Origin of the sequence: Janthinobacterium aestuarii, from assembly GCF_046113285.1 — a bacterium.
Lineage (GTDB): Bacteria > Pseudomonadota > Gammaproteobacteria > Burkholderiales > Burkholderiaceae_D > Janthinobacterium.
The window spans coordinates 5612661-5726984 of the sequence record NZ_CP142524.1; the positions used below are offsets into that span (position 1 = coordinate 5612661).

The 114324-nt window shown below is 63.8% G+C and carries 104 protein-coding genes and 1 pseudogene (2 of these 105 running past the window's edge); 25 read left to right on the top strand and 80 right to left on the bottom strand.

Annotation, left to right across the window (positions count from 1 at the left end; all coding sequences use genetic code 11):
- Together OX462_RS25250 and OX462_RS25255 are read right to left on the bottom strand one after the other, a co-directional pair.
- Positions 1 to 368, bottom strand: partial view of a dienelactone hydrolase family protein gene (locus tag OX462_RS25250; protein WP_070292419.1) — the 5' portion only. Its footprint begins 331 nt before the window's first position; the window shows 368 of its 699 coding nt (coding positions 1-368); its start codon is at positions 366 to 368; the stop codon falls past the left edge of the window.
- An 89-nt stretch (positions 369 to 457) separates the two neighbouring features.
- A complete protein-coding gene (locus OX462_RS25255) occupies positions 458 to 3400 on the bottom strand; it encodes a DUF6701 domain-containing protein (protein ID WP_409027327.1) in 2943 nt (980 codons plus the stop codon).
- A gap of 115 nt (positions 3401 to 3515) precedes the next feature.
- Here OX462_RS25255 and OX462_RS25260 point away from each other — a divergent pair, with 115 nt between their 5' ends.
- The gene (locus OX462_RS25260) at positions 3516 to 4520 is read left to right on the top strand and encodes a GlxA family transcriptional regulator (RefSeq protein WP_070312576.1); all 1005 of its coding nucleotides are present in this window, start codon (positions 3516 to 3518) and stop codon (positions 4518 to 4520) included.
- Positions 4521 to 4532: 12 nt separating this feature from the next.
- Here the strand turns inward: OX462_RS25260 and OX462_RS25265 are convergent, their stop codons facing one another.
- Complete coding sequence (locus OX462_RS25265) at positions 4533 to 4766, bottom strand: hypothetical protein (protein ID WP_070312575.1); 234 nt, start codon at positions 4764 to 4766, stop codon at positions 4533 to 4535.
- Positions 4767 to 4882: 116 nt separating this feature from the next.
- Positions 4883 to 5989: an S-(hydroxymethyl)glutathione dehydrogenase/class III alcohol dehydrogenase gene (locus tag OX462_RS25270; protein WP_070312574.1), complete on the bottom strand. Its 1107-nt coding sequence runs from the start codon at positions 5987 to 5989 to the stop codon at positions 4883 to 4885.
- Positions 5990 to 6205: 216 nt separating this feature from the next.
- Between OX462_RS25270 and OX462_RS25275 the strand changes: the two genes are divergently transcribed.
- The 3 genes from OX462_RS25275 (at position 6206) to OX462_RS25285 (ending at position 9090) form a co-directional block, all read left to right on the top strand.
- A complete protein-coding gene (locus OX462_RS25275; protein WP_070312573.1) occupies positions 6206 to 7657 on the top strand; it encodes a PQQ-dependent sugar dehydrogenase in 1452 nt (483 codons plus the stop codon).
- A gap of 132 nt (positions 7658 to 7789) precedes the next feature.
- Positions 7790 to 8233, top strand: coding sequence for a thioesterase family protein (locus OX462_RS25280; RefSeq protein ID WP_070217768.1), 444 nt, complete (start codon positions 7790 to 7792; stop codon positions 8231 to 8233).
- 71 nt (positions 8234 to 8304) lie between these two features.
- Positions 8305 to 9090, top strand: coding sequence for a substrate-binding periplasmic protein (locus tag OX462_RS25285; protein ID WP_083293640.1), 786 nt, complete (start codon positions 8305 to 8307; stop codon positions 9088 to 9090).
- Here OX462_RS25285 and OX462_RS25290 read toward each other — a convergent pair whose 3' ends face one another.
- Together OX462_RS25290 and OX462_RS25295 are read right to left on the bottom strand one after the other, a co-directional pair.
- Entirely contained in the window at positions 9091 to 9633 is a 543-nt protein-coding gene (locus OX462_RS25290; protein ID WP_070217739.1) for a DUF3016 domain-containing protein, read from the bottom strand.
- A gap of 138 nt (positions 9634 to 9771) precedes the next feature.
- Positions 9772 to 10275: a DUF3016 domain-containing protein gene (locus tag OX462_RS25295; RefSeq protein WP_070217741.1), complete on the bottom strand. Its 504-nt coding sequence runs from the start codon at positions 10273 to 10275 to the stop codon at positions 9772 to 9774.
- Between the two features lie 434 nt (positions 10276 to 10709).
- Here OX462_RS25295 and OX462_RS25300 point away from each other — a divergent pair, with 434 nt between their 5' ends.
- Positions 10710 to 12221 carry a DUF3369 domain-containing protein gene (locus tag OX462_RS25300; RefSeq protein ID WP_070292411.1) on the top strand — a complete coding sequence of 504 codons (1512 nt, stop codon included), beginning with the start codon at positions 10710 to 10712 and terminating at the stop codon, positions 12219 to 12221.
- Positions 12222 to 12604: 383 nt separating this feature from the next.
- Here the strand turns inward: OX462_RS25300 and OX462_RS25305 are convergent, their stop codons facing one another.
- Positions 12605 to 14551: a GAF domain-containing sensor histidine kinase gene (locus OX462_RS25305; protein WP_409027328.1), complete on the bottom strand. Its 1947-nt coding sequence runs from the start codon at positions 14549 to 14551 to the stop codon at positions 12605 to 12607.
- 185 nt (positions 14552 to 14736) lie between these two features.
- On the opposite strand from OX462_RS25305, the gene OX462_RS25310 reads away from it, so the two are divergent.
- From OX462_RS25310 to OX462_RS25330, 5 genes are all read left to right on the top strand, one after another.
- Positions 14737 to 16284, top strand: coding sequence for a C13 family peptidase (locus tag OX462_RS25310; protein WP_409027329.1), 1548 nt, complete (start codon positions 14737 to 14739; stop codon positions 16282 to 16284).
- 42 nt (positions 16285 to 16326) lie between these two features.
- A complete protein-coding gene (gene czcI, locus OX462_RS25315) occupies positions 16327 to 16689 on the top strand; it encodes a cation efflux protein, CzcI family (RefSeq protein ID WP_409027330.1) in 363 nt (120 codons plus the stop codon).
- A gap of 105 nt (positions 16690 to 16794) precedes the next feature.
- Entirely contained in the window at positions 16795 to 18027 is a 1233-nt protein-coding gene (locus tag OX462_RS25320; protein WP_409027331.1) for a TolC family protein, read from the top strand.
- Positions 18028 to 18039: 12 nt separating this feature from the next.
- The gene (locus OX462_RS25325) at positions 18040 to 19257 is read left to right on the top strand and encodes an efflux RND transporter periplasmic adaptor subunit (RefSeq protein ID WP_409027332.1); all 1218 of its coding nucleotides are present in this window, start codon (positions 18040 to 18042) and stop codon (positions 19255 to 19257) included.
- Positions 19258 to 19282: 25 nt separating this feature from the next.
- Positions 19283 to 22423: an efflux RND transporter permease subunit gene (locus OX462_RS25330; protein WP_409027333.1), complete on the top strand. Its 3141-nt coding sequence runs from the start codon at positions 19283 to 19285 to the stop codon at positions 22421 to 22423.
- Positions 22424 to 23086: 663 nt separating this feature from the next.
- Here OX462_RS25330 and OX462_RS25335 read toward each other — a convergent pair.
- Both OX462_RS25335 and OX462_RS25340 read right to left on the bottom strand, forming a co-directional pair.
- On the bottom strand, positions 23087 to 23596 hold the full coding sequence (locus tag OX462_RS25335) for a hypothetical protein (RefSeq protein WP_086140372.1): 510 nt from the start codon (positions 23594 to 23596) through the stop codon (positions 23087 to 23089).
- Positions 23597 to 23717: 121 nt separating this feature from the next.
- Positions 23718 to 23954 (bottom strand): hypothetical protein, encoded by a 237-nt coding sequence (locus OX462_RS25340; RefSeq protein WP_143449926.1) that lies wholly within the window; start codon positions 23952 to 23954, stop codon positions 23718 to 23720.
- A gap of 211 nt (positions 23955 to 24165) precedes the next feature.
- Here OX462_RS25340 and OX462_RS25345 point away from each other — a divergent pair, with 211 nt between their 5' ends.
- Positions 24166 to 24540 (top strand): hypothetical protein, encoded by a 375-nt coding sequence (locus OX462_RS25345; protein ID WP_083287436.1) that lies wholly within the window; start codon positions 24166 to 24168, stop codon positions 24538 to 24540.
- On the opposite strand, the gene OX462_RS25350 is transcribed toward OX462_RS25345, so the two are convergent.
- On the bottom strand, positions 24541 to 27579 hold the full coding sequence (locus tag OX462_RS25350; protein ID WP_409027334.1) for a sensor domain-containing diguanylate cyclase: 3039 nt from the start codon (positions 27577 to 27579) through the stop codon (positions 24541 to 24543).
- Positions 27580 to 27838: 259 nt separating this feature from the next.
- On the opposite strand from OX462_RS25350, the gene OX462_RS25355 reads away from it, so the two are divergent.
- Complete coding sequence (locus OX462_RS25355) at positions 27839 to 28522, top strand: helix-turn-helix domain-containing protein (protein ID WP_409027335.1); 684 nt, start codon at positions 27839 to 27841, stop codon at positions 28520 to 28522.
- Between the two features lie 8 nt (positions 28523 to 28530).
- On the opposite strand, the gene OX462_RS25360 is transcribed toward OX462_RS25355, so the two are convergent.
- Entirely contained in the window at positions 28531 to 29424 is an 894-nt protein-coding gene (locus OX462_RS25360; RefSeq protein WP_409027336.1) for a sterol desaturase family protein, read from the bottom strand.
- A gap of 89 nt (positions 29425 to 29513) precedes the next feature.
- Positions 29514 to 30227, bottom strand: a complete 714-nt coding sequence (queC, locus tag OX462_RS25365) for a 7-cyano-7-deazaguanine synthase QueC (protein WP_409027337.1) — start codon at positions 30225 to 30227, stop codon at positions 29514 to 29516.
- Between the two features lie 223 nt (positions 30228 to 30450).
- Here queC and OX462_RS25370 point away from each other — a divergent pair, with 223 nt between their 5' ends.
- Together OX462_RS25370 and OX462_RS25375 are read left to right on the top strand one after the other, a co-directional pair.
- Positions 30451 to 32358 (top strand): autotransporter assembly complex protein TamA, encoded by a 1908-nt coding sequence (locus tag OX462_RS25370; RefSeq protein WP_409027338.1) that lies wholly within the window; start codon positions 30451 to 30453, stop codon positions 32356 to 32358.
- Positions 32358 to 36785: a translocation/assembly module TamB domain-containing protein gene (locus OX462_RS25375; RefSeq protein WP_409027339.1), complete on the top strand. Its 4428-nt coding sequence runs from the start codon at positions 32358 to 32360 to the stop codon at positions 36783 to 36785. Before OX462_RS25370 ends, OX462_RS25375 begins: the two co-directional genes overlap by 1 nt.
- A 215-nt stretch (positions 36786 to 37000) precedes the next feature.
- Here the strand turns inward: OX462_RS25375 and OX462_RS25380 are convergent, their stop codons facing one another.
- From OX462_RS25380 to OX462_RS25390, 3 genes are read right to left on the bottom strand one after another with little or no spacing between them, the layout of a single operon-like run.
- The gene (locus OX462_RS25380) at positions 37001 to 37240 is read right to left on the bottom strand and encodes a hypothetical protein (RefSeq protein ID WP_034753464.1); all 240 of its coding nucleotides are present in this window, start codon (positions 37238 to 37240) and stop codon (positions 37001 to 37003) included.
- A gap of 24 nt (positions 37241 to 37264) precedes the next feature.
- Positions 37265 to 37417, bottom strand: coding sequence for a hypothetical protein (locus OX462_RS25385; protein WP_219887385.1), 153 nt, complete (start codon positions 37415 to 37417; stop codon positions 37265 to 37267).
- Positions 37418 to 37473: 56 nt separating this feature from the next.
- Positions 37474 to 39969 carry an alpha/beta hydrolase family protein gene (locus tag OX462_RS25390; protein ID WP_409027340.1) on the bottom strand — a complete coding sequence of 832 codons (2496 nt, stop codon included), beginning with the start codon at positions 39967 to 39969 and terminating at the stop codon, positions 37474 to 37476.
- 189 nt (positions 39970 to 40158) lie between these two features.
- On the opposite strand from OX462_RS25390, the gene OX462_RS25395 reads away from it, so the two are divergent.
- The gene (locus OX462_RS25395) at positions 40159 to 40677 is read left to right on the top strand and encodes a CcdC protein domain-containing protein (RefSeq protein WP_409027341.1); all 519 of its coding nucleotides are present in this window, start codon (positions 40159 to 40161) and stop codon (positions 40675 to 40677) included.
- 1 nt (position 40678) lies between these two features.
- Here OX462_RS25395 and OX462_RS25400 read toward each other — a convergent pair whose 3' ends face one another.
- From OX462_RS25400 to OX462_RS25435, 8 genes are all read right to left on the bottom strand, one after another.
- Positions 40679 to 41488, bottom strand: a complete 810-nt coding sequence (locus OX462_RS25400) for a hypothetical protein (protein WP_409027342.1) — start codon at positions 41486 to 41488, stop codon at positions 40679 to 40681.
- 65 nt (positions 41489 to 41553) lie between these two features.
- A complete protein-coding gene (locus OX462_RS25405) occupies positions 41554 to 42132 on the bottom strand; it encodes a nucleotidyltransferase family protein (RefSeq protein ID WP_139143744.1) in 579 nt (192 codons plus the stop codon).
- Between the two features lie 2 nt (positions 42133 to 42134).
- Positions 42135 to 43139, bottom strand: coding sequence for a DUF4424 family protein (locus OX462_RS25410; protein WP_162995532.1), 1005 nt, complete (start codon positions 43137 to 43139; stop codon positions 42135 to 42137).
- Positions 43139 to 45970 carry an ATP-binding protein gene (locus OX462_RS25415; RefSeq protein WP_070221591.1) on the bottom strand — a complete coding sequence of 944 codons (2832 nt, stop codon included), beginning with the start codon at positions 45968 to 45970 and terminating at the stop codon, positions 43139 to 43141. The genes OX462_RS25410 and OX462_RS25415 overlap by 1 nt, the downstream gene beginning before the upstream one ends.
- An 8-nt stretch (positions 45971 to 45978) precedes the next feature.
- Positions 45979 to 46713 carry a hypothetical protein gene (locus tag OX462_RS25420; RefSeq protein ID WP_409027343.1) on the bottom strand — a complete coding sequence of 245 codons (735 nt, stop codon included), beginning with the start codon at positions 46711 to 46713 and terminating at the stop codon, positions 45979 to 45981.
- Complete coding sequence (locus tag OX462_RS25425; protein WP_139143209.1) at positions 46706 to 48076, bottom strand: hypothetical protein; 1371 nt, start codon at positions 48074 to 48076, stop codon at positions 46706 to 46708. Before OX462_RS25425 ends, OX462_RS25420 begins: the two co-directional genes overlap by 8 nt.
- 224 nt (positions 48077 to 48300) lie before the next feature.
- On the bottom strand, positions 48301 to 49068 hold the full coding sequence (locus tag OX462_RS25430; RefSeq protein WP_099409229.1) for a DUF3108 domain-containing protein: 768 nt from the start codon (positions 49066 to 49068) through the stop codon (positions 48301 to 48303).
- A complete protein-coding gene (locus tag OX462_RS25435; protein WP_240453520.1) occupies positions 49069 to 50187 on the bottom strand; it encodes a DUF3108 domain-containing protein in 1119 nt (372 codons plus the stop codon).
- 149 nt (positions 50188 to 50336) lie between these two features.
- Between OX462_RS25435 and OX462_RS25440 the strand changes: the two genes are divergently transcribed.
- Positions 50337 to 51047, top strand: a complete 711-nt coding sequence (locus OX462_RS25440; RefSeq protein ID WP_409027344.1) for a PhaM family polyhydroxyalkanoate granule multifunctional regulatory protein — start codon at positions 50337 to 50339, stop codon at positions 51045 to 51047.
- A 21-nt stretch (positions 51048 to 51068) separates the two neighbouring features.
- Here OX462_RS25440 and OX462_RS25445 read toward each other — a convergent pair whose 3' ends face one another.
- The 11 genes from OX462_RS25445 to OX462_RS25495 all read right to left on the bottom strand — a co-directional run bounded on the left by OX462_RS25445 (position 51069) and on the right by OX462_RS25495 (position 62437).
- A complete protein-coding gene (locus tag OX462_RS25445) occupies positions 51069 to 51332 on the bottom strand; it encodes a hypothetical protein (RefSeq protein WP_230492232.1) in 264 nt (87 codons plus the stop codon).
- Positions 51333 to 51348: 16 nt separating this feature from the next.
- Entirely contained in the window at positions 51349 to 53079 is a 1731-nt protein-coding gene (locus OX462_RS25450) for a response regulator (protein ID WP_409027345.1), read from the bottom strand.
- Positions 53080 to 53090: 11 nt separating this feature from the next.
- Positions 53091 to 53810, bottom strand: coding sequence for a sensor histidine kinase (locus tag OX462_RS25455; protein ID WP_070221596.1), 720 nt, complete (start codon positions 53808 to 53810; stop codon positions 53091 to 53093).
- A gap of 155 nt (positions 53811 to 53965) precedes the next feature.
- Positions 53966 to 55756: a family 2A encapsulin nanocompartment cargo protein cysteine desulfurase gene (locus tag OX462_RS25460; protein ID WP_409027346.1), complete on the bottom strand. Its 1791-nt coding sequence runs from the start codon at positions 55754 to 55756 to the stop codon at positions 53966 to 53968.
- Entirely contained in the window at positions 55731 to 56660 is a 930-nt protein-coding gene (locus OX462_RS25465) for a family 2A encapsulin nanocompartment shell protein (protein ID WP_070221598.1), read from the bottom strand. Before OX462_RS25465 ends, OX462_RS25460 begins: the two co-directional genes overlap by 26 nt.
- Positions 56661 to 56762: 102 nt before the next feature.
- Positions 56763 to 56987, bottom strand: coding sequence for a helix-turn-helix domain-containing protein (locus OX462_RS25470; RefSeq protein ID WP_070312556.1), 225 nt, complete (start codon positions 56985 to 56987; stop codon positions 56763 to 56765).
- 7 nt (positions 56988 to 56994) lie between these two features.
- Positions 56995 to 57981 (bottom strand): serine O-acetyltransferase EpsC, encoded by a 987-nt coding sequence (gene epsC / locus OX462_RS25475; protein ID WP_409027347.1) that lies wholly within the window; start codon positions 57979 to 57981, stop codon positions 56995 to 56997.
- A gap of 19 nt (positions 57982 to 58000) precedes the next feature.
- Entirely contained in the window at positions 58001 to 58498 is a 498-nt protein-coding gene (locus OX462_RS25480; RefSeq protein ID WP_083287967.1) for a rhodanese-like domain-containing protein, read from the bottom strand.
- A gap of 227 nt (positions 58499 to 58725) precedes the next feature.
- Positions 58726 to 60357 carry an FAD-dependent 5-carboxymethylaminomethyl-2-thiouridine(34) oxidoreductase MnmC1 gene (gene mnmC, locus OX462_RS25485; RefSeq protein WP_409027348.1) on the bottom strand — a complete coding sequence of 544 codons (1632 nt, stop codon included), beginning with the start codon at positions 60355 to 60357 and terminating at the stop codon, positions 58726 to 58728.
- Entirely contained in the window at positions 60357 to 60920 is a 564-nt protein-coding gene (locus tag OX462_RS25490; protein WP_409027349.1) for a DNA-3-methyladenine glycosylase I, read from the bottom strand. The genes mnmC and OX462_RS25490 overlap by 1 nt, the downstream gene beginning before the upstream one ends.
- A gap of 38 nt (positions 60921 to 60958) precedes the next feature.
- Positions 60959 to 62437: a MocR-like pyridoxine biosynthesis transcription factor PdxR gene (locus OX462_RS25495; RefSeq protein ID WP_409027350.1), complete on the bottom strand. Its 1479-nt coding sequence runs from the start codon at positions 62435 to 62437 to the stop codon at positions 60959 to 60961.
- A 105-nt stretch (positions 62438 to 62542) separates the two neighbouring features.
- Here OX462_RS25495 and OX462_RS25500 point away from each other — a divergent pair, with 105 nt between their 5' ends.
- Together OX462_RS25500 and OX462_RS25505 are read left to right on the top strand one after the other, a co-directional pair.
- Positions 62543 to 63001 (top strand): OsmC family protein, encoded by a 459-nt coding sequence (locus tag OX462_RS25500; RefSeq protein WP_409027351.1) that lies wholly within the window; start codon positions 62543 to 62545, stop codon positions 62999 to 63001.
- Positions 63002 to 63004: 3 nt separating this feature from the next.
- The gene (locus OX462_RS25505; protein WP_409027352.1) at positions 63005 to 63658 is read left to right on the top strand and encodes an FMN-binding negative transcriptional regulator; all 654 of its coding nucleotides are present in this window, start codon (positions 63005 to 63007) and stop codon (positions 63656 to 63658) included.
- Between the two features lie 126 nt (positions 63659 to 63784).
- On the opposite strand, the gene OX462_RS25510 is transcribed toward OX462_RS25505, so the two are convergent.
- From OX462_RS25510 to OX462_RS25520, 3 genes are all read right to left on the bottom strand, one after another.
- The gene (locus tag OX462_RS25510; protein ID WP_409027353.1) at positions 63785 to 64738 is read right to left on the bottom strand and encodes an AEC family transporter; all 954 of its coding nucleotides are present in this window, start codon (positions 64736 to 64738) and stop codon (positions 63785 to 63787) included.
- Between the two features lie 99 nt (positions 64739 to 64837).
- Entirely contained in the window at positions 64838 to 65275 is a 438-nt protein-coding gene (locus OX462_RS25515; protein WP_409027354.1) for a CHRD domain-containing protein, read from the bottom strand.
- Positions 65276 to 65430: 155 nt separating this feature from the next.
- Positions 65431 to 65988, bottom strand: coding sequence for a winged helix-turn-helix transcriptional regulator (locus OX462_RS25520; RefSeq protein WP_070312550.1), 558 nt, complete (start codon positions 65986 to 65988; stop codon positions 65431 to 65433).
- Positions 65989 to 66232: 244 nt separating this feature from the next.
- On the opposite strand from OX462_RS25520, the gene OX462_RS25525 reads away from it, so the two are divergent.
- Positions 66233 to 66469 carry a hypothetical protein gene (locus tag OX462_RS25525; RefSeq protein WP_139143745.1) on the top strand — a complete coding sequence of 79 codons (237 nt, stop codon included), beginning with the start codon at positions 66233 to 66235 and terminating at the stop codon, positions 66467 to 66469.
- On the opposite strand, the gene OX462_RS25530 is transcribed toward OX462_RS25525, so the two are convergent.
- The 5 genes from OX462_RS25530 to OX462_RS25550 are packed head-to-tail and all read right to left on the bottom strand — an operon-like array spanning position 66466 to position 71129.
- Positions 66466 to 67473 (bottom strand): Csu type fimbrial protein, encoded by a 1008-nt coding sequence (locus OX462_RS25530; protein ID WP_070292382.1) that lies wholly within the window; start codon positions 67471 to 67473, stop codon positions 66466 to 66468. The two genes, OX462_RS25525 and OX462_RS25530, sit on opposite strands and share 4 nt — an antisense overlap.
- The gene (locus OX462_RS25535) at positions 67473 to 69113 is read right to left on the bottom strand and encodes a fimbria/pilus outer membrane usher protein (RefSeq protein WP_409028783.1); all 1641 of its coding nucleotides are present in this window, start codon (positions 69111 to 69113) and stop codon (positions 67473 to 67475) included. The genes OX462_RS25530 and OX462_RS25535 overlap by 1 nt, the downstream gene beginning before the upstream one ends.
- A gap of 15 nt (positions 69114 to 69128) precedes the next feature.
- The gene (locus OX462_RS25540) at positions 69129 to 69821 is read right to left on the bottom strand and encodes a fimbria/pilus outer membrane usher protein (protein WP_409027355.1); all 693 of its coding nucleotides are present in this window, start codon (positions 69819 to 69821) and stop codon (positions 69129 to 69131) included.
- A 36-nt stretch (positions 69822 to 69857) separates the two neighbouring features.
- Entirely contained in the window at positions 69858 to 70586 is a 729-nt protein-coding gene (locus tag OX462_RS25545; RefSeq protein WP_227742093.1) for a fimbrial biogenesis chaperone, read from the bottom strand.
- 12 nt (positions 70587 to 70598) lie between these two features.
- Positions 70599 to 71129, bottom strand: a complete 531-nt coding sequence (locus OX462_RS25550; RefSeq protein ID WP_070221609.1) for a Csu type fimbrial protein — start codon at positions 71127 to 71129, stop codon at positions 70599 to 70601.
- Between the two features lie 348 nt (positions 71130 to 71477).
- Between OX462_RS25550 and OX462_RS25555 the strand changes: the two genes are divergently transcribed.
- Complete coding sequence (locus OX462_RS25555) at positions 71478 to 72284, top strand: response regulator transcription factor (protein ID WP_070292380.1); 807 nt, start codon at positions 71478 to 71480, stop codon at positions 72282 to 72284.
- A gap of 23 nt (positions 72285 to 72307) precedes the next feature.
- Here OX462_RS25555 and OX462_RS25560 read toward each other — a convergent pair whose 3' ends face one another.
- From OX462_RS25560 to OX462_RS25570, 3 genes and pseudogenes are all read right to left on the bottom strand, one after another.
- A complete protein-coding gene (locus OX462_RS25560) occupies positions 72308 to 74875 on the bottom strand; it encodes a TonB-dependent receptor (protein ID WP_121668370.1) in 2568 nt (855 codons plus the stop codon).
- Between the two features lie 331 nt (positions 74876 to 75206).
- The gene (pnuC, locus tag OX462_RS25565; protein ID WP_121668369.1) at positions 75207 to 75797 is read right to left on the bottom strand and encodes a nicotinamide riboside transporter PnuC; all 591 of its coding nucleotides are present in this window, start codon (positions 75795 to 75797) and stop codon (positions 75207 to 75209) included.
- A 77-nt stretch (positions 75798 to 75874) separates the two neighbouring features.
- A pseudogene (locus OX462_RS25570) lies at positions 75875 to 75964 on the bottom strand (PEP-CTERM sorting domain-containing protein); the annotation flags it as partial.
- Between the two features lie 919 nt (positions 75965 to 76883).
- Between OX462_RS25570 and OX462_RS25575 the strand changes: the two are divergent.
- On the top strand, positions 76884 to 77639 hold the full coding sequence (locus OX462_RS25575) for a substrate-binding periplasmic protein (protein WP_409027356.1): 756 nt from the start codon (positions 76884 to 76886) through the stop codon (positions 77637 to 77639).
- A 5-nt stretch (positions 77640 to 77644) separates the two neighbouring features.
- On the opposite strand, the gene OX462_RS25580 is transcribed toward OX462_RS25575, so the two are convergent.
- Positions 77645 to 78346 carry an isochorismatase family protein gene (locus OX462_RS25580; RefSeq protein WP_409027357.1) on the bottom strand — a complete coding sequence of 234 codons (702 nt, stop codon included), beginning with the start codon at positions 78344 to 78346 and terminating at the stop codon, positions 77645 to 77647.
- A 65-nt stretch (positions 78347 to 78411) separates the two neighbouring features.
- On the bottom strand, positions 78412 to 79278 hold the full coding sequence (locus OX462_RS25585; protein ID WP_409027358.1) for a pirin family protein: 867 nt from the start codon (positions 79276 to 79278) through the stop codon (positions 78412 to 78414).
- 117 nt (positions 79279 to 79395) lie between these two features.
- Here OX462_RS25585 and OX462_RS25590 point away from each other — a divergent pair, with 117 nt between their 5' ends.
- Positions 79396 to 80301 carry a LysR family transcriptional regulator gene (locus tag OX462_RS25590; RefSeq protein WP_409027359.1) on the top strand — a complete coding sequence of 302 codons (906 nt, stop codon included), beginning with the start codon at positions 79396 to 79398 and terminating at the stop codon, positions 80299 to 80301.
- Positions 80302 to 80347: 46 nt separating this feature from the next.
- A complete protein-coding gene (locus OX462_RS25595) occupies positions 80348 to 81151 on the top strand; it encodes a metallophosphoesterase (RefSeq protein ID WP_409027360.1) in 804 nt (267 codons plus the stop codon).
- A gap of 9 nt (positions 81152 to 81160) precedes the next feature.
- Here the strand turns inward: OX462_RS25595 and OX462_RS25600 are convergent, their stop codons facing one another.
- The 3 genes from OX462_RS25600 to bla form a co-directional block, all read right to left on the bottom strand.
- Positions 81161 to 81334, bottom strand: coding sequence for a hypothetical protein (locus tag OX462_RS25600; RefSeq protein WP_176741220.1), 174 nt, complete (start codon positions 81332 to 81334; stop codon positions 81161 to 81163).
- 11 nt (positions 81335 to 81345) lie between these two features.
- On the bottom strand, positions 81346 to 82554 hold the full coding sequence (locus OX462_RS25605; RefSeq protein ID WP_070312543.1) for an RtcB family protein: 1209 nt from the start codon (positions 82552 to 82554) through the stop codon (positions 81346 to 81348).
- A gap of 289 nt (positions 82555 to 82843) precedes the next feature.
- Positions 82844 to 83788, bottom strand: a complete 945-nt coding sequence (gene bla, locus OX462_RS25610) for a subclass B3 metallo-beta-lactamase (RefSeq protein WP_121668362.1) — start codon at positions 83786 to 83788, stop codon at positions 82844 to 82846.
- A 138-nt stretch (positions 83789 to 83926) separates the two neighbouring features.
- Here bla and OX462_RS25615 point away from each other — a divergent pair, with 138 nt between their 5' ends.
- Positions 83927 to 84730 (top strand): metallophosphoesterase family protein, encoded by an 804-nt coding sequence (locus OX462_RS25615; RefSeq protein ID WP_121668361.1) that lies wholly within the window; start codon positions 83927 to 83929, stop codon positions 84728 to 84730.
- Here OX462_RS25615 and OX462_RS25620 read toward each other — a convergent pair.
- Positions 84727 to 85254, bottom strand: coding sequence for a dihydrofolate reductase family protein (locus OX462_RS25620; protein WP_121668360.1), 528 nt, complete (start codon positions 85252 to 85254; stop codon positions 84727 to 84729). The two genes, OX462_RS25615 and OX462_RS25620, sit on opposite strands and share 4 nt — an antisense overlap.
- A gap of 41 nt (positions 85255 to 85295) precedes the next feature.
- Here OX462_RS25620 and OX462_RS25625 point away from each other — a divergent pair, with 41 nt between their 5' ends.
- Positions 85296 to 85892, top strand: a complete 597-nt coding sequence (locus OX462_RS25625; protein ID WP_162995531.1) for a TetR/AcrR family transcriptional regulator — start codon at positions 85296 to 85298, stop codon at positions 85890 to 85892.
- A 30-nt stretch (positions 85893 to 85922) separates the two neighbouring features.
- Here OX462_RS25625 and OX462_RS25630 read toward each other — a convergent pair whose 3' ends face one another.
- The 29 genes from OX462_RS25630 to OX462_RS25770 all read right to left on the bottom strand — a co-directional run.
- Positions 85923 to 86600 (bottom strand): type 1 glutamine amidotransferase domain-containing protein, encoded by a 678-nt coding sequence (locus tag OX462_RS25630; RefSeq protein WP_070312539.1) that lies wholly within the window; start codon positions 86598 to 86600, stop codon positions 85923 to 85925.
- Positions 86601 to 86622: 22 nt separating this feature from the next.
- Positions 86623 to 87786 carry an iron-containing alcohol dehydrogenase gene (locus tag OX462_RS25635; protein WP_121668358.1) on the bottom strand — a complete coding sequence of 388 codons (1164 nt, stop codon included), beginning with the start codon at positions 87784 to 87786 and terminating at the stop codon, positions 86623 to 86625.
- Positions 87787 to 87867: 81 nt separating this feature from the next.
- A complete protein-coding gene (locus OX462_RS25640) occupies positions 87868 to 88470 on the bottom strand; it encodes a TetR/AcrR family transcriptional regulator (RefSeq protein ID WP_070312626.1) in 603 nt (200 codons plus the stop codon).
- Positions 88471 to 88536: 66 nt separating this feature from the next.
- Positions 88537 to 89946, bottom strand: a complete 1410-nt coding sequence (locus tag OX462_RS25645; RefSeq protein WP_121668357.1) for an HdeD family acid-resistance protein — start codon at positions 89944 to 89946, stop codon at positions 88537 to 88539.
- Positions 89947 to 90207: 261 nt separating this feature from the next.
- A complete protein-coding gene (locus tag OX462_RS25650) occupies positions 90208 to 90336 on the bottom strand; it encodes a hypothetical protein (RefSeq protein WP_265334702.1) in 129 nt (42 codons plus the stop codon).
- A 45-nt stretch (positions 90337 to 90381) separates the two neighbouring features.
- Entirely contained in the window at positions 90382 to 91161 is a 780-nt protein-coding gene (locus tag OX462_RS25655; protein WP_070221627.1) for an enoyl-CoA hydratase, read from the bottom strand.
- A gap of 204 nt (positions 91162 to 91365) precedes the next feature.
- Positions 91366 to 92562, bottom strand: a complete 1197-nt coding sequence (locus tag OX462_RS25660) for an acetyl-CoA C-acyltransferase (RefSeq protein ID WP_035824191.1) — start codon at positions 92560 to 92562, stop codon at positions 91366 to 91368.
- A gap of 68 nt (positions 92563 to 92630) precedes the next feature.
- Entirely contained in the window at positions 92631 to 93128 is a 498-nt protein-coding gene (locus tag OX462_RS25665) for a PaaI family thioesterase (RefSeq protein WP_230506575.1), read from the bottom strand.
- Between the two features lie 11 nt (positions 93129 to 93139).
- Positions 93140 to 95539: a 3-hydroxyacyl-CoA dehydrogenase/enoyl-CoA hydratase family protein gene (locus OX462_RS25670; protein WP_121668356.1), complete on the bottom strand. Its 2400-nt coding sequence runs from the start codon at positions 95537 to 95539 to the stop codon at positions 93140 to 93142.
- A 14-nt stretch (positions 95540 to 95553) separates the two neighbouring features.
- Entirely contained in the window at positions 95554 to 97344 is a 1791-nt protein-coding gene (locus tag OX462_RS25675; RefSeq protein ID WP_034753387.1) for an acyl-CoA dehydrogenase C-terminal domain-containing protein, read from the bottom strand.
- A gap of 77 nt (positions 97345 to 97421) precedes the next feature.
- On the bottom strand, positions 97422 to 98024 hold the full coding sequence (locus OX462_RS25680) for a TetR/AcrR family transcriptional regulator (protein ID WP_070292367.1): 603 nt from the start codon (positions 98022 to 98024) through the stop codon (positions 97422 to 97424).
- A gap of 257 nt (positions 98025 to 98281) precedes the next feature.
- The gene (locus tag OX462_RS25685) at positions 98282 to 98671 is read right to left on the bottom strand and encodes an Hsp15 family ribosome-associated heat shock protein (RefSeq protein WP_070312529.1); all 390 of its coding nucleotides are present in this window, start codon (positions 98669 to 98671) and stop codon (positions 98282 to 98284) included.
- A complete protein-coding gene (gene clsB / locus OX462_RS25690) occupies positions 98668 to 99831 on the bottom strand; it encodes a cardiolipin synthase ClsB (RefSeq protein ID WP_070221631.1) in 1164 nt (387 codons plus the stop codon). The genes OX462_RS25685 and clsB overlap by 4 nt, the downstream gene beginning before the upstream one ends.
- A 9-nt stretch (positions 99832 to 99840) precedes the next feature.
- A complete protein-coding gene (locus OX462_RS25695) occupies positions 99841 to 100662 on the bottom strand; it encodes an endonuclease/exonuclease/phosphatase family protein (RefSeq protein WP_070221632.1) in 822 nt (273 codons plus the stop codon).
- Positions 100663 to 100759: 97 nt separating this feature from the next.
- Positions 100760 to 101053, bottom strand: coding sequence for a hypothetical protein (locus OX462_RS25700; RefSeq protein WP_099409257.1), 294 nt, complete (start codon positions 101051 to 101053; stop codon positions 100760 to 100762).
- A gap of 19 nt (positions 101054 to 101072) precedes the next feature.
- Positions 101073 to 101537, bottom strand: coding sequence for a dihydroneopterin triphosphate diphosphatase (nudB, locus tag OX462_RS25705; RefSeq protein ID WP_070221634.1), 465 nt, complete (start codon positions 101535 to 101537; stop codon positions 101073 to 101075).
- Positions 101538 to 101621: 84 nt separating this feature from the next.
- Positions 101622 to 103418 carry an aspartate--tRNA ligase gene (gene aspS / locus OX462_RS25710; protein WP_070221635.1) on the bottom strand — a complete coding sequence of 599 codons (1797 nt, stop codon included), beginning with the start codon at positions 103416 to 103418 and terminating at the stop codon, positions 101622 to 101624.
- A gap of 69 nt (positions 103419 to 103487) precedes the next feature.
- Positions 103488 to 104129: a DUF502 domain-containing protein gene (locus OX462_RS25715; RefSeq protein WP_034778417.1), complete on the bottom strand. Its 642-nt coding sequence runs from the start codon at positions 104127 to 104129 to the stop codon at positions 103488 to 103490.
- A 40-nt stretch (positions 104130 to 104169) separates the two neighbouring features.
- Positions 104170 to 104478 (bottom strand): FmdB family zinc ribbon protein, encoded by a 309-nt coding sequence (locus OX462_RS25720; protein ID WP_070221636.1) that lies wholly within the window; start codon positions 104476 to 104478, stop codon positions 104170 to 104172.
- An 80-nt stretch (positions 104479 to 104558) separates the two neighbouring features.
- Entirely contained in the window at positions 104559 to 105161 is a 603-nt protein-coding gene (locus OX462_RS25725) for a methyltransferase (protein WP_070221637.1), read from the bottom strand.
- A gap of 19 nt (positions 105162 to 105180) precedes the next feature.
- Positions 105181 to 106752, bottom strand: coding sequence for a ubiquinone biosynthesis regulatory protein kinase UbiB (gene ubiB / locus OX462_RS25730; protein WP_070221638.1), 1572 nt, complete (start codon positions 106750 to 106752; stop codon positions 105181 to 105183).
- Positions 106749 to 107387 (bottom strand): ubiquinone biosynthesis accessory factor UbiJ, encoded by a 639-nt coding sequence (locus tag OX462_RS25735; protein WP_070292362.1) that lies wholly within the window; start codon positions 107385 to 107387, stop codon positions 106749 to 106751. The genes ubiB and OX462_RS25735 overlap by 4 nt, the downstream gene beginning before the upstream one ends.
- Before the next feature lie 152 nt (positions 107388 to 107539).
- Positions 107540 to 108478, bottom strand: a complete 939-nt coding sequence (locus OX462_RS25740; protein ID WP_070312526.1) for a Tim44 domain-containing protein — start codon at positions 108476 to 108478, stop codon at positions 107540 to 107542.
- Between the two features lie 31 nt (positions 108479 to 108509).
- Positions 108510 to 109244, bottom strand: a complete 735-nt coding sequence (ubiE, locus tag OX462_RS25745) for a bifunctional demethylmenaquinone methyltransferase/2-methoxy-6-polyprenyl-1,4-benzoquinol methylase UbiE (RefSeq protein ID WP_070312525.1) — start codon at positions 109242 to 109244, stop codon at positions 108510 to 108512.
- A gap of 29 nt (positions 109245 to 109273) precedes the next feature.
- The gene (locus OX462_RS25750) at positions 109274 to 110515 is read right to left on the bottom strand and encodes an RNA polymerase sigma factor (protein ID WP_070312524.1); all 1242 of its coding nucleotides are present in this window, start codon (positions 110513 to 110515) and stop codon (positions 109274 to 109276) included.
- A gap of 2 nt (positions 110516 to 110517) precedes the next feature.
- A complete protein-coding gene (locus OX462_RS25755; protein ID WP_070221642.1) occupies positions 110518 to 110862 on the bottom strand; it encodes a YciI family protein in 345 nt (114 codons plus the stop codon).
- Positions 110863 to 110956: 94 nt separating this feature from the next.
- A complete protein-coding gene (locus tag OX462_RS25760; protein WP_070221643.1) occupies positions 110957 to 111409 on the bottom strand; it encodes a gamma-butyrobetaine hydroxylase family protein in 453 nt (150 codons plus the stop codon).
- Positions 111410 to 111418: 9 nt separating this feature from the next.
- Positions 111419 to 111868, bottom strand: coding sequence for an HIT family protein (locus OX462_RS25765; protein ID WP_070312523.1), 450 nt, complete (start codon positions 111866 to 111868; stop codon positions 111419 to 111421).
- Positions 111868 to 114324: the 3' portion of a DUF3683 domain-containing protein gene (locus OX462_RS25770; RefSeq protein ID WP_409027361.1), read on the bottom strand. Its footprint extends 1584 nt past the window's final position; only the last 2457 of its 4041 coding nucleotides appear in the window; its start codon lies off the right edge, out of view — the gene reads right to left on this strand; the stop codon is at positions 111868 to 111870. Before OX462_RS25770 ends, OX462_RS25765 begins: the two co-directional genes overlap by 1 nt.

Genomic DNA, 114324 nt, shown 5'->3' on the forward strand with positions numbered 1-114324 from the left:
CAGTAGCCGACCGAAGCGAGCTTTCCCGTCACTTCCGGACGCGCGCGCAGGACGGCGACGGTGGCGGCGATATCGGCGTCGGCGTGCGGATTGTCGGTGGCCTGCATCAGTTCGACGGCACGCTTCCAGCCGTCCGCGTCATAGCCGAGTTCAATGTGCGCGCCGGCGCGCCAGAACAGGTCCGGCACCAGCACCACATAGCCATCGGCCGCGTACTGGTCGGCCACGGCGCGGATGTGCTCGTTGACGCCGAAAATTTCCTGCAACAGGATGATGGCGGGGCCCTTGCCCACGTGCGGCACGGCCAGGTAAGCCTGGAAGCTGCCGTCCGGGCCGGCGATATCGATCCACTGCGAAGTTGTGCTCATAGAAACTCCAGTCTGAGGTTGGGGGAGGATGCCACAAGCAGGCATGTTACTGGTTTTTCGCCGTGTCTGCGCCCGCCCTTGGTCCAGGCTCAATACATCTCGCGCAGGTAAATCACGGGACCCGATCTGAGGATGCCAAAGACGACGTGCCCCAGGGTGCTGGGCAGGTAATGCAAGCCGCTGACAGACACGTCGACGCTACCCGCCACGCCGGGTGCCAGCAAGACCAGTTGCCCATTGGGTGGAGGCAAGGCGCCTTGCTTGAATGCATAGGTGCCGCCCTGCACTTTCAGAACGCCATTGCACGCGCCAGCGCCCGAGGTAAATCCCTTGCCGCAGTTGGCTAGCGTGACCCCGGCACTCCCGAACTGCGTGACGCTATCGGACACATTGCCGAGCCAGCCGCTATTCCAGTATTGCACCTGTACGGGCAGGCGTATCGGCAGGCGCTCGGAACCGTAGCTATGGGGCACCATGATGCGGCCCGTAAGTATGGTCAGCTTCGCTTCCGTGCCGGCATCGGACGGCGCCGACGTCACGACGGTGCCGCCGGCATAGGTAGTGGTGGCGCGGAACAGCACGTCGGTCGGCGGCGCCAGCGCGACCGTACCGGCCGGTACCGCAAATGCGCCGGGAAAGCGGTAGGCGATCTGGCTGCTGGCCACGCCCGCCGTGAAGCTGGCCGGCGCGATGCCCGTCACGCTGGTTTGCGCGGCAGTCCCGTCGCTCAGCCGGCTGCCCGACGGCGCCGCCGGCGGAAAGGCCGTCAGGCCCGTGGCGGCATCGTAGGCGCGCAAGGCCACCTGGGCCGTCAAGGCCGTGTCGCGCCCGTCGAAGTTGAGCGTCGTCCCGTTCGCGGCATTCTGCGCCGTGACGCGCAGCGTGAACGGCTGCTGCGCATAGATGAAACTGCCCGCCGCGCAGGACAATGGCGCCTTGCAAGGCATGGGCTCAGTGCCAGGCACCTCCGTGACGAAGTGGTGCGGGATGAATTGCACGCTGTTGCTGGCGCCCGTGGTGAACGGCGGGATGACGCCGTTGACGGCGGGCGGCGGGGCCCCGAGGTAGGTGGCCATCGTCGCCGTAAATTGGACGGTGCCCGCTTCCGCCCAGCTCAGGTTGCTGGCGGTGCCGATGCCGTTGTTAAAAGCCAGGCTGCCCGCGACTGCGGGGTTGGCGGCGCCGGAAAAGGTGGGCGCGACGAGACTACTGCCCAGCAGCACCGTCTGCGCCGTCGTTTCCCTGCCAAAATTGGCCGTCACGGCGTCGGCGACATTCACGGCCGATACGCTGATGCGGGTGGCGGGCGCCACGGGCAACGCGGCCAGGCCCGCCCGCTGCGGCGTGGCGATGGCGCTGAACACGAAACGCAGGGGCCCCACGATGACAGTGCCGCTGCCCGTCATGGTCAGGCCGCTGTCGCTGCCGCTGGCCGAGGCATACGTGGCCGTCAGGCCCAGCGCGCCCGCATCGGCGTACAGCATGTTCGGCGTGGCCAGGCCGTTGGCATCGAAGGCCAGCTGCACGGCGGTACCGTTCGCGCTGCAGGCGCTGCCCGCGTTGGCGGCCAGGGGTTTATACGTGCCATCCTTGTCCTGTATGCGCGCGGGCAAGGTGCCCGTGCCGGGATTGGCGTAGTTGCAGCGCAGCTGCAAGGTCTTGTTCTGGTTGGAAAACAGGGGCACGCAGGCGCGCGGGTTCGATGCCGACGCCTGCAGCGCGCTGATGGCGATGGGGCCCTCGGCCTCGGCATAACGGGGGAGGCCGCTCACCTGCAGCGCGCTGCTGACAAATGCCATCTGACAATTGGTCACGCTGCCGTCGATGCTGCTCTTGCAGACCAGCGCCCCCGTCGTCGCCGGCGTGCTGCTCAGGCCCAAGGGAACGTTGCTGGCCGGCGTGGTCTGCGCCACGCTGGACGCGGCCGTGCCTGTCGCCGGTAGGGTCGCGTTGAGTTGTGCCACGGCGCCGCCCGGCGTCAGCGTGACCTGGGCCGCGCCCGTGTAGACGGTGCTGCAGGCCGCGTCGGCGCAGGCCGTCACGGTCACGGGCGCGGGCGCACAGCTGAGCGCCGAGGGCGGATGCGTGATCTGGAAGTGATCCGGCCCGGCCTGGGTGCCCGGGCCGCACTTCGGCCCCATCGGCTCATTGAAAGCCCAGCCGCTGTTGTTCGTCACGCAACTGCACGGGTTCGACGGCGTGTAGGCCTTGCAGGTGATCGTCTGCTGCACGCGGCCCTGCCAGCCCAGGGTGATGTGGTCGACCTTGGCGTTGCCCGTGATATAGGCGTTGGACGAGTCGAGCGTCACCTCGCCGGCGTCCACATTACCCTTGATGCCATTGCCGGAAGCGATCGACAAGGAATTGCTGGCGTCCACGTCGCCCGTGACGAGCAGGCCCGATGCCTTCAAGTCGATCGTCGGCGATTTCAGATTGCCCGTCACCTGGCTGCCGGAACCGATGGTCAGCGAGGTGGTCGCCGTGATATCGCCCTGGATGCGGGTACTGGAGGCCAGGATATTGACGACGGTGCCGCTGATGGGACCGTTGATGACGGAACCCGAGGCGATTTCCACCGGGCCCTTGGCGCTGATCTTGCCAGTCACCTTGACGTTGTTCGAGCCCATCTTGATGGTGGTGGCGGAAATATTTGCCGTAATGGTCTGTTCCTGCGCGCCCATGAGGAAAGTGCCGCCCTCGGCGCTCAAGCTGCCCCCCGTCACTTTCAGGTTCGACGGATTGATGTCCTTGATGTCGAGATTGCCCTTGACCGTCAGCGCGGCATTGCCGCTCATCGTCAAGCCCTGGTTGTAGCTCATCGCCAGGGAACTGTTGACCGTCACGCCATACGCGCTGCCGATGACGATGACGTCGGTGGAGCCCGGCGCCAGCGAGGCGCACGTGTATTGCAAGCCGTCCGTGCTCAGGCTGCAGCCGCTGACGGTGCCGCCATTGAAGTTGAGCGTGGCCGCGTGGGCAAGCGAGGAGCCCAGCAGCAATGTCAGGGCGGCAAAAAAGTGAAGTAAGCGCACGATATCGAGGAATCCGGTGGGTGGGGAGCCAGCGGGCACGCGGATTATTCCATGCTAATCTACGCCATCGCTGTTATTGCATTATGGCAGTATTTATCTCCTTCACGCATATCGCATGATCAAGCAAAGCCCCAAAGAATTCCCCCTGCGCACCGTCGACATCATCGTCTATCCCGGCTTCAAGGCGCTCGAAGCCATCGGCGCCATGAAAGTGTTTGACTACGCCAACACCCATTTGCGCCTGCGCAATCTGCCCGGCGGCTACGACGTGCGCATCGCCTCGACGGCCATCGGTCCCGTCGAGTCCGACACCCTGATGTCGCTGCACGCCAGCAAGGCGCTCGACGCCAGCCGCCTGCCCGACCTGGCCGTCATCGTCGGCTGCCACCACGTCGAGCAAGTCTTGCAGGACATTCCCGCCCTCGCCGCCTGGGTGGCCGAGGCGGCGCCCCGCATCGATACGCTGGCGGCGCTGTGCACGGGCTGCTTCTTCCTGGCCGAGGCCGGTGTACTCGACGGCAAGAGCGCCGCCACGCACTGGAGCGCCGTGGACAGCCTGCGCCAGCGCTACCCCCAGATACAGGTCAATGCCGATGCGATTTTCGTGCGGGAAGGGAAATTCTGGACGTCGGCCGGCGTGACGGCCGGCATCGACCTGGCGCTGGCCCTGGTGGAAGACGATTTCAGCCGCGATATCGCGCTCGAAGTGGCGCGCGACCTGGTCGTGTATCTGAAGCGGCCCGGCGGCCAGTCGCAGTTTTCCGTGCACCTGTCGAGCCAGATGACGACGCATCCCACCATCCGGCAATTGCAGGGCTGGATCATGGAGCACCTGGCCGACGAGCTCACGGTGCCGCTGCTGGCAGCCAGGCTGGCCATGAGCGAGCGCAATTTTACGCGCGTCTTCCAGCGCGAAACGGGCACCAGTCCCACGGAATTCATCGACACGGCCCGCTTCGAAGTGGCGCGCCGTTTGCTGGAAGACAATGTATCTTCCTTAAAACAGGTGGCCGTGCAGGCGGGCTTGCACAGCGAGGACAGGCTGCGGCGCCTGTTTCAAAAGAAACTCGCCATCACGCCGCGCGACTACCGCGAACGCTTTTCCAGCACGGCGCGCTAGGCGCAGCGAAGGTCAGCGCGGCTTGCCGTGCCGCACGTGGCGCGTGGCCACTTGGCGGCTTTGCCGGGCCAGCGGCGTAAACAGCAGTGCGCATAGCAGATAGGTGGCCAGCAGCGCCAGCCAGATGGCGGGCGTGGCGAGGATGGCGACATTGCTCCACCACAAGGCCAGCAGGGAAGACAGGGCCGCGCCGAGGAAGACGGGCAGCATGCGGCGCAAGGTCGCGAGATAGGCAGTGGCAAACATGGACGGCTCCCAAAGCAAGACATGATGTCTTCACACTAGCAGGGGCAGGCAGCGAAGTACAGCCTGCCGCCCAGCCCCGTCCGTCAAGTGTTGCGCAATGAGGACATCCGATAAGATTAGTACAACACGACGGAACGGATCGATTCGCCGCTCTTCATCAGGTCGAAGCCTTCGTTGATGCGTTCGAGCGGCAAGCGGTGCGTGATCAGGTCGTCAATGTTGAGCTTGCCTTCCATATACCAGTCGACGATCTTCGGCACGTCCGTGCGCCCGCGCGCGCCGCCGAAGGCCGAACCGCGCCATTCGCGTCCCGTCACCAGCTGGAACGGACGGGTGGAAATTTCCTGGCCGGCCGCCGCCACGCCGATGATGAACGATTTGCCCCAGCCTTTATGCGTGCATTCGAGCGCCTGGCGCATCAAGTTGGTGTTGCCCACGCATTCGAAACTGTAGTCGGCGCCGCCGTCCGTCAGCTGCACGATGGCGTCGACGACGTTTTCCACCTCGTTCGGGTTGATAAAATGCGTCATGCCGAACTTGCGCGCGATGGCCTGGCGCGCCGGGTTGATGTCGATGCCGATGATCTTGTCGGCGCCGACCATCTTCGCCGCCTGGATCACGTTCAGGCCGATGCCGCCCAGGCCGAACACGGCCACGTTGGCGCCCGCCTCGACCTTGGCCGAGAACAGCACGGCGCCCACGCCCGTCGTCACGCCGCAGCCGATGTAGCAGACCTTGTCGAACGGCGCGTCTTCGCGGATTTTTGCGAGAGCGATTTCCGGCACGACGATGTAATTGGAAAAGGTGGACGTGCCCATGTAATGGAACAGCGGCTGGCCATTCAGCGAAAAGCGGCTGGTGGCGTCCGGCATCAGGCCGCGGCCCTGGGTCGAACGGATGGCCTGGCACAGATTCGTCTTTTGCGACAGGCAGAATTTGCACTGGCGGCATTCCGGCGTGTACAGGGGAATGACGTGGTCGTCCTTTTTCAGGGTCGTCACGCCCGGGCCCACGTCGACGACGACGCCGGCGCCTTCATGGCCGAGAATGGCAGGGAAGATGCCTTCCGGATCGGCGCCGGACAAGGTGTAGTAATCGGTATGGCAAATGCCCGTGGCTTTCAGCTCGACCAGTACTTCGCCGGCGCGCGGGCCGGCCAGGTCGACTTCTTCGATGGTCAGCGGGGCACCCGCCTTCCAGGCAATCGCGGCTTTGGTTTTCATGGGGTGTCTTCCTGCTCGGTTTCAGATGCGCCATTATCGGACGCCGGTGAGCGGGGCGGCGCAAGGGACCCCGCGCTTGTCTGAAAACGCGGCGCATTTGTCCGATGGCGCCGCACGTTTGTGCCAGCTCAATCTTCCCGCCCTACAGACGCGCATTCTTGGCACAAGCCCAGCACCGATCGAGCAGCCATTGCCGCGTTCCCGCAGGAGACTGACATGCGCCCTTTCCTTCACCGCTCTGCCCGCCCCTGGCTGGCCCTGCTGCTGGCATGCTGCCTGGCCCTGCTGGCCGCCTGTGGCGGCGGCCATCACCACCCTGTGCCCGGCGCGACCACGGGCGATCTGACCGTCACCATCGGCGGCTTGCCGGCCGGCGTGGCGGGCGCCGTCACGGTCACGGGGCCTGCGTCGTACAGCAAGACATTGACGGCCACCACCACGCTCACCAGCCTGGCGCCCGGCGCCTACACCATCAATGCCACCAGCGTGGCGCAAGGCACGGGAAGCCTGGCGCCCACGCCCGTCACGCAACAGGTGCAAGTCAATGCGGGCACCACGGCCAGCGCCAGCGTCCTGTATGCGGCGGCCGCGCCGCTGGCCCTGCGCCTGCAGGAAGTGGCCAGCGGCTTGAGCTCCCCCCTCTTCCTCACGGCGCCGCCCGGCGACAGCCGCCTTTTCATCGTGGAGCGTCCCGGCCGCATCCGCGTGGTGCAGAACGGCAACCTGCTGGCCACGCCCTTCCTCGACATCAGCACGCTCACCACCACCAGCGGCGAACGGGGCTTGCTGTCGATGGCCTTCCATCCGCAGTACGCCAGCAATGGCTATTTTTTCATCTACTACACCAACCTGGCCGGCGATATCGTCATCGAGCGCAGGCAAGTGTCGGCCGGCAACGCCAACGTGGCCGATCCCCTGTCCGCGCTGACCATCCTCACGATTGCCCACCCCACGTTCAGCAACCACTATGGCGGCTTGCTCAGTTTTGGGCCGGAAGGCTATCTGTATGCGGGCACAGGCGACGGCGGCGGTGGCGGCGACCCGCCCCGCAATGCGCAAAACACGAATGTGCTGCTGGGCAAGCTGCTGCGCCTGGATGTCAACGCCAGCACGGTAGCCCAGCCTTACGCCATTCCGCCCGGCAACCCATTTGCCGGCACGGCGGACGGGCGCGGGGAAATCTGGGCCTACGGCTTGCGCAATCCGTGGCGCTACGCCTTCGACGTACCGGCCCAGCTGCTGTACATCGCCGACGTGGGCCAGGCCAACTGGGAGGAAGTCGATGTGCGTCCCGTGGGCCAGGCGGGCAACAACTATGGCTGGAACATCATGGAAGGCGCGCACTGTTACAACAGCGCCAGTTGCAATCAGGCGGGTCTGGTATTGCCCGTTATCGAATACGACACCGGCAGTGCGGGCAACTGCTCCATCACGGGCGGCTATGTGTACCGGGGCATGGCCTTGCCGGAACTGGCGGGACAATACCTGTATTCCGACTACTGCGGCGGCTGGCTGAAAAGTTTCAGCTACAGCAATGGCGCCGCCTCCGCTGTGACAGACTGGGGCATCACGAACGTGGGCAACATCCTGTCGTTTGGCCAGGATGCGCAAAACGAGCTGTACATGCTGAGCGGCACGGGCAAGGTGTACCGGATTGTCCGTAAATAAGCATAGGCCAGTCAGCGTGCGCAAGCAGTCATGGCAGCGCACGCCTGAGGCGGCGTTTTTCGACGGGGCACGGCGAACCGGCTAGAATTGGATTTTTTCGCCGCGCCCTGCGCACCAGCCCAAGAGAACACCATGGCCCGTTTGAAACTTGAATTCCCTGAAGACCAGTACTGCTATTCCTCGCAACTGACGGTACGCACGACGGACATCAACGCTGGCAACCATCTCGGCAACGATTCCATGATTTCCATGATTTCCGAGGCGCGCGCCCGCTTCCTGTTCGAATATGGCGTGCGCGACATCGAAGCGGACGGCACCGGCATCATCGTCACCGACCTGGCCACCACCTACCGCGCCGAAGCCCATGCGCGCGACCAGCTGCTGTTCGAAGTGGGCGTCATGGATTTCAACAAGTATGGCGGCGACATCACCTTCCGCATCACGCGTCCGCGCGACAACACCCTGATCGCGATGGCCAAGTCCGGCTTTGTCTTCTTCAACTACAAGCGCAGCCAGGTCGTGCCCATGGCGGAAGAGTTCGCAAGCAAGTTTCCACTGGTGAACTGGATCGATTGAAGGATCGATTAAACGGGCCGTCATGCCGCCATGCTGTATGCTTATCAGGAAGACATTAAATCTGGAGCGGCATGCAATCAGCAATCACGGCAAGACTGTGCCTGACCCTGGCCCTGCTGGGCATGTTGCCGCCCGCCCTGGCCGCGCCGCAAACCGTGATCCTGTACGGCGACGATGACTATGCGCCGTACAGCTATGTGGAAAACGGCGCTTTCAAGGGCATGTACATCGATATCCTGCGCCAGGCGGCCAGCCGGATGCCCGGGTACCGGCTGGAACTGCAGCCGCGCCCCTGGAAACGGGGGCTCGATGCGCTGGAAAAAGGCAAGGTTTTCGGCTTGTTCCCGCCCGGACGCAAGACGGAACGGCCATACGTGCAGCCGTACTCGGCCATGCTGCACCGCGAATCGGTGGTGCTGTTTTGCCATGACGCCGTCATGCGCACGCCGCGCACGCACTTCCCGGCCGACTTTGCGGGCCTGACCATCGGCGTCAACACAGGATTTTTACTGTCGGAAAAATTGATGGCGCCCGCCCGCCAGGGGCTGCTGCGCCTGGATGCGGCCAAGGGCAATGAGGCGAATCTGAAGAAACTGGCCCTGCGGCGCATCGATTGCTACGCCAGCGACCGCGGCGCGGCACGCCATACGGCGCGCCGGCTGCAAGGCGAACTGGCCAGCTACGGTTTTCACTTGCGCGAAGTGCTGGAACTGTCGTCCGAAGCCACCTACATCGCCTACAGCGCGCGCAACACGCCTTCCTACAAGACCGATTTCATCGAGAAAATGAATGCCGCCCTGCTTGCCATGCGGCAGAACGGCCAGCTGGCGCACATCGAAGACGCTTATTTGCGTTGATTACCTGCGCTGAACGGCGCGCGGCTGCAAGGTCAGGACGGGACTGCTGCGGCCCTGGGGCTTGACGCCGAAGGTATTCTTGAACCACTCGTCGATCATGCGCTTTTCATAGCGCAAGGCATCGTTGCTGGAATAACGGTTGATATGTTGCAAATAGGACATATCCGACAGATAAGCGTTGCCGCTGGCAATGACTTTGCCATGCTGCTCGAGCGTATAGCGCAAACGCAGGCGCGGCCAGTCAGCACGGCCCGTCATCACGCGCACATCGAAGGCGCCGCGGCGGGCCGGGTCTTCGCGTCCCGCCAGGTCGACATCGGTGATTTCGATCCTGAGGTCCTGACCGGGGGGCAAGCTCTTGCCCAACCAGCTGAAGTGATCCGCCAGGCCCGCCAGCACCTGCTCCCTGTCGCGCGAGCTGAACGGCACGTCAGAATAGTCGTCGGGTTTTTCGAACGTCACCTGGACGCCCGCCCAGGCACTGCTGCCCGCAGCCAGCGCCAAGGCGGCTATCCATGTTTTCGCCATCGTGGAAATACGCATATGCCTTCCCTCCAGAAAGTTCACGGCCCGGCGGCAGCTCCATGCCGGCCTCTGCCTACCCTGCCTGACTATAGCCTGAAGTGAACATTTCCGTAGCGCAATACGTTTCGCGTGGCGCCACGCGGCTGACCGGGCCGCTTACTTGCGCGCGTGGCGCTTTACCTTGATGCCAAAGGTATCGGCATACCAGTCATCGATCATCAACTTTTCATAGCGCAACTTTTCATTGCTGAAGTAAGGATTGAGACGGGTCAGGTACGACATGTCGGACAGGGCAGCATCGCCGCTGCTGATGACCTTGCCATCCTGTTCCAGCACATAGTGCAGGCGCATGCGCGGCCAGTCGACCCGGCCGTTCATGACGCGGATATCCTGGCCGGCACGCAGCGATGGATTTTCACGTCCCGCCAGGTCCACGTCCGTGACGTCGATTTTCAAGGTTTGCCCGGGCGGCAGCGAGGCGCCCAGTTTCTCGAAATGCCGGCTCAGTTCCTTCAATACCTCGTCACGGTCCTGCGGGTTGAACGGAACGTCCGTGTATTGATCCGGTTTGCTGAACCGCACTTCAGTTCCTGCCCAGGCCGCGCTGCTGGCCAGCAAGGCCAGGCCGGCGATCAGGGCGCGCGTCGTTTGCTTTTGCATGATGTACCCTTTCAGGAAATGTGAGTGGCATGGAGCCACTTCTTATGCCTGTCCAATATAGCGCGCTCCAGTCCCTTCTGGCGCGTAATTCATACCTTGTTACTTTTCCGGTTTTTCGCCAAGAAGGAAAGACGCCGTATTTTTTTGCAGATTCATTGGCAATATTAATTAAAACAAAGTATTGTCTTGAAAATATAGTTGCCTAAGCGATAAAGTATAGATAGTGTAGACAGCATGGATTTAAAGTGCTTTTTTAGCACGTGTGTTGCATGATTTTAGTCAATTGTTCTTGCTTATTGTTAATACTTAGCGGTCGGTCTACAATCGACAGAATGCGCCCGAAAAACGCGCAACGCCGGTCATGGCGCACAGGAATTCCTGGCGCGGGCGTCTCAGCATTGCGTCAGTTATGCCTTTTAGCGGAACTCGCCCTTATGTCATTTTTGTCATCTGCATCGCCCAAGTTACCTCCCTGGAAAGTCCTGCTCGTCGATGATGAACCCGACATCCACGACATCACCGAACTCACGCTGAGCCGTTTCCGTCTCGAGGGCCGCGCCCTGAGCTTTGTGCATGCGTACAGCGGCGCCGAGGCCAAGCAGGTGCTGGCGCGCGAAGAAGGCATCGCGCTCGTCTTCCTCGACGTGGTGATGGAACGCGAAGACAGCGGCCTGGAGGTGGCGCGCTGGATGCGCGAAGACCTGGGCAACCAGTTTACGCGCATCGTGCTGCGCACGGGGCAGCCGGGACAGGCGCCGGAAGAACGGGTGATCGTCAACTACGACATCAACGACTACAAGGAAAAAACCGAGCTCGACCGCACCAAGCTGTTTACCACCACCTTTGCCGCCCTGCGCGCCTACCGCGACATCATGAAGGTGGAAGAGGCGCGCCAGGCCCAGCTGCACTACCGCGAAGGCCTCGAGCGCGTCATCGCCGCCTCGGCGCACATTTTCAAGCAGCGCAACCTGCGCGACTTCGCCAGCGGCCTGCTGCAGCAAGTCGTCGCCCTGCTGCGCCTGGAAACGAGCATGCTGCTGCGCCTGCGCGGCGCCAGCGCCATCACGGGCGAGCAGGACTATGAAATCCTCGCGCAGATCGGCGACCATGAAGCCGATGGCGGCATCCTCAGCCCGTCCCTGCTGTCGCAGCTGGACGACGCCAAGAGCAATAAAATTTCGCGCCTGCATGGCGACACCTATGTCGGCTATTTCCCCAACAGCAGCGGCAAGGCCTCCCTGCTGGTGCTCAAGGGCGTGGAAGAGATTTCCGACCTCGACGCGCAATTGCTGGAAGTATTTTGTTCCGGCGTGGCGATCGCTTTCGACAACATCCTGCTGACGCAGGAAATCACCGACACCCAGGCCGAGCTGATCCTGCGCCTGGGCGACGTGGTCGAATCGCGCTCGCACGAAGGCGGCAACCACGTGCGCCGCATGGCCGAAGTGTGCCAGCTGCTGGCGCAGGCCTCCGGCATGTCGGAAGAGGAAACCATGGTGCTGCGCCACGCGGCGCCCATGCACGACATCGGCAAGATTTCCACGCCCGATGCCGTGCTGCTGAAACCTGGCAAGCTCGACGCGGCCGAGTGGGAAATCATGAAGCAGCATCCGACGGTGGGCATGTCCATCCTCGACGGCTCGCAGCGCCCGCTCTTGAAGGCGGCCGCCGTGATCGCCCACCAGCACCATGAAAAATTCGACGGCAGCGGCTACCCGCAAGGGCTGGTGGGCGAAAACATCCACAAATACGCGCGCATCGCCGCCGTCGCCGACGTCTTCGACGCCCTCATGCACAAGCGCTGCTACAAGGACGCCTGGCCCCTCGAGCGCGTGGTCAGCTACCTGCGCGAAGTGAGCGGCAGCCATTTGGACCCGCAGTATGTGGAGTTGCTGATTGCGAATCTCGATGAAGCGCTTGCGCTGAATCAACGTTTCCCCGATTAAAAGCTGGCGGTGGTGTCGGATTACGCGGCCTTGCCGCTAATCCGACCTACCTGGCATGCCTTGAACCAACGCTTCCCCGATTAAAAGCCGGCGGAGGTCGGATTAGGCCGCAGGCCGTAATCCGACACCACCACCGGCCACGCCAACGGTGTTGTCGGATTACCCGATACGCACACCAACAAACCACGCGTCGGCCCAAGCCCCCAACACAGGTATTCCGGGCCAAGCGGGCCTGAAAAATGTCGAGGGCAAGGCGCAGCGACGCAGACAGTACGCACGTACGGCAAGGAGCTGCAACGCCGCCATCGGCATTTTCTCAGGCCCGCATCTCCGGCCCGCCGTTTTTAACCTAGCCGCCGGCGTCGGATTACGCGGCCTTGCCGCTAATCCGACCTACGTGGCTCCGGCGGGAAGCGGATCTTGTAGTGCAACCCCATCCCCGGCGCGCTGACCACCTTCACCGTGCCGCCCAGCGGCCCCGTCACCAGGTTGTACAGGATGTGCGCACCGAGGCCGCTGCCGCCCGAGCCCCGCTTGGTCGTGAAGAAGGGATCGAACAGCTGGCCCAGGGTAGCGCTGTCCATGCCCATGCCGTCGTCGCTGTAGTCGAGTTCCAGCATGTCGCCGGCCGTCCTGGCGGACAACTTGATCCTGCCCGGCTCGCCTTCCGCAAAGCCGTGCACCAGTGAATTGACCACCATGTTCGTGACGATCTGCGAGACGGCGCCCGGATAGCTGCGTAGCTGCACCTCGGGCGCGCAGTCGATCTCCACCTTGACCGGCTTGCCCTTGAGCTTGGGTTGCAAGGACAGCAGGATTTCATCGAGGTATTTGCGCAAGTTAAAGCTGCGCAGCTCATCCGAGGACTGGTCGACGGCCACCTGCTTGAAGCTGCGCACCAGCGCCGCGGCGCGCTGCGTGTTCGTCGTCATGATGCGTAAGGTCTGGTCGATGATGTCGAAAAATTGCCGCAAGCCGTCTTCATCGAGCTGGCCGCCGTCCAGGTCTTCGCGCGTGAGCTTCAATTCCTGCACCAGGTGGCTGGTGGCCGTCACGCAAATGCCCAGCGGCGTATTGATTTCATGCGCCACCCCCGCCACCAGGCGTCCCAGGGACGCCAGCTTTTCCTGGCGCACCAGCTCCGACTGCGCTTCCTGCAAGGCGTTCAAGGCGCTGTTCAGGGCCGCATTCTGCTCTTCCAGCGCTTCCTTGGCCTGGCGCATGGCGCTGTCGGCCTGGATGCGGGCCATCGCCACGGCCACGTGGCTGGCCATGAAGGCCAGCACGTCCAGTTCCGCCTGGCCATACACGACGGATTCGTCGTAGCTTTGCACGATGATCACGCCATACTTTCTCTCGCCCAGCAGCATGGGCGCGCCCATCCAGCTGGCGATGCCCACATTGCCCAGCGGCTCGTCCATCTCGCCGCTGGCCACCAGCGCCGCATAGCTGTCCGCATCGAGCAGGCACGCCTTGCGCCGCGCCAGCACATAGGAACTCATGCCGATGCCGTAATGAAAGCGTTTTACGGGCGCCTGCGCATCTTTCTCGTCGACGAAATACGGGATCGTGATGTCCTTGTTGTCCGGGTGGTACAGGGCGATGAGGAAATTCTTTGCCGTCACCAGTTCGCTGATGATGGCGTGCAGGCGCGCATACAGGGTCGTCGCGTCGGCCGCCTGCGCCGACAGGTTGGCGATTTCATACAGCGCATGCTGCAGGTTTTCCGCGCGCCGGCGCTCGGCCACCTCGTGCGCCAGCAGGGCCGTGCGCTCCTGCACCGCCTTTTCCAGCCGGTCCATGCTTTGCATGCCTTGCAGGGCGCTCGACACGTGCGTGGCGATCAGCGCGAACAGGGCCTGGTCTTCCAGGCTGAAACGGTGCTGCGCGTCATAGCTCTGGATGACGATGGCACCGAGCACCTGGTGCTGCTGGTCCAGCAGCGGGCAGCCGATCCAGTGCTCGGCCGCCGTGCCGCCACCCCAGGCGCCGCCGCCGATGGCGCGCATGGCGTCGTCGTCGGCCGTCATCACCAGCTGCTTGCGGTTGACGATGACCCAGGCCGTGGGCGACTGCGCGGCGCTGGCCAGGCGCACGCCCTCGTCCGGATCGGGCGCGGCGTCGAATTCGTCGACAAAATACGGGAAGCGCACGAGGCCGTCGTCGCGATCGCTGAGCGCCACGTAAAAGTTCGCCGCATACATGATGCGCCCCAGCGCCGCATGCACCGCCTGCAGGAATTCGCTGATATCGCTGCAGGTGCTCGAGCGCTGCCCGATTTCCAGCAACACGGTTTGAACGGCTTCCAGGCGGCTGAGACGGCTTTCCATGGGTGACTATGTACCTTGTGCAAGTATATGTTCTGAAAATCAATATTATCAGTTCAGCCCAGCCTTGGCACGGCCTAAAACGCAGAATCTTGCCTTGAGCGATAGCAACACTCGCCACGCGCGCATTTGCCACCTGGCCGATACAGTGGCAGACTAGGCCCCTTCCTACAGACCAGACCGTCCTCATGACTGCCACGCTACGCGCCTCGCTTCGCCCCTACACCCTCGCCGGCCTGCTGGCCTTTGCCGCGCTGGGCATGCCGCCATTGTGCGCCGCGCCAGCCAAGGCGCCGGCGGCGGAAACGGCCGATGGCGGACGCTATTTCGGTCCCCTCGTCGCGGGCAAGATGCACGGCCAGGGCCGGCTCGAATACGCGAGCGGCGCGTTTTACGAAGGGGGCTTCGCGCGCGGCGTGTTTTCCGGCCAGGGCAAGCTGCGCCAGGCGTCCGGCGTCGAATACACGGGCGCCTTCCGCCAGGGCGCCTTCGACGGCATCGGCCGCTACACCTCGCCCAAGGGCGAAATCTATGCGGGCAGCTTCGTCAACGGCAGCTTCGAGGGACAAGGCCGCTTCCAGGGCGCCGACGGCGCCACCTTCGAGGGCCATTTCAAGCACTGGCGCCCGCACGGCGCCGGCAAGCTGACCGACACGGACGGCACCGTCTTCGAAGGCGAATTCGTCCAGGGACAGGTGCAGGGCAAGGCGAAGGTCACCACCAGCGACGGCATCCACTATGAAGGCGAGCTGAAAGACTGGAAATTCGAGGGCGAAGGCGTGCTGCGCACGGTCGACGGCGACGAATACCGGGGCGGCTTCAAGAATGGCCAGTTCGACGGCAAGGGCGTGCTGCGCTACGCCGTGGCGCAGGCGGACGGCCGGCGCGAAGACAGCGGCAACTGGACGGAAGGCCAGCTGGACGACCCGGCCGCAGACAAGCTCACGCGCGACAATATCGAGCTGGCCCTGTACAACCAGCGCAGCCTGCTCGACGGCGCCCTGGCCCGGATCGCGCCGCGCGATGCGGCGAAAAAGATCAATCTCTACCTGCTGGGCGTGGCCGGCGATGGCGCGCAGGAAGTGTTTCACCGCGAAACAGCCTTCGTGCAGCGCCAGTTCGACCGCGATTACGGCACCGTGGGCCGCTCCTTGATGCTCGTCAATAGCCGCAACACGGTGGCGCAGCAGCCGATGGCCACGCGCACCAGCATCGCCGCCAGCCTCGACGCCCTGGGCGCGAAGATGGACAAGGCCAACGACATCCTGTTTTTATTCCTCACCAGCCACGGCTCGCCCGAGCACGAACTGGCGCTGGCGCAAAACGGCATGGATTTGCACAGCCTGCCCGCGCAAGAGCTGGCGGGCATGCTCAAGCACAGCGGCATCCGCTGGAAAGTCATCGTGATCTCGGCCTGCTACGCGGGCGGCTTCATTGCGCCATTAAAAGATGACAACACCCTCATCATCACGGCCGCGCGCAGCGACCGCACCTCGTTCGGCTGCGACGACCAGAACGATTTTACTTACTTCAGCGAAGCGTATTTCAAGGAAGCCTTGCCCAAGAGCGCAGGCTTTGCCGAGGCCTTCGACAAGGCCAAGGTGCTGGTGCAGGCGCGCGAGGCGGCCGATTTCCTCGAAGGCGGCATGGAGGCGGAAGAGCATTCCGAGCCGCAGCTATTCCAGGGCAAGGCGATTGCCGCGCAGCTGAAGGCGTGGCGCGCCCAGCCACGCTAAGCACGGCACGGCCGCCCGCCTTTCTGTACAATAGCCGTCACCATGCGACAATTCTTCCTCATTTTGCTGCTGTTCGTGCTTCCGCTCCAGATGTCCTGGGCCGCGGCGAGCGCGTATTGCCTGCACGAGGAAGGCAAGGCGGCGCAGCACCTGGGCCACCACAGCCACCAGCACAAGGCCGATGCGGATAAACAACCCGCCGGCGATAAAGCTGAGCAGCAGAAAAAAGGCCAGCCGCACAGCGATTGCAATGTCTGCCATGGCATCGGCCACGCATGGCTGCCAGCCGGCTCCAGCCTGCCCGTCGGCGACATGGCGTCCGTCAACGCGGACACGTCCCCTTTCTTTTACGCTTCCCACATCCCGGACGCTCCCAAGCGCCCTGACTGGTCGTCGGCCATCTAGGCCGACGGGACGTTTCTTTCACTGATCGCAATATGCGGACCTGACTAAAGCAGGCGCCAGCCTGCGCGTCCCGTCGAATTCTTTTTCCATTCCCTGGAGAATTCGATGTACCGAATCATCTTGTTACTTTCCGCTGGCCTGCTGGCCAGCAACTTTGCCCATGCGCAAACACCTGCGGAACCCGCCGCTCCCCTGACCCTGCCCGCCGCGCTGCTGCTGGCCGAAGGCGGCAACGCCACCCTGTCGGCCGCCCGCCATGAACTGGCGGCCCAGGGCGGCGCCATGCAACAGGCGCGCGCCCTTCCCAACCCGGAATTGCAAACCGTGCTGGAAGACACGCGGCGCGCCACGCGCAGCACCACCGTGCAGCTGAACCAACTCATAGAACTGGGCGGCAAACGCGGTGCGCGCGCCGCCGTCGCGCAGCAGGGCCAGGAACTGGCGCAGGCCGGCCTGTCACTGCAGCAAGCCGACACGCGCGCGCTAGTGACCACCGCCTTTGTCGACGTGCTGGCGGCGCAGGAAGGCTTGCGCCTGGCCGACAGCGCGCAAGCCCTGGCCGCGCGCGCCAGCGACATCACGGCGCGCCGGGTGACGGCCGGCAAGGCCTCGCCTGTCGAGGAAACCCGCGCCAGGGTCGCCGAAGCGAGCGTGCGGCTGGAACTGAACCTGGCCCGCAGCACCCTGGCCAGCGCCCGCAAGCGCCTGGCCGCCCTGTGGGGCAATGCCGCGCCCCGCTTTACCGTGGCCGAGGGCCGGCTGGAAACCTTGCCGCAGCTGCCGCCAGGCAGCGAACTGGCGGCGCGCCTGGAGCAGGCGCCGGCCGTGCGCCAGGCGCGCAGCGCGCTGGCGCAACGGCAAGCCATGCTGGACATGGAACAGCGGCGCGCCACGCCCGACGTCACGCTCAGCATCGGCATGAAGCGCTCGGAAGAACTGGGCCGCAACCAGGCCATCATCGGTCTGGCCCTGCCGCTGCCGTTGTTCGACCGCAATGCGGGCAACAAGCTCGACGCCCTGCGCCGCAGCGACAAGGCCAGCGACGAGCTGGCCGCCGCCCGCATCGCCGTGCAGACGGACGTGGCCGCCGCCAGCGAACGCCTGGCCACGGCCCGGCTCGACGTGGAAAGCTTGCGCCTGGACATCTTGCCCGGCGCGCAAAGCGCCTACGACGCGGCCAGCAAGGGCTTTGAGTTCGGCAAGTTCGCCTTCCTCGACGTGCTCGATGCCCAGCGCACCTTGCTGCAAGCCAAAAACCAATACCTGCGCGCGCTGACGGAAGCGCAGCACGCCGCCGCCGAGATCGAGCGCCTGCTGGGCACACCAGCTCCCCTGTAAGGAATACCCTCCATGAACATCACACTGAACAAAAAACAGGCGATCGCCATCGCCTCCATCGCGGCCGCCGGCATCGTGCTGGCCATCCTCATCCTCGGCACGGGCAATTCCAGGACCGCGCCGTCCACCGCCGTCAAGGTGGAAGCCCACGCTGAAAAGAAAGACGAACACGGCCACGAGGAAGTGGAAGGCAAGCTGGAATTGACGGCGGCGCAAAGCCGCGCGGCCGGCGTCGTCATCGCCACGGCCGCGCCCGGCCGCATCAAGACGACGGTCGCCCTGCCCGGCGAAATCCGTTTCAACGAAGACCGCACGGCCCACGTCGTGCCCCGTCTGGCCGGCGTGGTGGAAGCCGTGCAGGCGGACCTGGGCCAGCTGGTGAAAAAGGGGCAGGTACTGGCCGTCATCGCCAGCACGGAACTGTCGGAACAGCGTAGCGCGCTGCTGTCGGCGCAGCGGCGGCTCTCCCTGGCCCGCTCCACCCATGAGCGCGAGGAAAAACTGTGGCGCGAGAAAATTTCGGCCGAACAGGATTACCTGCAGGCGCAGCAGGCGTGGCGCGAGGCGGAAATCGCCGTGCAGAATGCGCAGCAAAAACTCAGCGCGCTGGGCGCCAGCGGCGCCGGGACCGGGGCCAGCAAAGGGCCGCTGAACCGCTACGAGATCCGCGCGCCGTTCGACGGCATGGTGCTGGAAAAACACATCACCCTGGGCGAAGCCGTCAAGGAAGACGCGAACATCTTCGTCATTTCCGACCTGTCGACCGTGTGGGCGGAAATCGCCGTGCCGGCGAAAGACCTGGCCACCGTGCGCATGGGTGGCAAGGCGGAGGTGAAAGCCAGCGCTTTCGATGCCAGCGCGCAAGGCACGATCACCTACGTGGGCGCACTGCTGGGCGAGCAGACGCGCACGGCCAAGGCACGCATCAGCTTGCAGAACCCGGACATGGCCTGGCGCCCGGGCCTGTTCGTCACGGTGGAAGTGGTGTCCGGTGAAGCGGACGCGCCCGTTACCGTGCACAGCACGGCCATCCAGACGGTGGAAGACAAGCCCGTCGTCTTCGTGCAGGTCAAGGATGGCTACCAGGCCACGCCCGTGGTGCTGGGCCGCAGCGATGGCAATCTGACGCACATCAAGCAGGGCCTGGCCGCCGGCACGCCGTACGCGGCGCAAGGCAGTTTTGTCCTGAAGTCCGAGCTGGGCAAGGACTCCGCCGGCCACGAACATTGATCACGTCAAAGCTAAGGAAACCATCATGTTTGAACGCTTGATCCGCTTCGCCATCGACCAGCGCTGGCTGGTGATGCTGGCCGTGGCTGCCATGGCCGGCCTGGGCATCTACAGTTATCAAAAGCTGCCCATCGACGCCGTGCCCGACATCACCAACGTGCAGGTGCAAATCAATACCCAGTCCGCCGGCTATTCGCCGCTGGAAACGGAACAGCGCGTGACGTTTCCCATCGAGACGGCCATGGCCGGCTTGCCCAACCTGGAGCAGACGCGTTCGCTGTCGCGCTATGGTTTGTCGCAAGTGACCGTGATCTTCAAGGATGGCACGGACATCTATTTTGCCCGCCAGATGATCAACGAGCGCTTGCAGGAAGCGAAGGAAAGCTTGCCGGCCGGCATCACGCCGAAGATGGGGCCCGTCTCCACGGGCCTCGGTGAAATCTATTTGTGGACGGTGGAAACGCAGGAGGGCGCGAAAAAGCCCGACGGCACGCCGTACACGCCGACGGACTTGCGCGAAATCCAGGACTGGATCATCAAGCCGCAGTTGCGCAATGTCACGGGCGTCACGGAAATCAATGCCATCGGCGGCTACGCCAAGCAATACCAGGTGGCGCCGTACCCGGAAAAACTGGCCGCCTACGGCATCAGCCTGCAAGACGTGGTGACGGCGCTCGAGCGCAACAACAGCAACGTGGGCGCCGGCTACATCGAAAAGCAGGGCGAGCAGCTGCTGATACGCGCGCCGGGCCAGGTGGCGTCCAAGGACGACATCGGCAACATCGTCGTCGCCAATGTGCAGGGCGTGGCGATCCGCATCCGCGACGTGGCCGACGTGGTGCTGGGGCGCGAGCTGCGCACGGGCGCGGCCACGGAAAACGGCCGCGAAGTGGTGCTCGGTACCGTCTTCATGCTGATCGGGCAAAACAGCCGCGCCGTGTCGCAAGCCGTCGACAAGAAGATGATCGAGATCAACCGCAGCCTGCCGAAAGGCGTGCACGCCGTCACCGTGTATGACCGCACGGTGCTCGTCGACAAGGCCATCAATACGGTGAAGAAAAACCTGCTGGAAGGGGCGGTATTGGTGATCGCCATTTTGTTTTTGTTCCTCGGCAATATCCGCGCGGCCGTCATCACGGCCATGGTGATTCCGCTGGCCATGCTGTTCACGTTTACGGGCATGGTGCAATACCATGTGAGCGCCAACCTGATGAGTCTGGGGGCGCTCGACTTCGGCATCATCATCGATGGCGCCGTGGTGATCGTGGAAAACTGCGTGCGCCGCCTGGCCCATGCACAGCAAAAACTGGGGCGGCCCTTGACCTTGCAGGAACGTTTTCATGAAGTGTTTGCGGCATCGCAAGAAGCGCGCCGGCCCCTGCTGTACGGGCAGCTGATCATCATGGTCGTGTACCTGCCCATCTTCGCGCTGACGGGCGTGGAGGGCCGCATGTTTACGCCGATGGCCCTGACGGTAGTGATCGCCCTGCTGGGCGCCATGCTGCTGTCGATCACCTTCATTCCGGCCGCCGTGGCGCTGTTTATCGGCGACAAGGTGGCGGAGAAGGAAAACGCCATCATGCGCGCCGCCAAGCGCTGGTACGCGCCGCTGCTGGACAAGGTGATGCGCAACACGCCCGTCGTGTTGACGGGCGCGGCGGTAGCCGTCGTGCTGTCGGGCTTGCTGGCCACGCGCATGGGCAGCGAATTCGTGCCCAGCCTGAACGAGGGCGACATCGCCATCCAGGCCCTGCGCATCCCCGGCACCAGCTTGACGCAATCACTGGCCATGCAGCAGCAGCTGGAAAGCAAGCTGATGGCAAACCACAAGGAAATCGCGCGCGTGTTCGCCCGTACGGGAACGGCCGAGATCGCGTCCGACCCCATGCCGCCGAATATTTCCGATGGCTACATCATGCTGAAACCCCGCGACGCATGGCCGGAACCGAAGAAGTCGCGCGAGCAATTGCTGGCGGAAATCGAAGCGACGGCCACGAGCTTGCCGGGCAATAACTATGAGTTTTCGCAACCGATCCAGCTGCGCTTCAATGAACTGATTTCCGGCGTGCGCAGCGACGTGGCCGTGAAACTGTTCGGCGACGATATGAGCGTGCTCGACAGCACGGCGGCGAAGATCGCCGGCGTGCTGGGCAAGATTCCCGGCGCAACAGAGGTAAAAGTCGAGCAGACGACGGGGCTGCCCATGCTGACGGTGCAGATCGACCGCGAGCAGACGGCCCGCTATGGCCTCAATATTGCCGACGTGCAAGCGGCGATCGCCACGGCCATCGGCGGGCAAGAGGCGGGTACCCTGTTCCAGGGCGACCGCCGCTTCGACATCGTCGTGCGCCTGCCCGACAGCCTGCGCAGCGACCTGGAGCAGTTGAAACGCCTGCCGATCGCCCTGCCCCTGGGCGCGGCGGCGGAAGGCCGCGCGCGCTTCATCCCGCTCGGCGAAGTGGCCAGCCTGCAAGTGGCGCCGGGGCCGAACCAGATCAGCCGCGAAGACGGCAAGCGCCGCATCGTCATCAGCGCCAACGTGCGCGGACGCGATATCGGCTCGTTTGTTGCCGACGCCACCCAGCAGTTGCAAGCGCAGGTGGCCATTCCCGCTGGCTACTGGACCAGCTGGGGCGGCCAGTTCGAGCAATTGCAGTCGGCCACGAAACGCCTGGAACTGGTGGTGCCCGTGGCCTTGGCCCTCGTGTTTGTGTTGCTGTTCGCCATGTTCGGCAACGTGAAGGATGGACTATTGGTCTTCAGCGGCATCCCGTTCGCCTTGACGGGCGGCATCGTCGCCCTGTGGCTGCGCGACATTCCCATGTCGATTTCGGCCGCAGTCGGCTTCATCGCCCTGTCCGGCGTGGCCGTGCTGAACGGCCTGGTGATGATCGCCTACATCCGCCAGCTGCGCGAACAAGGCATGCCCTTGCAGGATGCGATACGCGAGGGGGCCATCACGCGTTTGCGGCCCGTCTTGATGACGGCGTTGGTGGCGTCGCTCGGTTTCGTGCCGATGGCCATTGCCACGGGCACGGGCGCCGAAGTGCAGCGTCCGCTGGCCACCGTGGTGATCGGCGGCATTTTATCGTCGACGGCATTGACGCTGCTGGTGCTGCCGCTGTTGTACCGGCTGGCGTATGCCGTAAGAGGCAGGTCGGATTAGCGGGGGCCGCCGAGGTCGCAAGCGCGTCATCCGACACATTGTTGACGCTGCTGGTGACGTCGGATGACGGCCTTGCAGGCCTGATCCGACCTACCTGTCCATGCGTCGGTTCCGCGGACGCAGGTCGGATTAGCTCCGAAGGAGCGTCATCCGACACATTGTTGACGCTGGCGGTAACGTCGGATGACGGCCTTGCAGGCCTGATCCGACCTACCTGTCCATGCGTCGGTTCCGCGGACGCAGGTCGGATTAGCTCCGAAGGAGCGTCATCCGACACATTGTTGACGCTGGCGGTAACGTCGGATGACGGCCTTTCAGGCCTGATCCGACCCACCTGGCCATGCGTCGATTCCGCGGACGCAGGTCGGATTAGCTCCGAAGGAGCGTCATCCGACACATTGTTGACGCTGGCGGTAACGTCGGATGACGGCCTTGCAGGCCTGATCCGACCTACCTGGCCATGCGCCGGTTCCGCGGACGCAGGTCGGATTAGCTCCGAAGGAGCGTCATCCGACACATTGTTGACGCTGGCGGTAACGTCGGATGACGGCCTTGCAGGCCTGATCCGACCCGCCTGGCCATGCTTCGGTTCCGCGGACGCAGGTCGGATTAGCTCCGAAGGAGCGTCATCCGACACCAGCATCGGCGCCAACAATATGCAGCTTAGGGCCGGCGGTAGCCGCCTTCGATCCAGTTCGCGGCGGACGTGGCGTTGAACTTGAACGCGGCCGAGGTGCGCACCTTGGCGATCTGTTCGCCGTCGGCGTCGTAGGCGCTCAGTTCCGCGTACGGGTGGTCTTCGTCGGGCACGATGTCGAACATCACCTTGATCTGCCCCTCGTCGGTGGCGACGAATACATTCTTGTGCAGTTGCGCATGCAGCTGCTGCTCGTGGCGGCGCAGCACCTCGGACGCCGTCTTGACCAGGGTGTTGAAGGCGTTGACGTCGAGCGGCTTCGGGTTTTTCTTGTCGCGGCCCATGGTCCACGGGCCCACGAGGGCCGGCTCCGGTTCGCCATCCTTGATCATGGCCACGGCCCAGCCTTCATCTTCCTCGTTCTTGATCACGCGCGCCGTCCAGCCATTGCCTACCCACAGGCGCGGCTCCTGGATCGGGGCGTCATTGTCCTGCTCGGCGGATTCGTCGGAAAAGTCGGGAAAATCGGTACTCATGGCGGTGCTCGTGATGGAAGGTCGGGGCTAGCATGATAGTCGAAAACGCCCGCCCGTGCCGCCTTGCCGGCGGCATGGGTGAACCTTCAACGCTTCCTTCCGGCACCTTCCCGGGCAACTGTCAGCACATGGACATGGCAGGCCGGTTGGGCCAGGTCAGCGGCGGACCGGGCGGTATCCAGCGCGGGTCGATGGCCGGCAGCGGCGCATGATAATTAAAAGGATTGATGATGATCGGCGGGATCGCCGATGGCGCGCCGACGGGCTCGGCGCAGGACTGCGTGGCGCTACGCTGGCGCGTGGTTCGATGGTGAAAAAGGGATAGCGATTGATCCCCGGTATCTGCAAACAAAAGCATGTTGCCCTCCTTGCGAGACTGAGGTGTTCAGTATAGGACGGCTTGCGTACATTACAAGAAAAGAAATCTTGTTCCAGATCAGTGTTTTCTGGGCGCCAGCGCCTTCCATACCGTGAAAATGACGGCCTGTCGCACGCCGCTGGCGGCAAGCGGGGCGCGCGCCTACAGTGTGACCATGCAATACCCGATCACCCACACAGCGAGGCTTACCATGAAAAAATTGCTCACCTTCGTCCTCATCGTCATGCTCGCCTGCCTGTTCCTCGACAAGATCGGCGCCACGGACATGCACATGCAGCTCAACGGCGACGAGATCGACGGACCGCTGGAGTGGCTGTTCGGCCTGGTGTTTGCCGGCGGCGGCTTGCTGATCGCCGCCATTGCGCTGGTATGCGGCGCCGTCGTCACGGGCGTGGTGCTGGCCGGCGTGGGCGTGGTGCTGATCGCCGTCGTGGCCCTGTGCGTGGCGCTGGCGCTGGCCTTGAGCACGCCCGTGCTGCTGCCGCTCTTGATTCCCGTCGCCATCGTCTGGCTGATCGTCAGCCGCAACCGCAAGCAGGCACAGACTCGTCAGCACAGCCTGTAATCACTGCGCCATGAACTTGCTGAGCACGCCGTCGCCGCCGCCGTCATTCTGTTCGATGCGGTTGCGCCCGCCCCGCTTGGCCCGGTACAGCGCCTCGTCGGCGCGCGCCAGCACGGCGTCGCAATCGGCATCGGTACCGACCATGGCGGCCATGCCGATGCTCACCGTGATGGTGAGCACAATGCCGCCATCGATGGTCAGCGAACTTTCCGCCACGCGCCGGCGCAGCCGTTCGGCAAACACGGCGGCGGCGCTCAGATCCGTGCCCGGCAGCAAGATGGCGAATTCCTCGCCGCCCACGCGGCCCGGCACGTCGACCTTGCGCAGCGCCTGGCACATCAGCGCGCCCAGGTGACGCAGCACCGCATCGCCCACGGCGTGGCCATGCTCGTCGTTGACGCGCTTGAAGTGATCGATGTCGAGCATCAGCACGCTGGCGCAGCTGGCCAGCTCGCGCTGCAAGCGGGCATGCTCGTTTTCCAGCGACGCCATGAAGTGACGGCGGTTCGGCAAGCCGGTGAGGAAATCCGTGGTGGCCAGCTGCAGCAGTTCCGCGTTCATGCGCTTGCGCTCGGTGATATCGAGCGAAGACACCATGACGAAATCGAGGCTGTCCGCATGCCCGGGCATCACCAGCAGGCTCAATTCATTTTGCCGCGCCGCGCCGTCGAGACGCACGAAGCTGCTTTCGCACTCGTACAGGTGGGCGCCGCCAGCCAGCGCCAGCAACGCATCGCCGAAACGGGGCAAGGCGCTGTCATCGAAATTCTGTGCCAGGCTCAGCGCGCCGCGGCGCTGGTCGTCCTCGTTGGCGCGCACCTGCGCCAGCGCGGCGCCGTTCGCATCGATGATGCGCACCAGGCCCGCCAGCTTCCGCAGCGCATCCGGATTGGCCTGGAAATGGGCGCCCAGGTCGCGCACGCCCGCCTGCTCGAGCGCGTCGAGCGCGGCGCGCACGGCCGACCAGTCCTGTTCCCACAGGGCCACGGGCGCATGGTCGTACAGGCTGCGGAAACGCGCTTCGCCGGCGCGCAGGGCCAGCGCCACCTGCGCCTGTTCGATGGCCATGCCGGCCAGGTGCGCCGCCTCGCTGAGCCGCGCCAGATGCGCCGCGCCCGGCAAGGTCGGCTGGCGGTGATACGCCATCAGCACCCCGAGCAGCTTGCCCGAGCCGCCACGCACGGGCTCGGCCCAGCATGATTGCAGCTGGGCCCGGTACGCCAGTTCCATCGTTTCCTGCACATTGGCATGCAGGTCGCCCACGATCACGCGCTGGCCGTCGCGCACGGCTTGCGCGGCGATGCCATGCACGCCCTGCAGGGTGTCGAGGTCGTGGCCATGGCTGGACAGGTTGAAAAACGCGGGCAAGCTCGGCGCCGCGCCCAGCACCAGGCGGTGGCGGCTTTCATCGAGCAGCAAGATGCTGCACAGCATGGCGGGATGGTCGGCTTGCACGCTGAGCACCACGCTTTCCAGCACCCGTTCCAGCGGCGCGCCCGTGGCCAGCATTTCCAGCACTTGCCGCCGCGTATGCTCGCGCCGCTCCATCTGGCTGCGCTCGCTGATATCGCGGAAGGTCCACAGGCGCGCCTGCTCATTGCCCAGCTGCATGCTGCGCACATATTGTTCGACCACCCGTCCATCGCGCAGGTGCAGCACGTCGCGCCGCTCGCGATGGCCGTGCGGCGCATGGGCGCGTGCTCCCAGGAAAGGTGCAGCCTGCTCCAGCTGGCTTTCCACATGGCGCACCAGCGCCGCGCCATCGGCTTGCCAGTCGAGCGCGTCGGGCACTTGCCACAGGTCGCGGAAACGCCGGTTCGAGGTAAAGATACGGCCATTGATGTTGTCGACCAGAATGCCGTCGATGGTCGAATCGAGGATGCTGCGCAGCATGGCCTGGCTCCGTTGCGCCGCCTCGGCCATCGCCAGCACGCTCGCCTGCCCCTGCTCGAGCTGGCCGGTCAGCTCGCTCGAGCGCGCCAGCGCCGCCTGGGCGCGGGCGCGGCCCGCCGCCAGCAGCCAGGCCGCCAGCGCCAGCACGATGCTGGCCAGCAAACCGGTCCAGGCCACCAGACGGGGCCGCGCCAGCAACTCGCCATCGAAGCCCGGCATGGCGCGCACGCGCAAGGTCCAGGCGCGCCCGGCGATGGTGATCGCCTGCAGCGACACCAGGCTGTCCGAGGCGGCAGAGGACAAGCCGCCCGGCAGGCTGTCATACATCAGGGCCGCCTCGGCCAGTTGCGCGCCGTCATAGATTTCCAGGTCCAGCTGGCGCGCCGCCTCGCCGCCCACGCCCGCCATCAGATCGCCCATGCGGAACGGCGCAAACACCCAGGCGCGCAAGGCGGCGCGCCGCTGCTCCACGCTGGCATGCGGCAAGCCGTTGTCATACACGGGCAGCACAACCAGGAAACCATGCGCCTGGTCGCTGCCGCCATCTTGCACCAGGTGGATCTTGCCCGTCATGGCGGCCTGGCCCGTGTCGCGCGCCTGCTCGAGCGCGGTGCGACGCACGGATTCGGACCAGATGTCATAGCCGAATGCCAGCAGGTTGCTGTCGCTTAAAGGTTCCAGATACGTGATGGGCGCATGCCAGACACGCTGGCCGAACGGACGCACGGCATAGCCGGGATAGCCTTCCGCGCGTACGCTGGCCTCGTGCCGCGCCAGGGCGGCGCCGGGCACCAGCGGCAGGTAGCCGATGCCGTGAATGCCGGGAAAGTTTCGGTCGACCTGCTGCACCGCCAGATAGGCATGGAATTCGCGGCGCGTGACTTCCTGCGAACTGGCATACAGTCCCTGCACCCCGTGCAGCACCTGGATATAGGTCCGCATGCGGCCGGCGATGTTGTTCACCAGTTCGCGCACGCGGAAATCGAAATCGGCCTGCACCTGCTGTTCGCTGGCGTCGTGGGCATTGCGCCAGGCGCCATACGTCAATCCCAGGCACAGCGCCAGCACCAGCGTGGCCAAGGCACGCGGCCCCACCCAGTGCGACACTGGCCGGGCAAACCACGACGAAGACGCGCGTGTAGACATGGCAGGCTGACAGGCAGGACGACATCAAACCGCGACACTGCCGGCAACATGGCTGGCAGCGGGCTGCACGATTACCATCGGTAGTCGATGAGAATGATAGTACGTTACAGCGGGCGCCCTTGCAATGCCGAATATTGTATTAAAAAGACCACATATTTCATCGATGCAATGATGTGTACTCCAGGAAAATTCAATGCCATGAAAACCATTCCCGCCGGCTGCTATGATCGCCCCGTCATCCATCATCAGGGAGCCGCGTTTGCAGCACGATAGCTGGCAGGGAACACTATGGCTGGCGCCGGATTTTGCCATCTTGCATGGCGCAGCGGGCGCCACGGACAATCACGCCCATTATGCGCACCAGCTGATGCTGAGCACGGGCGCGCCCTTCACGGTCGAGCTCGACGGCATCGTCCACACGGCGCGGCACTTGCTGGTCGAGAGCCTGCGCCCGCACGCCATCGTCGCCGCGCCCGCGCCCATGCTGACCATCTATGCGGAACCGCAGCGCCTGGGCAGTGCAGCCTTGCTGGCGGCCGCCGCCCATGCTGGCGCGCCCACGCTGGACAATGTCGCCGCCGCCCTGCAGGCCCAGCCCCGGGAAATCCTGTCCGACGCACGCGTGCAGCGCGCGCTGGAACAGGTCGACATATTGTTGTCGGGCAAGGTCAGCGCGGCGGCCGTGGCAGGGGCCGCGCATTTGTCGCTGAGCCAGCTGGAACGCCTGTTCAGCGCCCAGCTGGGCTTGCCCGTGCGACGGCTGGTGCTGTGGCGCCGCTTGCGCCTGGCCATCCGTTTTATCTTGCTCGGCAATACCTTGACGGACGCGGCCCACGGCGCCGGCTTTGCCGATGCCGCGCATTTTTCGCGCACCATGCGCAGCCTGTTCGGCGTGCGCGCCGACCGCAGCTTGCGCCAGCTCGACGTCAAGCTGCTCGATTGACCTGCCGGCTACGACCCGTGACGCAAGCCGGCCGGCAGCTCGGGCGCGCGCACGCCCTCTTCCGCGCGGAACGGCTCGAGCAACTGCGGCAGGTAGGCCACGGGATAGTCGGGACGGCTGCCGATGCCCAGGTCCTCGCCCCGCATGCGGTACTCCGGTGCATCGAAGGCCGTGCCCAGCAGGCGGTCCCAGCAGGTAAAGAACAGGCCGAAATTCACGTCGCCGGCCGTGCCGTATTTCATGTGATGAAAACGGTGCAGCGGCGCCCAGGCAAACACGTGGCGCAGCGGCCCCATGCGCATGTCGACATTCGCGTGCTGCAGCAACAGCTGGATCGCTACGGCAAACGCCAGCACGGCCATGACACGCTCAGGTATGCCCAGCAGCAATAAGGGCAGCATGCCGCCCGCCGCTTCCAGCAGCAGATGCAGCGGGTGTTTCATCCAGCCATTGAAACCATACAGGCGCTGCACGCTGTGGTGCACGGCATGCAGTTTCCACAGAAAGTAATAATGATGACTCAGGTAATGCACCAGGGTAATGCCGCAGTCGGCGATGAGGATGGCCAGCAGCAGTTGCGCCCAGAACGGCAGCTGGCCCGGCCAGAATGCGCCCAGCGCCAGGTGCCCTGCCAGCAGGGGAAAGGCAGCCAGGCCCAGCAGGTACAGCGCCTCGTTGACAAGCGCGTGCACGACATCGCGCCAGCCGTCGCCGTGCGCGTGGTTCCACGCGCCGTCATACGGCAGGTAGCGTTCGGCAAGAAAGGAAGTGAGCAGGGCCAGCAGCAGCAAGGGCGGCAAGACCCAGAGGAAGTAGTGGCACGCCGCGATCAGGCAAGCGGCGGCGCCGATGAAGCCGGCCCAGAAGACGGGGCCGTACAGCGCGGCAAAGAGGGATGTCATGGCAAGGCGCTCCTGTGGCAAAAACCACAGCATGGCTTGTCCCCCTGCCGCGCCGCTTGAAGAAACGGCGCAACTGACTTACAACGTGCTTACTTTGCAGCTTTCCTCGCCGCGTATTGCTGGTAGCCGTTCGCGCGCAGGGCGCAGGCGGGGCAAGTGCCGCAGCCATAGCCCCAGTCGTGCAATTCGCCACGCTCACCCAGGTAGCAGGTGTGTGTGCCGCTGCGGATCAGGTCGACCAGCGGCTGGCCGCCCAGGTCTTCCGCCAGGTCCCAGCTTTGCGCCTTGTCCAGCCACATCAGCGGTGTTTCCAGTTTCAAACGCGTGTTCATGCCCAGGTTCAGGGCCACTTGCAGCGCCTTCATCGTGTCGTCGCGGCAATCCGGGTAGCCGGAAAAATCCGTCTCGCACATGCCGCCCACCAGCACCGTCAAGCCGCGGCGGTAAGCCACGGTGGCGGCTACCGTCATGAACAGCAAGTTGCGGCCGGGCACGAAGGTGTTCGGCAAGCCGTTTTCCTGCATGACGATCTCGACGTTCTGCGTCATGGCCGTATCGGAAATGGCGGAAATCAGGGACAGATCGATCATGTGATCCTGACCCAGGCGGCGGTCCCACTCGGGCGACTGCCGGCGCATCTGTTCCAGCACGCCGGGACGCACGGTCAGTTCGATCGCATGGCGCTGTCCATAGTCAAAACCGATGGTTTCGACGCGGCTATAGTGCTTGAGAGCCCAGGCCAGGCAGGTGGTGGAATCTTGTCCACCGCTAAAGAGCACCAGTGCGGAGTCCGTTGCTAGCATAATTTCTTTCTTTTCAGTTTGATTCTGTTCCAATTGTGCGCGGAGAAACATGATTCCCAGCGCAAAAAATACTTATTCGTCCGCCATCAGTTTACCTATTCCGGTAACATGCAGTCAGCATTTACTCATCTGGAGCACCATGTTTTCTGCACGACCCATACGGCATACGGCTGCCGGCAAGGCGATACGACCACGAATTTTGGCACAAGTAGTGACAAAAGCAATGGGTCAACTGACACTGGCGGCCGCCGGCAGTGTCATCTCGCTGTTTCCCATCGCCCATGCCGGCGCGCAGGAGGGTACGCAGGAACGCACGCAAGATGCCGTTGCGGACAGCCCCGCCACGGAAACGGCGCCCGCCCCGCTGCAGTACGAGGTCAAGGTCAACGCGCCCGGCGACCTCGATGAGTTGCTGGAAAAAAACCTGGACCTGGAACGCTTCCGCGGCAACCCGCGCATGGACCGCGAGCAATTGCAGCGCCTCGTGCGCGATACGCCCGAGCAAGCCAAAAACCTCATCGCCACGGCCGGCTACTACACGCCTGTCGTCACGGTGCGCGTCGACACGACGGGCGCCAAACCCGTCGTCATCGTCGACGTCGATCCGGGCCAGCCGGTGACCATCGACAAGGTCGAGCTGGAATTGCGCGGCTTCGATCCCACGCCGCCGCTGGCCGCTTCCGAACCCTACGATACGGAAGCGCTGAAACGCAGCTGGGCCCTGAAGACGGGCAGCGTGTTCCGCCAGGCGGAATGGGAAGCGGCCAAGCGCGCGCTACTGCGCGAAGTGGTGCAGACGCGCTACCCGCGCGCCCAGCTGGTCGATACGCAAGCCGTGGTCGACCCGGAAACGCACAAGGTCTCGCTGCTGGTGGTGCTCGACAGCGGCCCCGAGCTGCGCTTCGGCGAGCTGCGCATCGAAGGCTTGAAACGCTACGATGCCAGCATCATCCGCAACCTCGACAAGATACGCCCGGGCGACTATTACAGCGAATCGGCGCTGCAATCGTTCCAGGCGCGCCTGCAGGACACGGGCTACTTTGCCAGCGTGGAAGTCAGTGCCGACATGAGCAGCATCCTGGGCGAACAGATCGAGGCGGGCCAGGAAAGCCAGCAAGCCGAGGCCGCCGGCGCCGCACCAGAAGCCAGGCCCGCCAACCGCGGCCCCGCGCCGCAGCTGCCGCTGGTGGTGCGCGTGACGGAAAACAAGCAGCAGAACGTCAGCGCCGGTCTCGGTTTCAGTACGAATACGGGGAACCGTGCCCAGCTCAACTATGACAACCTCAACGTGTGGGGCACGCGCTTCAAGAGCGCGATCACCATGGAAACGAAAAAACAGGCGGCGCACGCCAATTTTTACTTTCCGACGACCGAGCGCGGCTACAACGACAGCGCCGGCGCCTCGTTCGAACGCAGCGATATTTCCAATGAAATCACGGCCGTCACCACCATCTCGGCCAAGCGCAACTGGGGCGGCACCAACCTCGAACGCAGCCTGACGTTCGAGTTCCTCAGCGAAGACAAGACCGTGGTGGGCCTGGAACAGACGCGCAGCAAGAGCTTGCCGCTGACCTATGCCATCACCAAGCGCAGCCTCGACAGCCTGCTGTTCCCCACCAAGGGCTACGTCATCAACGCCCAGGTGGGCGGCGCCCTGCTGCCCCTGCTGACGGACGAGCGCTTCGTGCGCGTGGCCGGCAAGGCCGTGTATTACCGTCCGCTCGGCGAAAAGGGCGAGCTGATCGTGCGCGGCGAAATGGGCGCGCTGGGCTCGAAGGAAAAACGCGGCGTGCCGGCCGTCTACCTGTTCCGCGCGGGCGGCGACCAGTCGGTGCGCGGCTACGGCTACCAGGAACTGGGCGTGAAGGAAGGCGACGCCACCATCGGCGGGCGCTACATGCTCACCGGCAGCGCCGAATACCAGTACTGGTTCAAGCCGAAATGGGCCATTGCCGCCTTCTATGACGCCGGCAACGCGGCCGACACGGTCAAAGCGGCCATGACGCCGAAATCGGGCTACGGCCTGGGCGGGCGCTACAAGAGCCCCGTCGGCCCCATCAATGTCGACGTGGCGTATGGCCACGCCATCCACGCCTACCGTTTGCACTTTTCTCTGGGATTCACTTTCTGATGTCCGATATTTCTACCGAGTCCCCCAACGGCGCCGCGCCGCCACCGCCGGCGAAAAAACCGCGCCGCTGGGTGCGCTATGTGCTGATCGCCGTCGCCAGCCTGGCCGTGCTGCTGGGCGCCGGCTTCTGGTTCCTGGGCCGCGAATCGACCTTGCAGATGCTGGTGCAAAAAGTGGCCAGCGCCAGCGGCGGCGACATCGCAGTGTCGGGCGTGTCCGGCTCGCTGTACAACCGCATGCACCTGGGCCACGTCAGCTACCGCAGCAAGACGCAGCACATCACGGCCGACAACATCGACATCAACTGGTCGCCGTTCCAGTTCTTCTCGGAAGGCATCGCCATCAGCGAACTGCACGTGGCCAGCCTGTCCGTGGAAAGCACGGCGCCGTCCGAGGAACCGTCGACCATGCCCGCCAGCCTGGCCGCGCCTTTTAAAATCGGCATTGCCGACGCGCGCCTGGACAAGGTGACCCTCGTCAGCGCGGGCGGCAATACGGTGTTTGAAAAAATCCATTTCACCTTGTCGGGCGACAAGTCGCAATGGCAGCTGGAAGATGCCTCGGCCGTCACGCCGTTCGGCCAGGCCACGGCCAGCGCGACGATCGCCGCCACGCAGCCGTTCAAGCTCAGCGGCAAGGCGGGCTTGACGCAGATCAACCCTGCCGCCGGCGAAAAACCGGCCGCCCTGGCGCTGCAGCTGGGCGGCGACCTGAACGTGCTGAACGTCACGGCCAAGGGCAGCGCGGGCGCGGCCACGGCCGACGCCCAGCTGGCGCTGGCGCCGTTCGACCCCGTCATCATCCTGCGCTCGGCCAGCATCAAAGGCCGCAACATCAATCCGGGCAAGTTCGACGCCACCTTGCCGCAGGCGGACCTGAGCCTGGAACTCGATGCCGCCATCGACACCCGGCCGACGAAGCAAACCGTGTCGGGCAAGCTGGCCATCCTCAACCACGCCACGCCGGGCCCCATCGACCAGCAAAAGCTGCCGCTGCGCCAGTTCGAGGCGCGCCTGGGCGGCACCCTGACGGCCACGACCTTGGAGTCGGCCATCATCGATTTCGGCAACGCGGGCAAGTTCACGGGCGGCGGCAAACTCAACCGCGACGCCGTCGATGGCCCCATCGGCAATGCGCAACTGACCTTGCACACGGACAAGATCGACTTGCAGCACATCTACAGCAGCATCAACAGCACGAAGATCGTCGGCGACATCGTGCTCGACAGCGACGGCAAGACGCAAACCCTGCGCGCCAAGCTGGGCGAAGCCAAGCTGCGCCTGGACATGGAAGCCACCCTGGCCGATTCGCTCGTGCAACTGCGCAAGGCCACCTTGCAGGCAGGCAAAAGCAGCGTCAACGCGACGGGCCAGATCAGCCTGAAGGATGAGCAACCGTTCAAGGCCGTGGCCAGCACCAGCCGCCTCAATCCCGCCGACTTCGGCGCCTTCCCCGTGGCCGACCTGAACCTCGACGTGCGCGCCCATGGCCACGTGGCCCCCAAGTGGCTGGCGAACGCGGACTTCACCGTGCGCCCCAGCAAGCTGCTCGACCAGCCCCTGTCCGGCAAGGGCAAGCTGACGGCCGATGCGGCCCACTTCAGCGGCATCGACGTGCAGCTGGCGCTGGGCAAGAACAACGTGACGGCCAAGGGCAACTTTGGCGGCGCCGGCGAAAAGCTCAACTGGAATGTCGATGCACGCCAGCTCTCCGCCCTGCAGGGCGACTTGCTGGGCACGGTGCTGGCCAGCGGCGTGGTGCAGGGCACGCTGCAGCAGCCACGCACGAGCTTTGTGGCCGACGCGAAAGGACTGGGCCTCACCAGCGGCAAGCGCCCCGCACCCGACAGCGCCATCCACGCCAGTGGCGAAGTGGGCTTGACGGGTCCGAAGCAGCAGGCGGAATTGAAAATGACGGGTTCCTTGCAAAAGATCAACCCGGCCGCGTTTGGCGCATCCATGCCCAACGGCAACGTGAATGCGGATTTCAACGGCAGCGGCCGCCTCACCAGCGACTGGCAAGTGGCCCTTAACCTGGCCCTGCGCGAATCGACCCTGCAAAACGCCCCGCTGGCCGGCTATGCCAAGCTGTCGGCCAACGCGAAACGCATCGACAGCGTGGATACGGAACTGCGCCTGGGGCCGAACAGCCTGCTGGCCAAGGGCGCGCTGGGCGGCGCCACCGACCAGCTGACGTGGAAGCTCGATGCGCCGCAACTGTCGACCCTGGGTCCCAAGTTTGCCGGCGTGCTGCATGCGGCCGGTTCCGTCTCGGGCAAGATGGACGCGCCCGCCGCGCAATTGACGCTCGATGGCAAGGACCTGACCTTCTTTGGCGACCAGCAATTGAAAGCCGTCAAAGGCAGCGCCAGCGTGGGCACCGGCCAGGGCGCGCTCGACCCCATGGTCAGCAGCCTGGAGATCACGGGCTACAGCACGCCCACCTTCAAGCTGGCCAGCGCCCGCCTGGGCACGACGGGCACGCGCGGCAGCCATACGGTCAGTTTGACGGCGCGCAATGACGATTTCGATGCCACCGTGCAAATCCGCGGCAGCCAGAGCGGCGCCGCCTGGACGGGCAGCATCGACAGCCTGCAAAACAAGGGCCGCTATGCGCTCGTGCTGCAAGCGCCCGTGCCCGTGAAAGTGGCGGGACCGGCCGGCAGCGGCGTGGCGGGCCTGGGCCAGCCCGAGCAGATCAGCGTGGGCAACACCGTCATCAAATTGCCGGCAGGCAGCATCACCATGCAAAACCTCGTCAAGAACGGCCCCCGCTGGACCAGTTCCGGCCAGGCGGCCGGCGTGGCCCTGACCTATCTGGCGCAGGTCATTCCCTCGCTGCAAGCCAATGCGCGCAGCGACCTGACCCTGGGCGCGCAATGGTCGCTCGACATGCAGGTGCCGACGGCCAAGCAGAAAGACCCGTCACTGGCGGGCATGCTGCACATCTACCGCGAAAAAGGCGACGTGACGGTGGGCGTGGAACAGCCGCTGGCGCTGGGCTTGCGCACCTTCGATGCGCGCGTGGATGTCGCCAACCAGCAGCTGCGCCTGGCCGTGAAACTCGATGGCGCGCGCGCGGGCCAGAGCGATATCAATGCCACCGTGCAAATGCTGAGCGGGCGCATCAGCAACGACAGCGCCCTCTCCCTGACGGGCACCACCAGCATCGATTCACTGGCGTGGCTGGCGCCGCTGACGGGGCAGCCGGGCCTGGAACTGGGCGGCGCCTTGAAGGTGGCCCTGTCCGGCAGCGGCACCATCGGCGCGCCGCAATTGAATGGCGACATCAACGGCAGCAAGCTGCTGGTGAACTGGGCCGACCAGGGCTTGAAATTGCGCAATGGCGTGCTGCAAGCCAAGCTGGCCGGCGATCAATTGCAATTGCAGCGTTTGAGCTTTGACGGCGGCGACGGCAAGGTGCAGGCCGATGGCTGGGTACGCTTTGCCAATGGCGAAGCGAGCCTGGAACTGAAGCTGATGGCCGACCGCCTGCAGGCGCTGTCGCGCCCGGACCGCACCCTGGTCCTGTCGGGCAACAGCACCCTGGTGCGCAATGACAAGCGCTTCAGCTTCGAGGGCAAGTTCAAGGCCAACCGCGCGCTGATCGAGCTGGCGCCGCAAGATACCCCCACGCAAAGCAGCGACGTCGTGGTGCTGGGCAAGGAAGTCAAGGGCAGCAAGGAAGCGCCGTCGCTGCCGCTGAATATCGACCTGGAATTTGACCTGGGCAACGCTTTCCACCTGCGCGGCATGGGGCTCGATGCCGACCTGGCCGGCAATGTGCGCGCCAGAGTCATCAACCGCGCCGCGCCGCGCGTGACGGGCAGCATCAAGGTCACGAACGGCCAGTACGCCGCGTATGGACAGAAGCTGTCGATCGAGCGGGGCCTGATCGCCTTCACGGGCGCCTACGACAACCCGTCACTGAATATCCTGGCCGTGCGCAAGCGTCCCGAAGGCGAAGCGCTGTCGGAAACGAACGTGGAAGCGGGCGTGGAAGTGCGCGGCACGGCGCAGGCGCCGACGGCCAAGCTGGTGTCCACGCCGAGCGTGTCGGACAGCGACAAGCTGGCATGGCTGATTCTCGGCCACGGCGCGGAAACGGCGGCCGGCGATGAAATGGCGCTCTTGACGACGGCCGCAGGCGCCCTCTTCGGCGGCTCCGGCGGCGGCTTGCAGGGCAAGCTGGCCAATTCGCTGGGCCTCGACGAAGTGGGCCTGTCGCAGGCGCAAGGGCTGGAAAGCACGGTCGTCACCGTCGGCAAGCGCCTGTCGTCGCGCGCCTACCTGACGTTCGAGCAAGGCACGAGCACGGCGACGAGCCTGGTCAAGCTGCGCTACAAACTGAACCGCCGCATCACTTTGCAGTTCCAGACGGGCACGAACAATGCGCTGGACGTGTTGTATACGTGGGCGTTTGACTAGAATGGCGGCCAACAATGTTGTCGGATTACGCGGGGCGTGGCCCCGCTAATCCGACCTACGGCCCATGTGCCTCCACGTAGGTCGGATTCGCGGCGCAGCCGCGTAATCCGACACCACCGAAACAACAAAGGGCGCCTCGGCGCCCTTTGCTGTTTCTACTGCCAACCCAAGAAAATACTGGGGTCAGACCCGGCGGGTCTGACCCCGGCACTCACTTACTCGGCCACGTCGAGCCCCCGCTCAATCATGCCTTCGACATACGCGCGCAGATATTGCTCCAGCGCGGGGCCGGACAGCACATTGGCCGTCAGCGCGCCGTGCGGCGAGCCTTTCAGCACGCCGTCGTGGTACACGCGCGCAATCCAGGCCACATCCGCGCCCTGGGTGTAATCGAGTTCATAGTCGAACGATTCTCCGCTGACTTTGCGTGTGTAGACTTCCTTGACAATTGCCATCTAAAACAGCCTTTCTTGACGAGATTAACTGGGATGCGGGTGCGGCACGGGATCGTCCTGCGGCACCGGGTGCACGGGCCCCGGATGGTGCCCGGGCGCTTCTTGCGGCTCCGGCGCCGGCATGGGTTCATCGACGGGCGCCGGGTCGGGCGCGCGGTGGGCATGGATGACGGTCATGGCTGGCCTCCCTGCAGACAAAAGAAGACCATACCACGAGTTGCGCGCCGCCGCCCTTATTTGCCGGCCGGCTTGACGTCGGCGGCCGGCGGCGCCGCGTTCTTCACATATTTCTCCAGCCAGTTGTTGCTTTCATACAGCATCTGCATGATCGATTCGCGCGCGCGGTAGCCGTGGCTCTCGTTCGGCAGCATCACCAGGCGCGCCGTGCCGCCCAGTCCCTTGACGGCCTGGAACATGCGCTCGCTCTGGATGGGGAAGGTGCCCGAGTTGTTGTCCTGCTCGCCATGGATCATCAGCAGCGCATCCTTGATCTTGTCCGCATAATTAAACGGCGACATGGCCTGGTAGACGGCCGGCGCCTGCCAGAACGGGCGCTCTTCGGCCTGGAAGCCGAACGGCGTCAGGGTGCGGTTGTAGGCGCCGCTGCGGGCGATGCCGGCGCGGAACAGCCGCGTGTGCGCCAGCAGGTTGCCCGTCATAAAGGCGCCATACGAGTGGCCGCCGATGGCGATGCGGTTGCGGTCCGACACGCCCCGCTTGACCACTTCCTCGACGGCCGCCTCGGCATCGGCCACCAGCTGCGGCAGATACGTGTCGTTCGGCTCCTGCTCGCCATTGCCGACGATGGGGAACGATGGATTGTCGAGCACGGCGTAGCCCATGGACAGGAAGGCGGCCGGGCCCCAGTAGCTGACGGCATTGAATTTGTAGGGCGAGCCCTTGGTCTGGCTGGCGGCGCTGGCCGTCTTGAATTCCTGCGGATACGCCCACATCAGGGTCGGCAGCGGGCCGTCGCGCTTGACGTCGTAGTTCGGCGGCAGCATCAATGTCGCCGTCAAGTCCACGCCGTCGGCGCGCTTGTAGCGGATCAGCTCTTTCTGCACGTCCTTCAGTTGCGGCAGCGGATGGGGGAAATGCGTGAGGGCCGTCAACTGCGCGGCGCCCCGCTGTTTCAGATTGCGCACATAGTAATTCGGCTGCTCGGTCGGCGATTCGCGCGTCGACAGCAAACGGCTGCCGTCCTCGTCCAGCACGGCCACCACGTTTTCATAGTAGGGGGCGGCGCTCTGGAACAGGCGCTCCTTCTGCTTCGTCGCCAGGTTCAGGCGGTCGATGAACGGCCGGTCGCCCTCCTTCGATGCGCCCTGCCCGTCGAGCAGGATGGAACCGTCAGCGGCGATGAGCAAACGCGGCAAGCCGGCCGCGTCCGTGCGCATGACGGGCTGGCCCGGATCGTTGTAGCGGTCTTCGAACGATCCCGCGTACACGAGGTCGGCCGGCGTGGACGGTTGATCTGGCGCAATGCGCCACTGCTTGACGGCGCGCGTCTTGTACCACGCTTCGCCGAGCAGTGCCAGATCGCCGCGGCCCCAGGCCACGCCCACGTAGCGCGAACCGAGCCTGGCCAGCACGGCCGGCTTGGCGGTGAACGGCGCCGCCTGCGTGTAGACGATGTCGCGGATCTCGGCCGCCCTGGCCGGGTCGCCGCCATCCTGCGCTTCGGCCCATACCAGGGTGGCGGGCGCATCGACGCGCCAGCTGACGGAGCGCACGCCGGCGGACACGGCATCATTGCCCGGCGGCAGCCCTTCCTCCAGCGGCAGGGCCGCCACTGCGTGCTCCACCTTGCCATTCAGGTCGCGCACGTCGATCTTGTGGCCGAAATCATGCGCCGGCACGATATACGAATACGGACGCACGATGCTGGTCGTCAGCAGGTGCTTGCCATCGGGCGAGGCCGAGACGCGCGAGAACTGGCCCGGCTGGCCGACCAGGCGCTGCTTGCCCGCCACGTCCAGCAAGGCCAGCTGCACCGTGATGTAGTGTTCGAACAGCTGCGCATCCTGTTCGTTTTTCAGCAAGTCGGGATAGGTGCGCAATTGCTTGACGCCGCCGCCCGGCACGCTGTCCTGGATGGACGGGCCCGTCGGGATGCCGCTGGCCACGGGCGCCGCGCCGAGATTGGCCGGCTTCAGCTGCACCAGCAAGGTCTTGCTGTCTGGCATCCAGGAAAAGCCGCGGCCATACACGGCCGACAGGGGGGTGCTGGACAGCTTGCGCGCCGCCTTCGTCTGCACGTCGAGCAGCCACAGTTCCACGCCCGACTCCTTCACGCCCCTGGCGGGATCGGCAAAGGCGATGTGCGTAAAGGCCAGGTAGCGCTGGTCGGGCGACCAGGCCAGGTCGGCGATGCGGGGCGCTGCGGGCAAGCCGCTGACCTTGATTTCCTTCTGCGTATCGATGTCGAGCAAGCCCAGTCCCGTGTGGAAACTGAAGCGGCTGGCCGAATACGTGCGCGGATTGATGCGCAAGCCCGCCAGCTTCAGTTCCGGCTGCGCCACTTCGCCGATGCCGGGCAAGGATGGCGTGGGCAGCACGGCGGCCAGGTTGCGTTTCGGGCTCAGGCTCAGGGTCGGCGCGCGCGGCGCATCGACGATGGCTTGCAGGGGCGCGGGCGGGGCTTGATAAGCGCCATCTTGCGCCATGGCCAGGGAAGACGAGGCCATCAAGCCGACAGTGATGGGCAGCAAAGGCAAACGTGTAGACATGGAACTCCAGTGTATGAAGGTGGTGACAACAAGCGAGCGCACCGCGCCGCTCATGGCGGCGCTTTGTGACAGGGCATAGTGCGTTCAGGCCAAGTAAATGTCAACCAGCAACTTTTACCGTTTGACAAGCATCGCCGCCCATCCCCATCTGGCTTACAATCGCTGTTTTACCCGCACCCGATTGCCTACATGGAAACCACTACCCTCGCCCTGCTGTTCCTGGTCCCGCTGCTGGTCTGGCGCATTTATTCGCGCCTGAAGAAACTGGTGGCGCGCCAGAAGTCGCAGCTGTGGCGGCACTGGAGCGTGGCGGTCGCGTTTCCCGCGCTGCTGCTGTTCCTGGCGACGACGACGAAATTCGAGCTGCTGCCCCTGTCGAGCCTTGGCGCGGCCGCGCTGGCCGGCGGCTGGCTCGGTGTGCTGGGCCTGAAGCTGACGCGCTTCGAGCAAGTCGGCAAGGATTTCTTCTTTACCCAGCACCGCTACCTGGGATTAACCATCACGATGCTGTTCATCGCCCGCTTGCTGTACCGCGGCATGCAAATCTACCTGAACACGCGCCAGGACGTGCCAGTGCCGCCGCCGCCGTTCGGCCAGAGCCCGCTGACCATGGCCGCCTACGGCCTCGTCATCGGCTACTACGCCGTGTATGCGTGGGGCCTCGTGCGCTGGCGCCAGCGCAACAAGCCGCTGCAAGCCGCCGAATAACTCAGTAGTACTGGCACAGGCCAGTACACGTCGTCACCGACAGCGCCTGGCGTATCGTCGCCAGCACCGGCGCCAGGACCGGATCGATATCCTTGTCCGCATCGGCCAGGCTGGCCAGCAAACGCTCGCGCAAGGGCGGCGCCATCAGATTGGCATTCGCCGTGGCGTGCTGGGCCGCCGCTTCCAGCATCCGCTTCTTTTGCGCCACGTTCCAGAACGGCACTTGCACGAACTGCACCACGCTCGTGAAAACAATGGCCGTGTTCTTGCTGAACGCCCGCGCGCGCAGACGCTCGGGCCCGCTCACCGCATCGGCCGGCTGGGCGCTGAATTCCTGCTCCATCAGTCCGATCAAATGGCCATGGCAATGCATGCTGAAAGCAAACAAGCTGCTCATTTCATCGCCATAATTGGCCAGGTTCTGCGTCACTTGTTCCTTGCGCGCCTGCTGCAGCTCGGCGCCGGACAGCGGCAACGGCCGTTCCAGGCCAAACGCATAGTATGTTTTGCCCAGCCGCATGGCCTTTTCGCACACGGCCACGCTTTCGTTCACGTCCTGCAGCGCGGTGACGGGCGCCTTGAACAGGCGCGGACCGTCGGCGATCTGCGCAAACAGCTGCGCCACGCCAGGGTCGCCCAGGCGCGGTAAACCGCTGTGCGGCGTCGCCTTGGCCATCAGCGCTTCCAGCTGGCCGCTGGCTTGCTGGAAATCGGTATAGCTGTCGGCCCAGGCGGCGGGCGCCGCGAGGGCGGAGGAAAGACAAAGCAGGCGGCCGATGCGGCGCAGCGGTGGGGAAATCGACAGGGACATGGGATCAGGAAAGCACTATTGGATAACTAGCAATTATAGGCAATCTATATCCGTACTGCATCCAATCAGGCGATGATGGTGACGCGCGGCCAGCGCGCCGCGTAGTCCTTGCTGGCCAGGCGCTGCGCATAGCCGTCTTCGCTGATGCGCGCCGGGTTGCGCCGGATCACCATATTGAACAAGTCATCGAGGCCATGCGGCGCGACGATGCCGATCTCGCCGTCAGGCTGCAGATAGATGCCGACAGCCGTGGCGAACTCGGGCCAGGAAGCGATGGCGTCGTCGAGCGACAGCAAGGGCGGCACGGCGTAGCCAAACTCGTCTTCAAACCACAGGTGCACCCGGGCCTGGTTGCACACTTCCCATGGCACGCCGGGCAGTACAGTTTCCAGGCGCTGGCGCAGCCGCACCTCGCTTTCCGCAAGCACATCGTGCGCGTCGAAATACGCCACGTCGACGTCGTTCAATGCCGACGGTTGGGTGAAACCGTGCAAGGCGTCCCACACGAGCTTGCGCACGGCGCCGGCGCCGATGCAGCAGTGGGGCAAGCCCAGCTGCGCCACGGCCTGCAGCATCTGCATGCACCATGGCGTGGCACGGACGATGGCGCGCAGGCGCGCGGCCAGCGCTTCCTGCGTGCTCATTCCTATGGCCGGATCTGCGGCGCCACGCCGTCGTTGCTCACCGTGCCTTCGACATTGCCGAAGTACACGTCCAGATCCTGCTTCGGACGGAAGTTGCGCAACTTGACTTGCAAAGTGGTGGGATTGATTTTGGTGAACGTGCCGGGGAAGCACAGGCTGACCAGCTCGTCCGGCTTGCCCTTGATCAAATTCATGGTGAAGTCTTCAATGCCATTCTTCCAGGTGTTACCCGTCGTCAAAATGTACGACACCCAGACGGCATTGACGAAGCCGCTTTCGCCCTGCTGGGCCGCCAGCCGGTTCCACGTCTTGTAGAAGGCCTTGTCGCCGCAGTATTTCTTTTCAAAGGTATTGCCATCGCCCAGGTAGGAGGCGCCGGGGCCGGCTGCGACGAACGGCGCATATTGATGACGCACGCGCACGACTTTACCGGCAGGGAATTTCTGCTGCCACAAGTAGATGACTTTCACGGTCCAGGCCGGTACCCACTCCTCGTCGTACAGCTGGGCCAGCAGACCCTCCTTGATCATGATCTTGCTCTGCGCGGCCGTCAGCGGCACCACTTTCTTGTCGAACGGCGTGTGCGAAGGGAAATACGCGATCTGCGCGTCGGACAAGCCCAACTGGCGCAGGCGGGCCGTCACGTCGGCGCTGCCGAGCTTGGCGACAAACGTGGTTTTATACTCCTTGCGCTTGCCGTCCACGTCGACGGTAAACTGCTGCGGCTGGCCGTAATACGTGGGTGAGCCATGGTAGCCGGAAGAGTATTCGGGCAAGGGGAAGAAGATCGTCTCTTCCACATCCTTGGCCGATTCATTGAGGAATTCATACTCGACCTTGATCAAGTCCGTGCTCACGCTGAGCACTTCCTTTTTCATGGCCACGGCATCCGTCTTGCCGAACAGGATGCCGCCCGCGCTGACGGAGCCGATGCCGTCGTTGGCCATGGCTGGCGCCGAACACGCCAGCGCCAGGGCTGCGGCCAGAACAAGCTTGCGCACGGTCATCACGCCGCCTTGCCCGGTGCGGGTTCGATCCGGCGCTGCAGCACGAAAATCGGTTGTGCCCATTGGGTATCCTTCTTTTTCTTACTGGTGATCAAGGTCAGCTCCGAGGGATCATAGACATCCGTGTTGTGCGTCAACGGCGTCGTCATCAGGTATTGCGCTTCCGTATTTTTCAGGAATTCGCCGACCAATTGAATATTGCGGATATCAAGGTGGGCAAACGGTTCGTCGATGAAGACGAAGCCGCCGGAACCGTCTTCCGATTTCAGCAAGCCGATCAAGAGCACCAGCGACTTCATGACCTGCTGCCCGCCCGACGCTTCGCCATCATTCATGCCGATGACGCCCTTGCCGTCGAATTTGAAGCGCACGTGCAAGCCCGCCTGCGACAGCTGCACATCGTCGTTTTCCAGGCGCACGGGGTCGGCATGCACTTCGATGCCGGCCAGTTCGCCCAGCTCCTTGATGTTCTTGCTGTAAGTCTTGATGGTGTAGCGCAAGCGCTCCATGTAGGCGCCGCGGGCATTGCCCGTCGCTTCGATGGCGCGGTTGTTCTGGTAGCGGCGCTCGTCCGTTTCCGACTGGCGGCCATGCAGCTGCTCCGACAGGCGGTGGTGCTGGTCGATGACGGTGGCGTCCAGTTCCCAGTCGTCGCGCGCGAGGCTGTTTTGCAGGCTGGCCACGCGCAAGTCGACCTGGTGCGCATTCTGGTGTTCGGCCACAAGCGCCGCGCGGCGTGCGGGACGGCGCCAGCTTTTCGGCAGGTGGCGCCACGCATGGCGCAGCGCCAGCAAGGCGCGCGCATGCTCGGCGCGCTGTTCAATTTGTTTCTTGTAGCCAAGGCGCGAACCCGCTTCCGCTTCGGACAGGGCCAGGCGTGCGTTTTGCCACACGGTATCGGCACGCGTGCGCGCCACAGTGGCGTTCTTGGTGAGATTTTGCAACTCGCCCAGGCGGCCGCCCACTTCCAGGCGCTCTTCCTTGAGCGGCTTCGAATTGCGCAGCGCTTCGGCGAATTCTTCCTGGCGCGCACTGAGTTCCTTGGCCGCATCGACGCCGGCGATGCGCGCTTTCAAGGCGCCCACTTCCGCCGCCAGCTTCGAGATCGCCAGGGTCAAGGTGTCTTCCTGGCCTTCCAGGCCCGGCAGCGAGCGCAGCAGTGCTTCCAGGCGGCCGCTGCGGCCAGCCTGGCCGAAGCGGTAGCGCGACGCTTCCACGAACAGCGAGCGTCCGCCGCGGCGTTCGCGGTGGTACGCCTCGGGCGTGATCCACTCTTCGTGGTTGCCCAGCTTGAAGCCTGCTTCGACGGAGTCGACGCGTGCAATGCGCGACAGCTGCTCGATCAGCCAGCTGGGCACAGGTGCGGAAAATTTCACCACGGCCAGCAAGCTCTCGTCTTTGGCGACAGGCGCCGTGACCAGGTCCGGCACGATGAAGTGGCGGTAGCGCTCCTTCTCGGCCAGGCGGTAGGCGGCGGCCGCATCCTTGGCCTTGTCGAGCAGCACCACCGAGGCGTAACCGCCCAGTACGCCTTCGACGGCGCCCTGCCAGCGGCTGTCCGTCACTTCGACGATGTCCGACAGCATGGCGTGCGAGATCCCCGCGTCGCGCAGCGCGCGGCGCATGCCGCGTACATTGTCCGGCTCCGGCATGGCCGTCTTGCCTTGCAGCGCGGCAATCGTCGCCTGCTCGCCCGCGATGCGGGCCGACAAGGCGTCGCGCTGCTGGCGCTGCTGCAGCAATTGCGCTTCCTTCTGCTCCAGCTGGGCCGCCACTTCGGCGATGTCGCTGCCCGAATCCGCCGCCAGCTTGTGCAGGCGGTCCTTCTGCTCCAGCAGGCTGTCCAGCGGTTTCAGCTTGGCATTGATCAAGGACAAACGGCTCTGCAAGCCGATCGATTCCTGCTCCAGCAGGGTTTCATTCATCTGCGCGTCGGACAGGGCCTTCGCCTGCGCCGCCAGCGCATTGCGTTTATCCGTCAGTTGCTGGTCCGCCTGCGCCATCGGTTTGCGCGCATCGCGCAATTGCCGGCTGGCGATGGCCGCCTTTTCGCGCGCCTCGTGGTATTGCAGGCTGGGCAGCACTTCTTCCAGCAGGTTGCGGCGTTCCTTATGTAAACCTTCCCACTGGTGGTAATTGGCCACGCGCAGGCGCAAGCCTTCCAGGTTGGTCTTCGACGCCTCGAGTTCCGTCTCGAAACGTTTCAGCTCCACTTCCGTATCGCGCTGGTGGCGCTTGGCTTCGTCGTAGGCATCGAGCACTTCCTTGTCGCCGAACACCTGGAACACCAGGTCGAGCAGCTGGCGCGGCGCGTATTCGCACAATTTGTCCGTCTCGCCCTGCTCCAGCGCCAGCACTTTCGACATGGCCGGCGACAGGCCCGCATTGGCCAGGCGCTTGCGGTAGTTTTCCACGCCGAGCCAGTCGTTGGCGTCCGTGATGTCCTCGATCTGCACATTGCCCGGACGCATCAGATACTGGCGCTTCCAGTCGCCGCCATTCTTCTGGATCTGGCAAAACAGCGTTACTTCATCATCGCTGAAGAAGCCGGAACTGCGGAACGGGCGGTTCGACAGCTGCTTGCCCACGTTCTTGTTGTCGACCACGGCGCGCAGCCAGGCCGTCTGCTGGCCCGAATGGCGCGCATAGTGTTTATACGTGCGCCCCATCGAGCAGTCGAGGCCGAACAGGGTGCGCAAGGCATCGAGCAAGGTGGTCTTGCCCGAGCCGTTCTGCCCCGCGATGGTGATGATCTTCGCGTCGAGCGGAATATTCTTGATGCGCTGCCAGTAATCCCAGTGCACCAGTTCAAGTGATTTGATATGAAACATGGGCGCTTTCAGTGAGGGAGATCGGACACGGGCTCGTCGCCTGCGTCAGGCAGGTCGCCGATGTCGCCGGACAGGTCGGCGGACAAGTCAGCGTCCAGGTCGACGGCCACCAGGCGCGCCGGCGCCCGCTTGAACACGTCGGCCAGGGCGCCGTTGATGATGCGTTCTTTCAAGACGTCCGTATCCATCATCAGGTCCAGCAGCGGGCCTTCCAGGATGACATCGCCGCGCCGCTCGATGAAGCCCAGCTTGGCCAGGGTGCCCAGATTCATGTCCATGCGCGTCTTCTTGCCCAGCTTGTCGCCGAAGTCCGACAGCAGCGCCTTGTAGGAAATACCGATCGACGCGTCTTCCGCGCGCGGCAGCGGTTTTTCCGTGCCGAACATGTCATTTTGGTCGTCGTCCGCGTGCTGGTGCGTTTCCTGGCGTTCGCGCTTGGGCAGGATGATCTGCGCCCACAGCACCACCAGCAAGGCCACGCCATCGCGCGCCAGGCCGAAATTATTGTTTTGCCACACGTCGCGCGCGCCGAATATCTTCGGCTCGATGGTGCGCGTCAGGGCCAGGGTCACATGGTCGGCATACACGTTGTCGAGCAGCTTCAAGCCGCAGGCCAGCAGGCGCGCATCGATCTCGGCGCGGAACAGCTCGTCGGACAGCACGCGCTTGACGAGCTTGTCGTCGCGGCGCAGGGTTTGATGCGTGAGCAGGCGCGCAATCAGGATTTGGGAATCGTCATTCATCGGCGGTGCCGCTATCTAAATCAAGTGAAACATTCAGTGAAAGCGAGGCGATCGACATGGCCGCCACGTGGGGGTCGGACAGTTGGACCATCTCGTCGGTCGGTGTAAAGGTGATCGGCAAACGGGCCAGTTCGGCCGTCGAGCCTTGCAAGCTCGCTTCGGACACGTCGCCGAGCAGCGGCAGCATCGAGGCGCGGTAGGACGCCACGGCAAAGCTGGCCGGCAGCAGCGAATCCTGCACGGGAACCGATTTCGGTCCTTCTTCGCCGATGCTGGGGAAATTGCCCAGGCTGGCAAAGTTCGACAGGCGTTCGAGCAAATCATCGAGTTCAAGCTGCATGGCGGGACCGTCGCTGATGGTGGTGGGCGCGTCCTCTCCGCTGGGCAGGCCCGTGTTGATGACGCCTGCCGCCCGTTCGGACAGCAGTTCCGTTTCCGCCACGTCGATCATTTCGGCCGGCGTGGAGAACAGGGGGACGACGGGCTGGTCGATGGCGCCTTCAGCCAGGCTGGCCAGGTCGTCGTGCAGCAAGAGCCAGCGCTTGATGTCGGTGGTCGACAGGCCCGACTGGCCCAGGTGCACGCGCTGGCGCTCGATCTGGTTCAGGGCGCGCGAAAACATGCCTTGCATGTTGAGCAACTTGCTTTGCGCGCGGCCGATCGCCTGCGCCGCCTTGTGCGTGGCGCTGTCCGCGTTTTCATCGGAGGTGATGGCCACGAGAATCTCGGAACCCTTTTCCACCCAGTCGCAAGCCATGTTCCACTTCGCCTGCGCCGTGCGCAGCCGGAATTCGGAGCCGGAAGCAATCGCGTCGGAAAACTCTTCCGTCAAGTCCACCAGGCGGCCCAGCAAATGCTGGAGTTGTTCGACCGATACGCCGCCCACGGCTTGCGCGCCCGCCACCTGCGACAGCAGGAAGCCCATTTCCGCTTCGTCTTCCGTCTGGCCCAGGCCCAGCAGGCTGTCGATGGCCGACAGCACATTGCGCGCCATCGGTGTGACGCGGTACACGCCCTGCTGCGCATCCCAGGCCAGCAGCTGGTTCGAACGCAGGCGCAGCAAGACCGTTTCCAGGCTTTCCGGCAACAGATAGGCAAGCTTGGTGTTGATATCGGCGCGCGTGTAGGCGGACGTGGCGGCATCGGACGCCAGCTCGCGCAACACCAGCAGACGCACCAGCACGCCATCGAAACCGCCGTGAAACAGGGCCGTAAACACTTGCAGCAAGGGCTGCGCCCGCTTCAAGTGAAATACTTGCTCGATTTCATCGGCCGAAATATTGGGCTGGAAATGCGCCTGCAAGGAATCGTGATGCTCTTGCTCTGTCTGATTTGCATCCGTAGCCACGGCTGCACTTGCCATTATATCAATCATTCTTTTCCGGATGAGTGTTCAGCGGGCGGCGCGGCGGGCTAACGCAGCGCTGCGGGGCGGGGGCGTCAGTATATCAGTTCTGACATGCAATTTAGCGCGTGGGAGGGGGCGGTGCGGACACGGCGCAACACGACCGGCGCACGGTACCGGGCCAGCATGATGAAATGGGGGGCCAAACATGGCCTGCCTGGCCCCGGACCATTAGTGAACACTTACTTCTTGACGATCTTCTGCAAGGTTTGCTCGACGTAATCGCCGCCGTCCGCGTCGGCGAATGTCACCTTCACGGGATACCATTCCAGCGACGGCGCCAGCCACAGGTCCACTTGCTGGCCCTTCTTGTCCGGCGGCGGCGCCTTGACCAGGTGGATGGCGGCGACCTCCCCCATGCCCGTGGCGACCGTCTCTTCCTTGACCACCTTGAAGGTCCACGGCTCGGCATCATGCGCGCCGGCGACGAAGAAGGCCCATTCCGAGCCGGGGACGAATTTCTCGGGCGCGGCGCGCGCCACGCTGGCCAGTTGCCAGACGGCGCTATTGCGGTCCTGTTCGCCGCCTTTCAGCGGATAGGTTTCATCGCCTTCGCCAAAGACGATGGTCTTGCTGTCGCGCTTGAAGGTGGTCGTGACGGCATCCTTGCGGAAGCGCTTTTCCACGAATTGAACGGGCGCCAGGCCGTAATCGTCGACCGCGCCTTCGCTGCGCTGTTCGAGGATCTTGCCGAACAGGGCCGCCTTGGTTTCGGCCAGCAGCGAGTACTTGCCATCGCCCACGCGCCAGTTGCTGAGCGATTCGCCGGACAGCGCAATGCCGCGCTGCCTGGCCTTGATCGAATAGACGAGGTCAGCCGACGGCGCCAGCTTGTACGGGCGCTTGACGACAGGATGGTCCACGGGCTCGTTCGCCGCCATGGCGGGACTCAGGGTGGCGGCCAGCAGGCTGGCGATCAGAACGCGTTTCAAAGTTATTAAAGTAGTCATTTATTTTCCTGTAGCGTCATTGACGCGAATTTGGGTCACGGTTTGCGTGGTGAGCGCCCCGTTCGCTTCGGTATTGCGTATTTGTACCGGATACCATTGCATGGACGGCGCCAGCCAGATATCAAGCTGCGACGAATACGTGCCCGGCTTCGGCGGCCGGCGCAAATGCCAGGTCACCAGGCGGCCCATCTTGGTGTCCAGCTCTTCCTCGCCCACCAGCTGGAAGCGGAACACGGTCGCTTCCTTTTCCTCGCCGACAAGGATGTCGATATTGCCCGCCAGCTGGTTGACGTCGGCACGGCCGATGGCGGCCAGCTGGAACGGCACGGTCGCCTTGTCCTGCGCCCCCTCCTGCCATGGCACCGTCGCCGTCGTGGCTGAAAACGTGATGGTCTTGGCGTCGCGGTTGAAATGCGTGGCCGTTTGCGCGCGGCCCTTGCGTTTTTCCGTGGCCGTGACAGGCACGATGCCGCTGCCGTCGATCAGGCCCTCGCTGGTCAGCACCAGCAGGTTGATGCGTGTGATCAGCATGCTCAGGCCCACTTCCAGTTTCAGCTGGTACGTGTCGCCCCGGTTTTCCCACGCCATGCCGGCCACGCCTTGCCACTTGGTGCCGTCCGCATCGCGCCGGTCCACGTGCAGGTCGAACTGGGCCGAAGCGGGCGCATTCGTCTTGTAGCGCCGCGCCTGCTCGACGGGCGGTGGCGGCGGCGCGGGAGCCGGCGCGGCAGCTTCCGCCACGGCGGGCGCGGGCGCCGTGATGGCTGGCGCGCTGGCCGCCGGTGCCGCGGGCGTCACCGGCCCTTCCGGCGCGTCGCTGGCAGGCGCCGTCAACTGGGCCGACTCGCTCGACGGCAGCTCCGTCGGCGGCGGTGGCGGCGGCAAGCGAGGCTCGGGCAAGGGCCGCAGCTTGGGCGGCGGCGGCGGCGCCACCGGCACGGGTTTGGGCGCCTCGGCGATCAATGCCATGCTCACCACCTGCGCATGATCCTGCCCCAGCGGCACCATGCTGGCATGCGAGGTGAGCCATTCCAGCGCCACGTAATGCAGTGCGCCGATGACCGCGACAAAAATGACGGTGCGGCGGCGTGGTGGCGAAAAGAAGGAGTCAGGCATCATAGGCCGTAGTGTAACGCCTTCCCCCCACTTCCTGCTTCTTGCCTGTGCTCAACTCCTGCTGTTTTATGTAAGAAAATGTTGGCGGCTTTGCGTCAGTTGCAAGCTGATATCTGCTACGCTAGGCACATCCACCTACCAGGAGATTTCGCATGGCAAACCCGCAAATGCCCCAAATGCCGGGCGCAGCAGTTGTGACCGACACCCTCGACTTCGTCAAAAACCTGTGGGGCAGCATGAGCGTGCCCGGCATGGGCGTGCCCGGCATCACTGCGCCCACCATGTCGGTGGAAGAGCTGGACAAGAAAATCAATGACTTGAAAGCCGTCGAAGCCTGGTTGAACCTCAATACCAGCATGCTGCGCGGCAGTATCCAGGCATTGGAAGTACAGCGCGGCACCATCGCCACCCTGAAATCGATGGGCGCGTCCCTGGCCGCGGCCATCACCCAGCCCGGTGCCAGCGAGAAAACCGTGTTTGAATCGGTGCCCTACGCTTCCGCGTTTTTCCAGCAAGCGGCACCCGCAGCGCCAGCGCCTGAACCGAAACCGGCGCCTGCACCCGCGCCCGCGCCCGAACCGGCTGCGGCGGCGCCCAACGATGCCGGCAGCCAGGCGGCAGCCCAGCTGGCCAATCCAAGTGCCTGGTGGAATTTGTTACAAGATCAGTTCAAGCAGGCCGTGTCGACAGCGATGTCGCCCGATGCAGCCAGCGCGGCAGCGGCCAGTTTTGGCGGTGGAGCCACGGCCAGCAAGTCCGCCAAGCCGGCAGAAGCAGGCATGGCAGCCAAGGCCAAAGCCCCGCTGCGCAAGGCGCCGGCAAAGCGCGCGGCACCCAAGTCCAAGGCGCCAGGCAAATCCTGACGTCGCGGAGAGGCGATGTGATCAGGCGATACGATGAATGCGGATCGCCTCGATCTGATTGTCGGCCTGGCGTTTTACGTCACCGATGGTGATCAGGCCTTCGTCGGCCAGCGCCTTGGCGTGCTCGTACGAAGACTGGAATGTTTCCAGCGTGTCTCCCTTGGCGGCCACCGGGCGTACCCAGGCAACGGCGCCGACTTTCATTTTTTTGTATACTTCATTGACCACATCACGCATAGTTTCTTCCTTATTGTTGTAGAGCAACTCAAGCGCAGGCGAACCCACGCTGGCCCCTAGTTTATCATCCGGCACGCTCCCGCACGGCTTTTCCCCCTTTTTCCGGCGCCGGCGGCGCTTTTTCCGCCACCTCGACAGCCTCGTCCGGCCCGGGCGGGGGCGTCAGCTGCACCAGTTGCTCCATCAATTGCGCAAAGCGCTGCTGGCCTGGTGCAATTTTGTCTACATACAACAACACTTCCATCGCCTCGGCCGCCAAGTCCGCCTGGTAGCCGCGCTGCTCCAGGAACGATACGATGATTTGCGCGGAATTGAACAGGATGCGCAAGTTGTTCGGCAGTTTTTCGCGCGCCGCGCGCATCCAGGCCACCGCTTCGTTGAGCTTGTCCGTCTTCCACAGCAGCACGCCCTTGTTCATCAAGTCCGACGCTTCCTTGCGCGAGGCGATGATCAGGCTCGTGCCTTCGTCGCCCATCTTCGCCTTGTCGAAGATCTTTTGCACCTCGTCCTGCACCACCTGGTTGTCGTGGTTGTTCTTCACCACGTAGCACAGCAGGCCGGCCGGCGCATCCTTGACGCCGACGGCGAACAGCAGGGTCGCCAGTTCCATGCAGATGCTTTTCTCGGGCCGCGCCGGGTCTTCCAGCAGCATGGCTTCGAGTTCGTCGCCGCACTTGCGCGCGCGCCGGTAATCGCCCGTTTCGTGGTGCACCATGCCTTCCGTGATCTTCGCGCGCAAGCCGATCTGCTCGGGCGAGAATTCGCGCTGCGCCAGCAGCAGCCATTGCAGCGCCTCCTTGGCATCCTTCTTCAGGCCGCACACGCGCGCCAGTCCCAGATAGGCGTCCGGCGTCTTCATGACGGAAAACTCGCCGATGGAAATACACTTGCGAAAAGCCTTTTCCGCCATGCTGACATTGCCGATCTTTAGCGCGGCGAGGCCCAGGTTGCGCTGGCGCGGCACGGAATTGGGCGACAGGCGCGCCGCCTTTTCCAGCACGCCGCACGCTTCCTCGTGCTGGCCCATCAGCTGGTAGGCGACGGCCATCTGGTCGTAGGCGTCGATGTAGTACTTGTTCTCGACGATCACGCCCTGGAAGATCTGGCGCGCCGCCTCGTGCTCGCCGTTATTCATGCGGATCTTGCCCAGGCCTGCCTTGGCCCAGCTGTAATCGCGCTCGGCCAGCACTTTTTCGTACACGGCGCGGGCCTTTTCCGGCTCGCCGCTTTTCAGCAGCAACGACGCCTTCATGCGCAGCAATTCCAGCTCGTGCAGCTTGTTGACTTCGATCTGCGCATCGCACAACTTGGCCGCGCGCAGATAATCCTTTTCCATGCAGGCCTGGTCGATTTCACGGAACACCTGCTTCTTGTGCCACACGCGGTTCAAGCGCGTCAGCAGCACGCCTTCCGTGATCGGTTTGATCAGGTAGGCGTCGGGCTGGTGCTCGGCCGCGCCCATCACGGATTCCACGCTTTTCTCGGCCGACACCATCAGCCAGACGCTCGACGGCGCCGTCAGGTTGCGCACGCGCGTCTCTTCCAGCACTTGCTGGCCATTCTTGCCTTCGCCCAGGTTGTAATCGCACAGCACCACGTCGTAGCGCGTCTTGGCCAGCAGCTTCATGGCTTCGCCGCCGCTGGCCGCCTGGTCGATATGGCGCGCGCCCAGGTTGCGCAGCGATTCGCGCAGCAGGATGCGGATGCCGATGAAGTCGTCGACCAGCAGATAATGTTTGTCGGCCCAGTCGGTGCTGCCCGCTTCGGCGGCGGTGGCGTGGCTGTCTGTCGTCATGGCATCCTCGTTCAGGGCAGGCGCAGGATGAAACAGCCGCCGCCCAGGGCGCCGCCATTTTCCAGGGCGATGCTGCCGCTGCTGCCCCGGTGCTTGTGCATCTTTGCCACTTCGCTGGAAAAATACAGGCCCAGGCCCGTGCTGTTGGTGGAAAAATTCACGCCGGCGGTCATGCCATCCATGGCCGCGCTGCCCGCGTCGAGCAGCGCCTGGGTATAGCCGTCGCCATTGTCTTCCACGCGCAGCTCGAGCATATCGTCGTGCTCCCGCACCGACAGGCGTATCGTATCCTTCGTGTAGCGGATGGCGTTGTTGATGGCATGCGCGAGCACGCCGATGACCAGGTCTTCATCGAGGGTCCAGATCAGCTCGGGCGGGCAAGCCGTCTGCAGATGGATGCCTTTCGAGGCCAGCAGGATCTTTTCCTGGTCCACCACCTGGTCGATGACCTGGCTCACCAGTTGCGGCTGTACGTCGAAGGGGTAGCCGGGCTTGCCCACTTCCTTGTACAGGGCCAGCAGCTGGATCAGGTTATCGTTGAGGCGCTTGGTCTGGTACAGCATCTGCGCCATCTGCAGATAGGCGGGGTCGGCCTGGGGCGTCGGCTTGGCCTGCTCGGCCGCCAGCAGCGACTCCAAAGTGCCGCTGACGACGCTGATCGAATTTTTCATGTCGTGCACGGTCGACGCCAGGAACAGGAATAGCTCGGGCGAGCTGTGTTGATCTTCCACCGGATATCTCCTTGGGCCGCAGCTTGAATATTGCCAAGGATAAATTATACCGCCAGCCTGCGGGCGCCAGCCAGCCGCGCGCAAAGTCCGTGATTTGACGCAACAATGCCGCCCCGCTTGCGCAGGGGCGGCATCAGCTTGACAAGCGGGCAAGATCAGCGGCGCGCGCCCGCCAGGCGTTTGACCACGACGATCATGCGGTCGATTTCCTCATACGTGTTGTAGAAGGCGAACGAGGGCCGCACGGTCGCTTCCACGCCGAAGCGGCGCAAAATCGGCTGGGCGCAGTGGTGGCCCGAGCGCACGGCGATGCCCTCGTCGTTCAGGGCGCGCCCCACTTCCGCCGGCTCGTAGCCGGCCAGCACGAACGACGCCACGCTGGCCTTGTCCAGCGCCGTGCCGATCAGGCGCACGCCGGGAATCGCTTGCAGCTGGTGCGTCGCGTATTCCAGCAGCGCGTGCTCGTAGGCGGCGATGTTTTCCAGGCCGATGCGCTGCACGTAATCGATGGCCGCGCCCAGACCGACGGCATCGGCGATATTGCCCGTGCCCGCCTCGAAACGGTTCGGCACGCCCTGGTAGACGGTGCGCTCGAACGTGACGTCGGCGATCATGTTGCCGCCGCCCTGCCATGGCGGCAACTGCTCGAGCAAGTCCGCCTTGCCATACACGGCGCCGATGCCCGTCGGGCCGAACACTTTATGCCCCGAAAACACATAGAAATCCGCACCGAGCGCCTGCACGTCCACGCGCAAATGCGACACGGCTTGCGCCCCGTCGACCAGCACGCGCACGCCGGCCGCATGCGCGAGCGCGATGATCTGCGCCACGGGCGTGACGGTGCCCAGCGCATTCGACACCTGCGTCACCGATACCAGCTTGGTGCGCCCGTTGAGCAGCTTGCGGAATTCATCGAGGAGGATCTGGCCGCTGTCGTCGACGGGAATCACGCGCAGGGTCGCGCCCTTTTCCGCCGCCAGCTGCTGCCACGGCACGATGTTGGCGTGGTGCTCGAGCTGCGAGACGATGATCTCGTCGCCGCTGCCGATGTACTTGCGCCCGAACGTGTTGGCGATCAGATTGATGCCCTCCGTGGCGCCGCGCACGAAAATGATTTCATTGGCCGAGGCGGCGCCCAGAAAACTCGCCACCTTGGCGCGCGCCGCTTCATAGGCATCGCTGGCGCGCGCCGCCAGCGCGTGCGCCGCGCGGTGGATGTTCGAATTCTCGTGCGCATAGAAATACGACACGCGGTCGATCACCGACTGCGGCTTGTGCGTGGTGGCCGCATTGTCGAACCAGGCCAGCGGCTTGCCGTTGACCCGCTCGGCCAGCACGGGAAAATCGCGCCGCACGGCGTGCACGTCGAATGGCGCGGGGGTTTGGCCATGCCCTTGCGGCCGCGCAGGCAGCTCGGTCTGGAAATAGAACGCCGGCTGGCTGTCAGATGGCGATACGGGCAGCTGGCGCGCGGGCGTCCGCTGCGGCGTGGCAAACGCGTCGGGCGCGGCCTGTCCCAGTCCCTGGCCCGCCAGGCCGTCGAGATTATGGTTCGACACGGGATAGCCATGCGCGCCGCCGACAAAATAGTAGGGCGACGGTGCACCGATGGCGGACAACCGCGGCGTGGGCACCGATGCCGGCGCCGGCGCAATGGGGGACTCCAGCGGCGCCGTCACGGGCGGCACCTGCGCCGTCGCCACGCCAGGCGCGATGGCGGCGAACGACGGGCCGGGCTGGGGCGGCGGACGGTTCGCATAGCGGGGCGCCGCATCGAGCACGCTGCCCGAGCCGCCAGGGCTGGGCGACTTGTCAAGCGCAGGCGCGAGGCCAGGCAAGCGCGCGAAAAACTCGCCGGCAAGGCGGTTCAGGGTCGCTTCGTCAGGCAGAAACGGGACGGCAGGCAAGCCCGCCGCACCATCACTTGTAGGTGTCTGGGTAGTCATGGTATTTACCGATCTCCACGTCTTCCAGTACGGCCAGCGCATCGTCGGTCAGCACGGCCAGCGAGCAATACAGCGAAATCAAATAGGACGAAATCGCGTGGCGGTTGATGCCCATGAAGCGCACGGACAAGCCCGGGCTTTGCTCGCCCGCCAGGCCAGGCTGGAACAGGCCGATCACGCCTTGCCGCTGCTCGCCCGCGCGCAGCAAAATGATCTTCGTCTTGCCGTCTTCGATGGGCAGCTTATCGGACGGCACCAGCGGCACGCCGCGCCACGTCAAAAACTGGGAGCCGAACAGGCTGACGGTGGGCGGCGGCACGCCACGGCGCGTGCATTCGCGGCCAAAGGCGGCAATGGCCAGCGGGTGCGCGAGGAAGAAGCCCGGCTCCTTCCACACTTTCGTCAGCAGTTCGTCGAGGTCGTCCGGCGTGGGCGCGCCCGTCAGCGTAAAGATGCGCTGGTCGTCATGCACGCTGGCCAGCAGGCCGTAGTCGGGATTGTTGATCAATTCGCTTTCCTGGCGCTCCTTGATCGTCTCGATGGTCAGGCGCAGCTGCTCCTTGATCTGGTCGTGCGGGCTGCTGTACAGGTCCGACACGCGCGTGTGCACGTCGAGCACCGTGCTGACGGCATTGAGAAAATACTCGCGCGGCTGGTCGTCGTAGTCGACGAAGGTTTGCGGCAGTTCCGATTCGTCGCGCTGCGAGCAGGCCACGCGCACGTCCTTCGGATTTTTCACGCGGTTGAGGCGGTAGATACCCGCTTCCACGGGCAGCCATTGCAGCAGGTGCACGAGCCAGCGCGGCGTGATCGTGGATAACTGGGGGACGCTCTTGCTTGCATTGGCTAGCTGGCGCGCGGCGTTGTCGCCCAGCGCAAACTGGCTCTCTGTTGCTACTGTCATGACTACTCCTGATGAGAAAAGTGAATATGCTTATCTGAAAAACAAATAAAGTATCGGACGTCTCCCCTCTTCTCTCAACATGCTATCGCCACCAGGCCGGCATTAATCCACCAGTTCCGGTTCGCAGCGCGCCATCAATCCCGCCAGGCCGATGCCCAGCGCAATGGCCAGTTTTTCCACCGTCAGCAGCGATGGCGTGGCGGCGCCCCGTTCGATTTCGCCGATGAACGAGCGGTTCAAGTCGGCCGCTTCGGCCAGGCGCTCCTGCGACCAGCCATGCCCTTCGCGCAACTGGCGCACGGCCAGTCCAAACTGTTTGATCAACATGCTGTCCTCATGGGTGGTGGGCAAAGGCGGGGTGGGATGGCGCCGGCGACTCCGGCGCCTCCTGCTGGTTGTGCGCTTGCGTGACATGGCTGCCGGGCGCCACGCTGCGGGTCAGCCAGACATTGCCGCCGATGACGGAGCCCTGGCCGATGGTCACCCGTCCCAGGATCGTCGCGCCCGCATAAATGACCACGTCGTCCTGCACGATGGGATGGCGCGCCAGCCCCTTTTTCAGCACGCCATCAAAGCCGGCTGGAAAGCGCTTGGCGCCCAGGGTGACGGCTTGATAAATGCGTACCCGTTCGCCGATGATGGCCGTCTCGCCGATCACCACGCCCGTGCCATGATCGATGAAAAAGCTGCTGCCGATGATGGCGCCCGGGTGGATGTCGATGCCCGTCTGCGAATGGGCCACTTCGGCGATGATGCGCGCCACCAGCGGCGCGCCGAGCGCATACAAGGTATGCGCCAGGCGGTAATGGATGATGGCCAGGATGCCCGGATAGCACAGCAGCACTTCGTCGACGCTGTGCGCGGCCGGGTCGCCATGGAAGGCGGCCGCCACGTCCGTGTCGAGCCGGGCGCGGATGCGCGGCAGCGCGCGGGCGAAGCGCTGCACGATGGCCAGCGCCTGCTGTTCGATGGACACCGTCTGCTGCAAGCCGTGCTGGCGCGCGTGGTAACTGAGTTCGCGCCGCACCTGTTCGTGCAAGCCCGTGAGCGTCGTGTCGAGCGTGTGGCCGACAAAGAAATCCTCGCTCTCCTGCTGCAGGTCGAGGGGACCCAGGCGCATGGGGAACAGGGCCGCGCACAGGGCTTTGATGATGTCGTGCAAATGCTGGCGCGACGGGAATTCGCGCGCACCGCATTCCTGGCTGCCGGCCAATCCTTCGCGCCACTGCGCGCGCACGGCGCGCAATTCATCGACGATCTGGTGCAGTTCCCATTGCGGCTGCGCGGCAAGGGAGACGGGGGGAATGGCTCGCTGGTTCATGGTGGTCCCGGGAAGCGGGTTAATCTTGCAGCCACGGCAGCGCATGCCAGCGCCAGCCGCCGCTGTGGCCACGCTGCTGCTGTGCGTCGAGGTCGCCCTCGAAGCCTTGCGCGATATTGAAGACGTGCGTAAAACCCGCCTTGGCGGCCGCTTCGGCCGCCAAGGCCGAGCGCTTGCCGCTGCGGCACAGCAGCACCACGACGGCATCCTTGCCGCCCACCTTCGCTTCGAGCTCGCGGGTAAAACGGGGATTGCGGTTCATGGCCGTGCCGGTGGCCCACGCCACGTGCAGCGAGGCGGGCACGTAGCCGACAAAAGTGCGTTCTTCGTTGGTGCGCACGTCGACCAGCACGGCTTTGCCGGCCTGCACCAGTTGCCACGCATCCTGCGCGCTGACGATGCCCGCATACGGCAAGCCCTGGGCCTGCGCCTGGCTGCGCGCGAGATGGAGTACTTCATCAAACGCCGCCTCGCCGTGCGCGGCGCGGGGATCGAAAATCAGTTCTGCAGCAGCCATCTGTCCACCTCTTTATTCCGTCGTCAAAAACCAGCACGAGTCCACTGTAGCGAACTTATGTTGTTCGGAAAACAAATTAAAAAGAGTTTGGAAAGCTGAAAAACAGATATGGGACTACGCGCAGAGCGTCCGCATATGGGGTCAGACCCTCACGCGCGTTGGCGCCAGGCTTTGCGTCAGCTGTGTTGGGGGTCTGACCCCAGCCCTCGCCTGCTCTGCGCCAACGCTCAACCAGCGCGGCGGCGTTCGCGCAGCAAGAAACGGGCAGGATCCAGAGCGGCGGCCAATTGACTCTCCAGCGGCAACGGCTCCCCCTCCAGCTGGCAAGCCAGCAGCTCGGCTGCCAGCGGTGCCCAGATCAGGCCGCGCGAGGCATAACCGAGCAAGCCGAACAGGCCGGGCCAGCGAGGCACGTCGCGCAGGCGCTCGCAGCGGCCCGGTATGCCGGGGTCGGGCAAGGCGCCCGCCAGCGGCAGGCGGTCCGCTGCCATGCAGCGAAAGCCCGTGCGCCCGGCCAGCGGCGCCTCGAACGGGGCCACGTCCAGGATGTCGGCGATCTTCGCGATATTGTCTTCCTGGTTCGATGCGCGCAAGCCGGGGTCCGCGTCCGCATCGTAGCTGGCGCCCACGCACACGACGCCCTGGTGCGCCGGCGTCACGTAGGCTTCGCGGCAGACGACGAACGGCAGCGACGGCAAGCTGCCTTCGGCCAGGTGCGTGACCTGGCCGCGCACGGCGTCCAGCGGCAAGCCGGCCGCCTGTTCGAAATCCACGGCGCCCGTGCCCGCCGCCAGGATGACGGTGGGTGCCGCCGCGATCAGGGCACCGTCCGCATCGCGCACCAGCCATTCGCCGTCGCCACGTTCCAGGCGCAGGGCGCTGCTGGAAAAGCGCCGCGTGAGCAAGGCGCCGCAGGCGTCCAGCATGGCCGCGCAGACGGAAGACGGGCGCGCCCAGCCGCCCTGCTCGAACCACCAGGCGCCATCGGGCGCCGGCGCGCCCAGCATGGCGGTTGCCTCAGGCGCTTCCAGCCAGCGGGCGAATTCACGCGGATACAGGCCGCTGGCGGCGATCTGCCGCTGCACCTGCGCATGCGCCCCGTCGCGCGCCAGGTGCAGCACGCCGCTTTGCGCACCCTCGATGGCGGCGCCGATACCACCCAGGTCTTTCCAGCGCTTCAGCGAGTACAGAAAGGCGGCGCGCACCAGGCGCGTGGCGATATTGTCGTCCTTTGACATCAGCGGCATGAAGATGCCGGCCAGGTTGCCCGACGCTTCGCTCGCAGGCTGCGCGTGGCGTTCGATCAAGGTCACCTTCCAGCCGCGCGCGGCCAGCCGTTCGCAGGCGGCCGCGCCGGCCACGCCCGCGCCGATGACGACGGCGCACCGCTCGGGCGCGGCAACGGCCGCGTACTCGTCGCGCCGCGCATAAAACACGGCGCGCAAACGGCTCTCGTCAAAAACAAAGCCATGCTTTTGCAGCGCCGCGCGCTGCGTCTCGTCCAGGTGCACGGCTTGCAGGTGCGCGCCATCGGCCATCAGGCGCGCCAGCACCGGCGTGGCCGCCGGCACCCAGGCCAGGTGCACTTCATCGACACGCGCCGACAATTGCGCCAGACAGGCATCGGGCTCGCCGATCAGCACATCGAGTGTGACGAGGCCATCGTGCGACACCATGCGGTGCAGACCCGGCACGCAGGGCGGCCACTGTGCGCGCCACTCGTCGGGCAAGTGATGCGCATCGACGGGACGCGGCGCCAGCGCGATGTAATGCAGGCGGCGACCGCCATGCGCGGCGCAGGCGGCGCGCAGGCGGGCACCGTCAAAATCCGTGTCGAGCAGGACCAGGGCGCGGCGCATCAGCGCCCCGCGCGGCAAAAGCAGGCGGGCGCGTGGTCGTTGACCATGCCGATGCCCTGCATGTAGGCGTAGATGATGGTCGAGCCGACGAACTTGAAGCCACGCTTGAGCAAGTCTTTCGACAGTTTGTCGGACAGGGCCGTCTTGGCGGGAAACTCGCCCGGCTGCCAGTTGTTGACGATGGGCTGGCCGTCGACATACGCCCACAAAAAGCTGTCCAGGGTCTGCCCTTCTGCGCGCAGGCGCAAATAGGCTTGGGCATTCGTGATGGCGGCCGCCACCTTCAGGCGGTTGCGCACGATGCCAGGGTCCGCCAGCAGCTGCGCCACCTTGTCCGGGCCATATGCGGCGATCTTTTCCGCATCCCAGTTATCAAAAGCGGCGCGGTAGGTGTCGCGCTTGTTGAGGATGGTTTCCCAGCTCAGGCCAGCCTGCGCGCCTTCCAGGTTCAGCATCTCGAACAGCCGGCGCTCGTCGTGGCAAGGCACGCCCCATTCCGTGTCGTGATACGCAAGGTAGCGGGGATTGGCCGGATTGGCCCAGGAGCAGCGGATGGTGGTCATGGTCGGGTTCTTCATGTGCGGGCAACCGCCAGTATAGTTTATCGGCCGCGCAGGATGCGCCCCAGCTCCTGCAAGCCGTGCGCCATCTCGGCCGGGGGAATCGCCGCAAAGCCCAGCAGCAGCCCGGGCGGCGTGGCGCATTCGGGCCCCGCCGCCGGGTCGGCATAGTGTCCCAGCGGGCGCAGTTCGATGCCCCGCGCCAGGCCCGCGCGCGACACCGCTTCCTCATCGTGACCGCCGCGAAAATACGCGCACAGTTCCAGGCCGCTGTCGGCCGGGCCGCACGCGAGCTGGTCGCCCAGTTCGTGCGCCAGGCCCCGCACCAGCAGGTCGCGCCGTTCGGCATTGCTGTCGCGCGTGCGGCGGATATGCCGGCCAAAGTGGCCTTCGGCGATGAAGTCGGCCAGCGCCATCTGCGGCACGATGGCCGTGTGCCGGTCCATCACGGCCTTGGCCTGCACCAGCGCCTCGGCCAGCGCGGGCGGCGCCACCATGTAACCGAGGCGCAGGCCGGGAAACAGCACCTTCGACAGGGTGCCCACGTACACCACGCAGCCGGCCCGGTCCAGGCTTTGCAGCGACGCCAGCGGCGCGCCCGAGTAACGGTATTCGCTGTCGTAATCGTCTTCCACCAGCCAGGCTTTATTGTGCGCGGCCCAGGCGAGCAAGGCCAGGCGGCGGGGCAAACTCATGCTCACGCCCAGCGGCATCTGGTGCGACGGCGTCACGTAGGCCAGCTTCGCCTGCGGGCAGTGCGCCACGCCGTAGGCCACGTCCAGCCCCTGCGCGTCGACGGGAACAGGGAAGACGCACGCGCCGGCCGCGCGCAGCGGGCCGCTGGCGCCCCGGTAGCCGGGCGACTCCATCCAGGCGGCGTCGCCGGGCGCCAGCAGGATGGTCGACAACAAAAACAGCGCCTGCTGCGAGCCGGACGTGATGACGATTTGCTGCGGCGTGCACTGGACGCCGCGCGACGCCTTCAGGTACACGCACAGCAGTTCGCGCAGCTGCAGGTAGCCGGCCGGGTCGCCGTAGCCGAACTGGTGGTCGGGCCGGCGCCAGCGCCGCGCTTCCAGGCGGTTCCACACATCAAATGGAAAATGGTCGATGCGCGGCATGCCGACGCGGAAGGCGCGCAGCGGCCCCCGGTGGAAGGCCACCTGGCGCATGGCCGTCACCACGCCCTGCCCGCGCGCCGACAGGGGCCGCAGCAGGCCGGGCACAGCTGCCGGCGGCACAGGCAGCGGCACCTCGCGGCTGACAAAGGTGCCTCGCCCGACGGCACCATCGAGGTAGCCTTCGGCCGTCAGCAGCGCATACGCATTGAGCACCGTCTGGCGCGACACGGCCAGCAGGCGGCAAAAATCGCGCGTGGGCGGCAGCTGCATGCCGGGGCTCATGCGCCCGTCGAGGACGGCCGCCTTGATGGCCGCATACAGCTGGCGGAACAGCGGTTCGCTGGCGCCGCGCTGCAGCGGCAAGGCGGCGATAAGCTGGTTCAGGTGGGAAGCTGGCATAGTGTGGCTCTCGAATTGGTATCTTCAAGATAGCACTTATTGGCTGTTTTAAATAGCCAAGACTGGCGCTAAGATGGCGTATTCCTCTACTTTTGCGGAGCAACCATGCATCAGTTTTTTGCCACCGTGGCCTGGCAGCGCGACGGCCAGGATTTCGCCGGCCAGCGCTACAGCCGCGGCCATGAATGGCAGTTCGACGGCGGCCTGACGGTACCCGCCTCGTCGTCGCCCCTGTCCGTGCCGCTGCCCATGTCGGTGGCGGAAAACATCGACCCGGAAGAGGCGCTGGTGGCCGCCACGTCGAGCTGCCACATGCTGTTTTTCCTGTCGCTGGCGGCCCAGCGCGGCTACGTCATCGACGATTACCGCGACGATGCGGTCGGCGAACTGGGCAAGAATGCACAAGGCCGCCTGGCCATGACGCGCATCGTGCTGCGTCCGCGCATCGCCTTCGCGGGAACGCCGCCCTCGCCCGAGGCCTTGGCCGCCCTGCACCACGATGCGCACGAGCGCTGCTACATCGCCAATTCGCTGACGGCCGACGTCGTCGTGCAAGGAGCCTAGTAAATGTACACGCCCGCCACCTTCCGCGAAGAGCGCCTCGACGTGCTGCATGGTCTGATCGACAGTCACCCGCTGGGCGCGCTCGTGCGCCACGGTGCCGATGGCTTGTGCGCCGACCATCTGCCGTTCGAGATCGCCGCGCCCACGCTTGATGCGCCATTCGGCATCCTGCGCGCCCACGTGGCGCGCGCCAACCCGCTCTGGCGCGCCGCCGGCGGGAGCGACGACGCACTGGTGATCTTCCAGGGGCCGCACGCCTACATCACGCCCGCCTGGTATGCGGAAAAGCAGCGCAGCGGCAAGGAGGTGCCCACCTTTAACTATGCGGTGGTGCACGCGCATGGCCCCCTGCGCGCCATCGACGACGCGGCGTGGCTGCTGGGACTGGTGGAGCGGCTGACGGCGCGCCACGAGGCGGATCAAGCCGCGCCGTGGAAGGTGGGCGACGCGCCGGCCGGCTATATCGACAAGCTATTGAAAGCCATCGTCGGCATCGAGATTCCCCTCACGCGCCTGGAAGGAAAATGGAAGCTGGGCCAGAACCGCAGCATGCAGGACCAGGCCAGCATGGCGCACGGCCTGGCGCTCGATCATCACCCCGGCCCGGCGCAGGCGCTGGGCGCGCTGATCGCCGCCAACGTCACGCCAGCCAGCTGACGGCCGCCGAAAACGTCAAAAACGACAGCGCCGTCGACACTAAAATGATGCGGGCGATGCGCGTCGTCGCTGTGCTCCCGATGATGCGCAAGGCGCGGGGCGCGCCCCGTGACGTTGACTGTCCCCTCACGCCAGCCAGCTGACGGCCGCCGAAAACGTCAAAAACGACAGCGCCGTCGACACTAAAATGATGCGGGCGATGCGCGCCGTGTTCGCGCCGAAGCGTTCCGACAGCAGCGCGACGTTGCTGGCGCTGGGCAGGCAGGCCACCAGCACCATGCAGGTCAGCGCGAACGGATCGAGCGGCGCGCCGAGCGCGATGGCCGCGTGGCCGATGCCCCACACCAGCAGAGGATGCAGCAGCAGTTTTTTCAGCGCCACGGGCACATATTCTCCCAGCGGCGCCGGGTCGCTCGTGCTCATCTGCGAACGGGCCAGCACGGCGCCGATGGTAAACAGGGCAACGGGAGAGGCGGCATCGGCCAGCAGGCCCACCGTCTGCGTCAAAGGCTTGGGCAAGGCCAGTTCCAGCCACGACGACAGGGCACCGAGCACGATCGCCCACGGCATCGGGTTGCCCGCCATGCCCTTCAAGGCGTTGACGACGGCGGCGCGGCTGCCGTGCGCGCCGCCGCTGCCGATGCGCGACAGGGCGATGCACAGCGAGCTGGTAATGAGCATGTCGACGACGATGGTGACGATGACGGGGCCCGAGGAACGGGGTCCGAGCAAGGTCAATAGCAGGGGCACGCCCATGAAGCCCGTGTTCGGGAAGGCCGCCACCAGCGCGCCGAAGGCAGCATTGTTCCAGTCGATGCGGTGGCTCAGAGTCATGGCCGTGGTGACGCCCACCATGATCAGGGCGCACAGCAGATAGACGCCGAACACGCTGGCGTCGAGCAGTTGCGCGACGGGCGTGGCGGCGCCGAAGCGGTACAGCATGCACGGCAGCGCGAAGTACAGGACAAAACTGTTCAAGCCGCTGATGGCGGCCAGCGGCAGCAGCGTGCGCCGCACGGCCAGATAGCCGCACAGCACCAGGGCGAAGAAGGGAAAGGTGATGGCAAGGATGGTCAGCATGAAACGCCATTGTAGCGCGCCGCACTGGCCGGCCGCCTGGCGCAAAAAAAGGCCGCTCGCGCGGCCCAAGGAGGTTTCGGAAAAAACGCCGGGGGCAAGCTATGGCTTGAGCTGGGCGCGGATCTCGCCGGCCGGGTAGGCCGCGCTGTGCACGTTCACATACAGGTTGCCGGCCTGGTAGCTCGCATACTGGGGCGGCGTCAGCATGGTGTTCGGCGGCACGGCAAACATGCCTTCGGCGGTTTTCACCAGCGGCACGATGACGGGGCCGTTGACGCCCGCCGGCGCTTCATGGATATGCGCGACGGTGGCCACCATGCCCGAGTAGCGCACGCCCCCGCTGACGCTGCGGTCGTGCGCGACGCGGATATTGCTGCTGCCGCTGGCCATGCTGGTATTGGCCGGCACTTCCTGCGCGCCCGTCAGGGTGACGTCATGGCCGCCCGGGTGATGCGGGCCATGGGAACAGGCGCCCAGCAGGGCGGCCAGCGCCAGCACGCTGGCGGCGCGGCGTAGGTGTTGCGGCAATGTGGTCATCGCAGTACTCCTTCAACGGACATCGGATCACGGATGGCGCCATGCCCGCACAGCCGGGTCTGCGCCGCACTTGAGTTGCATGGTGCGACAGTAACGCCATGCCGTGCAGTCCGTCTTGCTTTGCGACAAACTTGGCGCGCGCCCGCCACCCGGCCTCAGACCAGATGCCCTTCCGCCACCCAGCCCCGATTGGCGGCTGGCGCCTTCGGCTTGGGCGCGATGCCGCTGCTTTTTTCAGCATCGAGGATGATGCTGCGCATGCTGTCGCTGGCGGCAGGCCCTGGCGCGAACGCGTAATACTCATCATTGATGGGCAAGCCCGTCGTGGCGTCCACCAGCACCGGATCGGCGGCCAGGCCCGTGTCGCGGCTGGCGATGACGAGGCTGGCGCCTTCGGGCGCGAAGTTTTCATTGCCCCAGGCGATAAACGCCAGCAAGACGGGCTTGAAGGCGCGGCCGGACTTGGTCAGCACATAGTCGTAGCGGGGCGGCTTGGCGCAATACAGGCGGCGCGTCATCAAGCCCCCTTCCACCAGGTCGGCCAGGCGGCGCGTCAGGATGGTGGGCGCGATCTTGAGGCTTTTTTCAAATTCGTCGAAGCGCGTCTTGCCATAAAACGCTTCGCGCAGGATGAGGATGCTCCACCATTCGCCGACCTTGCCCAGGCTGCGCGCAATCGGGCAAGGCAAATTATTAAAGTTGGTATGTTTCATGACCGTCTCCTCACGTTGATCCAACACAACAATTAAAAAAAAATCCTACGGTTGCCACACGGAAACTTAGTTACTATCGCTTTGCAAGCCGTCTCCCGCCCCGTGGAGGGCTTGAAAATACGCGAAAACTCACACTTTTCTTGCTCCAGTACAATCATGCTTAGTCCAGCTTCTCCCGTCCCGGTGTGCGAAACGGCGTCAGAGAATGTTGTTTCCCGTCCGTTTTTCACCTGATACGCTTACGATGACTTCTTTGAAATTTGCCTCCCTGCCAATGTTGCTCGCCCTCTCCCTCTGCCAGACCACCGCCGCCGCCACCGTTTCCTCCGCATCGTTCCAGGCCACCTTCGTCGTCCACGAAGCGTGCACCGTCGTCTCGCAGCGCGGTAGCACCCAGGTGCGCTGCCAGTACAACACGCCCTATCTGCTGCAACAGCAGGCGACGCCATCGGACACCGGCCTCATCACCGTCACGTTCTAAAAATAGATCGTTGCCGTCACCGTGTCCTTGTAGTCGCCGGGGCGCGGCGACACCTGCGCCGGCACGCGGCCGTAAATCGTCAGCGGCACGCTGGCGCCCGTGCCCGTGCCTGTCACCATGCTGGTGCCTGACGTGCCATCGCCCCAGAGCGGGCCATCGAGCGTCGACGACAGCAGGTAGCTGACCTTGTCCGTCGTTACAATGTTTTTCATTTGCCGGTTCGCCACGTTGGCCGCCACGCTGCCGCCGTTCAGGGCAATCTGGTAGGCATTGTTGTTCACGCAGCGCACGGACAAGGTACTGGTGCTGCGCAAGTTGCCCGTCAGGATGGAAGCGTTCGCGAACGCCATCGGACTGGCCGCGATGGTGCAGTCGTTGACGGCCGTGGCATTGACCGCGAAACCGAAGCTGCCGCTGCTGGCCGTGCAGCCAAACAGGTTGACGAGGCCATACGTGGTGTAGGTGTAGGTGCCCTGGCCGGCAAAGCTCGACGTGTACACCGTATTGGCGTTGGCGGCCGTGGGCACGGCGGCCAGGGCCGTGCCAGCGGGTATCCTGGCATACACGGTAAAGGTGGTGGAATACGTGCCGGGCGGGGCCAGCAAGCCGGCCGACAAAATGATGCCGAAGGTCGACGGCGCGCCCGCCACGCCGGCGCCGCCCCATATCTTCGCCGTGGCATACGAATTGTCCACGTACACGTTGTACTCCATGCGGTTGCTGCCATTGCCCAGCTTGCGCGGCAGGGCCGAGGTGGAATTCGTGCCCAGCCCCAGCGAGATGCACACTTGTGCGTTGGGCGTGAGCAACTGCCCCAGGTTCAGCGACGAAAACAGGCAGCTGAAGGTGCCCGTTGCCTGCGCCACGTAATCGCTGCCGGAAATCGGGCTGACGGCGCCGAAATCGATATTCGTCATGCTCACCGTGCAGGTATCGGCCGCCTGCGCCGCGCCGCCCCAGGCGCATCCCAGCAGCAGGGTCAGACATGGCAGCAGGCGGCGCATCAGCGGCCTCCCCCGGCGCCGGCGGCAGCGCAGCGCAGCGGCCCGATCACGGGCAAGCCGCCCGCGGCAGGACGCACATAGGCAAAACCTACCGTGCATGCGCTGTCGCCCTCGCCGACTTGCAGCTGATTCTGCTCGAGCAGATCGTCGACGAACACCATGCCGTCAAATCCCATGACCGTCTGCTTGCCGCTTTGCACATGCAGCACGGGCAAGCCCGTGGCCAGCGGCTTGCCGTCGGCGCCTTGCACGATGACGGTGGCGGCGCTGTAGCGTTCGACGGGAAAGACGGCCAGCACGCCCGCCAGCTGTTGCGGCACGACATTCATATTGGTCACGGGCACGCGCGCGTCAACGTCGAGCTCATCCGTGGCGATGCTGATCTGGTTATTGCCATAAGGATTCAAATTCGGTACCAGCAGATAGCCGCCCCTGTCCGTCACGCCGATCTGGCGGTTTTCATGCAACACGGGAATATTGCCCACACCGCCAGTGGACACCAGCGCAAAACCGCTGCCCACCTGGCGCGCCGCCTCGACATGACCATCCATCAGCACCAGCGCGCCGGCCGCGCCCAGCGAGGAGGCATTGCCCATGCCGCCGCTTTGCGTGCGCGCATTCACGCGGCCGTTATTGCCCAGGTATTCCACTTGCGCTTGCCGATAGGCATTGCGGCCCACCGTGCCAGCCTGCAAGTTCCAGCCGACACCGCCGCCAAAGTCCGCCGCGCGCTGCGCGCTGACGCTGCGGCCGCTCTCGCCGTTTTGCCGGCTGCCGCTCGTGCTGATGGCCAGATTGTTGTCGAAGGCCATGCTCAAGCCGACATAAAAGCCCCGCTTCTCGCGTTGCCGCAAATCCTGGAACAGGCTGGCGTTCAGGAACAGGCCGTGAAACAGGGTCGCCGAATAGCCCAAGGTGGCCAGCTTCGATGACGGTGCGCCGGGCGTGCGGTAGCCGATATAACTGCTGCTGATACTGCTTCCCGCCGGCAAAGGCAGGCTCACGGTGACGCGGTCCGCCGCGCGCACCACGGGGCTGCCATCACGCGAAGCGAGGTCGCCAAACCCGGCGCTGGCGTGCACGCTGTACGCATCGACGCTGAAGCTTGGCCCCACATATTGGTACCCGGCGCCCAGCTGCGCACCACGGCTGCGGCCGGCGCTGGCCGACAGCGAGCCGCTGAGCACGCCCGCCTGGCCCAGCCGCACCAGCGCGCCCGCCCCCGCCTGGTACAGGCCGGCAGCCAGTTCCGCATGGCCTTCGATGGTGAAGCTGTCGCTGACGCCATGGCGGCCGGAAGCGCTGGCAAGCAGTTGCCGCTCGTAGCCGAACAGGCGGCGGCCATAGTCGCGCCGCACGGCGCCCGCCTCGACCGAGTAATCGCTCAAGCCGCTGGCCAGCATGCGCGTGTCGACATACAGGGGCAGCACGGTCGTCACGCTGCGCCCCAGTGCATCGCGCGTGATGAGGGTGGCTTGTCCCGCGCCATTGATGCCGGCCACCTGGTTCAGCACAAACGGACCGCTGGGCACGCTGGCAGCATATTGCTGCACGCCATTCACATACAGGCTCAGCGACGAAGGCACGAGCGCCGTGCCATCGACGGAGGCGACGGGAAAGGTCAGCAGGTCCGGGCGCAGCTGGAAGTTCTTGCGTCACTGCACGCCGCCCACGCGCACGGCGCGGCTCCAGCTGAGCGATGAGGAGATCAGGTCGCCCACTTGCCACGTTTGCAGGGTCTCGGGGTCGGCATGGCTCCAGAAAGTGTCAAAGCGCATGTACTTGCGCTGGTCTCCCCCCAGGTTCACGGTACCCGTATGGCTGAACACGCCGCTGTCATTGAAATAGCGCAAGTCGTTGAAGATGGCCGCGCGCCGTGTCCGGCCCAGTTCCGCATAGGCTTCGTAATCGAGCACGGCGCCGGGCGTGACGCGCGACGGCGGCGTCTGCGGCGCCAGGCGCGCATCGATGCGGTACGGCGCGCGCAAGTCGTCCGTCACCTGCAGCGATACGCTCTGGCGCGCCGCATCATATTCATAGCTGAGTCCGGGAACCGCATCGAGCGCCACCTCGGTCTGACCGGGCGCGACCAGGCGCGCCGGGTCCAGCCCCAGCTGCTGCAAGTTCGCCACACTGCTGCGCAAGGTTTTGCCCACCTGGGTAAAACGCAAGATCAGCCCGGTTGAAACAGCATTCACACTTACCTCCAGATACAGTTCATTCGGCGCCGCCGGATCGGTGGGCAAGCTGGCCGGCCCCGGATCGGCGCCCGTCACGGCCGCCGCGCCATCGGCCCCGGCCAGCGGCGCCATGACCAGCAACAACAACGCTGCCAGCGCGCGTTTCATGGTTCACGCCGGTCGCGCCCGCCATGGCGGCCATGTTCAAGGTGTCGAATTCTTGGCAATGAGCGCCTTCGCATTCACATTGACCGCAATACTCAACGGCCCATCCAGTTCGGCCTCCCTGGCGACGGGCAGGCGCCATACGCGCATGCGTTCGGCCAGGACATAACCAAACAGCCCCTTGCTGACGGCAAACTCCTTGCCCGCCTGGTTCGTCAACGTCATCGCCCCGATCTGCGCATGGACATTGCCGCTGTTCTTGATACGCAACATCCACTCGCCCCGCTCGCGGAAGACTTGCCAGTCGAGCACTTCCTTGCCCGGCGCAGCGGCCGGCAGCACGAAAACGGGCACCGAATAGCGCAGGCGGATATCGACGCCGCTGCGACCCGCATCATCCTCGCGGCTGATTTCATCGATGAGCACGCGATACGTCTTTTCCTGCGCGACAGGGCCAGCCTGGGCACGCACGAGGCGGATGGTCTGCCGGCTGTTGGCGGCGATTTCGACGATCGGCGGACTGGCCACCAGCTCCTGCGTCGGCGCCAGCACTTCTTCGCCATCGCGCTGGTCCCAGGCGAACACCCGCACCTGCCCGTAGATGGCTTGGTCGCCGAGATTTTGCAAGTTGATACCCGCGGCATTCTGAGCGGCGCGCAAATTGAGCGTCACCGGCGAAATCTGCAAATTGGCGCCGTTCGCGCCGGCGGCGCAGCAGGCCAGCAGCGCCAGTACGCTTTTCAGCAGCGACATCGAACCGGCGTTCACGCAGCGCCTGGCTTAAAAGTACACGGTGGCCGTGATGGTCGACTTGTAGGTATCAGGCGCCGGCGTCGCCTGCGGCGGAATGTTGCCGTACACCGTGAGCGGCTGCGACGCGCCGTTGCCGGTGCCGCCGACGGTATTCGTGCCCTGCGTATCGCCCCACAAGGTGCTGCCGGCCGTCTGGAACAGGTTGAATTGCACCGTCCCCAGGTTGCCGCCCGTGCCGCTCAGATAGCGCGTGGTGCCGCTTGAGCCCGTGCCCGTACCCGCCGTCAAGCCCACGTTGTACGGCGTGGTATTGGTGCAGGTGACATTCACGGTCGTATTGACGTTCACGGCAGTAGCCAGTACGCCCTGACTTTGGCCAAAGTCGAGATTGGCAGCCGCAATGGTGCAGTTGGCGATGATTTTCAGGGTCACGTCAAAGGTCGTGGTATTGCTGCCGTTCAAATACACAGCGGCATCGGCGTAGCCAGGCAGGAGGGCCGTCGCGGCAAGGACGACACTGGCGGCAGCGGTCAAGCGGGGTGAAATAACTCGCAACATGATACCTCCTGATGACGGAACATCATTAATGCGCCCATCGGCATGAAGGGCTCGAGGATAGTCACGGTATTGCCGGCGTTTTCTGGGGCACGCAAACCAGGACGACAACATACTTGCGCCGAGAGTCAGAAAGCGAGGGACTCCGGCATTGTTTGCAGCATTGGCAAAACAGATTTTTTGGCAATCGACATTGCTTAAAATCAATGCATGAGTGAATTATTGGCGATATAGGAAATCCGCGCTTCTTCTCGCGGAGAAACATCTTTTGAAATACGAGAAAAGCAGAAAAAAAAGAAAAAGCGAGGCATAATAAGCCACAACTTGCTATTTGGTTAAGTCATCCATGCCATGCCATTGACCAGCGAAACCATCAGAAAAAACATCTTGATCGTGGACGATTCCGCGTTCGAGCAGCGCATGCTGATGGAGCTGCTCAGCGAGCAGCCCTACCGCTTCAGCATTGCCTTCAATGGCTATCAGGGCTACCAGCTGGCATTGGCCACGCATCCCGACCTGATCCTGCTCGACGTGCGCATGCCCGAGATGGATGGCTACACGGCGTGCCGTTTGCTCAAGGCCAATCCCGACACGGAACAGATTCCCGTGATCTTTCTCAGCGGAGCCGACGCCGCCAAGGAGCGCGTCATGGGCTTGCAGGTGGGCGGCGTCGACTACATTGCAAAGCCGTTCCTGCCGGAAGAACTGGCCGCGCGCATCCATATCCACCTGGGATTGATGCGTAAAAGCAACAGCACATTACCCGCGGCGACCCCGGTCGGCGACCGGCAGCAACATCCGGACCTCGTGTTCGTCAATGCCGTCAAACAGTTGATCCTCGACAACCTGGGCAGCCTGCCCAACCTGTCCGAAATCGCCCGCAGCGTGGGCACCTACCGCGAAAAGCTGACCCTGATGTTCCGCGAGCAGACGGGCATGACGGTCTTCGCCTTCATCCGCGAAGCGCGCATCGCGCGCGGCGTGGAACTGCTGCAGCAGACGGAAATCGACGTGCAGGATGTCGCCCTCCTGATCGGCTTTCACAACGCGGGCAACTTCGCCACGGCCTTCCGCGAACGCATGGGCGTCACGCCCAGCGCCTACCGCCAGCGCCTGCATGAACAGGCGGGGCAGCGGCAGGTGTCGAACGGGCACTGAGGGGCACGCATGCCCCCCGCACCCTAGAACTTATAGTTCAGCTTGAGCGACGCGAAACGCCCGCGCGGATCGGCTTGCGTATAGTCGAAGCCCGAGGCCGAGTAATCCCACGGCGCGCGCTTGTTGGCCAGGTTTTGCACGATGAAGGTGACGTTCGCCGCCGGCGTGACTTGCCAGCTGGTGGTCACGTCGAACGTGCTGAAGGCGGCCACCGATTCATCGAGATGCGTATTTTGCGCATAGCTGCCCACGTAATTCCAGGTCAGCGTGGACGACCATTTGCCCTGCTCCCAGGTGGCCGAGGTGACGCCGCGCCATTTCGGGATGGAGCCGAAATAATTGGTGCCGGCGCCATCGGTGAGCGGCGCGCCGTCCGACAGCGGTTCGGCAAAGCGCAGCACGCGGCTCAGCTGGCCGGCCAGGGTCAGCTTGCCCCAGTCCTTGTCGACGAAGCGCTGGCGCAGGTCCAGGTCGATGCCCGACACTTCGCGCTGGCCCTGGTTGCGGTACTGGCGGTACAGGGTCGTGATGCGGCCATCGGCGTCGCGCGTGATCTTTTGCGGCGCCGCTGCTTCGTTGGCGAGCGTGGTGGTGGCGCTTTCCGTGCCGATCACGCCATCCTGCCTGATGCGGTAGTAATCGAGGCCGATGCTCGAACTGCTGGTGGGCGAGACCACCACGCCCAGGTTCAGGTTATTCGAGCGCTCCGGACGCAGCGCCGTATTGGCGATGGTGATGGCCGTCACGCCGCGCGTCTGCGTGGGCGTGACGGGGTCCTTCGGATCGAGCACGCTGACATAGCTGACGGCCGTGCTTTGCGTAATTTCCGGCAGCGACGGCGCGCGGAAGCCGCGCGACACGGTGCCGCGCACCAGCAGCCACGGCGCCGCCTGGTAGCGCGCGCTGGCCTTCGGCGAAAACGCATTGCCGAAATCGCTGTAATGGTCGGCGCGGCCCGCCAGGTTGACGGACAGGTCTTTCACCACCGGGACGTTCAATTCGGCAAACAGGGCCGACACGCTGCGCGAGCCGTTGATGATGTTGATCGCCGGGCGCAGCTCGGTGCCGGACAAGACGGCCGTCGAGGTTTGCGAATCCATCTTTTCGCGGCGCCACTGCGCGCCGGCGGCAAAGCCCAGCGGACCGGCCGGCAACTGCCACAGGTCTTTCGCGGCCGAGAAATCGACGGTGTCGAGGGTCGACTCGGCCGGGCGCAGGGTCGACAGGCGCAGGCGGTTGCGCACCGCTTCGCTGTTTTGCGCCTGATCAAAGAAGTTATAGCTGCCGTCGGCCAGCACCTGCTGGAATGCGTAGCGGTTGACGAAATTCTGCACGGTTTCCTCCAGCTTGCTGCTCGAGTGGCCGACGGCCGCATCCCAGTCCCAGCCCGCCAAGGTGCCCTTGACGCCCGCCAGCGCGCGGTAGAACGTGACCTTGTCCTGTTTCAGGCGCGGCCCCAGGTCGAACAGGGTGGCCGTGAACGGCAGGGGCGTGGCGCCCGGATTGTTCGGATGGCCCACGGGCAGCACGACGGGAATCGTGTCGAGCGCCTGGGTAGCGTTGTTCCACACGCGCGTGGCGTTGTTCACCGTCAATGGCGCGCTGAAGGTCTGGTCGGCGCGCGAGTAACTGTGCAGCAGGTCGACATACGCTTCCGTATCCGCATTCAGCTTCAGGGTGCCGCGCGCGGCCGTGTGCACGCGCTGGATGCCGGGAATCAGGGTTTTATATGGCGACGGGTTATACGCCAGCACTTGTCCCGTCTTGCCGGGTGTGATGTCGCCATAATTAACCAGCTGCAATGGTCCGCGCACGCCGCCCAGGGTCTTCGTCGGGTCCGTGCCCGCATAGTTGGTGATGGCCCAGCCCAGGCTGCCCCGCTGCTGGTTGCGGAAGTCCGCATCACGCATCCACGCCACATCGCTTTGCTGCAGCTTGTCGCGCTGCTGCGCATCGACCGAGAAGACCAGGCTGTAGCCATCTTCCTCGAGCTTGCCGAAACCCGTCTGCAGCGCCGCGCTCTTTTCATGCTGGCCCGTGCCTTCGGTCGAGCCGCCCCACTGCGCCGTGATGTCCGTGCCTGTGAATTCCTTGTACAGGATGATATTGACCACGCCGGCCACGGCATCGGAACCGTAGACGGACGAGGCGCCATCCTTGAGCACCTCGATGCGCTGCACGGCCGCCATCGGCAGGCTGTTCAGGTCGACAAAGGTTTCCTGCAGGTTTTGCGCCGTCGCATAACTGGCCACGCGCTTGCCATTGACCAGGATCAAGGTATTTTTCTGGCCGATGCCGCGCAACGACAGGCCCGAGGTGCCGGCCGAGAAACTGCCCGTGTATTGTTCGTTGTAGCTGTTGCCGCTGTTGGCGGAGATGGCCCGCAGCACATCCGACACGCTGGTCTTGCCGCTGGCTTTCAATTCCTTGGCCGTGATGACCTGCACGGCGCTGGCACCCTCTTTTTCGCTGACGCGGATATTCGATCCGGTCACGTTGACGCGCAACATGTCGTCCTCGGCATGGGCGATGGTGGAGACGGCGGGAAAGGCGGCGGCGATGGCAAGACTGATGGCGAGTGGTTTGAACATGGTTTCCTCTTATTGGGATTGCAGCCTTTTTCCGATAAAAAGGCCGAGCAGGGGCACGCGGACCGGGTAGGCCAGCGGGCAAACGACAACGAAACGGATGGGAATGACTTAGGGGATGCGTGGCCGGGCACGCACCGGCATCCACTGCGCCATGCATTGCATGGTCAGCTGGTGCCGGACGGCATAAAAACAGGGAGAAGGACTAATGCGCAACATAAAAGACACCGGTAAGCGGGGAAAGGCCACTATATCCCGGCGTCTTTATGGCGTGAACGAATTAAAAATTGATTGTATATACGATTTGAATCTAAGGACTTGGTATTTGGCAATATCAGGCGTCGGCCATCGCCTGCGGCGCGGCCGCCGCGCGGCGCGCCTGCACGCTCCACCAGTACCAGGAAATGACGGCATTGACCCAGTAGGCCGCATACAGCACGGCCGTCAGGTGCAGGCCGCGGCTGTAGTAGAGCGGCACGGCCACAGTGTTGACCAGCAGCCAGAAGGCCCAGGTTTCGATGCGCCGGCTCATCAGCAAAAATTGCGCAATGATGCTGAACACCAGCACGGCCGAATCGATGAAGGGCGCGTAGGCATTCGTGAAGCGGTGCAGCAGCATGCCGTAGATCGCCACGGAGGCGATGCCGGCCGGCACGACCCAGGCCAGGCTGCGCCGGCCCGTGCGCGTGATCGGCAAGGACTTGCCGCCGGCGCCGCGCCGCCATTGCAGCCAGCCGATGACGCAGGTGACGATGAAAAACAGCTGCAGCATCACGTCGGCGTACAGGTTGACCTGGAAAAACAGCACGGCGAACAGCACGCAGCCGACCATGCCGATCCACCAGGAATGGATATTATTGCGTCCGGCCAGGATGATGGAGGCAGTCATCAAAACATTGGCGGCGATCTCGAGCGGGGGAGTCAAGCGGATTTCCTTTGCGGGGCAGTGGTGGCACCGCGCCACTATAGCCGATTTGCTCCCCTGCATCACGCGATGCAGTATCAGCCTGCCCGACGACGACGCACGATGCCACATAAAGCCAGGCCGGCCAGCAACATCGCGTACGTGGACGGTTCCGGTACGGCCGAGAGCGGGGCATAGGTGAGCGTCAGAACGGGATTGAGAATGCCCAGCTTGGCAGTCGATGGTGTCATCCAGGAATAGTAGCCGTCATCTCCCTCTCCCGGAAACCATTGTCCGCCACCTGGCGTCCCCGAAACCCAAGCATAGACCTCAAGCCAAATCTTAAACGTTTGCGGCAGCTGCTGCGTACTATTGTTCAGGGAAAACGGCACAGTGCCATTAAGATCTGTGAAAGTTAATACTTTTTGCGAATTATTGGCCAGGTCGGTGTCTTCGGCGTAGGTACCAAAATATGCCTGCGAATTGTTTGTCGCGGTGCCCCCCCAATACGAATAAGGCCAACTGTCGGGGTAATCAGGTGCCGGTATCAATTCGCCGCTGATCACGCCGCTATACTCAACGCTGATCACGCGATAGCCATCGCGCGCGCTGACATCGAAAAAATCGAGTGTCCCATTGCCAGCCGACCAAGGATTCGTATCCGTTAACGAATAGTTGAGTCCGGCGATATTTGTCAGGTCGAACTTGGCGACATTGTTGCTATCGGAGATCAACCTGAGGCCCTCGCCCCAAGTATCCTTAATCGTAAAACCTTGCGTTCCTATCGTGGTACCAGCAAATGCACTGGATGAGAGGGAAAAAGCCAGAACGGCAGCCAGAGCGGACAATTGATGTGCCATAGATTCCTCAAAGTGGCAGTTGCCAAAATTAGCAACTAAACAATTAAACCACTGTTTTTTAATATTATCAAATAGATATTTTAAAAGAGAAAATGCTGTCACCGGCCGATGCATCTTGCGCAGAGCCCTTGTGTCGGGTCCCTTTAAGTCCTCCGTATAGGGAAAAGTGGATGCCATGCTTGACTTCCCTGGCCATTCTGGCAAATTGAATATCAAGTTGAAACTCTATGGAAGCACCCGTATGCGCATGCGCCATCTCCTGTTTGCGGCAGTGCTCGGCGTATCGGCCCTGCCCGCCCAGGCCTGCCGCATGACAATGGCGCTCGAGCAATGGCCGCCGTACCTGTATCGCGACGCCCAAGGCAGCTATACGGGTCTGGACCTGGAATTGCTGCAGGCCATCTTCAAGGAAGCGCACTGCACCTTGGTCACCTTGCCGGAACTGCCCACGGCGCGGCGCCAGCTGCTGTTCCAGACAGGCGGACTGGACCTGATGCTGGCCGCGTCCGAAACGCCGGAACGCCAGTCCTACGCCCGCTTCTCCATCTCGTACCGCGATGAAGCCGTCGGCGTCTTCGGCAAGGCCGGCACGCACGCCGCGCAGCGCCATGTCGGCAGCTTCGGCCAGCTGGCGCGCGGCAAGGCCACCCTGCTCGCGCCCAAGGTGGGCTGGTATGGCGCGCAGTACGCTGCGGCCCGTCCGGCGCTGGAAAAAGACGGCCGCCTGAATACCTTCGGCAGCTTCCGGCAAGGCATCCTCATGCTCGACGCGGGCCGCGCCGACCTGTTGCTGGGCGACGTGCTGGCCGTGCGCCACGAAGCGCGCCTGCAGGGCGTCGCCTTGACCACCCTGCCCTTCCTCGCCCTGCGCGCGCCCGTGCACCTGATGCTCAATGCGCGCAGCACCAGCACGGCCGATCTGGCGCGCCTGAACGCCGCCATCACGCGCCTGGAGCAGCGCGGCGTGCTGGCGGCGATACGCGCCCGCTACGACGCGCCGTAAGGCGATCAGCCCTTGCTGGCCGCCTCGAGGATTTCCAGCTTGGTCTCGCGGCCATTCTTTTGCACGCCCTGCGCCTTGTCGTAGCTCTCGATCAGCGCGCGGTACGGCGGCACGATGTGGTCCGTCATGATGGCGGCGAAATCCATCGCATCGGCGCGGTTCCAGGTACTCATCACTTCAGCCAGCACGGCATACGTGTCGATCGGCACGGCGCCCGCTTGCGTGACACGCGCCATGGTGATGTCGGTGGCCATCTTCGACCAGTTGCCCGAGGCGTCGATGATGGCAAACACCTTGTAGCCGGCCGCCAGCGCGCTGATGGTGGGGAAAGCCATGCATACGCTGGTGAGCGTGCCGGCGATCAGCAGGGTCTTGCGGCCCGTCTTTTCGATGGCCTCGACCCAGGCAGGATTGTCCCAGGCGTTGATCTGGCCCGTGCGCGGGATGTAGACGGCGTCCGGGTTGAAATGGTGGATCTCCGGGATCAAGGGGCCGTTCGGGCCGTCGGGCACGGAAGCGGTGGTAAAGGTCGGCATGTTGGCCAGGCGCGACAGCTTGGCCAGCGCCGTGACGTGGCCGCGCAGCACGTGCTGCTCGATGTCGCGCACCAGCTGGAACAAGCCGCTCTGGTGGTCGATCAGCAGCATGACGGCGTCGTCTGGCTCGATCATCGGTGGCAAACCTTGGAAGTTGGCGGGGGTGCTCATGGTGGTCTCCTGAAAAACCATGCCGCGGGATGCGGCATGGGTACTGCACAAATTAATGACACAAACTACGTCGCGATGCGGGCGAAGCGGCCGCTGTTGAAATCCTCGAACGCCTGCGCGATTTCCGCTTCGGTGTTCATGACGAAGGGGCCATGGCCGACGATGGGCTCGTCGATCGGCTCGCCGCTCAGCAGCAGCACCACGGCGTCGCTGTTCGCCTCGACGGTGATGCTGTCGCCGTCGCGCCCGAACAGCGCCATCTGCGCTTCGCGCACCAAGCTCTCGCCATTGACCAGCACCGTGCCATGCAAAACGATCAGCGCCGTGCTCCAGCCGGCGTGCACCGGCAGCTCCGTCAGCTTGCCCTGGGCCAGGCGCAGGTCCCACACCTGCATCGGCGAGAACGTGCGGGCCGGGCCATGCCGGCCGTCGAAGTCGCCGGCGATCACGCGCACGGAACCGGCGCCGTCGGGCAGCGCCACCGCGGGAATCGTGTCGCTGGTGATGGCCTGGTAGCCAGGCGCCGTCATCTTGTTCTTGGCCGGCAGGTTCACCCACAGCTGCACCATTTCCAGCGTGCCGCCCGACCGCGTGAAGGCGGGCGAGTGAAACTCTTCATGCAGGATGCCGGCGCCGGCCGTCATCCACTGCACGTCGCCGGGGCCGATCACGCCGCCCTGGCCCGTCGAATCGCGGTGCGCCACTTCGCCCTTGTAGACGATGGTCACCGTCTCGAAGCCGCGGTGCGGATGCGAGCCGACGCCGGGCGGACGCGTGCCGGGCGCAAATTCGGCGGGGCCGGCATAGTCGAGCAGCAGGAAGGGGCTCAGCTGCTTGCCATGGCCGTTATACGAAAACATCGAGCGCACGGGAAAACCGTCGCCGACCCAGTGCTGGCGCGGTGCGCTGTAGATACCTGTGACTGTGTTCATCTCGATCTCCTGTTGGTTTGCATTACGATGGAAACAGAATACGCTTGCAACGATGAAGCCGGTAGACGGTAAAATAGGCCATCAGCGTTCCAAAAATAGAACGATCAAGGAGGCGGCATGCAGGATTTGAACGATTTGTATTACTTTGTGCAGGTGGTCGACCATGGCGGCTTCGCCCCGGCCGGGCGCGCGCTGGGCATGCCGAAGTCCAAATTGAGCCGGCGCATCGCACTGCTCGAAGAGCGCCTGGGCGCGCGCCTGCTGCAGCGCACGACGCGGCATTTTTCCGTCACCGATGTGGGGCAGACGTTTTACGAGCATTGCAAGGCGATGCTGGTGGAAGCGGAGGCGGCGCAGGAAGCGATCGAACTGACGCGGGCCGCGCCGCGCGGCACGGTGCGCCTGTCCTGCCCCATCGCCCTGCTGCATTCCCTGGTCGCTCCCATGCTGGCCGGTTTCATGCGCGACCATCCGCAGGTGACCCTGCTGCTCGAAGCGAGCAACCGCCGCGTCGACCTGGTGGCCGAGGGCATCGACGTGGCCATCCGCGTGCGCCCGCCGCCGCTGCCCGACAGCGACCTGGTGCTGCGCGTGCTGGCCGAACGCAGCCAGTGCATGGTGGGCAGCCCGCTGCTGTTCGGCGACGCGCCGCTGCCGACAGCCCCGGCCGACCTGGCGGACTGGCCCAGCCTGGCCCTGGGCATGCCGCAGCAGCACTACCAGTGGGATTTATATGGCCCCGATGGCGCGCGCGCCCAGCTGCGCCACGTGCCGCGCTTCGTCACGGGCGACATGCTGACCCTGCGCGACGCGGCCGTGGCCGGCGTGGGCGTGGTGCAGCTGCCGACCATGATGATCACCGAACAGGTGGCCAACGGCAGCCTGCTGCCGCTGATGGGACAATGGCGGCCGCAGCGCGAAATCATCCACGCCGTCTTCCCGTCGCGGCGCGGCCTGCTGCCGGCCGTGCGCGCGCTGATCGACTACCTGGCGCACAGCTTCGCCGCGCTGGAGGAAGAGTGACGGTTTTCAGGTACGATGGCGTACTCCCGAATCGCCTGGATACCGCATGCGTTTATTGATTCTGTCGGACCTGCACCATGAGCTATGGCGCGACGAAGCGCCGCAGGGCGACCTCGCGCTCAGCCGTCCCGACGCCGTGATCCTGGCCGGCGACATCGATACGGGCGCGCGCGCCGTCGCCTGGGCCACCACCGCGTTTGCGGGCCTGCCCGTGCTGTACGTGCATGGCAACCACGAAGGCTATGGCCACCACCTCGACAAGGTGCGCCAGGAGCTGCGCGCGGCCTGCGCCGCCACGCCGAACGTGCATTTTCTCGACGCCGATACCCACGTCTTCACCGACCCGGCAGGCAGCAAGGTGCGCTTCCTGGGCGCCACCCTGTGGACGGATTTTCGCCTGCTGGGCGACGACACGCGGCAAGCGGCCATGCGCGACGCGGAAGCCGTCATGAACGACTACAAGCGCATCCGCCTGGCCAACATGGGCTTTCGCAAGCTGCGCGCGGCCGACACGGCGATGTTCCACGCGCAGCAAAAAGCCTGGCTGGCGCGCGAACTGGCGCAGCCCTTCGACGGCCGCACGGTGGTCATCAGCCACATGGCGCCGTCGCTGCGCTCGGTCGACGACGCCTACGGCAGCGAGGGCTGCTCGCCTGCCTATGCCTCGCGCCTGGACGATCTGGCCGCGCAGGCGGACCTGTGGGTGCATGGCCATATTCACGTCTCGCGCGACTACCGCATCGGCCCGTGCCGCGTCGTAGCCAACCCCTGCGGCTACAAGACGCGCAGCGGCACGCCGCAAAATCCCCAGTTCAACCCGAACTTCATCGTCGAACTGCCGTTGCGTTAATCCAGCGCGCTAATCCTCGGGCTTCAGGCGTCCCGCCAGCAGTTGCTGCAGCCGGTGCTTGCCGGCCCGGCGCGCCGCGCGCGGCGACGCTTCCGACTGATGCACACCGGCGCCGCCGCGCAGCCTGGCGGCCGCCACCAGCGGGTTGCGCGGCTTGGGCGTGGCCTTCACTTTGATCTTCATGGTTTCTCCTTTCAGCCCTTGATGCAGACGACCTGGCGCAAGGTATGCACCACTTCCACCAGATCGCTCTGATGCGCCATGACGGCGTCGATATTTTTATAGGCGGCGGGGATCTCGTCGATCACGCCGCCATCCTTGCGGCACTCGATGCCGGCCGTCTGCTCGGCGAGGTCGAAGCGGTTGAAGCGGCGCTTCGCCTCGCTGCGGCTCATGCTGCGCCCCGCCCCGTGCGAGCAGGAACAGAACGATTCCGGCTTGCCCTTGCCGCGCACGATGAAGCTGCGCGCGCCCATGCTGCCGGGGATGATGCCCAGCTCGCCCTGCCGCGCCGAAATGGCGCCCTTGCGCGTCACATATAAATCCTCATTGCCATGCGTTTCGCGCGCGATGTAGTTGTGGTGGCAGTTGATGGCTTCCCCGTCGAGCCGGAACGGCGGAGCAAACTTCGCCAGCACGTCGAGCACGCGGCGCATCATTTCGCTGCGGTTGAGCAGCGCGTAATCCTGCGCCCAATCCACCGCTTCCACATAGTCGTCAAATACCGTGGAGCCCTCGCTCAGGTACGCCAGGTCCGCGTCCGGCAGCTGCAGCTGGTGGCGCCGCATGTCCTTCTGCGCGGCGGAGATAAAGTAACGGCCTATCACGTTGCCGATGCCGCGCGAACCCGAATGCAGCATGATCCACACCCGCTGCTCCTCGTCGAGGCAGATTTCAATGAAGTGATTGCCGCCCCCCAGGGTGCCGGCCTGGCAAATCCACGTGCGCTCGAACTGGCGCAGCATCTTGGCGATGCCCCGGTGGCGCTCGACGATGTGCGCCAGGCGGTCACCGAGCGGCCGCACGGCGCGCGCCTGGCGCGAGCCTTGCACGCGGCTCCATTCATGTTGTTCGAAGCCGACAGGCACTTCCGCTTCGATGGCGCTGCGCAGGCGCGCCAGGTTATCGGGCAGGTCGCTGGCCGTCAGGGTCGTGCGCACGGCGTTCATGCCGCAGCCGATGTCGACGCCAACGGCGGCCGGGATGATGGCAGCGCGCGTGGGAATCACGCTGCCGACGGTGGCGCCGATGCCGGCATGCACGTCTGGCATGGCCGCCACATGCGGATGGACGATGGGCAGGCTGGCGATATTGTGCAGCTGGCGCAGCGCCTGCGCGTCGATATCGTCGGTAAAGATATGCACGGGCACATGGGCGCCGTGCAGTGTCTGATGAATGGGCATAACGTCTTCCTTGGTATTGTCGTTATGCCGGGGTCGTCTAAAAGAAAAAAACCCCGGCGAGTTTCCTCACCGGGGTTTTGCAGGACACCGGCTCGGGATCGGCAATGTGCCGATGGCCCCGAGCGTCATGCACGGGGCTAGTGGTAGTACAACTTGCTGCCAGCCTGCTCGAACATGGGTTTCCTTTCTTTTGTCTGGTTAATCTGAACTGCGCTGAACTGCGGACGATGATTCTGCACCTTATGCTGCAGTGCGTCAACCGCTTTTCATGGCGAAGACGCCAACGTTGTTATTTTGTCGCAGCCGCTTTTTCCTTCGCGATGCGGGCATCGAGCTTGACTTCATTTTTGGCCGCGTAATTGCGGCACGCCTGCGCATCGATGAAAGGATTCGGCGTGACGCCTTCGAGCAATTGCGTCAGTTTCAGGTCGCCGCCCGAGTGGTCCGGGTGGGCCGAGATCAAAATGTCGCACGGCAGTTTGGCAAAGTCCTGCATGACGCGGCGGAAGGCCGGCGTCAGGTCCCCATGGCGTTCATCGCCCAGGTAGTGAAAATCATCGGCCGCCACTGGCGTGAGACTGGCGCCGAACACCACGCTCAGGCATTCCTGACGCTCGGCATCCTCGCACGACACCCATGTCCAGCTGGTGCTGCCCGGCGTATGGCCGGGCGTGTAGCGCGCCGTGATGGTCACGTCGCCCAGTTGCAGGGTTTCGCCATCGGCGATTTCGCGCACGTTTTCCACGGCCGGCATGGGGTCGATTTCGCCCGCTTGCGGATCCGTGGCGAGTACCGAACCCGCGCGCAGCGCCTGCGCACCGAGCGGGCTGGCGACCACTTGCGCGCCGCTGTCGCGGGCCAGGGCGGCGATCCCGCCCGAATGGTCGAAATGCGCTTCCGTATTCAGGATGAACTTGATGTCTTCCAGGCGAAAACCCAGCTCGAGGATATGTTCCTTGATGGCGGCCACCGACTGCGGCAACGCGCCATCGATCAGGATCAAGCCGTCGCGCGTATCGATCAGCACCACGCTCAAGCCGCCCACGCCCACGTAATACGTGTCGCCGTGGATGCGCGCCGGCTGCTGCGGGCGGTTCCACTGCGCCGCATACGGCGAGGCGATCGGCTGCGTCAAGGGATCGACGGCGGGCGTGGCGGCAGGCGCCGTCAGCGGCAGCGCCAGGGCGGCCAGCGCGATGCCGAGCAGGGACTTGGAAAGGAAGAAAGGCGGCATGCGGCTCCAGTAATGAGTGTGCGGTAATCGATGCCACAGAGTAACGTCGCTACCCTCGCGCGGTCAAGCAAGCCATCGTCCGCACTTGCGCTACGATAGAGGTCCATACACTTTCGTGCGCCTTGCCGCCCTATTGCCATGCGTTTGCTGATTCTGTCCGACCTGCATCTGGAAGTCTGGGGTGAAGACACGCCCGCCATCGACCTTGCCGCCAGCCGCCCCGACGTGGTGATCCTGGCCGGGGACATCGACACGGGCAGCAACGCCATCGCCTGGGCCGCGCGCACCTTCGGCGCCCTGCCCGTGCTGTACGTGCATGGCAATCACGAGGGGTATGGCCACCAGCTCGAACGCATGCAGGACGCCGTGCGCGACGCCTGCGCCAGCGCCAATGCGCAGGGCGCCAACATCCGCCTGCTCGACGGCAATGCCGTGACGCTCGATGGCGTGCGCTTCCTCGGCGTCACGCTGTGGACGGATTTTCTGCTGTTCGGCGCCGAGCGCCGGGATGAAGCCTTGAGCGCGGCGCAAAGCTACATGCCCGACTACAAGCGCATCAGCACGGGCGGCGACACGCCGCGCCTGCTGTGCGCCAGCGACACGGCGCAGCTGCACGCGCAGCACCGCTCGTGGCTCGAGCAGCAGCTGGCGCAACCGTTCGAGGGCAAGACGGTCGTCATCACGCACATGGCGCCGTCGATGCTGTCGGTGGAAGAGCAATACGCGACGAACCTGGGCTCGCCCGCCTTCGCCTCGCAGCTGGACGAGCTGGTAGCCCAGGCCGACCTGTGGGTGCATGGCCACATGCACGCCTCGCTCGACTACCGCGTGCAAGGCTGCCGCGTCGTCTGCAACCCCTGCGGCTACAAGCGGCCCGATGGCACGCCGGAAAACGATCGCTACGATTCCGGCTTTATCGTCGATCTCGCCGGCACGGTTTAATTTTTCCGATAGCGCAGCTGCACCACGCCGCTGGGCAGCTGGCGCGTGTGGTCCAGGCGCCAGTCGCTGCGCGGCAAGCAATCCTCGAACAGGCGCACGCCCTTGCCCAGCACCACGGGCAGCACGGACAAGGTCAGGCTGTCGACGACGCCCTCGCGCAAGCCGGCGCGGATGACGGCGCCGCCATCGAGATACACATGGCGGCAGCCGTCTTCGGCCAGCCCCTCCAGTACTTCACGCACGCTGCCCTCGCGGCGCTGCTCGCCATGGCGCGGCGCGAAGTCGCGGTGGCTCAATACCACCACGCGCTTGCCCGCATACGGCCACGGCTCGAATCCCAGCACGGCGTCATACGTGGTGCGGCCGATCAGCAAGGTATCGACCTGCTCCATCAAGGCCGTGTAGCCGGTGGCGTCGGGCGAGTCGGGCGCCAGCTCGGCCAGCCAGGACAGGTCGCCGTTTTCTCCGGCGATGCAGCCGTCGATGCTGATGCCGAGAAATACGCTGACAACAGGCTTTTTCATGGATGTTCCTTCAATTAATTCTACGGTGTAGAATTATGCCCATGAAAACCCCAAAACTTCAAGACCTGGAATCTCCTGTGCGCCGCGCCGGACGGCCGCGCCGCGTGTCGCCCGCGCTGGACAGCGCCGCCATCCTGCAGGCGGCCTTGGCCCTGCTGGAAGAGCAAGGCGAAGCGTTTTCCATGCGCGCGCTGGCGCAGCGGCTGGGCGTCGATGCAATGGCCCTGTATCACTATTACACGGGAAAAGAGGAATTATTGCTGGCCCTGATGGCGCAGCGTTTTGCCGCGCTCGATCCGCGCCAGCCGCCGTTTACGCAACGCCAGGGGCCGCAGCGCCGCCTGCTCGCGCTGTGCGCGCTGTACCTGGAACTGGTCAGCACCACACCGTATTTCGTGCGCCTGATGGCGCGCGGACTCGTGACGCAAGCCGATGTGGCAGAGCGCTTTACGGCGCTGTTCGAACTGGCCGTGGAGGCCCTCGATCTGGATAAAAAAACCCGCTTGCGCGGGCGCGATGCACTCGTCGATTTCCTGCACGGCTATGCGCTGGCGGGCAGGCCCGCCAGCGAGACGGCCTGGCATGCGTCCGTCGGCCTGATCCTGGCGGGCATGGCCGCCGGACGCACCGGTGGATGACGCCCGGCGGCCGGCCGTCCTACCGGCGCATCAAGCCAGCAGCTTGAGCAGCGCCTGGGCGGCCGCTTCCGACGAGGCCGGGTTCTGGCCCGTGACCAGCAAGCCATCGGTGACGGCGTACGGCTGCCAGTCGCCCAGCTTCGAGTAAACGCCGCCGTTTTGCTTGAGCATGTCCTCGACGAGGAAAGGCACGATGGCCGTCAAGCCGACGGCGTCTTCCTCGGTATTCGTAAAGCCCGTCACCTGCTTGCCGCGCACCAGCGGCGAGCCGTCGGCCGCCTTCACGTGGCGCAGCACGCCAGGCGCGTGGCAGACGGCGGCGACGGGCTTGCCGGCGGCGATCATCTGCTCGATCAGCGCGATCGAGTGCGGGTCTTCAGCCAGGTCCCACAGCGGGCCATGGCCGCCCGGGTAGAACACGGCGTCAAAGTCGGCCGCCTTCACGTCGGCCAGCTTGCCCGTGTTGGCCAGCACGGCTTGCGCAGCGGCGTCCTGCTTGAAGCGGCGCGTGGCGTCCGTTTGCGAATCGGGCTCGTCGCTTTTCGGGTCCAGCGGCGGCTGGCCGCCGTTGGGCGAAACCACCGTCAGCTGCGCGCCCGCTTCCTGCAAGGCATAGTAGGGCGCGGCGAATTCTTCCAGCCAGAAGCCGGTTTTCTTGCCCGTGTCGCCCAGTTGATCGTGCGAGGTCAGTACCATCAGGATGTTCATGTTGTTTCCTTTTATGTCAGGGTTACAGTGCTGCTTCGAGGATACGGCGGCTGCGCGCGAGGTCGATATCGCGGTGTTCGCCGAGGGAGGTCATGCCATGTGCTTCCAGTTGCGTCAAAACCGCTTCCACCGCTTCCTGGCCCAGCTGATAGGCCGACAAACGGGTCGGAATGCCCAGCCCTTCAAAGAAGGCGCGGGTGCGGGCGATGGCGGCGGCGATGCGCTCGTCGTCGCTGCCCTGCGTGATGTTCCAGACACGTTCGCCATATTGCAGCAATTTGCCGCGTTTCTGCTCGCGCTGCACGTCCAGCAGTGCGGGCAGCACCAGGGCCAGGGTGCGCGCATGGTCGATGTCGTACAGGGCCGTCAATTCGTGGCCGATCATGTGGGTGGCCCAGTCCTGCGGCACGCCGGCGCCGATCAGGCCATTCAGGGCCAGGGTGGCCGTCCACATCAGGTTGGCGCGCGTGGCGTAATCGTCGGGTGAGGCGACCGCCTGCGGCGCGATCTCGACCAGGGTCTGCAGCAAGCCTTCGGCAAAGCGGTCCTGCACCTTCGCCTGCACCGGATAGGTCAGATACTGTTCCGTGGTGTGGACAAAGGCGTCGACCAGGCCATTGGCTACCTGCGTGGACGGCAAGGTAAACGTTTTGCCGGGGTCGAGCACGGAAAACTGCGGGTACAGCAGCGGGTTGCGAAAACTCAGCTTGGCATGCGTGGCTTTTTTCGTCACCACGCCGCCGCTGTTCATTTCCGACCCGGTGGCCGGCAAGGTCAGCACCGTGCCGAACGGCAGGGCGCGCTGCACGTTGGCGCCGCCGCGCTCGGCGATTTCCCACGGCTCGCCGTCGTACAGGGCGGCCGCGGCGACGAACTTGGTGCCGTCGATCACGGAGCCGCCGCCGACGGCCAGCAGGAAGTCCAGCTTCTCGCTGCGCACCTGGGCCACGGCGCGCATCAGGGTTTCATAGCTGGGATTGGGTTCGATGCCGCCAAACTCCTGCACCGTGCGCTGGCCCAGCGCAAGAGCAGTGCGCACTTCGGCCAGGGTGCCCGTCTTTTCCGCGCTGGCGCCGCCGTACAAGATCAGCACGCGCGCATCGTGCGGCACCAGGGTGGACAATTTGGCGACGGTATCAAGACCGAAGACGATACGGGTCGGGTTGTGGAATTCAAAATTCTTCATGCTGCTCCTTTATTATTAGACTGGTCGTCTAGAATGCGGTTCAAAAAACGCGGACGTCTGTCATCCGCGTACCTGGCGCCCTTATTGATCCGGCGGCAGCTGCAGCATGGCCAGGGTCGCCCGCCAGGCCGTTTGCAAGGCGCTGGCGTCGCGCCGCAGCTTGGTCAGCATGGCCGCGCCCAGCCACAGCTGGTACAAGGTGGCGGCCGTCTGCGCCGGGTCGGCCACCGATGGCAGCGTATCGTCCACCCTGCCCCGCGCGATGGCCAGGGCCAGCCTGGCGATGATGCGGTCGGTGCCGCCAAGCAGCGCCACGCGCATCGGTTCCGACATGTCCGCCACTTCGCTGCTGAGCTTGACCACCAGGCAACGGCAGTCGCAGCCGCTGCCATCGAGGCTGTCGCTGGTCCAGCTGGCCCAATACGCCATCAGCGACTGCGCCGCGTTCCGGCCGGGCTGGCCCAGCACGCGCTCCATTTCGTCCAGGTAGCGCGTTACGTAGTCTTCCAGCATCGCTACACCAAACAATTCCTTGGACTTGAAGTAATGGTAGAACGAGCCCTTGGGCACGTCGGCGGCCGATAAAATCTCGTTCAGCCCCACGCCGGCAAAACCCTTGCGCGTGATGATGGCCTTGCCCTGGTCGATAATGTGCTGGCGCACGTCGGTGTATTCAGCTTTCATGCGGGGCATTGTAGCACAATTAGACCAGTCGTCTAGATCCATCTATTTCAATGCAGCGACGGCGAACTACGCGCGCTTGTCACGCATGGCGTCTTCACCAGGATTCTCGCGCAGATCGATGGCGCCATGGTCCTGGGCACGCCATTCGCGGCGCAATTGCGCCATCCTGTTGAAGGCGGCCCTCGCCAATTTCCACCAGGCGAACGGACGCGGATCGGCCAGCATGCTGAGCGCCCTGGAATAATCGAGCGTCAACCCGGGCGTCCACGCCATCGTCACGGCACGCTTGCGGATCTGGGCGGCTACCCACAACTCCGGCGTCGCCAGGATGCGGAAAAACACTCTCCAGCCTGCGCGATCCCCATACAGGCGGCCAACGGCGCCGTCGATCGCCGCCTCCAATGCCCGGGCAACAGTACTGGAACAATTACGATGCGTGAGATTGTAAGTCTCGTCGCAGCGATACTGTCGCCAGAAAGCCTGCAGCTGGCGCGGGTCGTAATTCCGGATACGGACCTGAACGGTGGACGGGCACCATGCCTTGGATTCTGTCGCATAATCCGGCTGGAATACGCCCGGCACGTCATTCTCCCGGGTGGCGCGCAGCAGGCGCCCGAAATCGTCCGGCGAACGGTCGATCTCTGTGCGCGGATACAGGCTGATATAAATACCTTCAGGCGATTCCAATGCCGCATGCCCGGTAGAGATCACGCCGTTGACATCGACTGCGGCGATATAGCGATCGACAATCGGATAATGTTGGGTCGGCGACCTGGCTGAACCGGCAGGCGTCCAGACATGCACCGTCAGCGCCTGTTCATGCTCCGCTGGAGGACCGTCCCACTCCACTTGGGTATATGCAGAAGCAAGGTGTTCATCCGGCTGGACTGCGGAATGCGCCGATTCCGACAGGGCCGGATTACCGCTCATGCGACGAACACGGGTTGCCAGCCCCATCAAATTGGCGCCGCCAAACATCAGAAACAGGCCCAGGCAATACGGTAGTGTTCCAACATAATGCGTCGGATATGGCTGATAAAAGAAGATTGCCAGCGCAATCTCGGCCAGGCCCCAGGAAAACGCCACGCGCCAGCGCCGATAGCGGACCATGTAGGCAGAGACGCACTGTATCAGTCCGTCGGCGAGAAAAAGCGTTCCAAAAATCATCGATAACAGGAAATTGCCATGGTGGTGACCGGCGAAGATCAGCATCGCCGCCAGCACCACGGCGCAGCCTTTCACGTAGCGCAAGATGCGCTGTCCGCCGACGCCAGTCCATGCCACAGCCAGCGTTGCCAGACCTTCGACCAGGAACAGGTAAGCAAAAAAATTGATCGGGAAGTACATCGCATTGTCGAGCGCGTCAATAAAGATGACCAGGCCTGCGAGCAGCCATATCAATCCGATCAGCAGGATACTGCGCCAGCGCTTGCGTAGATATTCAACGCCCAATAACAGCAACACCAATCGAATCATGAATGCTCCTCCTGTTTTACCTGCAGCAGCAATACCCGGACAATACGCGTCAACTGGTCGTCATGGCCGTGAAAATACATGACGATGAACTTTCACATCATTTGAGAATGGAAACTGTCGCAATCCATGCATTAGCATAAAACATGAAATTCATCAGGAAAGTATCATAAAAGATAAAAATGTCAGGTTTGCTTGTCGGCAGCCGTAGCCGCACCAAGCAATCGTTATTGGACCCTGTTTTCAATCAGGCTCGCCGCGACGTCAAGACCAGCCCCCGTTGCAGGGGCGCAGCTGAGAAACTTCTTTTATATTCAATGAGTTGCGGTAGCGGCTGTAAACGTGGTCGTTTTCGCGCTGACCGGCCACCGCATTCTCATCGTCGATCGTCATTTCCGCATCAGATGGTGAAGGTCCGACGCGATGTCAGACCCTGCCTTAGGCGAACTTCTTGAAATCCGGCTTCCTCTTTTCAAAGAAGGCCGTAAACGCTTCCTTCGCCTCGGCACCGCCCAGCATGGCGCTGAACAACTTGTTTTCCTCGGCGATGGCCGCCTTCATCGGTTCCATGCGGCTTTGCTTCATCAGGCGCTTGGTGGCGCGGATCGAGGCCGCCGGCAATGCCACCAGCTTGGCCGCCTGGCCTTGCGCGAAGGTCATCAAGTCGTACAGGGGCACGACTTTCGACACGAGGCCCATTTCCAGCGCTTCGCTGGCGGGGAAGGACTCGCCCAGCATCAGCTTTTCCGCCGCGCGCGGGTAGCCGGCCAGTTGCGTGAGCAGCAGGCTGGAGCCAAATTCCGGGCACAGGCCCAGCTGCGTGAACGGCATCGAGAAGCTGGCGTTGTCGGCCGCGTAGACCAGGTCGCAGTGCATCAGCAAGGTCGTGCCGATGCCGATGGCGGGGCCGGAGACGGCCGCCACCACTGGCTTGCTGCTGCCGTACAGGGCGCGCATGAACTGGAACACGGGACGGTCATGGTCGAGCGAGCCATCCTTCGGACGCGCCGTCTTCATGAAGTCATCGAGGTCGTTGCCAGCCGTGAAAATCTCGCGCTTGCCGCAGATCAGGATGGCGCGTACTGCATCGTCCGTCTCGGCCGCCACCAGCGCGTCGGCCAGGGTCTGGTACATGGCACCCGTGATCGCATTCTTGCGTTCCAGGCGGTTGAATTCCAGGGTCAGAATGCCCTCGCTCTTGCTGCACAAAATATCCATGTCGTCTCCAAAAAGATAAAGGGCGCCGGGGTAATCCCGCAGCGCCCAAGTTTTGACTAATCTTAGCTGACCACTGACGTCACGACGCCTGGCAGAAGCGTAGCGAGCGGCAGCGAGTTGTGGCCGAGACGCGCAACTGTGCGAAGGCACAGTGAGCATCGCAGGCCGCGAATCGCAACGCGCAGTAGCTTATGCCAAGTGTCATCAGACGCGTTCGAAGATGCCTGCTGCGCCCATGCCTGCGCCCACGCACATCGTCACCATGCCGTACTTCTGCTTGGTGCGCTGCAGCGCGTGAATCACGGTCGCGGCGCGGATGGCGCCGGTGGCGCCCAGAGGGTGGCCCAGGGCGATCGCGCCGCCCATCGGGTTGACCTTCGATGGATCCAGGCCCAGGTCGCCGATCACGGCCAATGCCTGTGCGGCAAACGCTTCGTTCAGCTCGATCCAGTCCAGCTGGTCTTGCGTGATACCGGCGGCGGCGCACGCTGCAGGAATGGCAAATTTCGGACCGATGCCCATGATTTCCGGCGGCACGCCGCGCACGGCGAACGAGGAGAATTTCGCCAGCGGGGTCAGGTTGTGCTCGCGCAGGATTTTTTCGCTGACGATCAACAGCGCGCCGGCGCCATCGGACATCTGCGAGCTGTTGGCGGCCGTGACGGAACCCTTGGCGGCGAACACAGGCTTCAGTTTTGCCAGCGACTCCATCGACGAATCGGCGCGCGCGCCTTCGTCCGTGTCGACGGTGCGGCGCGTTACGTCGACCTGGCCGGTGGCCAGGTTCGGCGTGCGCGTGATGATTTCCACTGGCGTCGTTTCGGCCTTGAAGAAACCGGCTTGCTGCGCGGCGATGGCGCGGCGGTGCGATTCAACGGAGAACGCGTCCTGCTGTTCACGCGACACTTTCCATTGCTGCGCCACTTTTTCGGCCGTCAGGCCCATGCCGTAGGCCATGCCGATGTTTTCGTCGCTGAACATGTCCAGATTCATCGATGGGTGGTGGCCCATCATCGGCACCATCGACATCGATTCGATGCCGCCGGCGATCATGACGTCGGCTTCGCCCACGCGGATGCGGTCAGCCGCCATGGCGATGGCCGTGATGCCCGAGGCGCAGTAGCGGTTGACGGTGACGCCGCCCACGGTTTTCGGCAAGCCGGCCAGCAGCACCGAGTTACGCGCGATGTTGAAGCCCTGCTCCGCTTCCGGGAACGAGCAGCCGATGATCGCGTCGGTGATCAGCGCCGGGTCGAGGCCAGGCGCCTGCGCCAGGGCCGATTGCAGTACGCGCACCAGCAGGTCGTCCGGGCGGGTGTTTCTGAACATGCCGCGCGGCGCTTTGCCGATCGGGGTGCGGGTTGCAGAGACGATGTAGGCGTCTTGAAGTTGTTTGCTCATTTTGTTCTTTCAAAGATGTTGAACGAGGTTCGTGTTCTGTCGAATGTCCGGGGTAGTCAGGTTGCCGCTTAGCGCTTCTGCGACAAATACCAGTCCACCGTCACCTGTGCCGCCAGCGTGCCTTCGGCATCGAAAATATCGACTGCCACGGGAAACGCCACCTTGCCGTCCTGCGCCAGCTGCGCCTTCAAGGCAGCCAGGTCGCCCGGCACGCGGCCTTCGGCGCGCGTCGCGCCCCGGGCCACCTTCTGGTAGGCGATGCGCGACTCCTTGGCCACCGGGCGCAAGCCCAGTATCAGCTCGGCGAAGCCGCCAGCCATGGCCGCGCCGGAAGCCGTTTCGGCCAGGGTAAACAAGGCGCCCGCATGCTGCGTGCCCAGGTGATTATGCAGTTTGGGATCGTCCGGCAGCGACACCTTCGAGGTGCCGGCGCCGATCTCGTCGATGCTGATCCCCAGCAGCCGCACGAAGGGCAAGGTGTCCATCATCTGTTGTTTGATACGGTCATACACCATGCTTGGCCTCACGCGCAGCAGTACTTTAAATACGAGGGACAGGATCGTCATCGACGCTGTGCTTAGTTGCGTACCGGCTTACCGGTCTGCATCATGCCCATGATCCGTTCCTGGGTTTTCGGATGGTTCAACAGCTCCAGGAATGCCTTGCGTTCCATATCCAGCAGCCACTGTTCGCTGACGAAACTGCCCTGGTCCACGTCGCCGCCCGATACGATCTCGGCGATCATCTCGCCCAGCTTGAAATCGTGCGCCGAAATGAAGCCGCCGTCGCGCATGTTGACCAGCTGCGCCTTGATGGTGCCCCAGCCGTAGCGGCCCGTCACCTGGATCAGCGAAGGAAGCGCCGGACGGAAGCCCGCGTCGAACATGGCGCGCGCTTCGACCTTGGCCACGTGCAGCAGCTCGTAGGCGTTGAACACGATTACGTCGTCTTCCTTCAGGTAGCCCATCTTCTTCGCTTCCAGCGCCGATTTCGACACGTTGGCGGTGGCCGCATTGGTAAAGCCCGTTTTCAGGAATTGCAGGATGTCGTTACCCTTGGCTTCCTTGTAGGCGCGCTGCGCCGCTTCCTTCAAGCCGCCGCCGGCAGGAATCAGGCCCACGCCCACTTCCACCAGGCCGATATACGACTCGATCGAGGCCACGCGCTTCGATGCATGCAGCGCCAGTTCGCAACCGCCGCCCAGTGCCAGGCCAGCGACCGCGGCGATCACCGGCACGTTCGCGTATTTCAGCGACATGAAGGTGTTCTGCAGTTCGGCGATGATCGGATCGACGGCTTTCACGCCGCCTTGCATGAAGGCCGGCAGGGCCGATTGCAGGTCGGCGCCGGCCGAGAAGGCGCCGCCTTCGGCTGCGTCCGCGTGCCAGATCACCAGGCCCTTGAAGTTCTTTTCCGCTTCGGCCAGGGCCAGTTTCAAGCCATTGATGACGCCTTCGCCGATCACGTGCATCTTCGTCTTGAACGAGATGATCAGGACGTCGTCGCCCGTATGCCAGACGCGCACGGATTCGTCTTCGAAGACGGTGGTGCCGGCGGTCTTGCCGTCGATGGCGCCGCTGCCCAGGACCGGCGCGCGGAACTGCTGGCGGTCGTAGACGGACAGGTTAGAGCGTGGCACGAAGCTGTTCGACACGGCGGAATACGAACCTTCCGGCGTGTGCACGCCGCCTTTTTCAGCGACCGGGCCTTCGAAGACCCAGGCAGGCAAAGGCGCGTTGCACAGCGCGTGGCCGGCGTCGATGTCTTCCTTGACCCAGTTGGCCACTTGCAGCCAGTTCGATGCCTGCCACGTTTCAAACGGGCCCACGTTCCAGCCGAAGCCCCAGCGCATGGCGAAGTCGATGTCGCGCGCGTTGTCGGCCACGGTGTCCAGATGGATGGCGATGTAGTGGAAGGCGTCGCGGAAGATCGCCCACAGGAACTGGCCTTGCGGATTCGTCGATTCGCGCAGCGCCTTCATCTTCTTGACCGGATCCTTTTCCTTCAGGATGCGGGCGATGATGTCGGCGGCCTTGGCGCCGCCGGCCACGTATTCACCGGTGGCGAAGTCGAGGCGCAAGATATCCTTGCCGACCTTCTTGTAGAAGCCCGCGCCGCTCTTCTGGCCCAGCGCGCCTTTTTCCACCAGCTGCGCCAGCACGGCCGGCGTCTTGTAGACGGCGGCGAACGGGTCGTTCGGCAGGTAGTCCTGCATGGTCTTGATCACATGGCCCATGGTGTCCAGGCCGACCACGTCCGCCGTGCGGAAAGTACCCGACTTGGCGCGGCCCAGCTTGGAGCCGGTCAGGTCATCGACAACGTCCACGGACAGGCCGAATTTCTCGGCTTCGTGCACGATGGCCAGGATGCCGAACACGCCCACGCGGTTGGCGATGAAGTTCGGCGTGTCCTTGGCGCGGACCACGCCCTTGCCCAGGGTGGTGGTCAAAAAGCCTTCCAGCTGGTCGGCGATTTCAGGCTTGGTGAACGCGGTCGGGATGATTTCGACCAGGTGCATATAGCGCGGCGGATTGAAGAAGTGCACGCCGCAGTAGCGCGACTTCAGGTCGGCGTCGAAACCTTCGGCCAGCTTGGTGATCGACAGGCCCGAGGTGTTCGAAGCGAAGATCGCGTTCGGGCCGATGTGCGGGGCCACCTTCTGGTACAGGTCGTGTTTCCAGTCCATGCGCTCGGCGATGGCTTCGATGATCAGGTCGCAACCGGCCAGCAGGTCCAGGTTGTCTTCGTAGTTGGCGACCTGGATCAGCGCGGCGTCATCCTTGTTGCCCAGCGGCGCAGGCGACAGCTTTTTCAGGTTCTCGATGGCGCGCAGCACGATGCCATTCTTCGGGCCTTCCTTGGCCGGCAGGTCGAACAGCACGACCGGCACTTTCGCGTTGATGCAGTGGGCGGCGATCTGCGCGCCCATCACGCCGGCGCCGAGGACGGCTACTTTTTTAACGATGAAATTGGTCATATTTTCCTCAAGTCTTAGAACAGGTCTGCGTCGAGTGCCATCAGGTTGGCCGAACCGGAACGCGCCTGACGGATCAGGGTTGCCGTTTCAGGCTGCAAGCGGGCGAAGTAGAAACGTGCGGTAGCCAGTTTGGCGGTGTAGAACTTGTCGCCGCTGGACTCTTTTTCGAGGGCGATCTTGGCCATCTGCGCGAACAGGTAGCTGTAGATCATGTGGCCGACGACGCGCAGGTAAGGCACGCAGGCCGCGCCCACTTCGTCAGGATTCTGGAAGGCCTTCATGCCGATTTCCATGGTCAGCTTGGTGACTTTGTCGCCCAGGTCGCCCAGTGGGGTGACGAATTCGCTCATCGCTTCATCGGTGCCGTTGTCTTCGACGAAGGCCTTGATCTTTTCGCCGAACTTGCGCAGCTTGGCGCCGTTGTCGCCGAGGATCTTGCGGCCCAGCAGGTCCAGCGACTGGATCGTGTTCGTGCCTTCATAGATCATGTTGATGCGCGCGTCGCGCACATACTGCTCCATGCCCCATTCCGAAATGTAGCCGTGGCCGCCGAACACTTGCATCGCGTCCGAGGTGGCGATCCAGGCGTTGTCGGTGATGAAGGCTTTGATGACGGGGGTCAGCAGCGCCACTTCGTCGGCCGCTTCCTTGCGCACGTCGGCGTCCGGGTGGTGCAGTTCGCGGTCGATCTGCAGCGCCACGTACGAGGTGAAGGCGCGCGCGCCTTCCGCGTAGGCTTTACCCGTCAGCAGCATGCGGCGCACGTCAGGGTGCACGATGATGCGGTCGGCCGGCAGTTCCGGGTTCTTGATGCCGGACAGCGAACGCATTTGCGTGCGGTCCTTGGCGTAGATCAGCGCGTTCTGGTAGGCGATTTCCGTCAGGCCCAGCGACTGCATGCCCACGCCCAGACGGGCCGCGTTCATGAAAACGAACATGGCGTTCAGCCCCTTGTTCGGCTGGCCGATGATCCAGCCTTTGGCGCCGTCCAGGTTCATCTGGCAGGTCGAGTTGCCGTGGATGCCCATTTTTTCTTCGATGGCGCCGCAGGTGATCGGGTTGCGCTCGCCGACCGTACCGTCCGCGTTCGGCAGGAATTTCGGCACCAGGAACAGCGAGATGCCTTTCGAGCCTTCCGGCGCGTCCGGCACGCGGGCCAGCACCAGGTGCAGGATGTTTTCCGCCATGTCGTGCTCGCCGGCCGAGATGAAGATCTTGTTGCCGGTGATGGTCCAGGAACCGTCCGCCTCAGGCAGCGCTTTCGAGCGCAGCAGGCCCAGGTCGGTGCCGCAGTGCGGTTCGGTCAGGCACATGGTGCCCGTCCACTCGCCCGACACCAGCTTCGGCAGGTAGACTTCCTTCTGGTGGTCGGTGCCGTGTTCCTTCAGGCACTCGTAGGCGCCGTGCGACAGGCCCGGGTACATGGACCAAGCCTGGTTCGACGAGTTCAGCATTTCATAGAACGAATTGTTCAGCACGACAGGCAAGCCCTGGCCGCCGTATTCCGGATCGCAAGCCAGTGCCGCCCAGCCGCCTTCGACGTACTGCTTGTAGGCTTCCTTGAAACCTTTCGGCGTGGTCACGCTTTTCGTGACGGGGTCGTGGTGGCAGCCTTCGCGGTCGCCGGAGTGGTTCAGCGGGAACAATACTTCGGAGGTGAATTTGCCGCCCTCTTCCAGCACCTGGTTGATGATGTCGGCGTCGACGTCGGCGTACGACGGCATTTGCTTCAGTTCTTCTTCCACTTGCAGGAACTCATGCAGGACGAATTGCATATCCCGGATTGGCGCGACGTATTGACCCATAATTTTCTCCTGAAGGCGATTAGCTAAAGTGTTGTACTTGTAGTGCGTGTGCGTTGTTGCGGATACTGCCTGACGGCTTATTTACTTGTGGCGCAATTCTGGTACGACGCCAGCAGGCGGATAAAGCCCGCTTGCGCCCGTTCGATGCTGCCCGGCACGCGCAGGAAGCGCGCGTCGTGATGCAGGGCCAGGATCAGGCCATACATCTCGTACACCAGCTGCTGGGCGTCCGTGTCCGCTTTCAGGTCGCCCGTGGCGATCGATTGCTCGACACAGCGCAGCAGCGCGCCCTGCCAGGCCCGCACCATGGCCACCAGGGCCTCGCGGATGGGACCGGGACGGTCGTCATACTCGACGGCGCCACTGATATAGATGCAGCCGGAAGCGATTTCCACGCTGACCCGCTTGACCCAGCGCGCAAACATCGATTGCAGGCGCTGGATGCCGCGTGGTTCTTTCATGCTGGGGAAAAAGACTTCTTGCTCGAAACGATAGTGATAAAGCTTCAGCACTTCCATCTGCAAGTCCTCGCGCGAGCCGAAGTGGGCAAACACGCCCGACTTGCTCATGTTCATTTTGTCCGCAAGCAGCCCAATCGTCAGGCCTTCCAGGCCGTCGCGGCTGGACAGGTCCAGCGCCACGTCGAGGATGGCTGCACGGGTCAGCTCGCCCTTGCGCATGAATTTGACTGAAGTATTCAAGATGTCCGTTCTAAAAGTGATGTTGCCGATTTGGCGGACTGAAGCGAGGGTAAAAAAAAGCACGCTTCGAAAAAATCCGAACGCTCGTACTATTATCCACTACCACGTAAAAGTCAAACGGGAACTTTAGAGCCGGCGTTCTATTGGTGCAGCGCAGCATTTTCTGACTGCGTGTTTGTATCGGTTTCAGGCGGCAAAAGCGCCGTGCGCCCTTGCCTTGTAGTAACAATCGCGCCTCAGTCGAGGCCGCCAGCCTTGCTCAATTGCCGGCGGTCGCGCTTGGTCGGCCGCCCCTTGATGGTGGTGCCCGGCTCGCGGAACAGCTTGCGCTCCTCGGCCAGCTGCTCGCGGCGGGCGATGCTGGCCGGCGTTTCTTCATACAGCAGGCGCGCCACGGGTGCCGCGCCGCGCTTGTCGGACAGGCCCAGCACGGCCACTTCCCACGTCTCCGCGCCATTGTCGATGGCCAGCTCGTCGCCCACGCGCACGCTGCGCGCCGGTTTCACGCGCTCGCCGCCCACTTTGACCTTGCCCGTGTCGACGGCTTCGCTGGCCAGCGAGCGCGTCTTGAAGAAGCGCGCCGCCCACAGCCATTTGTCCAGCCTGACCGTTGTCATCTCGTTCATGCGTACTTGCCTACTGAAAAAATGCGCATCACCAGCCGGTACACGAGGAAGGCGGCTTCATAGCCGATGCGCCGGAAACGGCCGATGTGCTTGAAATCATCCTGGTGAATCACGATGCCGTCGGCCACGCCTTGCTCGATATGCTGGCGCAGGCTTTGCGCGAAGGCCACGTCCTTGATCACCACGTTCGCTTCCTGGTTCAAAAACAGGCTCAGCGCGTCAATATTGCTCGAACCCACCGTCGCCCAGTCGTCGTCGACGACGGCCACCTTGGCGTGCAGCTGCGTCTTGCGGTATTCGACAATCTTCACGCCTGCAGCCAGCAGTTTCGGGTAAAACGAGTGCGCCACAGCATCTTGCATGCGGAATTCGCCCACGCCGATCAGCAGTACCACGTCGACGCCCCGCTGGGCCGCCTGGGCCAGGGCGTGGCGCAGCTTGTGACCGGGCGCGAAATACGGGTTGGCCAGCATCACGCTTTTCCTCGCCTGGCCCAGCGCCTGCAGGTAGGCACGCTGGATGGTGCGGCGGTTGCGCAGGTTGTCGCGCACGACAAAGCCGGCCACGACGGGGTTTTTCGCCAGCTCCTTGCTGACGACGCGCATCTTGCGGTACAGCTTGATACGCCGCACCAGGTTCATCTTGCCCAGGCGCGCCCACTGCGCCTGCACCTCTTCATGGATGGCGTCCACCAGCGGCCCCTTCACCTGCACGGCGAAATCCCAGCGCGGCGCTTCCAGGCTGATGCTGTGATCGTAGTCGCAAAACATGTCGTCGTTGATATTGATGCCGCCCACCAGGGCGATCTCGCCATCGGCGACGCAGATCTTGCGGTGCGTGCGCGTGATGCCGCGCCGGAACCAGGGATTGAAGATGCGGTGGTGCACGCCGGCCGCTTCCAGCTGCGCATGCATGGCCTTGACGCGGCGGTTGCCCGTGCCGAACCAGTCCGTGATCATGCACACCAGCACGCCGCGCGCGGCTGCCCGTTTCAGGGCGTCGAGCACCAGGGTGCCCGTGGCGTCATCGGCAAAGATATAGGTTTCGAAATAGACTTCCGAGCGTGCGCCGTCAATGGCCGCTATGAGCGCGGGAAAGTAATCGGTGCCGCAATACAGCAGCTTGATGTCGTTGTGGGCGATGAAATTGACTGTGCGCATGCCGGCAGTCTACGCGAGTTTCAAAGCAGCAACTATCGGCGCGTGGTCCGACAGTTTGGCCCACAGGGTGCCATGCATCACTTGTGCACCTTCCACGTGGAAACCGCGCACATAGATGCGGTCCAGACGGAACCACGGCAAGGCGGCGGGAAAGGTGCGTGCCGGTACGGGGACGGGTGTTTTCGTCTGGCGCCGCGCCAGGGTGCGCACGAGGTCACCCAGGGCCGAGTTCGATGCACGCTGGTCAAACACTTCCACCACGCCCAGCGCATTGCGCAGCTTGTCGCTGAGCGTGTTGCGCCAGTCGTTGAAGTCGCCCGCGATGATGACGGGTTCGCCATTCGGCGCCGATTCCATCACGGCATCGATCAGCGCCTGCGTCTGCCGTCCCCGCCCCGACTCGAACAGGCCCAGGTGGACCACGTAGCAGTGCACGTCGGCCTGCGGCGTCTTGAGCACGCAATGCAGGATGCCGCGCTGCTCATAGGCATGGTCGGACACATCGTGGTTGGTTTGCGAGGCGATGGGGAATTTGCTGAGCAAGGCGTTGCCATGGTGGCCATGGTCGTACACGGCATTCATGCCATAGGCGGAATGGTGTTCGGCGCCAGCAAAGAACTCGTGCTGCGACGCTTCCGGCCAATGCTTGTGGCCGTTTTTCTCGGCGCCAAAGCGGGCCGCATTGCGGTCGTGCTTGCCTTGCACCTCTTGCAGGAAGACGACATCGGCATGGAACAGGGCGATCGCCTGCTTCAATGCGTGGACTCTGGGCAAGCCCCGCACGGAAGAGACGCCCTTGTGGATATTATAAGTTGCTACGCGGATTTTCATGCATGGATTCTACTCCCAGACGGGCCCCGCGCGGCGCCAGCGTAGGTGCGCGTGCGCACCTAATGCCTCGATTGGCTCGCCTTCGGCCTCGCCTGGCTCAGGCAAACATGCGCGCCAGGCCGCTGGCGACACTGACGCCGGCCGCCGCGATGCCGGCGGACCACACCACCTTGACCAGCAACGGTGCGCCGCGCCAGGCCACCGTGCGCTTGCCCTTGCTAAACATACCGGGATGCAACAGCAGTCCCACCACCATCAGCGGCAAGCCGACGGGCGGCGTGCGTTCGGGCGGCGTGTACAGGCTGGCCGCCACAATCACGACCAGGCACAGCGCCAGGCAGAATGTGCCGGCCAGTTTTTGTTGCAAGGAGAGATTAAACCAGTTCAACATGGATAGCTTTCGAATGAGATCAACGATGGCGCGCCAGGCCCGTCATGGCCGGCAATTGCAGAATCGCTTCCGCGTTGGACGACGAGAAACAGCGGTCGGCCGCCGCCAGATAAGGCAGCCACGCGTATTGCAGGTGTTCGCGGGGGCTCAGGGTGATGGCGATGTCGCGCGGCACTTGCACGCTGAACACGTGTTCCGTGTTGCGCGTCACGCCGGGCGCATAGCGGTGGCGCCAGATCGGATAGATCTCGTACACATTCGACAAGTTCCAGTCGCGCAGCACGATATCGCATCCATCGGCAACGATGCCGGTCTCCTCGCACAGTTCGCGTGCGGCCGTCTGCAGCAGCGGTTCGTCGACGGCATCGACGGAACCCGTCACCGATTGCCAGAAGCCGGGCTGGCCCGCGCGTTCGATGAGCAAGACGTCAAGGTCAGCCGTATGAATGACGACCAGCACGGAAACAGGAATTTTATGAGTCATATCAACAATGAAAAAGGCGCCACGACAGCGCCTTTTTTTGCATAGTGGATCAAACAGCGGCCGCCGGGGCAGCCGCATGCTTCATTACACTACTTTAGGCTCGGCGCTGCGCAAACGGATGTGCAGTTCACGCAATTGCTTTTCGTCCACTTCCGACGGCGCATGGGTCAGCAAGTCTTGCGCGCGCTGGGTTTTCGGGAAGGCGATCACGTCGCGGATCGATTCGGAACCCGTCATCATGGTCACGATACGGTCCAGGCCGAATGCCAGGCCGCCATGCGGTGGCGCGCCGTATTGCAGGGCGTCGAGCAGGAAGCCGAACTTCAGCTGCGCTTCTTCCGCATCGATCTTCAATGCGCGGAACACTTTCGACTGCACTTCTTCGCGGTGGATACGGATCGAACCGCCGCCCAGTTCCCAGCCGTTCAAGACCATGTCGTAGGCCTTGGCGATGCAGGCGCCCGGATCGCTTTCCAGCATGTCTTCATGGCCGTCTTTCGGCGCCGTGAAGGGATGGTGGGTCGCCGTCCAGCGGTCCGCTTCTTCGTCGTGCTCGAACATCGGGAAGTCGACCACCCACAATGGCTTCCACACGTCTTCGAACAGGCCGGCTTTCTTGCCGAACTCGCTGTGACCGATTTTCACGCGCAGCGCGCCGATGGCGTCGTTGACTACCTTGGCCTTGTCGGCGCCGAAGAAGATCAGGTCGCCGTCTTGCGCGCCCGTCTGCTCGAGGATCGTGGCCAGCACGTCGGCAGGCAGGAACTTGACGATCGGCGACTGCAAGCCTTCAGGACCCTTGGCTTTCTCGTTGACCTTGATGTAAGCGAGGCCCTTGGCGCCGTAGATGGCGACGAATTGCGTGTAGGCGTCGATTTCCGAACGGGGCATGCTGCCGCCTTGCGGTACGCGCAGGGCCACCACGCGGCCGCCTTTCATGTTGGCGGCGCCGTTGAAGACCTTGAACTCGACCGACTTCATGACTTCGGTCAAGTCCGTGAAGGCCAGCTTGACGCGCATGTCCGGCTTGTCGGAACCGTACAGGCCCATCGCTTCGGCGAAATCCATCACCGGGAACGGGTTCGGCAGGTCGATGTTCAGGGTGTTCTTGAAGACGACGCGGATCATGTCTTCGAACAGGTCGCGGATTTCCTGTTCCGTCAGGAACGAGGTTTCGCAATCGATCTGCGTGAATTCAGGCTGGCGGTCGGCGCGCAAGTCTTCGTCGCGGAAGCACTTGGTGATCTGGTAGTAACGGTCGAAGTTGGCGACCATCAACAGTTGCTTGAACAACTGTGGCGATTGCGGCAAGGCGAAGAAGCTGCCGGCGTTCACGCGCGACGGCACCAGGTAATCGCGCGCGCCTTCTGGCGTGGACTTGGTCAGCATCGGCGTTTCGATGTCGATGAAGCCCAGCGCGTCGAGGTACTTGCGCACTTCCATCGTCACCTTGTAGCGCAGGCGCAGGTTGTTTTGCATTTGCGGGCGGCGCAGGTCCAGCACGCGGTGCGTCAGACGCGTCGTTTCCGACAGGTTGTCGTCATCGAGCTGGAACGGCACGGGCACGGACGGGTTCAGCACTTCCAGCTCCGAGCAGACCACTTCGATCTTGCCCGATTTCAAGTTGTTGTTGATCGTGCCTTCGATACGGTTGGTCACGACGCCCGTCACGCGCAGGCAGAATTCGTTGCGCACGGCTTCGGCGACCTTGAACATCTCCGCTTGTTCCGGGTTGCAGACGATTTGCACCAGGCCTTCGCGGTCGCGCAAGTCGATGAAAATCAGGCTGCCGTGGTCGCGGCGGCGATGTACCCAGCCGCACAGGCTGACGGTTTGTCCCAGCATGGCTTCGGTAACGAGGCCGCAGTATTCAGTACGCATAGACATAAAATTCTCAGTTCAGGTTAGTGAGTGTTCAATCCGGCCACGTCCCGCATGGGACGCCTGCCTTTATTCTTTGGCTGCCGGGGCCGGTACAGCAACAACTTCCGCAGGCGCCACCACGCCCATCGAGACGATATATTTGAGCGCCGCATCGACGCTCATGTCGAGTTCGACGACATCACTGCGCTTCATCATCAGGAAAAAGCCTGAGGTCGGATTCGGCGTCGTCGGCACGTACACGCTGACAAAGTCGCCCACCAGGTGGTTTGCCGCATCGCCGCCCGGCACGCCCGTCAGGAAAGCGATGGTCCAGGAGTTCTGGTGCGGATACGGCACCAGCACGGCCTTGCGGAAGGCATTGCCCGACGGGGAAAACAGGGTATCGGACACTTGCTTGACGCTCGAATACAGGGAATTGACGATGGGTATGCGTTGCAGCAATTTTTCCCACAGTTTCACCACGTAATTGCCGACCAGGTTATTCGTCAGCAAGCCCGTGAAGAACACGATCAGTACCGTCAATACCGTGCCCAGGCCGGGAATGGTGCTCAGCGCGGGAATCTTGTGGCCGAACCAGACGCTGGGCTGCGTACTGCCGGGCACCAGCAACAGCGACTGGTCCATCGTGCTGATGACCAGATTCAGCACCCAGGCCGTAATGGCCAGGGGCACCAAAATCAGTAATCCGGTAATAAAGTATTTACGCATCAGTTTCTCGGTAATGGATCGTATCGGCGCGGCGCGCTTTTCAGTCCGCTTTCGGCGCGGTGGCAGCAGGAGCGGGCGCAGGCGCAGCGGCAGGCGCGCTCTCGGCGGCCGGGGCAGGCTTGGCGTTATCGGCCGGGCCCGTCGGAATGGCCGTGGTGGGCGCCGTACCGCCGCGGAAATCGGTCGCGTACCAGCCAGTGCCCTTCAATTGGAAACCGGCGGCCGTCAATTGTTTCTTGAAACTGGGCTTGCCGCACGACAGGCACACCGTCAGTACTGGATCGGAGATCTTTTGCAAGACATCCTTGGCAAAACCACACTCGTCACAACGGTAAGCGTAAATCGGCATCTCTACTCCGAGAAAAAACTTCAAAAACCCTGAATTATAAAGCTTTTCCTTTGTCGCCAGCGGAAAATGCCCCGCCCGCTTCAGTCCGCCCGGCGGCGCCAGCTCATCCAGCGCTCCTTGCCGGCGAAGACGGCGATGGAATCGTCGACGGCCTCATCGGCCAGGCAGTCGAAATGCGGCACCAGCAATTCCTGCAGTTTCTCCCGCGAAATGCCGAACGGCGGCCCCTTGGCGTTGTCGTCAAAGAAAAAGTAACCGGCCAGCATGGCGCCCGGCGCCAGCAGCTGCGCCCAGCGGGCCGCCACTTGCGGCCACATGGCGCGCGGCATGGCGCACAAAAACGCCCGTTCATAGATCAGGTCCAGCGGTGCCTCGGGCTGCCAGGCAAAGAAATCCGCTTCCACCACCTGCCCTGCCCGCTCGCCCAGCTGGGCACGCGCGGCGGCCACGGCAGCCGGCGCAAAGTCGATGGCCGTGGCATCCCAGCCGTGATCGAGCATGAAGACCAGTTCATACGCGGAGCCGCAGCCGGGTATCAGGCAGCGCAGCGGCACCGGACTGCCGGCCACGAAGCTGCGCAGGCGGGACGGCACGCCGCCCTGGTCCCAGGGAGTGAATTGCTTTTCGAAACGCTCGTCCCAGAAGGCAGGCGAGAGCGGGTCGCGGTTGTGGAAGTCAGCCATCACTTACGTCCTCAGCGAGTTAAAACGGCAGTTGATGCCAGCGCATGAACACTTGCAAGCCCAGCGCGCCGAGGGCGAAGGCGCCGACAAAGTACACGATAAAACTCAGCAAGCGGTTCGTCTGGCGTTGCTCCGCCAGCAAGGTTTTCATCAGTTCCACGTCGTTTTCACGCGGTTCGCCATGCACGGTCAAGGCCTGGTGCAGCAAGCGCGGCAGTTGCGGGAAGATGTGCGCGTAACGGGGCGCCTCGGCGCGCAGGCGCTCCATGAAGCCTTGCGGCCCCACCTGGTTACTCATCCATTTTTCCAGGTAGGGCTTGGCCGTTTGCCACAGGTCCAGTTCCGGATCGAGCTGGCGGCCCAGGCCTTCGATATTGAGCAGGGTCTTTTGCAGCAGCACCAGTTGCGGCTGCACTTCCACGTTGAAGCGGCGCGAGGTCTGGAACAGCCGCAGCAATACTTGCCCAAAAGAAATATCCTTCAGCGGGCGGTCGAAGATCGGCTCGCAGCAGGCGCGCACGGCCGCTTCCAGCTCGTCGACGCGCGTGTCCTTCGGCGCCCAGCCCGATTCGATGTGCGCCTCGGCCACGCGCTTGTAGTCGCGGCGGAAGAAGGCGAGGAAGTTTTGCGACAGATAATCCTTGTCGTAGTCATTCAACGTTCCCACGATGCCGAAGTCGAGCGCGATGTAGCGGCCGAACGAGTCGGGCGCGATCGACACGAGAATATTGCCTGGGTGCATGTCAGCATGGAAAAAGCCGTCGCGGAACACTTGCGTGAAGAAAATCTCCACGCCATCGCTGGACAGTTTGCGCAAGTCCACGCCGGCCGCCACCAGGCGCTCGGTCTGCGACACGGGGATGCCGTACATGCGCTCCATGACGATGACGCTGCTGGAACAATAATCCCAGTGCATTTCCGGCACCAGCAGCAAATCCGAATTGGCGAAGTTGCGGCGCAGCTGGCTGGCGTTGGCCGCCTCGCGCATCAGGTCCAGCTCGTCGTGCAGGTATTTGTCGAACTCGCCCACCACCTCTTTCGGCTTCAGGCGCTTGCTGTCGGCCCACAGGCGACTGGTCCAGTCGGCGGCGATGTGCATCAGGGCCACGTCTTCGTCGATCAGCTTTTTCATGCCTGGACGCAAGACCTTCACGGCCACTTCGCGGCCGTCTTTCAAGGTGGCAAAGTGCACCTGGGCAATAGATGCGGACGCCACCGGCTCGCGCTCGAAGCGGGCAAACAGTTGATCCGGGTGCGCACCGAGCGACTTGGTGATCTGCGCGATGGCCAGGTCGGAATCGAACGGCGGCACCCGGTCTTGCAGGCGCGCCAGTTCTTCGGCGATGTCGGGCGGCATCAAATCGCGCCGGGTCGACAGCACCTGGCCGAACTTGACGAAAATCGGACCCAGCTCTTCCAGCGCCAGGCGCAGGCGCAAGCCCCGCGGCGACGACAGGTCGCGCCAGAAAATCAGGGTGTCGATCAATTTGGCGGTGCGGGGAACTTGCAGACCAGAAATCGCTATCTCATCCAGACCGTACTTGATGGAAACACGGATGATTTTAAACAGGCGCAGGAATTTCAATATCATGTAGACAAATCCGGTGAGGAGGACTGCGGCTGGACGGCGGCGGCCGCCTTTTCCAGCCGGGCAAGGCGCTTGGCCAGGCGTTCGACGTCATCGCGCACGCGCGTCACGCCAGCGGAATACTCTTGCAGGGTAGAAGGACGGATCAGCATCGGCTGTTCGTCGAGAAAGTATTCGGCCACGTTTTCTGCCAGCTTTTGCTGGCCCGTACGCACAAAGGCGGCGGCATCTTTCGCACCGGAAACGAGGCGCGTGGCCAGCATGGGGCCAACGACCTTTTCCAGGTCGTGCTCGGCTTCCCAGCGCAAACCCTTGCTCAATTGCGAAATCGCATTGGCAAACTCGGCATCGCCTTCGATCTTGACGTAGGAAAACGCCCGCTCGCGGTTTTGCAGGATCAGCGGCACATCGGACAATTTCACGCGGATGGTCACATTGGCAACTACGTCCGCCGGTGCCGCCTCCAGCATGCCGGCGCTGTCGACGCGCAGGCGCAAGGCCACGGCGCCCGTGTCGATGCAGGCCAGCTTGCCGGCGTGCACGGCCAGCTGCTGGCGCGCCCACGGCTCTTGCGCCAGCAAATGGTTGATAGTCGCGATGACGGGCGTCATCAGGGAGAGATCGGAAAGTGGTGCCATCGTGTGCCTGCGCGCCAAACGCGCCCCTAAAAATGAAAAACCGCCCGTACAACAACGCGGGCGGTTTCGATCTTACCAGTTCAGCAGGAAATATCTGTCAAGCATCATGCATTCCGCATGGACTTAAGCCATTATTCAGCAAGTTTTTACAATTAATTCAATTGCTGGATGCCTGCCAGGACCCAGCCGCTGTTGCCGCTGACGGGTTTCGACATATTCCACACTTCCGCAAACGGTTCCGCTGCCGCGCCCGGCGCCGAACGGATCAGGCCCGTAAATTTCACGCTGGCCAGGTAATCGTTGACGCTCGTCTCGATACCGAGCAGTTCGGCATCGATGGTGACGACATCCGTAAAGTCCGGCTGCGCGCCCCGTTCCTGGATTTGCATGCGCAGTTCCGCATACACTTCCGGCGACGTGAATTCGCGGATATCGTTGACGTCGGCCTTGTCCCAGGCCGCTTGCAAGCGAATGAAATTGCTTTTCGCGTGGCGCAGGAAGGCTTCCTTGTCGAAGTCGCCTGGTACGCCCCATGGCGCGGCAGCCGGTGCCGGCTTGTCCAGGCCGACGCCGGACGAGACGGGTTGCAGCGGCGGCAGCGGCGGGATGTGCGAACCGATGTCGGGCACATTGCCGGCCGGTGCCGGCTGGTTGCCGAAACCGGCGAACGGCGCATTGCCGGCGTTAGTGTCGCGTTTGCCGCGCACCATGCGGTAGATGAAGAAGGCCACGCCGGCCAGCAAAGCCACCATCAGCAGGGTGCTGATCATGCTGGCCAGGGCGCCGCCCAGGCCAAAATGCGACAGCAAGGCGCCCAGACCCAGGCCCAGCAAGGCGCCGCCCAGCAAGCCCTTCCAGCGGCTCGGTGCCTTGGCGGCAGGCGCCGGTGCGGGAGCTGGCGCAGGCTGCGCCTGGCGCGGCGCGGCGGCCGGCGCCGGGGTGGGCGCAGGTGCGGGCGCCTGGCGGCCCACGTTTTGCGACTGGCGGCCAAACGAACGGCCACCGCCCATGGGACGGGCCAGCGCCTCGCCCAGCATGGATACCGTGGCCGCGGCCAGCATCATGCCGACCATAAATTTCTTCAATTTCATTCCATCTCCTAAAATCACCAACGTTGATGCATTACATCTTGATACCGGTGTGCAAAGCGGCAATGCCTGCCGTCAAATTGTAGTACTGCACGCGCTCCAGGCCCGCCGTTTCCATCATGGTCTTCAAGGTTTCCTGGTCCGGGTGCATGCGGATCGATTCGGCCAGATAGCGATAGCTTTCCGCGTCACCGGCGATTTTCTGGCCGAACCACGGCAAGACCGAGAACGAATACATGTCGTACGGTTTTTGCAGCGGCGCCGCCACCTTGGAAAATTCCAGCACCAGCAGCTTGCCGCCCGGTTTCAGCACGCGGCGCATTTCCGCCAGCGCCACGTCCTTGTGCGTCATGTTGCGCAGGCCGAAGGCGACGCTGACGCGGTCGAAATAATTATCGGGGAATGGCAGTTTTTCCGCGTCACACAACAAGGTGGGGGTGAGCAAGCCGCGATTCAAGAGGCGATCGCGGCCCACGCGCAACATCGATTCATTGATATCGGTCAACCAGACTTCGCCCGTAGGACCCGCCTGCTTGGCAAACGCCTTCGACAGGTCGCCCGTGCCGCCGGCGATGTCGAGCACCTTGAAACCGGGGCGCACGCCCGCGTTGGCGATGGTAAACGTCTTCCACAGACGGTGCAGCCCGCCCGACATCAAGTCGTTCATCACGTCGTATTTGGCAGCGACGGAATGGAACACCTTGGCGACTTCGCGCACTTTGTCGTCTTCTGCAACTGTTTTGTATCCGAAATGGGTCGTATTGGTCATGGTAGGCAGTCTGTTTGAACTTGGGAGCATTATACAAGCGGCAGGCGCATTTCCCCGTGACGCCGGAGAAGGTATTGCCTTTCCACTGCATTCTCAGCCAGCATGGCCGCCCGCGCATACGCGGCCAGCGCCCCCGGCCGGTCGCCCTGGCGGCGCAGCAAGTCGGCCCGGGCCGCGTACAGATAATGCGAGTTGACAAGGCTGGGCACGGTTTCCAGCCGCGCCAGCCAGGCCAGCCCGTGTGCGGCGCCGTGCGCCATGGCGCAGGCGATCACGGCGTTGAGCAAGATCATGGGTTCCGGCTTGTGCCGCAGCAAGGCGCCATACAGGGCGCTGATCTGGCGCCAGTCCGTCCCGCTGGCCGTGGGCGCTTGCGCGTGCAAGGCGGCAATGGCGGCCTGCAGCTGATACGGCCCTGGCGCGCGCGCCGGCAAGGCCAGCGCCAGCACGGCCAATCCCTCGGCAATCAGGGCGTCATCCCACAGGCGCCGGTCCTGCTCTTCCAGGGTCAGCAGTTCACCGCCTGGCGAGAGGCGGGCGGGGCCGCGCGACGCCTGCAGCAGCATCAGGGCCAATAACCCCTGCACTTCCGGCTGGCCGGGCTGCAGGCTGTCAAGCAGGCGCCCCAGGCGCAGCGCTTCCGCGCACAGGTCTGCGCGCAGCAACGTGTCGCCGCCGCTGGCGCAATAGCCTTCGCTGAACACCAGGTAAATCACGTGCAGTACTTGCGCCAGCCGCGGCTGCAGCTCTTGTTCCGGCGGCAACTCGAAAGGGATACGGGCTTCGGCGATCTTGCGTTTGGCGCGCAACAAGCGCTGCGACAGGGCCGCTTCCTCCACGCCGAAGGCGCGTGCGATCTCGGCCGTGGACAGGCCACACAGGGTGCGCAAAGCCAGCGCCACCTGCGCCTCGGGCGCCAGCGCGGGATGGCAGCAGATGAACAGCAGGCGCAGGCGGTCGTCTTCGATAGGCTGCGCGTCAACAGTCTCGACCGCAGGCAGGCACGACAGCACGGCCTCGGCGTCGCTGACGCTCTTGCCCGCCCGGCGTACGTGGTCGAGAGCCGCGTTGCGCGCCACGGCACTGAGCCAGGCGGCGGGATTGCCGGGGATGCCTGTGCGCGGCCACAGCTCCAGCGCCTTGCGGCACGCTTCCTGCAGCACATCTTCCGCCAGGCCCAGGTCGCCGAAACGCCGCATCAGGCCGGCCAGCACCCTGCCCTTTTCCTGGCGAAAGACGTATTCGACGGCCGTAACGGCGTCGCCGGCCATGGTTATGCCGTGACGGGCCGCACTTCGATCGTGCCCAGGGAAGCCGCCGGACAACGCCCGGCCCAGGCCAGCGCTTCGTCCAGGTGGGCGCAGTCGAGCAGATAGTAGCCGCCCAGCTGCTCCTTGGTTTCCGCGAACGGCCCATCCGTGATGACAGGCTTGCCATTGCGCACGCGCACGCTGGTGGCGCTGCCCACCGGCGCCAGCTCGGCCCCGCCGCGCAGCACGCCGGCCGCTTCCAGCGCCTGCGTGTAGCTGGCAAAGTCGGCCATCAGGCTGGCCATCTGCCCTTCCGGCATGGATGCATAACGGGATTCATCGGCGTAGATCAGGATCATGTATTCCATAGTCTCTTCTCCAAAGAAAAATGCCCGCAAGCGCGGGCATTCATACGACGAATGGGGCGGCGGCAATCCGACAAGATTACCGCATTATTTTTAATTAATGCTTATGGCCGCAGCTGGGTCCATGCACGTGGCCGCCGGAAGATTGCTTGACGGTCATGTCGGCCTTGGCGTCGCGGCCGCTGTCGCCGGGGTAGCCGGCTGCCGCCAGCTGGTCAAGGTAGGCTTGCCACAGTTTGTCCTTTTCCGCGCCCAGCTTGTACAGATAAGCCCAGGTGTACAGGCCGGAATTGTGGCCGTCGCTGAAGGTAGGCTGCACGGCGTAGTTGCCGACGGGCTCGATGCCCGTGATGCCGACCAGGCGCTTACCTAATTGCAAGGTTTCCTGGCCCTTGCCATGGCCCTGCACTTCGGCCGAGGGCGAGTACACGCGCAGGTATTCGAACGGCAGCGCAAATGTGCTGCCGTCGTCGAAAGCCACGTCGAGCACGCGCGACTGGTTGTGCACGGTCAAGCCGGTCGGTTGGGGTGTTGCTGTTTTTTCAGTCATGACGATACTTTATGCGGATAAACGTTGAATGATGGCCTCGCGCAAGGCCGGCAACAGGGCGCGGCGCGCGGCCAGTACTTCGGGCGCCGTCTCGCGCTGCACCACGGCCCAGCTGGGGTGCGGGAAATGCGCGTCGTCACGGTAGCGGGGAATCACGTGCCAGTGCACGTGCGGCGTCATGTTGCCGAAACTGGCCACATTGACCTTTTCCGGCGCCATCACTTCGCGCACGGCCAGCTCGACTTGCCACACGACTTCCATCACATAATTGCGCTCGCCGGGCGTCAAATCCGTCATTTCCTTCACGTGCTTGTTCCAGATCACGCGGCAAAAGCCGGGGTAGCTTGGGTCGTCGACGGCCACCACGGACAGGCGCTCGCTGCGCCACAGCAAGGCCTCACAGCCCTGCTTCTTGGCAAAATCATCGAGCAACTGACACAGATCGCAAGGCGTGGACATTACACGAGCACCCGTTCGATGCCGCCGTCATTGGCGCGTTTCACGTAATCCGGCATCCAGTTCTCTCCCAGCAAGTGTTTGGCGATCTCGACGACGATGTAGTCGGCCGTCGTGCCCGAATCGTCATTGTAGCGCGACAAGCCTTGCAGGCACGACGGGCAGCTGGTGAGGATTTTGACGTCGCCGGTGAACCCATCGCCGCGCAGCTTGTCGGCGCCCTTGACCATCTCTTCTTCCTTGCGGAAACGCACTTGCGTGGAAATATCAGGGCGCGTGACGGCCAGCGAGCCCGATTCGCCGCAGCAACGGTCATTCTTCTCGATCTTCACGTTATCCACCGTGCTGATCAGGGAGTTGATCGTCTTGCCCGATTCCTGCAGCTTCATCGGATTGTGGCATGGCTCATGGTACATATAGCGCGTGCCGTTCACGCCTTCCAGCTTGACGTTTTTCTCCAGCAAATACTCATGGATATCCATGATGCGGCAGCCAGGGAAAATCTTCTCGAACTGATACGTTGCCAGCTGGTCGTAGCAAGTGCCGCAGGACACCAGCACCGTCTTGATGTCCAGGTAATTGAGCGTGTTGGCCATGCGGTGGAACAGGACGCGGTTGTCCGTCATCATCTTCTCGGCCTTGTCGAACTCGCCCGCGCCCCGCTGCGGATAACCGCAGCACAGGTAGCCAGGCGGCAAGACCGTCTGCACGCCCACTTCCCACAGCATCGCTTGCGTGGCCAGGCCCACTTGCGAGAACAGCCGTTCCGAACCGCAGCCGGGGAAATAGAACACGGCTTCCGTATCGGCCGTCGTCGTCTTCGGATTACGGATGATCGGGATGACCTTGTCGTCTTCGATGTCGAGCAGCGCGCGCGCCGATTTCTTCGGCAGGTTGCCCGGCATCTTCTTGTTGATGAAGTGGATCACCTGCGCCTTGACGGGCGGCTTGCCCGTCGATGGCGGCGGCGCCTTGGTTTGCTTTTTCGCAAATTTCTTCAACAGATCGTGGCCCAGGCGCTGCGCCTTGTAACCCCAGCCGATCATGACCTTGCGCGTGGCGTTGATGGTCACGGGATCGGTGGCGTTGAGGAACATCATCGTCGCCTTGGTGCCCGGATTAAAGCTCTTCTTGTCCATCTTGCGCAGCAAATTGCGCATGTTCATCGACACGTCGCCGAAGTCGATGTTCACGGGGCAAGGCGTCACGCATTTATGGCAGACCGTGCAGTGGTCCGCCACGTCTTCGAACTCTTCCCAATGCTTGATGGAAATGCCGCGGCGCGTCTGCTCTTCGTACAGGAAGGCTTCGATCAGGGACGAGGTCGCCAAAATCTTGTCGCGCGGCGAGTACAGCAAGTTGGCGCGCGGTACGTGGGTCGAGCACACGGGTTTGCACTTGCCGCAACGCAAGCAATCCTTGACGCTGTCGGCGATGGCGCCGATATCGCTTTGCTGCATGATCAGCGATTCATGTCCCATCAGGCCGAACGATGGCGTGTAGGCATTGCGCAAGTCGGCGCCCATGCCCGGCAGGTTCAGCAGCTTGCCCTTGTTGAAACGGCCTTCGGGATCGATGCGCTGCTTGTAGCTGCGGAAGTCGCCGATCTCTTCTTCCGTCAAAAATTCCAGCTTGGTGATGCCGATACCGTGCTCGCCGGAAATGACGCCATTGAGCGAGCGGGCCAGGATCATGATGCGGCCCACGGCTTCGTGGGCGTCCTGCAGCATTTCGTAGTTGTCCGAGTTGACGGGCAAGTTCGTGTGCACGTTGCCGTCGCCCGCATGCATGTGCAGCGCGACAAACACGCGGCTACGCAAAATGCGCGCGTGAATGGCAGTGGCCTCGTCGAGGATCAGTTTGAAAGCGGCGCCGTTGAAGATCTGGCGCAGCTGGGCGCGGATTTCCTGCTTCCACGTGATGCGCACGGTGCGGTCCTGTACCACGTCGAACAGGGTGGCGTTCGGCTGCGTTTGCAGGCGCGCATCGAACACGGGCAGCAAACGCTCCATGCCCAGTTCGGCCAGTTCGCCCTTCACATCGACCAGCGGACGGTCGAGCTGGGCCAGCAGATAGGTCCAGCGCGCCGTCACTTGCGCCAGCAACTGCTGCGCCTGCTCGGCGCGGTCGCCCAGCATTTCAGCGTCGTCGACGCGGTCGTCCGATGCATCGTCGCTCTTGCCGATTGGCAAGTTACCCTTGGCAAAGAATTCGCTGAGGGCGTCGGCCAGTTGCAGCTTGTTCTTGATCGACAGCTCGATATTGATGCGTTCGATGCCATCCGTGTATTCGCCCATGCGGTTCAGGGGAATGACGACGTCTTCATTGATTTTAAAAGCGTTCGTGTGCTTGGCGATCGCCGCCGTGCGGGCGCGATCCAGCCAGAATTTCTTGCGCGCTTCGGGGCTGACGGCCACAAAACCTTCACCCACGCGGGTGTTGGCGATGCGCACCACTTC

Bases quoted from the DNA above. Each gene is read 5' to 3' on its own strand.
- OX462_RS25260 (WP_070312576.1), top strand. From the start codon at position 3,516: ATGATCAAGCAAAGCCCCAAAGAATTCCCCCTGCGCACCGTCGACATC.
- OX462_RS25265 (WP_070312575.1), bottom strand. From the start codon at position 4,766: ATGTTTGCCACTGCCTATCTCGCGACCTTGCGCCGCATGCTGCCCGTC.
- OX462_RS25270 (WP_070312574.1), bottom strand. From the start codon at position 5,989: ATGAAAACCAAAGCCGCGATTGCCTGGAAGGCGGGTGCCCCGCTGACC.
- OX462_RS25275 (WP_070312573.1), top strand. From the start codon at position 6,206: ATGCGCCCTTTCCTTCACCGCTCTGCCCGCCCCTGGCTGGCCCTGCTG.
- OX462_RS25280 (WP_070217768.1), top strand. From the start codon at position 7,790: ATGGCCCGTTTGAAACTTGAATTCCCTGAAGACCAGTACTGCTATTCC.
- OX462_RS25285 (WP_083293640.1), top strand. From the start codon at position 8,305: ATGCAATCAGCAATCACGGCAAGACTGTGCCTGACCCTGGCCCTGCTG.
- OX462_RS25290 (WP_070217739.1), bottom strand. From the start codon at position 9,633: ATGCGTATTTCCACGATGGCGAAAACATGGATAGCCGCCTTGGCGCTG.
- OX462_RS25295 (WP_070217741.1), bottom strand. From the start codon at position 10,275: ATGCAAAAGCAAACGACGCGCGCCCTGATCGCCGGCCTGGCCTTGCTG.
- OX462_RS25300 (WP_070292411.1), top strand. From the start codon at position 10,710: ATGTCATTTTTGTCATCTGCATCGCCCAAGTTACCTCCCTGGAAAGTC.
- OX462_RS25305 (WP_409027328.1), bottom strand. From the start codon at position 14,551: ATGGAAAGCCGTCTCAGCCGCCTGGAAGCCGTTCAAACCGTGTTGCTG.
- OX462_RS25310 (WP_409027329.1), top strand. From the start codon at position 14,737: ATGACTGCCACGCTACGCGCCTCGCTTCGCCCCTACACCCTCGCCGGC.
- czcI (WP_409027330.1), top strand. From the start codon at position 16,327: ATGCGACAATTCTTCCTCATTTTGCTGCTGTTCGTGCTTCCGCTCCAG.
- OX462_RS25320 (WP_409027331.1), top strand. From the start codon at position 16,795: ATGTACCGAATCATCTTGTTACTTTCCGCTGGCCTGCTGGCCAGCAAC.
- OX462_RS25325 (WP_409027332.1), top strand. From the start codon at position 18,040: ATGAACATCACACTGAACAAAAAACAGGCGATCGCCATCGCCTCCATC.
- OX462_RS25330 (WP_409027333.1), top strand. From the start codon at position 19,283: ATGTTTGAACGCTTGATCCGCTTCGCCATCGACCAGCGCTGGCTGGTG.
- OX462_RS25335 (WP_086140372.1), bottom strand. From the start codon at position 23,596: ATGAGTACCGATTTTCCCGACTTTTCCGACGAATCCGCCGAGCAGGAC.
- OX462_RS25340 (WP_143449926.1), bottom strand. From the start codon at position 23,954: ATGCTTTTGTTTGCAGATACCGGGGATCAATCGCTATCCCTTTTTCAC.
- OX462_RS25345 (WP_083287436.1), top strand. From the start codon at position 24,166: ATGAAAAAATTGCTCACCTTCGTCCTCATCGTCATGCTCGCCTGCCTG.
- OX462_RS25350 (WP_409027334.1), bottom strand. From the start codon at position 27,579: ATGTCTACACGCGCGTCTTCGTCGTGGTTTGCCCGGCCAGTGTCGCAC.
- OX462_RS25360 (WP_409027336.1), bottom strand. From the start codon at position 29,424: ATGACATCCCTCTTTGCCGCGCTGTACGGCCCCGTCTTCTGGGCCGGC.
- queC (WP_409027337.1), bottom strand. From the start codon at position 30,227: ATGCTAGCAACGGACTCCGCACTGGTGCTCTTTAGCGGTGGACAAGAT.
- OX462_RS25370 (WP_409027338.1), top strand. From the start codon at position 30,451: ATGGGTCAACTGACACTGGCGGCCGCCGGCAGTGTCATCTCGCTGTTT.
- OX462_RS25375 (WP_409027339.1), top strand. From the start codon at position 32,358: ATGTCCGATATTTCTACCGAGTCCCCCAACGGCGCCGCGCCGCCACCG.
- OX462_RS25380 (WP_034753464.1), bottom strand. From the start codon at position 37,240: ATGGCAATTGTCAAGGAAGTCTACACACGCAAAGTCAGCGGAGAATCG.
- OX462_RS25385 (WP_219887385.1), bottom strand. From the start codon at position 37,417: ATGACCGTCATCCATGCCCACCGCGCGCCCGACCCGGCGCCCGTCGAT.
- OX462_RS25390 (WP_409027340.1), bottom strand. From the start codon at position 39,969: ATGTCTACACGTTTGCCTTTGCTGCCCATCACTGTCGGCTTGATGGCC.
- OX462_RS25395 (WP_409027341.1), top strand. From the start codon at position 40,159: ATGGAAACCACTACCCTCGCCCTGCTGTTCCTGGTCCCGCTGCTGGTC.
- OX462_RS25400 (WP_409027342.1), bottom strand. From the start codon at position 41,488: ATGTCCCTGTCGATTTCCCCACCGCTGCGCCGCATCGGCCGCCTGCTT.
- OX462_RS25405 (WP_139143744.1), bottom strand. From the start codon at position 42,132: ATGAGCACGCAGGAAGCGCTGGCCGCGCGCCTGCGCGCCATCGTCCGT.
- OX462_RS25410 (WP_162995532.1), bottom strand. From the start codon at position 43,139: ATGACCGTGCGCAAGCTTGTTCTGGCCGCAGCCCTGGCGCTGGCGTGT.
- OX462_RS25415 (WP_070221591.1), bottom strand. From the start codon at position 45,970: ATGTTTCATATCAAATCACTTGAACTGGTGCACTGGGATTACTGGCAG.
- OX462_RS25420 (WP_409027343.1), bottom strand. From the start codon at position 46,713: ATGAATGACGATTCCCAAATCCTGATTGCGCGCCTGCTCACGCATCAA.
- OX462_RS25425 (WP_139143209.1), bottom strand. From the start codon at position 48,076: ATGGCAAGTGCAGCCGTGGCTACGGATGCAAATCAGACAGAGCAAGAG.
- OX462_RS25430 (WP_099409229.1), bottom strand. From the start codon at position 49,068: ATGACTACTTTAATAACTTTGAAACGCGTTCTGATCGCCAGCCTGCTG.
- OX462_RS25435 (WP_240453520.1), bottom strand. From the start codon at position 50,187: ATGATGCCTGACTCCTTCTTTTCGCCACCACGCCGCCGCACCGTCATT.
- OX462_RS25440 (WP_409027344.1), top strand. From the start codon at position 50,337: ATGGCAAACCCGCAAATGCCCCAAATGCCGGGCGCAGCAGTTGTGACC.
- OX462_RS25450 (WP_409027345.1), bottom strand. From the start codon at position 53,079: ATGACGACAGACAGCCACGCCACCGCCGCCGAAGCGGGCAGCACCGAC.
- OX462_RS25460 (WP_409027346.1), bottom strand. From the start codon at position 55,756: ATGACTACCCAGACACCTACAAGTGATGGTGCGGCGGGCTTGCCTGCC.
- OX462_RS25465 (WP_070221598.1), bottom strand. From the start codon at position 56,660: ATGACAGTAGCAACAGAGAGCCAGTTTGCGCTGGGCGACAACGCCGCG.
- OX462_RS25470 (WP_070312556.1), bottom strand. From the start codon at position 56,987: ATGTTGATCAAACAGTTTGGACTGGCCGTGCGCCAGTTGCGCGAAGGG.
- epsC (WP_409027347.1), bottom strand. From the start codon at position 57,981: ATGAACCAGCGAGCCATTCCCCCCGTCTCCCTTGCCGCGCAGCCGCAA.
- OX462_RS25480 (WP_083287967.1), bottom strand. From the start codon at position 58,498: ATGGCTGCTGCAGAACTGATTTTCGATCCCCGCGCCGCGCACGGCGAG.
- mnmC (WP_409027348.1), bottom strand. From the start codon at position 60,357: ATGCGCCGCGCCCTGGTCCTGCTCGACACGGATTTTGACGGTGCCCGC.
- OX462_RS25490 (WP_409027349.1), bottom strand. From the start codon at position 60,920: ATGACCACCATCCGCTGCTCCTGGGCCAATCCGGCCAATCCCCGCTAC.
- OX462_RS25495 (WP_409027350.1), bottom strand. From the start codon at position 62,437: ATGCCAGCTTCCCACCTGAACCAGCTTATCGCCGCCTTGCCGCTGCAG.
- OX462_RS25500 (WP_409027351.1), top strand. From the start codon at position 62,543: ATGCATCAGTTTTTTGCCACCGTGGCCTGGCAGCGCGACGGCCAGGAT.
- OX462_RS25505 (WP_409027352.1), top strand. From the start codon at position 63,005: ATGTACACGCCCGCCACCTTCCGCGAAGAGCGCCTCGACGTGCTGCAT.
- OX462_RS25510 (WP_409027353.1), bottom strand. From the start codon at position 64,738: ATGCTGACCATCCTTGCCATCACCTTTCCCTTCTTCGCCCTGGTGCTG.
- OX462_RS25515 (WP_409027354.1), bottom strand. From the start codon at position 65,275: ATGACCACATTGCCGCAACACCTACGCCGCGCCGCCAGCGTGCTGGCG.
- OX462_RS25520 (WP_070312550.1), bottom strand. From the start codon at position 65,988: ATGAAACATACCAACTTTAATAATTTGCCTTGCCCGATTGCGCGCAGC.
- OX462_RS25525 (WP_139143745.1), top strand. From the start codon at position 66,233: ATGACTTCTTTGAAATTTGCCTCCCTGCCAATGTTGCTCGCCCTCTCC.
- OX462_RS25530 (WP_070292382.1), bottom strand. From the start codon at position 67,473: ATGCGCCGCCTGCTGCCATGTCTGACCCTGCTGCTGGGATGCGCCTGG.
- OX462_RS25540 (WP_409027355.1), bottom strand. From the start codon at position 69,821: ATGAAACGCGCGCTGGCAGCGTTGTTGTTGCTGGTCATGGCGCCGCTG.
- OX462_RS25550 (WP_070221609.1), bottom strand. From the start codon at position 71,129: ATGTTGCGAGTTATTTCACCCCGCTTGACCGCTGCCGCCAGTGTCGTC.
- OX462_RS25555 (WP_070292380.1), top strand. From the start codon at position 71,478: ATGCCATTGACCAGCGAAACCATCAGAAAAAACATCTTGATCGTGGAC.
- OX462_RS25560 (WP_121668370.1), bottom strand. From the start codon at position 74,875: ATGTTCAAACCACTCGCCATCAGTCTTGCCATCGCCGCCGCCTTTCCC.
- OX462_RS25575 (WP_409027356.1), top strand. From the start codon at position 76,884: ATGCGCCATCTCCTGTTTGCGGCAGTGCTCGGCGTATCGGCCCTGCCC.
- OX462_RS25580 (WP_409027357.1), bottom strand. From the start codon at position 78,346: ATGAGCACCCCCGCCAACTTCCAAGGTTTGCCACCGATGATCGAGCCA.
- OX462_RS25585 (WP_409027358.1), bottom strand. From the start codon at position 79,278: ATGAACACAGTCACAGGTATCTACAGCGCACCGCGCCAGCACTGGGTC.
- OX462_RS25590 (WP_409027359.1), top strand. From the start codon at position 79,396: ATGCAGGATTTGAACGATTTGTATTACTTTGTGCAGGTGGTCGACCAT.
- OX462_RS25595 (WP_409027360.1), top strand. From the start codon at position 80,348: ATGCGTTTATTGATTCTGTCGGACCTGCACCATGAGCTATGGCGCGAC.
- OX462_RS25600 (WP_176741220.1), bottom strand. From the start codon at position 81,334: ATGAAGATCAAAGTGAAGGCCACGCCCAAGCCGCGCAACCCGCTGGTG.
- OX462_RS25605 (WP_070312543.1), bottom strand. From the start codon at position 82,554: ATGCCCATTCATCAGACACTGCACGGCGCCCATGTGCCCGTGCATATC.
- bla (WP_121668362.1), bottom strand. From the start codon at position 83,788: ATGCCGCCTTTCTTCCTTTCCAAGTCCCTGCTCGGCATCGCGCTGGCC.
- OX462_RS25615 (WP_121668361.1), top strand. From the start codon at position 83,927: ATGCGTTTGCTGATTCTGTCCGACCTGCATCTGGAAGTCTGGGGTGAA.
- OX462_RS25620 (WP_121668360.1), bottom strand. From the start codon at position 85,254: ATGAAAAAGCCTGTTGTCAGCGTATTTCTCGGCATCAGCATCGACGGC.
- OX462_RS25625 (WP_162995531.1), top strand. From the start codon at position 85,296: ATGAAAACCCCAAAACTTCAAGACCTGGAATCTCCTGTGCGCCGCGCC.
- OX462_RS25630 (WP_070312539.1), bottom strand. From the start codon at position 86,600: ATGAACATCCTGATGGTACTGACCTCGCACGATCAACTGGGCGACACG.
- OX462_RS25635 (WP_121668358.1), bottom strand. From the start codon at position 87,786: ATGAAGAATTTTGAATTCCACAACCCGACCCGTATCGTCTTCGGTCTT.
- OX462_RS25640 (WP_070312626.1), bottom strand. From the start codon at position 88,470: ATGAAAGCTGAATACACCGACGTGCGCCAGCACATTATCGACCAGGGC.
- OX462_RS25645 (WP_121668357.1), bottom strand. From the start codon at position 89,946: ATGATTCGATTGGTGTTGCTGTTATTGGGCGTTGAATATCTACGCAAG.
- OX462_RS25650 (WP_265334702.1), bottom strand. From the start codon at position 90,336: ATGACGATCGACGATGAGAATGCGGTGGCCGGTCAGCGCGAAAACGAC.
- OX462_RS25655 (WP_070221627.1), bottom strand. From the start codon at position 91,161: ATGGATATTTTGTGCAGCAAGAGCGAGGGCATTCTGACCCTGGAATTC.
- OX462_RS25660 (WP_035824191.1), bottom strand. From the start codon at position 92,562: ATGAGCAAACAACTTCAAGACGCCTACATCGTCTCTGCAACCCGCACC.
- OX462_RS25665 (WP_230506575.1), bottom strand. From the start codon at position 93,128: ATGACGATCCTGTCCCTCGTATTTAAAGTACTGCTGCGCGTGAGGCCA.
- OX462_RS25670 (WP_121668356.1), bottom strand. From the start codon at position 95,539: ATGACCAATTTCATCGTTAAAAAAGTAGCCGTCCTCGGCGCCGGCGTG.
- OX462_RS25675 (WP_034753387.1), bottom strand. From the start codon at position 97,344: ATGGGTCAATACGTCGCGCCAATCCGGGATATGCAATTCGTCCTGCAT.
- OX462_RS25680 (WP_070292367.1), bottom strand. From the start codon at position 98,024: ATGCGCAAGGGCGAGCTGACCCGTGCAGCCATCCTCGACGTGGCGCTG.
- OX462_RS25685 (WP_070312529.1), bottom strand. From the start codon at position 98,671: ATGAACGAGATGACAACGGTCAGGCTGGACAAATGGCTGTGGGCGGCG.
- clsB (WP_070221631.1), bottom strand. From the start codon at position 99,831: ATGCGCACAGTCAATTTCATCGCCCACAACGACATCAAGCTGCTGTAT.
- OX462_RS25695 (WP_070221632.1), bottom strand. From the start codon at position 100,662: ATGAAAATCCGCGTAGCAACTTATAATATCCACAAGGGCGTCTCTTCC.
- OX462_RS25700 (WP_099409257.1), bottom strand. From the start codon at position 101,053: ATGTTGAACTGGTTTAATCTCTCCTTGCAACAAAAACTGGCCGGCACA.
- nudB (WP_070221634.1), bottom strand. From the start codon at position 101,537: ATGACTCATAAAATTCCTGTTTCCGTGCTGGTCGTCATTCATACGGCT.
- aspS (WP_070221635.1), bottom strand. From the start codon at position 103,418: ATGCGTACTGAATACTGCGGCCTCGTTACCGAAGCCATGCTGGGACAA.
- OX462_RS25715 (WP_034778417.1), bottom strand. From the start codon at position 104,129: ATGCGTAAATACTTTATTACCGGATTACTGATTTTGGTGCCCCTGGCC.
- OX462_RS25720 (WP_070221636.1), bottom strand. From the start codon at position 104,478: ATGCCGATTTACGCTTACCGTTGTGACGAGTGTGGTTTTGCCAAGGAT.
- OX462_RS25725 (WP_070221637.1), bottom strand. From the start codon at position 105,161: ATGGCTGACTTCCACAACCGCGACCCGCTCTCGCCTGCCTTCTGGGAC.
- ubiB (WP_070221638.1), bottom strand. From the start codon at position 106,752: ATGATATTGAAATTCCTGCGCCTGTTTAAAATCATCCGTGTTTCCATC.
- OX462_RS25735 (WP_070292362.1), bottom strand. From the start codon at position 107,387: ATGGCACCACTTTCCGATCTCTCCCTGATGACGCCCGTCATCGCGACT.
- OX462_RS25740 (WP_070312526.1), bottom strand. From the start codon at position 108,478: ATGAAATTGAAGAAATTTATGGTCGGCATGATGCTGGCCGCGGCCACG.
- ubiE (WP_070312525.1), bottom strand. From the start codon at position 109,244: ATGACCAATACGACCCATTTCGGATACAAAACAGTTGCAGAAGACGAC.
- OX462_RS25750 (WP_070312524.1), bottom strand. From the start codon at position 110,515: ATGGCCGGCGACGCCGTTACGGCCGTCGAATACGTCTTTCGCCAGGAA.
- OX462_RS25755 (WP_070221642.1), bottom strand. From the start codon at position 110,862: ATGGAATACATGATCCTGATCTACGCCGATGAATCCCGTTATGCATCC.
- OX462_RS25760 (WP_070221643.1), bottom strand. From the start codon at position 111,409: ATGACTGAAAAAACAGCAACACCCCAACCGACCGGCTTGACCGTGCAC.
- OX462_RS25765 (WP_070312523.1), bottom strand. From the start codon at position 111,868: ATGTCCACGCCTTGCGATCTGTGTCAGTTGCTCGATGATTTTGCCAAG.